This window comes from Gordonia oryzae (assembly GCF_003797185.1).
GTDB lineage: Bacteria > Actinomycetota > Actinomycetes > Mycobacteriales > Mycobacteriaceae > Gordonia > Gordonia oryzae.
The window spans coordinates 1-115,343 of the sequence record NZ_RKMH01000006.1 but is presented as its reverse complement, the minus strand read 5'-3'; the positions used below and the strand labels follow the sequence as shown (position 1 = coordinate 115,343).

At 66.4% G+C, this 115,343-nt stretch carries 107 protein-coding genes, 2 tRNA genes and 2 pseudogenes (1 of these 111 running past the window's edge); 66 read left to right on the top strand and 45 right to left on the bottom strand.

The window, feature by feature from the left end; all coding sequences use genetic code 11:
• Positions 1-704, bottom strand: partial view of an RNA degradosome polyphosphate kinase gene (locus tag EF294_RS09280; protein WP_123928595.1) — the beginning only. It extends 1,480 nt beyond the left edge of the window; the window shows 704 of its 2,184 coding nt (coding positions 1-704); it begins with the start codon at positions 702-704; its stop codon lies beyond the left edge, outside the window.
• 38 nt (positions 705-742) lie between these two features.
• Positions 743-1,522 carry a 2-phospho-L-lactate guanylyltransferase gene (cofC, locus tag EF294_RS09275; protein WP_246007767.1) on the bottom strand — a complete coding sequence of 260 codons (780 nt, stop codon included), beginning with the start codon at positions 1,520-1,522 and terminating at the stop codon, positions 743-745.
• Between the two features lie 121 nt (positions 1,523-1,643).
• Between cofC and EF294_RS09270 the strand changes: the two genes are divergently transcribed.
• The gene (locus tag EF294_RS09270; RefSeq protein ID WP_185091014.1) at positions 1,644-2,651 is read left to right on the top strand and encodes an NAD(P)H-dependent glycerol-3-phosphate dehydrogenase; all 1,008 of its coding nucleotides are present in this window, start codon (positions 1,644-1,646) and stop codon (positions 2,649-2,651) included.
• 19 nt (positions 2,652-2,670) lie between these two features.
• On the opposite strand, the gene EF294_RS09265 is transcribed toward EF294_RS09270, so the two are convergent.
• Both EF294_RS09265 and EF294_RS09260 read right to left on the bottom strand, forming a co-directional pair.
• Positions 2,671-3,276, bottom strand: coding sequence for a DUF3515 domain-containing protein (locus tag EF294_RS09265; RefSeq protein WP_123928586.1), 606 nt, complete (start codon positions 3,274-3,276; stop codon positions 2,671-2,673).
• 57 nt (positions 3,277-3,333) lie between these two features.
• Positions 3,334-3,579, bottom strand: coding sequence for an Lrp/AsnC ligand binding domain-containing protein (locus tag EF294_RS09260; protein ID WP_123928582.1), 246 nt, complete (start codon positions 3,577-3,579; stop codon positions 3,334-3,336).
• Between the two features lie 162 nt (positions 3,580-3,741).
• Between EF294_RS09260 and thiL the strand changes: the two genes are divergently transcribed.
• From thiL to EF294_RS09245, 3 genes are all read left to right on the top strand, one after another.
• The gene (gene thiL, locus EF294_RS09255; protein WP_123928579.1) at positions 3,742-4,839 is read left to right on the top strand and encodes a thiamine-phosphate kinase; all 1,098 of its coding nucleotides are present in this window, start codon (positions 3,742-3,744) and stop codon (positions 4,837-4,839) included.
• 96 nt (positions 4,840-4,935) lie between these two features.
• Positions 4,936-5,457 carry a gamma carbonic anhydrase family protein gene (locus EF294_RS09250; RefSeq protein WP_123928576.1) on the top strand — a complete coding sequence of 174 codons (522 nt, stop codon included), beginning with the start codon at positions 4,936-4,938 and terminating at the stop codon, positions 5,455-5,457.
• A gap of 1 nt (position 5,458) precedes the next feature.
• On the top strand, positions 5,459-6,139 hold the full coding sequence (locus tag EF294_RS09245) for a uracil-DNA glycosylase (RefSeq protein WP_123928573.1): 681 nt from the start codon (positions 5,459-5,461) through the stop codon (positions 6,137-6,139).
• A 198-nt stretch (positions 6,140-6,337) separates the two neighbouring features.
• On the opposite strand, the gene bluB is transcribed toward EF294_RS09245, so the two are convergent.
• The 3 genes from bluB to rpmB form a co-directional block, all read right to left on the bottom strand.
• A complete protein-coding gene (gene bluB / locus EF294_RS09240; RefSeq protein WP_123928571.1) occupies positions 6,338-6,994 on the bottom strand; it encodes a 5,6-dimethylbenzimidazole synthase in 657 nt (218 codons plus the stop codon).
• A complete protein-coding gene (locus EF294_RS09235; protein WP_185091013.1) occupies positions 6,975-7,787 on the bottom strand; it encodes an enoyl-CoA hydratase/isomerase family protein in 813 nt (270 codons plus the stop codon). The genes bluB and EF294_RS09235 overlap by 20 nt, the downstream gene beginning before the upstream one ends.
• 110 nt (positions 7,788-7,897) lie before the next feature.
• Positions 7,898-8,089 (bottom strand): 50S ribosomal protein L28, encoded by a 192-nt coding sequence (gene rpmB, locus EF294_RS09230; RefSeq protein WP_006370596.1) that lies wholly within the window; start codon positions 8,087-8,089, stop codon positions 7,898-7,900.
• Positions 8,090-8,602: 513 nt separating this feature from the next.
• Here rpmB and EF294_RS09225 point away from each other — a divergent pair.
• From EF294_RS09225 to EF294_RS09215, 3 genes are all read left to right on the top strand, one after another.
• Complete coding sequence (locus EF294_RS09225) at positions 8,603-10,234, top strand: DAK2 domain-containing protein (protein ID WP_185091012.1); 1,632 nt, start codon at positions 8,603-8,605, stop codon at positions 10,232-10,234.
• Complete coding sequence (gene recG, locus EF294_RS09220; protein WP_123928565.1) at positions 10,234-12,636, top strand: ATP-dependent DNA helicase RecG; 2,403 nt, start codon at positions 10,234-10,236, stop codon at positions 12,634-12,636. The genes EF294_RS09225 and recG overlap by 1 nt, the downstream gene beginning before the upstream one ends.
• Before the next feature lie 82 nt (positions 12,637-12,718).
• A complete protein-coding gene (locus EF294_RS09215; protein WP_342774333.1) occupies positions 12,719-13,366 on the top strand; it encodes an HNH endonuclease family protein in 648 nt (215 codons plus the stop codon).
• 45 nt (positions 13,367-13,411) lie between these two features.
• Here EF294_RS09215 and EF294_RS09210 read toward each other — a convergent pair whose 3' ends face one another.
• Both EF294_RS09210 and EF294_RS22540 read right to left on the bottom strand, forming a co-directional pair.
• A complete protein-coding gene (locus EF294_RS09210) occupies positions 13,412-14,083 on the bottom strand; it encodes a fasciclin domain-containing protein (protein WP_123928560.1) in 672 nt (223 codons plus the stop codon).
• Between the two features lie 380 nt (positions 14,084-14,463).
• Positions 14,464-14,808, bottom strand: a complete 345-nt coding sequence (locus EF294_RS22540; protein WP_123928558.1) for a hypothetical protein — start codon at positions 14,806-14,808, stop codon at positions 14,464-14,466.
• Between EF294_RS22540 and EF294_RS09200 the strand changes: the two genes are divergently transcribed.
• The 11 genes from EF294_RS09200 to holA all read left to right on the top strand — a co-directional run bounded on the left by EF294_RS09200 (position 14,807) and on the right by holA (position 25,901).
• Positions 14,807-16,078: a glutamate-5-semialdehyde dehydrogenase gene (locus EF294_RS09200; protein WP_123928555.1), complete on the top strand. Its 1,272-nt coding sequence runs from the start codon at positions 14,807-14,809 to the stop codon at positions 16,076-16,078. The genes EF294_RS22540 and EF294_RS09200 overlap by 2 nt on opposite strands.
• Before the next feature lie 11 nt (positions 16,079-16,089).
• The gene (locus EF294_RS09195) at positions 16,090-17,010 is read left to right on the top strand and encodes an AAA family ATPase (protein ID WP_123928552.1); all 921 of its coding nucleotides are present in this window, start codon (positions 16,090-16,092) and stop codon (positions 17,008-17,010) included.
• Positions 17,010-18,437 carry a vWA domain-containing protein gene (locus EF294_RS09190; protein ID WP_123928549.1) on the top strand — a complete coding sequence of 476 codons (1,428 nt, stop codon included), beginning with the start codon at positions 17,010-17,012 and terminating at the stop codon, positions 18,435-18,437. Before EF294_RS09195 ends, EF294_RS09190 begins: the two co-directional genes overlap by 1 nt.
• Before the next feature lie 61 nt (positions 18,438-18,498).
• Positions 18,499-19,254 carry a nicotinate-nucleotide adenylyltransferase gene (gene nadD, locus EF294_RS09185; RefSeq protein WP_123928546.1) on the top strand — a complete coding sequence of 252 codons (756 nt, stop codon included), beginning with the start codon at positions 18,499-18,501 and terminating at the stop codon, positions 19,252-19,254.
• Positions 19,255-19,315: 61 nt separating this feature from the next.
• Positions 19,316-19,687, top strand: coding sequence for a ribosome silencing factor (gene rsfS, locus EF294_RS09180; RefSeq protein ID WP_123928542.1), 372 nt, complete (start codon positions 19,316-19,318; stop codon positions 19,685-19,687).
• Positions 19,684-20,397, top strand: a complete 714-nt coding sequence (locus EF294_RS09175) for a histidine phosphatase family protein (RefSeq protein ID WP_123928538.1) — start codon at positions 19,684-19,686, stop codon at positions 20,395-20,397. The genes rsfS and EF294_RS09175 overlap by 4 nt, the downstream gene beginning before the upstream one ends.
• A 2-nt stretch (positions 20,398-20,399) precedes the next feature.
• Complete coding sequence (gene octT / locus EF294_RS09170) at positions 20,400-21,167, top strand: diglucosylglycerate octanoyltransferase (RefSeq protein WP_123928535.1); 768 nt, start codon at positions 20,400-20,402, stop codon at positions 21,165-21,167.
• 75 nt (positions 21,168-21,242) lie between these two features.
• Positions 21,243-22,106 carry a DegV family protein gene (locus EF294_RS09165; protein ID WP_123928533.1) on the top strand — a complete coding sequence of 288 codons (864 nt, stop codon included), beginning with the start codon at positions 21,243-21,245 and terminating at the stop codon, positions 22,104-22,106.
• A gap of 112 nt (positions 22,107-22,218) precedes the next feature.
• On the top strand, positions 22,219-23,397 hold the full coding sequence (locus EF294_RS09160; protein WP_123928530.1) for a ComEA family DNA-binding protein: 1,179 nt from the start codon (positions 22,219-22,221) through the stop codon (positions 23,395-23,397).
• Positions 23,398-24,936 carry a ComEC/Rec2 family competence protein gene (locus EF294_RS09155; RefSeq protein WP_123928527.1) on the top strand — a complete coding sequence of 513 codons (1,539 nt, stop codon included), beginning with the start codon at positions 23,398-23,400 and terminating at the stop codon, positions 24,934-24,936. It begins immediately after the preceding gene.
• Positions 24,924-25,901 carry a DNA polymerase III subunit delta gene (gene holA / locus EF294_RS09150; protein ID WP_123928525.1) on the top strand — a complete coding sequence of 326 codons (978 nt, stop codon included), beginning with the start codon at positions 24,924-24,926 and terminating at the stop codon, positions 25,899-25,901. Before EF294_RS09155 ends, holA begins: the two co-directional genes overlap by 13 nt.
• Before the next feature lie 179 nt (positions 25,902-26,080).
• Here the strand turns inward: holA and rpsT are convergent, their stop codons facing one another.
• Positions 26,081-26,341: a 30S ribosomal protein S20 gene (rpsT, locus tag EF294_RS09145; protein WP_006370614.1), complete on the bottom strand. Its 261-nt coding sequence runs from the start codon at positions 26,339-26,341 to the stop codon at positions 26,081-26,083.
• A gap of 341 nt (positions 26,342-26,682) precedes the next feature.
• On the opposite strand from rpsT, the gene EF294_RS09140 reads away from it, so the two are divergent.
• The 4 genes from EF294_RS09140 to EF294_RS09125 all read left to right on the top strand — a co-directional run bounded on the left by EF294_RS09140 (position 26,683) and on the right by EF294_RS09125 (position 31,594).
• Positions 26,683-27,828, top strand: a complete 1,146-nt coding sequence (locus EF294_RS09140; protein WP_185091011.1) for a sulfotransferase family protein — start codon at positions 26,683-26,685, stop codon at positions 27,826-27,828.
• 93 nt (positions 27,829-27,921) lie between these two features.
• The gene (locus EF294_RS09135; protein ID WP_185091010.1) at positions 27,922-29,769 is read left to right on the top strand and encodes a circularly permuted type 2 ATP-grasp protein; all 1,848 of its coding nucleotides are present in this window, start codon (positions 27,922-27,924) and stop codon (positions 29,767-29,769) included.
• The gene (locus EF294_RS09130; protein WP_123928523.1) at positions 29,766-30,749 is read left to right on the top strand and encodes an alpha-E domain-containing protein; all 984 of its coding nucleotides are present in this window, start codon (positions 29,766-29,768) and stop codon (positions 30,747-30,749) included. Before EF294_RS09135 ends, EF294_RS09130 begins: the two co-directional genes overlap by 4 nt.
• Positions 30,746-31,594, top strand: coding sequence for a transglutaminase family protein (locus EF294_RS09125; RefSeq protein WP_123928521.1), 849 nt, complete (start codon positions 30,746-30,748; stop codon positions 31,592-31,594). The genes EF294_RS09130 and EF294_RS09125 overlap by 4 nt, the downstream gene beginning before the upstream one ends.
• On the opposite strand, the gene EF294_RS09120 is transcribed toward EF294_RS09125, so the two are convergent.
• Together EF294_RS09120 and EF294_RS09115 are read right to left on the bottom strand one after the other, a co-directional pair.
• Positions 31,595-32,050: a type II toxin-antitoxin system PemK/MazF family toxin gene (locus EF294_RS09120; protein ID WP_123928519.1), complete on the bottom strand. Its 456-nt coding sequence runs from the start codon at positions 32,048-32,050 to the stop codon at positions 31,595-31,597.
• On the bottom strand, positions 32,032-32,715 hold the full coding sequence (locus EF294_RS09115; protein WP_123928516.1) for an alpha/beta hydrolase family protein: 684 nt from the start codon (positions 32,713-32,715) through the stop codon (positions 32,032-32,034). Before EF294_RS09115 ends, EF294_RS09120 begins: the two co-directional genes overlap by 19 nt.
• A gap of 141 nt (positions 32,716-32,856) precedes the next feature.
• Between EF294_RS09115 and lepA the strand changes: the two genes are divergently transcribed.
• The 9 genes from lepA (at position 32,857) to EF294_RS09070 (ending at position 45,337) form a co-directional block, all read left to right on the top strand.
• Positions 32,857-34,740: a translation elongation factor 4 gene (gene lepA, locus EF294_RS09110; protein WP_123928514.1), complete on the top strand. Its 1,884-nt coding sequence runs from the start codon at positions 32,857-32,859 to the stop codon at positions 34,738-34,740.
• Positions 34,740-36,812 carry a M3 family metallopeptidase gene (locus EF294_RS09105; RefSeq protein WP_425459414.1) on the top strand — a complete coding sequence of 691 codons (2,073 nt, stop codon included), beginning with the start codon at positions 34,740-34,742 and terminating at the stop codon, positions 36,810-36,812. The genes lepA and EF294_RS09105 overlap by 1 nt, the downstream gene beginning before the upstream one ends.
• Positions 36,813-36,934: 122 nt before the next feature.
• Positions 36,935-39,691: an aminotransferase class I/II-fold pyridoxal phosphate-dependent enzyme gene (locus tag EF294_RS09100; RefSeq protein WP_123928508.1), complete on the top strand. Its 2,757-nt coding sequence runs from the start codon at positions 36,935-36,937 to the stop codon at positions 39,689-39,691.
• 82 nt (positions 39,692-39,773) lie between these two features.
• Positions 39,774-40,697: a cation diffusion facilitator family transporter gene (locus tag EF294_RS09095; RefSeq protein WP_123928505.1), complete on the top strand. Its 924-nt coding sequence runs from the start codon at positions 39,774-39,776 to the stop codon at positions 40,695-40,697.
• A gap of 136 nt (positions 40,698-40,833) precedes the next feature.
• Complete coding sequence (locus tag EF294_RS09090; protein ID WP_123928502.1) at positions 40,834-41,034, top strand: hypothetical protein; 201 nt, start codon at positions 40,834-40,836, stop codon at positions 41,032-41,034.
• 380 nt (positions 41,035-41,414) lie between these two features.
• The gene (locus tag EF294_RS09085; protein ID WP_246007789.1) at positions 41,415-42,467 is read left to right on the top strand and encodes a sulfate ABC transporter substrate-binding protein; all 1,053 of its coding nucleotides are present in this window, start codon (positions 41,415-41,417) and stop codon (positions 42,465-42,467) included.
• Positions 42,464-43,348 (top strand): sulfate ABC transporter permease subunit CysT, encoded by an 885-nt coding sequence (gene cysT, locus EF294_RS09080; RefSeq protein WP_123928496.1) that lies wholly within the window; start codon positions 42,464-42,466, stop codon positions 43,346-43,348. The genes EF294_RS09085 and cysT overlap by 4 nt, the downstream gene beginning before the upstream one ends.
• Positions 43,345-44,340: a sulfate ABC transporter permease subunit CysW gene (gene cysW / locus EF294_RS09075; protein ID WP_123928492.1), complete on the top strand. Its 996-nt coding sequence runs from the start codon at positions 43,345-43,347 to the stop codon at positions 44,338-44,340. The genes cysT and cysW overlap by 4 nt, the downstream gene beginning before the upstream one ends.
• Position 44,341: 1 nt before the next feature.
• Positions 44,342-45,337 carry a sulfate/molybdate ABC transporter ATP-binding protein gene (locus tag EF294_RS09070; RefSeq protein WP_123928489.1) on the top strand — a complete coding sequence of 332 codons (996 nt, stop codon included), beginning with the start codon at positions 44,342-44,344 and terminating at the stop codon, positions 45,335-45,337.
• Between the two features lie 56 nt (positions 45,338-45,393).
• Here the strand turns inward: EF294_RS09070 and EF294_RS09065 are convergent, their stop codons facing one another.
• Genes EF294_RS09065 through EF294_RS09045 form a run of 5 tightly spaced genes read right to left on the bottom strand, consistent with a single transcriptional unit; the run spans position 45,394 to position 50,933 of the window.
• Positions 45,394-46,116 carry a sirohydrochlorin chelatase gene (locus EF294_RS09065; protein WP_123928487.1) on the bottom strand — a complete coding sequence of 241 codons (723 nt, stop codon included), beginning with the start codon at positions 46,114-46,116 and terminating at the stop codon, positions 45,394-45,396.
• Entirely contained in the window at positions 46,113-47,423 is a 1,311-nt protein-coding gene (locus tag EF294_RS09060; protein ID WP_123928485.1) for a sulfate adenylyltransferase subunit 1, read from the bottom strand. Before EF294_RS09060 ends, EF294_RS09065 begins: the two co-directional genes overlap by 4 nt.
• Positions 47,423-48,367: a sulfate adenylyltransferase subunit CysD gene (cysD, locus tag EF294_RS09055; RefSeq protein ID WP_123928482.1), complete on the bottom strand. Its 945-nt coding sequence runs from the start codon at positions 48,365-48,367 to the stop codon at positions 47,423-47,425. Before cysD ends, EF294_RS09060 begins: the two co-directional genes overlap by 1 nt.
• Positions 48,364-49,113: a phosphoadenylyl-sulfate reductase gene (locus tag EF294_RS09050; protein ID WP_123928479.1), complete on the bottom strand. Its 750-nt coding sequence runs from the start codon at positions 49,111-49,113 to the stop codon at positions 48,364-48,366. The genes cysD and EF294_RS09050 overlap by 4 nt, the downstream gene beginning before the upstream one ends.
• Complete coding sequence (locus EF294_RS09045; RefSeq protein ID WP_123928477.1) at positions 49,110-50,933, bottom strand: nitrite/sulfite reductase; 1,824 nt, start codon at positions 50,931-50,933, stop codon at positions 49,110-49,112. Before EF294_RS09045 ends, EF294_RS09050 begins: the two co-directional genes overlap by 4 nt.
• 406 nt (positions 50,934-51,339) lie before the next feature.
• On the opposite strand from EF294_RS09045, the gene hemW reads away from it, so the two are divergent.
• Positions 51,340-52,551: a radical SAM family heme chaperone HemW gene (gene hemW / locus EF294_RS09040; RefSeq protein ID WP_123928474.1), complete on the top strand. Its 1,212-nt coding sequence runs from the start codon at positions 51,340-51,342 to the stop codon at positions 52,549-52,551.
• Between the two features lie 238 nt (positions 52,552-52,789).
• Here the strand turns inward: hemW and EF294_RS09030 are convergent.
• Positions 52,790-53,099: pseudogene (locus EF294_RS09030) on the bottom strand (AAA family ATPase); the annotation flags it as partial.
• A 15-nt stretch (positions 53,100-53,114) separates the two neighbouring features.
• Positions 53,115-53,576, bottom strand: a complete 462-nt coding sequence (locus EF294_RS09025; protein WP_123928471.1) for a type II toxin-antitoxin system VapB family antitoxin — start codon at positions 53,574-53,576, stop codon at positions 53,115-53,117.
• 156 nt (positions 53,577-53,732) lie between these two features.
• Between EF294_RS09025 and hrcA the strand changes: the two genes are divergently transcribed.
• The 13 genes from hrcA to EF294_RS08960 all read left to right on the top strand — a co-directional run bounded on the left by hrcA (position 53,733) and on the right by EF294_RS08960 (position 65,689).
• Positions 53,733-54,767, top strand: a complete 1,035-nt coding sequence (hrcA, locus tag EF294_RS09020; protein ID WP_123928468.1) for a heat-inducible transcriptional repressor HrcA — start codon at positions 53,733-53,735, stop codon at positions 54,765-54,767.
• A gap of 139 nt (positions 54,768-54,906) precedes the next feature.
• Positions 54,907-56,064 (top strand): molecular chaperone DnaJ, encoded by a 1,158-nt coding sequence (gene dnaJ, locus EF294_RS09015; RefSeq protein WP_123928465.1) that lies wholly within the window; start codon positions 54,907-54,909, stop codon positions 56,062-56,064.
• 11 nt (positions 56,065-56,075) lie between these two features.
• A complete protein-coding gene (locus EF294_RS09010; protein WP_123928462.1) occupies positions 56,076-56,825 on the top strand; it encodes a 16S rRNA (uracil(1498)-N(3))-methyltransferase in 750 nt (249 codons plus the stop codon).
• A gap of 34 nt (positions 56,826-56,859) precedes the next feature.
• Positions 56,860-57,630, top strand: coding sequence for an alpha/beta hydrolase family protein (locus EF294_RS09005; protein ID WP_123929041.1), 771 nt, complete (start codon positions 56,860-56,862; stop codon positions 57,628-57,630).
• Positions 57,631-57,762: 132 nt separating this feature from the next.
• On the top strand, positions 57,763-59,937 hold the full coding sequence (locus EF294_RS09000; RefSeq protein WP_123928459.1) for a PhoH family protein: 2,175 nt from the start codon (positions 57,763-57,765) through the stop codon (positions 59,935-59,937).
• Positions 59,934-60,536 (top strand): rRNA maturation RNase YbeY, encoded by a 603-nt coding sequence (gene ybeY, locus EF294_RS08995; RefSeq protein ID WP_123928456.1) that lies wholly within the window; start codon positions 59,934-59,936, stop codon positions 60,534-60,536. The genes EF294_RS09000 and ybeY overlap by 4 nt, the downstream gene beginning before the upstream one ends.
• Positions 60,533-61,954, top strand: coding sequence for a hemolysin family protein (locus tag EF294_RS08990; RefSeq protein ID WP_123928453.1), 1,422 nt, complete (start codon positions 60,533-60,535; stop codon positions 61,952-61,954). The genes ybeY and EF294_RS08990 overlap by 4 nt, the downstream gene beginning before the upstream one ends.
• Positions 61,951-62,310 (top strand): cytidine/deoxycytidylate deaminase family protein, encoded by a 360-nt coding sequence (locus EF294_RS08985; RefSeq protein ID WP_123928450.1) that lies wholly within the window; start codon positions 61,951-61,953, stop codon positions 62,308-62,310. The genes EF294_RS08990 and EF294_RS08985 overlap by 4 nt, the downstream gene beginning before the upstream one ends.
• Complete coding sequence (era, locus tag EF294_RS08980; RefSeq protein WP_123928447.1) at positions 62,307-63,218, top strand: GTPase Era; 912 nt, start codon at positions 62,307-62,309, stop codon at positions 63,216-63,218. The genes EF294_RS08985 and era overlap by 4 nt, the downstream gene beginning before the upstream one ends.
• A gap of 63 nt (positions 63,219-63,281) precedes the next feature.
• Positions 63,282-63,692: an Asp23/Gls24 family envelope stress response protein gene (locus EF294_RS08975; RefSeq protein ID WP_246007766.1), complete on the top strand. Its 411-nt coding sequence runs from the start codon at positions 63,282-63,284 to the stop codon at positions 63,690-63,692.
• Entirely contained in the window at positions 63,689-64,480 is a 792-nt protein-coding gene (gene recO / locus EF294_RS08970) for a DNA repair protein RecO (RefSeq protein WP_123928444.1), read from the top strand. The genes EF294_RS08975 and recO overlap by 4 nt, the downstream gene beginning before the upstream one ends.
• A complete protein-coding gene (locus EF294_RS08965) occupies positions 64,461-65,282 on the top strand; it encodes an isoprenyl transferase (protein WP_123928441.1) in 822 nt (273 codons plus the stop codon). The genes recO and EF294_RS08965 overlap by 20 nt, the downstream gene beginning before the upstream one ends.
• Positions 65,279-65,689, top strand: a complete 411-nt coding sequence (locus EF294_RS08960; RefSeq protein ID WP_123928438.1) for a hypothetical protein — start codon at positions 65,279-65,281, stop codon at positions 65,687-65,689. The genes EF294_RS08965 and EF294_RS08960 overlap by 4 nt, the downstream gene beginning before the upstream one ends.
• On the opposite strand, the gene EF294_RS08955 is transcribed toward EF294_RS08960, so the two are convergent.
• The 3 genes from EF294_RS08955 to EF294_RS21400 all read right to left on the bottom strand — a co-directional run bounded on the left by EF294_RS08955 (position 65,662) and on the right by EF294_RS21400 (position 66,946).
• Positions 65,662-66,105, bottom strand: a complete 444-nt coding sequence (locus EF294_RS08955) for a Fur family transcriptional regulator (protein ID WP_123928436.1) — start codon at positions 66,103-66,105, stop codon at positions 65,662-65,664. The two genes, EF294_RS08960 and EF294_RS08955, sit on opposite strands and share 28 nt — an antisense overlap.
• Positions 66,102-66,530: an ArsR/SmtB family transcription factor gene (locus EF294_RS08950; RefSeq protein WP_123929038.1), complete on the bottom strand. Its 429-nt coding sequence runs from the start codon at positions 66,528-66,530 to the stop codon at positions 66,102-66,104. Before EF294_RS08950 ends, EF294_RS08955 begins: the two co-directional genes overlap by 4 nt.
• Positions 66,531-66,727: 197 nt before the next feature.
• On the bottom strand, positions 66,728-66,946 hold the full coding sequence (locus EF294_RS21400) for a hypothetical protein (protein WP_185091008.1): 219 nt from the start codon (positions 66,944-66,946) through the stop codon (positions 66,728-66,730).
• Positions 66,947-66,951: 5 nt separating this feature from the next.
• Here EF294_RS21400 and EF294_RS21395 point away from each other — a divergent pair, with 5 nt between their 5' ends.
• The 4 genes from EF294_RS21395 to EF294_RS08930 all read left to right on the top strand — a co-directional run bounded on the left by EF294_RS21395 (position 66,952) and on the right by EF294_RS08930 (position 70,554).
• Entirely contained in the window at positions 66,952-67,095 is a 144-nt protein-coding gene (locus tag EF294_RS21395; protein WP_185091007.1) for a hypothetical protein, read from the top strand.
• Positions 67,096-67,237: 142 nt separating this feature from the next.
• On the top strand, positions 67,238-68,638 hold the full coding sequence (locus EF294_RS08940; RefSeq protein WP_123928433.1) for a glycine--tRNA ligase: 1,401 nt from the start codon (positions 67,238-67,240) through the stop codon (positions 68,636-68,638).
• Between the two features lie 115 nt (positions 68,639-68,753).
• A complete protein-coding gene (locus EF294_RS08935; protein WP_123928430.1) occupies positions 68,754-69,242 on the top strand; it encodes a cold-shock protein in 489 nt (162 codons plus the stop codon).
• On the top strand, positions 69,235-70,554 hold the full coding sequence (locus EF294_RS08930; protein WP_425459413.1) for a deoxyguanosinetriphosphate triphosphohydrolase: 1,320 nt from the start codon (positions 69,235-69,237) through the stop codon (positions 70,552-70,554). Before EF294_RS08935 ends, EF294_RS08930 begins: the two co-directional genes overlap by 8 nt.
• A 114-nt stretch (positions 70,555-70,668) precedes the next feature.
• On the opposite strand, the gene EF294_RS21390 is transcribed toward EF294_RS08930, so the two are convergent.
• Positions 70,669-71,004 carry a hypothetical protein gene (locus EF294_RS21390; protein ID WP_185091006.1) on the bottom strand — a complete coding sequence of 112 codons (336 nt, stop codon included), beginning with the start codon at positions 71,002-71,004 and terminating at the stop codon, positions 70,669-70,671.
• Between the two features lie 101 nt (positions 71,005-71,105).
• Here EF294_RS21390 and dnaG point away from each other — a divergent pair, with 101 nt between their 5' ends.
• The gene (gene dnaG, locus EF294_RS08920; RefSeq protein WP_123928427.1) at positions 71,106-73,022 is read left to right on the top strand and encodes a DNA primase; all 1,917 of its coding nucleotides are present in this window, start codon (positions 71,106-71,108) and stop codon (positions 73,020-73,022) included.
• Between the two features lie 51 nt (positions 73,023-73,073).
• Here the strand turns inward: dnaG and EF294_RS21385 are convergent, their stop codons facing one another.
• Positions 73,074-73,238, bottom strand: coding sequence for a hypothetical protein (locus EF294_RS21385; RefSeq protein WP_185091005.1), 165 nt, complete (start codon positions 73,236-73,238; stop codon positions 73,074-73,076).
• A 556-nt stretch (positions 73,239-73,794) separates the two neighbouring features.
• Here EF294_RS21385 and EF294_RS08915 point away from each other — a divergent pair.
• The 3 genes from EF294_RS08915 to EF294_RS08905 are packed head-to-tail and all read left to right on the top strand — an operon-like array spanning position 73,795 to position 78,946.
• Positions 73,795-76,041 (top strand): glycerol-3-phosphate 1-O-acyltransferase, encoded by a 2,247-nt coding sequence (locus EF294_RS08915; protein WP_123928424.1) that lies wholly within the window; start codon positions 73,795-73,797, stop codon positions 76,039-76,041.
• A complete protein-coding gene (locus tag EF294_RS08910; protein WP_123928421.1) occupies positions 76,038-77,525 on the top strand; it encodes an HAD-IB family hydrolase in 1,488 nt (495 codons plus the stop codon). The genes EF294_RS08915 and EF294_RS08910 overlap by 4 nt, the downstream gene beginning before the upstream one ends.
• Positions 77,522-78,946, top strand: coding sequence for a wax ester/triacylglycerol synthase domain-containing protein (locus EF294_RS08905; RefSeq protein ID WP_123928418.1), 1,425 nt, complete (start codon positions 77,522-77,524; stop codon positions 78,944-78,946). Before EF294_RS08910 ends, EF294_RS08905 begins: the two co-directional genes overlap by 4 nt.
• Positions 78,947-78,988: 42 nt before the next feature.
• Here EF294_RS08905 and EF294_RS08900 read toward each other — a convergent pair.
• The 5 genes from EF294_RS08900 to EF294_RS08880 all read right to left on the bottom strand — a co-directional run bounded on the left by EF294_RS08900 (position 78,989) and on the right by EF294_RS08880 (position 83,877).
• Positions 78,989-79,061: transfer RNA gene (locus tag EF294_RS08900), tRNA-Asn, on the bottom strand.
• A 123-nt stretch (positions 79,062-79,184) separates the two neighbouring features.
• On the bottom strand, positions 79,185-80,783 hold the full coding sequence (locus EF294_RS08895; protein ID WP_123928415.1) for a regulator: 1,599 nt from the start codon (positions 80,781-80,783) through the stop codon (positions 79,185-79,187).
• Between the two features lie 103 nt (positions 80,784-80,886).
• Positions 80,887-81,579 (bottom strand): cysteine hydrolase family protein, encoded by a 693-nt coding sequence (locus tag EF294_RS08890; protein ID WP_123928412.1) that lies wholly within the window; start codon positions 81,577-81,579, stop codon positions 80,887-80,889.
• 56 nt (positions 81,580-81,635) lie between these two features.
• Positions 81,636-83,069 (bottom strand): allophanate hydrolase, encoded by a 1,434-nt coding sequence (locus tag EF294_RS08885; protein WP_123928409.1) that lies wholly within the window; start codon positions 83,067-83,069, stop codon positions 81,636-81,638.
• Between the two features lie 115 nt (positions 83,070-83,184).
• Complete coding sequence (locus EF294_RS08880; RefSeq protein WP_123928405.1) at positions 83,185-83,877, bottom strand: GntR family transcriptional regulator; 693 nt, start codon at positions 83,875-83,877, stop codon at positions 83,185-83,187.
• Between the two features lie 198 nt (positions 83,878-84,075).
• On the opposite strand from EF294_RS08880, the gene EF294_RS08875 reads away from it, so the two are divergent.
• Positions 84,076-84,149 (top strand) — tRNA-Ile (locus EF294_RS08875).
• A gap of 57 nt (positions 84,150-84,206) precedes the next feature.
• Here the strand turns inward: EF294_RS08875 and EF294_RS08870 are convergent.
• From EF294_RS08870 to EF294_RS08845, 5 genes are all read right to left on the bottom strand, one after another.
• Positions 84,207-84,536 carry a hypothetical protein gene (locus EF294_RS08870; protein ID WP_123928402.1) on the bottom strand — a complete coding sequence of 110 codons (330 nt, stop codon included), beginning with the start codon at positions 84,534-84,536 and terminating at the stop codon, positions 84,207-84,209.
• A 237-nt stretch (positions 84,537-84,773) separates the two neighbouring features.
• A complete protein-coding gene (locus EF294_RS08865; RefSeq protein WP_123928398.1) occupies positions 84,774-84,992 on the bottom strand; it encodes a hypothetical protein in 219 nt (72 codons plus the stop codon).
• Positions 84,993-85,030: 38 nt separating this feature from the next.
• On the bottom strand, positions 85,031-85,459 hold the full coding sequence (locus tag EF294_RS08860) for a hypothetical protein (RefSeq protein ID WP_123928395.1): 429 nt from the start codon (positions 85,457-85,459) through the stop codon (positions 85,031-85,033).
• 4 nt (positions 85,460-85,463) lie between these two features.
• The gene (locus EF294_RS08855) at positions 85,464-85,925 is read right to left on the bottom strand and encodes a Panacea domain-containing protein (RefSeq protein WP_123928393.1); all 462 of its coding nucleotides are present in this window, start codon (positions 85,923-85,925) and stop codon (positions 85,464-85,466) included.
• A 298-nt stretch (positions 85,926-86,223) separates the two neighbouring features.
• On the bottom strand, positions 86,224-86,976 hold the full coding sequence (locus EF294_RS08845; RefSeq protein WP_123928390.1) for a GntR family transcriptional regulator: 753 nt from the start codon (positions 86,974-86,976) through the stop codon (positions 86,224-86,226).
• A gap of 162 nt (positions 86,977-87,138) precedes the next feature.
• Here EF294_RS08845 and EF294_RS08840 point away from each other — a divergent pair, with 162 nt between their 5' ends.
• Complete coding sequence (locus EF294_RS08840) at positions 87,139-87,996, top strand: hypothetical protein (protein ID WP_246007764.1); 858 nt, start codon at positions 87,139-87,141, stop codon at positions 87,994-87,996.
• A 1-nt stretch (position 87,997) separates the two neighbouring features.
• On the opposite strand, the gene EF294_RS08835 is transcribed toward EF294_RS08840, so the two are convergent.
• Positions 87,998-89,167, bottom strand: coding sequence for a TetR/AcrR family transcriptional regulator (locus EF294_RS08835; RefSeq protein WP_185091004.1), 1,170 nt, complete (start codon positions 89,165-89,167; stop codon positions 87,998-88,000).
• A gap of 183 nt (positions 89,168-89,350) precedes the next feature.
• Here EF294_RS08835 and EF294_RS08830 point away from each other — a divergent pair, with 183 nt between their 5' ends.
• The 5 genes from EF294_RS08830 (at position 89,351) to EF294_RS08810 (ending at position 94,773) form a co-directional block, all read left to right on the top strand.
• The gene (locus EF294_RS08830; RefSeq protein WP_123928384.1) at positions 89,351-90,178 is read left to right on the top strand and encodes an enoyl-CoA hydratase-related protein; all 828 of its coding nucleotides are present in this window, start codon (positions 89,351-89,353) and stop codon (positions 90,176-90,178) included.
• A gap of 89 nt (positions 90,179-90,267) precedes the next feature.
• Positions 90,268-91,872, top strand: a complete 1,605-nt coding sequence (gene fadD5 / locus EF294_RS08825; RefSeq protein WP_123928381.1) for a fatty-acid--CoA ligase FadD5 — start codon at positions 90,268-90,270, stop codon at positions 91,870-91,872.
• A 254-nt stretch (positions 91,873-92,126) separates the two neighbouring features.
• Positions 92,127-93,257 carry an NDMA-dependent alcohol dehydrogenase gene (locus EF294_RS08820; RefSeq protein ID WP_123928378.1) on the top strand — a complete coding sequence of 377 codons (1,131 nt, stop codon included), beginning with the start codon at positions 92,127-92,129 and terminating at the stop codon, positions 93,255-93,257.
• A gap of 27 nt (positions 93,258-93,284) precedes the next feature.
• Positions 93,285-94,130, top strand: a complete 846-nt coding sequence (locus EF294_RS08815) for a serine hydrolase domain-containing protein (protein ID WP_123928375.1) — start codon at positions 93,285-93,287, stop codon at positions 94,128-94,130.
• 124 nt (positions 94,131-94,254) lie between these two features.
• Positions 94,255-94,773: a DUF3145 domain-containing protein gene (locus EF294_RS08810; RefSeq protein WP_006371495.1), complete on the top strand. Its 519-nt coding sequence runs from the start codon at positions 94,255-94,257 to the stop codon at positions 94,771-94,773.
• Positions 94,774-94,840: 67 nt separating this feature from the next.
• On the opposite strand, the gene EF294_RS21380 is transcribed toward EF294_RS08810, so the two are convergent.
• From EF294_RS21380 to aceE, 7 genes are all read right to left on the bottom strand, one after another.
• Positions 94,841-95,095 (bottom strand): hypothetical protein, encoded by a 255-nt coding sequence (locus EF294_RS21380; RefSeq protein ID WP_185091003.1) that lies wholly within the window; start codon positions 95,093-95,095, stop codon positions 94,841-94,843.
• Between the two features lie 64 nt (positions 95,096-95,159).
• Positions 95,160-96,611: an acyl-CoA carboxylase subunit beta gene (locus EF294_RS08800; protein ID WP_123928372.1), complete on the bottom strand. Its 1,452-nt coding sequence runs from the start codon at positions 96,609-96,611 to the stop codon at positions 95,160-95,162.
• Between the two features lie 28 nt (positions 96,612-96,639).
• Positions 96,640-97,911: a KasA/KasB family beta-ketoacyl-ACP synthase gene (locus EF294_RS08795; RefSeq protein ID WP_123928369.1), complete on the bottom strand. Its 1,272-nt coding sequence runs from the start codon at positions 97,909-97,911 to the stop codon at positions 96,640-96,642.
• Complete coding sequence (acpM, locus tag EF294_RS08790) at positions 97,908-98,213, bottom strand: meromycolate extension acyl carrier protein AcpM (protein WP_123928366.1); 306 nt, start codon at positions 98,211-98,213, stop codon at positions 97,908-97,910. The genes EF294_RS08795 and acpM overlap by 4 nt, the downstream gene beginning before the upstream one ends.
• Positions 98,214-98,345: 132 nt before the next feature.
• Complete coding sequence (locus EF294_RS08785) at positions 98,346-99,254, bottom strand: ACP S-malonyltransferase (RefSeq protein ID WP_185091002.1); 909 nt, start codon at positions 99,252-99,254, stop codon at positions 98,346-98,348.
• 195 nt (positions 99,255-99,449) lie between these two features.
• Complete coding sequence (locus EF294_RS08780; RefSeq protein WP_123928362.1) at positions 99,450-100,721, bottom strand: PucR family transcriptional regulator; 1,272 nt, start codon at positions 100,719-100,721, stop codon at positions 99,450-99,452.
• Between the two features lie 108 nt (positions 100,722-100,829).
• On the bottom strand, positions 100,830-103,736 hold the full coding sequence (gene aceE, locus EF294_RS08775; protein ID WP_425459412.1) for a pyruvate dehydrogenase (acetyl-transferring), homodimeric type: 2,907 nt from the start codon (positions 103,734-103,736) through the stop codon (positions 100,830-100,832).
• A 108-nt stretch (positions 103,737-103,844) separates the two neighbouring features.
• Between aceE and EF294_RS08770 the strand changes: the two genes are divergently transcribed.
• From EF294_RS08770 to EF294_RS08755, 4 genes are all read left to right on the top strand, one after another.
• Positions 103,845-104,525, top strand: a complete 681-nt coding sequence (locus EF294_RS08770) for a hypothetical protein (RefSeq protein ID WP_246007763.1) — start codon at positions 103,845-103,847, stop codon at positions 104,523-104,525.
• Between the two features lie 142 nt (positions 104,526-104,667).
• Positions 104,668-105,105 (top strand): DUF3052 domain-containing protein, encoded by a 438-nt coding sequence (locus tag EF294_RS08765; protein WP_123928358.1) that lies wholly within the window; start codon positions 104,668-104,670, stop codon positions 105,103-105,105.
• A complete protein-coding gene (locus EF294_RS08760; protein ID WP_123928355.1) occupies positions 105,102-105,608 on the top strand; it encodes a peroxiredoxin in 507 nt (168 codons plus the stop codon). The genes EF294_RS08765 and EF294_RS08760 overlap by 4 nt, the downstream gene beginning before the upstream one ends.
• A 103-nt stretch (positions 105,609-105,711) precedes the next feature.
• Complete coding sequence (locus EF294_RS08755) at positions 105,712-106,536, top strand: GDSL-type esterase/lipase family protein (protein ID WP_123929020.1); 825 nt, start codon at positions 105,712-105,714, stop codon at positions 106,534-106,536.
• An 83-nt stretch (positions 106,537-106,619) separates the two neighbouring features.
• On the opposite strand, the gene EF294_RS08750 is transcribed toward EF294_RS08755, so the two are convergent.
• The 3 genes from EF294_RS08750 to EF294_RS08740 all read right to left on the bottom strand — a co-directional run bounded on the left by EF294_RS08750 (position 106,620) and on the right by EF294_RS08740 (position 114,039).
• The gene (locus EF294_RS08750; RefSeq protein ID WP_246007762.1) at positions 106,620-109,400 is read right to left on the bottom strand and encodes an acyltransferase family protein; all 2,781 of its coding nucleotides are present in this window, start codon (positions 109,398-109,400) and stop codon (positions 106,620-106,622) included.
• A 143-nt stretch (positions 109,401-109,543) separates the two neighbouring features.
• Positions 109,544-113,008, bottom strand: coding sequence for an acyltransferase family protein (locus tag EF294_RS22440; RefSeq protein WP_281275993.1), 3,465 nt, complete (start codon positions 113,006-113,008; stop codon positions 109,544-109,546).
• Positions 113,009-113,235: 227 nt separating this feature from the next.
• Positions 113,236-114,039 (bottom strand): SGNH/GDSL hydrolase family protein, encoded by an 804-nt coding sequence (locus EF294_RS08740; RefSeq protein ID WP_342774332.1) that lies wholly within the window; start codon positions 114,037-114,039, stop codon positions 113,236-113,238.
• Positions 114,040-114,314: 275 nt separating this feature from the next.
• Between EF294_RS08740 and EF294_RS08735 the strand changes: the two genes are divergently transcribed.
• Positions 114,315-114,968 (top strand): transposase, encoded by a 654-nt coding sequence (locus tag EF294_RS08735; protein WP_123928346.1) that lies wholly within the window; start codon positions 114,315-114,317, stop codon positions 114,966-114,968.
• Between the two features lie 184 nt (positions 114,969-115,152).
• Positions 115,153-115,343 (top strand): annotated as a pseudogene (locus EF294_RS08725) (IS3 family transposase); the annotation flags it as partial.

The window sequence follows — 115,343 nt, the reverse complement described above, 5'->3', positions numbered from 1 at the left end:
GGGTGGTGGCCGCGTCCGTCGGCCACCGCCGACCCGGGAACGAGCTGGTCGACGCGCACGAAACGATTGACGTTGTCGGGCACTTTGACTCGCGCGAAGTGCTCGCCGCCCTCGTTGGTGTCCTTGACCGTCACCGCCAGATTCAGCGATAGTCCGGAGATGTAGGGGAACGGATGGGCCGGATCGACGGCGAGCGGGGTGAGTACCGGAAAGACCTGCTCGTGAAAGTGTTCCACCATCCGATTCTGCTGATCGGCATCGAGTTCCGACCACGACACCACGTGAATTCCGTTGTCCGCCAAGTCAGGTCGCACCGAATCGAGGAACACCCGAGCATGCCGGTCGGCAAGGGTTTGGGTGCGTCCGGCGATGCGCAGCAACTGCTCGCGGGGGGAGAGGCCGTCCGCGGACCGCACCGACAGACCGGTCTCGTCGCGGCGTTTGAGCCCGGCGACCCGCACCATGAAGAACTCGTCGAGATTCGAGGCGAAGATCGCCAGGAACTTCGCGCGCTCGAGCAACGGCAGCGACGTGTCCTCGGCGAGTGCGAGCACACGCGAATTGAAGTCGAGCCAACTGAGTTCGCGATTCAGATAACGGTCCTCGGGCAGATCGGCCGATTCATCTGGTGCCAGGGTGGCCGCCGGCGGGGCGCCGGGGATCGCGGTGAGTGGCTGGGTCGAGGTGTCGTCTGCGGGGCTCACCGCTCAATCATGACGCATCGGTCCGGCGAGCCGCAGCCTCACCGCCCGGCCCGGGTCCACCACGACGCCCGAGGTCGGGTCATCGGCCCGTCGAGACCGAGAACAGCTCGCGTGTGCGCTCCCACTCCCAGCGCGACCGCGGCCTCGAGGTCGGCCGCGGTGTCGACGTCGGTGCGCAGATCCGGCCAGCGCCGGTGCGCCGGATCTATCTCGAGTGCTCCGTCGGCGCGATGTGCGGCGGCCGAACCGATTCCGAAGCGAGGCAGTCGAACATCGTCGGCGGGACGCAGGAGTAGCGCGGTCCCGTCGCCGCCGGCGTCGGTGACCAGTGCGTGCGGGATCTCGGTGCATTCATCGAGTACGGCGCGGATGCTGGCGGCGCCTGCGGCAGGGAGATCGGCCTGCACCATCAGCACGCCCCGGACGTCGCGCCGGTGGGCGCGTATCCACTCCGCCCCCTGCGCGTAGGCAAGGTTCAGTGACGAGTCCGGGCGTGCGACTTCCGGCAAGGCCAGGGCCCCGGCGGCCGCGACCGCCCGCAGAACGTCGTCGTCGGGGCTGACCACGACGATCGGCTCAAGTCCCGCCGACCGCACCGCCGCCAGCGTGTCGAGCAGCATCGAGAGCACCAGCTCGCCGTGCTCACCGATCCGTGTCACCGGCGATGCCGGGGCAGCTGTTCCGGAGGCCGCGCTTGGTGAGGTGCGGGACGCGGCGAGACGGGTCTTGGCGGCGCGGAGGTGTTTGACAACCAGAACGGCGGCCACCGCCGGCGTCTGCACGTCATCGTTGCTGTTCTCGCCTCCCACACTCCCCATGATGGATCACGCGGCGCAGTCGGCGCCGACCGCGTGCCCACCGGACACCCCAATCACGGCCGATCGGGATCGGCCGCGGGCTAGGGTGAAAGGCACAATCGATCGGTGAAGGGTGGTGGACGTGCGCGCGGTGGTCATGGGTGCCGGTTCGTGGGGGACAGCGACGGCGAAGGTTCTGGTCGACGCGGGAACCGATACCGTGTTGTGGGCCCGACGGCCCGAGCTCGCCGAGACGATCAACTCCGAGCACACCAACCCCGACTATCTCACCGGCATCGCACTGCCCGAGCAACTCCGTGCCTCCAGTGATCTCGCGGAGGTATTGCCCGATGCCGACATCGTCGTGTGCGCGGTGCCGTCGCAGTCGTTGCGCGACAACCTGACCGCGTGGAGGCCGCATCTCGGATCGGACGCGACGCTGGTATCGCTTGCCAAGGGGATCGAGACGCACTCGTTGATGCGGATGAGTGAGGTGATCGCCGAGGTCGGCGAGGTGCCCGAGGATCGGATCGCGGTACTCACCGGTCCCAACCTCGCGCGGGAGATCGCCGAGGGGCAGCCGGCGGCGACGGTGATCGCGTGCCGCGATGAGCAACGGGCACAAGCGCTGCAGAGTGCCTTCAATACCGGCTACTTCCGCCCGTACACCAACACCGACGTCGTCGGTTGTGAGATCGGTGGCGCGGTGAAGAACGTCATCGCCCTGGCGTGTGGGATGGCCAGCGGCGTCGGGTTCGGACAGAACACCCTGGCGACCATCATCACTCGTGGCCTCGCGGAGACGATCCGGCTCGGTGTCGCCGTCGGCGCGCACATCGAGACCCTCGCCGGTCTGGCCGGTATCGGTGATCTGGTGGCGACGTGCTCATCTCCGTTGTCGCGCAACCGAACCTTCGGTGCGCGACTCGGCGAGGGGGCGACAATGCAACAGGCGCAGGCCGCGACCAACGGGCAGGTCGCCGAAGGCGTGAAGTCGTGCACGTCGGTGCGTGCGCTCGCCGCCCGGCACGAGGTGTCGATGCCGCTGACCGATGCGGTCCACGGTGTGTGCCATTCCGGCATGTCGGTCGCCGACGCGGTCGCGTCGTTGCTCGGTCGCACCACCAAGCCCGAGGTCTACCGGGACTGAGCCGAGTACGGCTCGCCGATCACCCGAAATCCAAAGGACCGGTGGGTAATACGCGACCGATGGCCGCCGAGACGTCGGTGATCGAGGAGTTGCCGCCACTGACCGGAACCCAAAGCGCCACATACGGCCGGTGATCAACGCACACGTAGGCCTGCCCACGGTTCTCGATCGTGTCGGTGATGAACCACTGCACCCCGTTGACCGTCTGGAGTCGGCTCGACGGGGCGAGTTCGCTCGGCCGGTCCACACCACAGCGCACGGTCACCGGGTCGCCGCCTTCGGACCCCTTCCAGGTTGCGGTGCCACCGTCGACCTGCTTGGCGCCGAACCCCTCGAACGACCCCGGTAGCGCGGCGATCAGTGTCGCGCACCGGCCGTCGGCGGACGCTGGCGCCGCGTACGAATCGACCGGGATCTGTTGCTGATCCGACGACTTGAGTGCCGCGAAGGCGATGAATCCGACGATGAGCATGATCGGGATGGTGATGAGCGTGGCGATCAGGGCCGGGCTCAATCGCGGATCCGAGCGGCCCTCGTATCGCGCGTGATCGGGCTCGCCGGTGGTCGTCTCGGTGGGCTCAGGTGTGTCGCGCCCATCGCCGGGGGAGTCTTCGGGGCTTCTCACACGCCTCACCCTAACCGTGCCGGCGCCCGCGCCCCGCGACTGCCCGTGCGGAGTGGCTCAGGGCTCGGCGGACACCACCGGGCATGTGAGGGTGCGGGTGATGCCGTCGACCTTCTGGATCTGCGGGACCACATCGTTGCGTAGATGCGCGGCGTCGGCTGCGTCCACCCGAACGATCACGTCGTACGGACCGCTGACCTCTTCGGACGAGGCGACCCCAGAGATCTCTGCGATGGTCGCCGCGGCCAGAGCCGCTCGTCCGACCTCGGTTTGGATCAGTATGTAAGCCTGAACCACGGCCATCCTCTCCACACATCTGCCACGTCGCGGGAGTCGGGCTGATGACCCCGCAGGCGGTGCCGTGGCGACCGGGCTCACAACGCCCGAACCACTACACTGCTGGGACACATTGTTGCTGACAACCCCGTGGGTGGCGAGTCGGCACCGCGAGGGAGGGGAGTCGAGGTGGGCACCGAGCCCCTCGGTGGTCGGCCCGAGCACGAGGTTGATCAGCACGAGGTTGATCGGCATGACGTCGGTGGGCACGAGGTCGACAGGTCGGCGGTCGACGGGTCCGGGACGCTCGGCGAGGTGGGGGAGCGAGCGATCATCGCGATGTTCACCTCAGCGGTTGCGCACCGGCCCGAATCGTCGTCCGGCAGCGACATCGTGATCGGTTCCGGTGACGACGCTGCGGTTTTCGACGTCGGGCCGACCGTCATCAGTACCGACACCGCGGTGCAGAACCGACACTTTCGGCTCGAATGGTCCGGCGCTACACAGATCGGTGCGCGCACCGTCGTGCAGAGTGCCGCCGACATCGCCGCGATGGGCGGCCGGACGACCGGAGTGGTTGTCGCACTGGCCTGTCCGCCGCAGACCACGGTTGGTTGGCTCGCCGATCTGAACACTGGCATCGTCGATGCCGCGCACCGGCTCGGGGCGCGGGTCCTTGGCGGTGATCTCGTGGCGGCCGATGAGATCGTGGTGAGCATCACCTCGGTCGGCGCCCTCGACGGTCTCGCGCCGGTGACATTGTCCGGTGCGCGTGCCGGCGATGTGCTGGCGGTCAGTGGTCCGCTCGGATCGGCGGCGGCAGGGTTCGCGGTGGTTAGTCGATCCGGTGTCGCGCCGATGGCGCGGTGGCAGCGCGACGCCGATCCACGTGCGTCGGTGGTCTCGGCGTTCCTTCTGCCGGCGCCGGATCTGTCGCAGGGCGTCCTCGCCGCACGCGCGGGAGCCCACGCCATGACCGACATCTCCGACGGCCTGGTGGAAGAACTCCGCACCATGGCTTCCTCGTCGGGGGTGTCTTTGGCCGTCACCGGAGATGCGGTGCCCAGATGCGCGGGGGTGGACCAGGTCGCAGCCCTGCTGGGTGCCGATGCGCGGACCTGGGCACTGACCGGCGGGGAGGACCACGAACTGTTGGCGTCGTTCGCGCCCGGCGCGGTACCGCCCGGGTGGACCGAGATCGGCGAGGTCCGACCGGGACCGGCCCGCGTCACCATCGACGGCGCCGACATCGCCGGGCTCAACGGATGGCGCGCATTCGAGCGCTGAGGCTCTCGGCAGTCGGTGCTTGATGGTTGGTGGTTGACACAGGTATTCGCGGGGTGGCGGACCGCAACGAGTACCGGCGGTGATTAGATCACCACCATGGCGATTTATGCGCTCGACGACCGTGAACCTGAATTGGGAGAGAACGTCTACGTCCATCCCGATGCGACGGTCATCGGCGCGGTGACCCTCGCCGACGGCGTCTCGGTGTGGCCTGGCGCAGTGCTGCGCGGTGACTACGGCACGATCACCATCGGTCGGCGCACCAACATCCAGGACGGCACCGTCATCCATTGCACGCCGATTCATCCCACCGTCATCGGTGCGGGCTGCGTCGTCGGCCACAACGCCCACATTGAGGGCTCGACCATCGGTGACGATGTGTTGATCGCGTCGGGGTCTGTGGTGCTCAATGGCTCCACGGTCGGCGCGGGTGCGATCGTCGGGGCCGGTGCGGTGGTCCCCTTCGATGCAGTGGTGCCCGCACGCAGAATGGTGCTCGGCATCCCCGCGAAACTGCGTGAGGGATACGAGGTACCACCGGGACACCTCGAGATGAACGTCGAGATGTATTTCCAGAACGCCCAGCACTACCGGACATCGCTCCGGAGGCTCGACTGACATGGCGCCCAAGCCACTTGCCGAACTCCTCGACCCCGGTTGGGCACACGCCCTGGAACCGGTGGCCGACGTCATCACCGAGATGGGGCAGTTCCTGCGCGCCGAGAACGAGTCCGGGCGCGGTTACCTGCCCGCCGGACAGAATGTGTTGCGCGCCTTCACCAGTCCTTTCGACGACGTTCGGGTACTCATCGTCGGGCAGGATCCCTATCCCACACCGGGGCATGCGGTGGGTCTGAGTTTCTCGGTGGCGCCGGAGGTTTCGCCGATTCCGCGGTCGCTGGCCAACATCTACACCGAGTATTGCGAGGACCTCGGCTATCCGCGCCCGGCCAACGGTGACCTGACACCGTGGGCGCGCAATGGTGTCCTGCTACTCAACCGTGTGCTGACCGTGACGCCCGGAGAACCGGCCTCACACCGCGGAAAGGGTTGGGAGAAGGTCACCGAATGCGCCATCAAGGCTCTCGTCGACCGGGACGACCCGTTGGTGGCCATTCTGTGGGGGCGTGATGCCGCGGGCCTGCAGCAGTGGATGCCCGACGTCCCGGCCATCGTCTCGGCACACCCCTCACCCTTGTCGGCGAGTCGCGGGTTCTTCGGGTCACGGCCCTTCAGCCGCGCCAATGCCGAACTCGAGGACCTCGGCGGCGAGCCGGTCGACTGGCGCCTGCCGTCCTGAGCGTCTGAATCCCTGAGCCCCGCGCGCCCGAGACCTCGCCGACGGCGCCCTTCATTTCGCCGACGGCGCCCTTCATTTCGCCGACGGCGCCTGCCGCCGTCGGCACCGAGCGCTGTCGGCGTCGGGGAGAGCGCTGTCGGCGGGAATCCGAGCGCTGTCGGCGTCGGGGAGAGCGCTGTGTTGTCCGACGCCGACAACTCAGCGGGAGAAGCGCCGCGCCTTCGGATCGGTACGTTCTTGCCAGCCGACGCGCTCGAGTTCGGGAACGTCGGTGGTGGTTTTGGGGTATCCCAGGCACAGGTAGGCGGTGAGCGACCAGGTGTCGGGCACCTCGAGGGTGCGGTGCGCGGCCGCGGCGTCGAGGATCGAGAGCCATCCGAGGCCGACGCCGTGTGACCGTGCGGCGAGCCACAGCGAGGTGACGGCTGCCACCGTGGAGTAGTCGAGCGTCTCGGGCATGGTCGCGCGCCCGAGACCGTGCCCTTGGGGCAGTTCATGTTCGGTGAACACCGCGAGGTGGACCGGGGCGTCGTCGAGCCCGGCGAGCTTGAGCCCGGCGTAGAGCCGCGCACGTTCGCCGGCGTAGCCGTCCAGGGCGTCGGAGTTGCACCGAGCGAAGTTCTCCCGGATCTGTCCGCGGCGCCGCGGTGATCGCACCTCGACCCATCGCCATGGCTGCGAGTTGCCCACCGATGGAGATGATTCGGCGCGATGCAGAATGGTCTCGAGCAGGTCCGCATCGATCGGGTCGGTACGGAACCGGCGAACATCACGCCGCAGGGCGAACAATCGATCGAGATCGTGGCGGAAGTCCGGGCCGAACTCGGCGCCGGCGTCAGTTCTCGCGTGCGGCAACGAAATCCGGGCTTCGCTTGGCGACGAAGGCGTCAACTCCCTCGATCCCCTCGGGCTCACCGCTGCGCTCGGAGATCGACTGCGCCTCGATGAGAAGATGTTCCGGCAGCGACGTGGTCGCCGACGCGGTGAGTAGGTGTTTGGCGGCCGACAGCGCAGCGCGCGACCCGGCGGCGAGGGTCTGAGCCACCGACTCGGCCTCGGTGGTGATCGCGTCGTCGTCGACGACCCGGGACAGAATACCGATCGAAAGCGCTTCCTCGGCGCGGATGACGCGGTTGGTGAGGATGATCTCGCGAGCGCGGGCGGCCCCGACCGCCCTCGGCAGGGTCCAGGACATGCCGCCGTCGGGAGTCAGGCCAATGCCGCCGTAGGCGGGTCGCAGAGCCGTCGATGTTCCGCCGATCGCGATGTCGGCGTGGAGCACAATGCTCAGACCGGCGCCGGCGGCCCAACCCTTCACGGCTGCGACAACCGGCCGGTCGGCGCCGGCGAGTGCGAGAACGAAGGCATGGAAGATGTCGGCGACCTCGCGGATGTAGGCCGGACGGTCCGGCGCGTCGGCGAAGGCGCGGACATTGCCGCCTGCGCAGAAATTGGCGCCGGGACCGGTGAGGAGGATCGCGCCGACCTCTCGCTCGCCGCGGGAGATCTCGTTGAGTGCCGCGGTGCCCTCGCCGAGCGCGGTGTCGTCGAGGGGGTTGCCGGCCGAGGGGCTCGAGACGGCAATGGTCAGGACGGCGCCGTCCTGGGTCACGGGACAGGGGCCAGCGGCGTCGTGGGTGGCAGTCATATCCGTCACCCTAGCCGGGGTACGAAAAAGACCCGACCCCGGCCCGAGCGTTCGCTCGGTGGGTCGGGTCTGTTCGCCGACGATCGCAGATCGAAGGACCAGAGGGTTGGTCAGACCAGGGAGGTCTTGCCGGCCTTCAGGCAGGAGGTGCAGACGTTCTTTCGCTTCCGGTTGCCCGGGGCGACCTCGACGCGGACCGACTGAATATTCGGATTCCACCGGCGGTTGGTGCGGCGGTGCGAGTGCGAAACGGACTTGCCGAAGCCCGGACCCTTGCCGCAGACGTCACAGACGGCAGCCATAACGAACTCCTCGGGGGTGAGTGATGTGTGGTTCTCGGTCAGCCCGCCGTCACAAGCTCCGGGTGGGGGCGACGACAGCGCGCGCCGTATGTTCGGAGCCACGTTGGCGGCAAGGCAACCCTGCAAGGATAGCGGGCCCGGCCGTCGCGAACCAAATCCGAGCGGGACTACCCACGCGGCGATGCGGCGGAGTCCCCGGGCCCGCGGAGTCCCGTCCGACACCGTCGGTCCTCGCGAGTAACCTCGACCACAGTGGTCGGCGATGTCGGCAACTGCGATGATTCGGTGCTCGCGCGGGTCGTGGACGCGCGTTGTCGGTGGGAGGTGGTGGTGGCGGCGTTCGATCGTGGCATGACCGATGGTGTGGGCGCCGAAGGGGGCGTAGTGCACGGAAACCAGGCGCACGGGAACCAGACGCACGGGAACCAGGCGCACGGGAACCAGGCGCACGGGAACCAGGCGTACGGGGGCACGACACATGGGAACATCGCACGGGCGGGTACGACCCAGACGATGAGCCCGGCGCTGCTGCGTGACTGGGCCGAGGCGAGCGCCGACGGTCTCGACGCGGCGCGCGGAGAGATCAACGACCTCAACGTCTTTCCCATCCCGGATTCCGACACCGGCAGTAACATGGCCTACACGATGCGCGCCGCCGCCGATGCCGCTGCCGCCCTGCCCCTCGATGCCGACATCGCAGCGGTGGCCCGCACACTCGCTGATGCCGCGGTGGGCGCCGCGCGGGGCAATTCCGGCATCATCCTCTCGCAGGTCCTCGTCGGGGTGGCCGATGCCGTCGAGGTCGCGGCCCCCGGGGAGTTGTCGCTGTCTTATCTCGCGAGTGCCGGCCTGCGTCTGGCCGGGCTCGCCGCCCGCCGCGCGGTGAGCGAGCCGCGCGAGGGCACTGTCCTGACCGTCATCTCCGTGGCGGCGGCGACCGCGTCCGCCCATGCCGACGACCTGCCCGGTGATCTGGTGCGTGCCGTGGCCGACCGCGCCGCCGAAGCCCTCGACCGAACCACCGATCAACTGCCCGAGCTCGCCTCTGCCGGCGTGGTCGATGCGGGAGCGCGCGGCTTCCTGGTGTTGCTCGACTCGCTGGTCGCGGTGATCACCGGGGTATCGGCGCGGCGTCGGCGCTACCGGGGTTCACTGATGGGCGGCGGACGGCCGGGCCATCCCGATGACGCGACGTGCTCGGGGTCCTCGGAGATGGATTTCGAGGTGATGTACCTGCTCGACGGCGCCGCGGGCGAACACATCGGTGTCCTGCGCGACGAGCTCGACCAGATCGGCGACGCCGTCGTCATCGTCGGCGATAGCTCCAGTGGCGACGGTGAGCGGTTCTCGGTGCACGTCCACACCAGCGAACCGGGCAAGGCGGTACAGGCCGGTGTGGCGGCAGGACAGATGTCGGATATCCGGATCAGTTGTTTCGCCCTCGACGCCATCCGGTCGCAGGTCGACTCGGCCGAACCGCCGCCGCGATACAAGCGGGCCATCGTCGCCGTCGTCAAAGGACAAGGAGCCGCTGCGCTGTTCGCCGACGCGGGCGCCGCTGTGGTGCGCGCCGACGGCGGGGTGAGTACCGACATACTGGCGCAGGCGATTCGCGAGACCGACGCCGCGCACGTCATCGTCATGGCCAACGGTGCGATGACCAGCCAGGATCTCGTGTCCGTTGCCGCCGACGTCCGATCACAGCAGCGGTCGGTGGTGTCGCTACCGACCCTGTCGATGGCTCAGTGTCTGGCTGCGCTGGCCGTACACGACCCAGGGGAATCCGCCGACGCCGATGCCTACGCGATGGCCGAGGCGGCGGCCGGCGCCCGATGGGGATCCCTGCGCCGCGCCGAGGGCCGCATGATGACCCTGGCCGGTACCTGCGAGGTTGGCGACATCCTCGGACTCATCGGTTCGGAGGTGCTGGTGATCGCCCCGGATCACACCGAGGCCGCGACCGCCCTTCTCGACCTGATGTTGGCCACCGGTGGCGAGATGGTGACGGTGCTGGCCGGCTCCGAGGTCGACGATGCCGCGCTGGACGCGCTGGCCGAACATGTGCGGCGCAACTACGCGGGCATCGAGTTGAGCGTGTACGCCACTGGTCAGGGCGACGACCTGATCCAGGTCGGGATCGAGTAGTGGCGGCCAGGCGCACCTCGACCGGTCGGTCTGGACATACCCCGGCGGCGACAGACGACGCCGTCATGGTTCCGTCGGTGCTCCCCGGGACGGTCACGTTGTCCGGAGAGTTGGCCGGTGTGCTCGGCCCGAAGACGGCTGCGGGTCTGGCGACCATCGGGATCTCGACCGTCGGCGAACTGCTCCGGTATCCTCCGCGCCGCTACGTCCGGCGCGGTCAGCCATCGGCCTCCGAGGAACTCGAGGAGGGGGAGTGGGTCACTATCGTCGGGCGGGTTACCAAGGCGAACATGACGTCCATGAAGGCGCGGCCGGGAAAGATCCTCCGGCTGTCGGTCATGGACGAGAAACGAACCTTCGAGGTGAGCTTCTTCAATCCCTACAGCGTCGCTCGCGTGCTCACCGCCGGACGGAAAGTGATGCTGGCCGGCACGGTGAAATTCTTCCGGAGTCAGCCACAGCTGACCCATCCGCAGTGGTTGGTGCTGCCCGAGGCCGGTGACGACCTGGAGAAGGTCGTCGGCAGTCCGATGATGATGGAGATGTACGAGATCGAGCGCGCCGCAAGCGAATCCGATCCCTCGGCACCCAACCCCCTGCTCGCACTCTTTGATCGGTCGATCATCCCGATGTATCCGGCGACGAGTACCTGCCAGTCGTGGGAGATCTGGAGCGCCGCGCGTCGTGTCCTCGACCTCGTCGGGCCCCTGCCCGATGCCCTCGACGAGGCGCAGCGTCGGGAACGGTCCCTCATCGGCACCGACAACGCGGTCCGCTCAGTCCACCTCCCGGAGTCCGACGGCGAGATCGGTCCCGCGCGTGAACGCATGAAATTCGATGAGGCACTGGCGATCCAGCTGGTCCTCGCGCAGCGGCGGCTTACCGGGCGCACCGACACCGCACCGGTCTGCCCGCATGTGGCGGGCGGCCTCGAAGACCAACTGCTCGCCCGGCTGCCGTTCACTCTGACGATCGGACAGCGTACCGTCGCCGAGGAAATCGGCACCGACCTCGGTCGCGACGAGCCGATGAGCCGGCTCCTCCAGGGTGAAGTCGGCTCGGGCAAGACATTGGTGGCGCTGCTAGCGATGCTGCGCGTCGTCGACAACGGCCACCAGTGCGCACTTCTAGCGCCCACCGAAGTGCTTGCTGCGCAGCACTATCGAACGATCTCGGCGATGCTCGGTGACCTGGGCTCGGCCGGCCGGCTCGGCGCCGCAGACGGTGCCACCCAACTCGCCCTGGTGACCGGATCGATGAAGACCAAGGACAAACGAGAGACGCTCCTCGACGTCGTCACCGGGCAGGCCGGCATCGTGATCGGCACCCACGCCCTACTCGAGGAGAACGTCAGGTTCTTCGATCTGGGCATGTTCGTCGTCGACGAGCAGCACCGGTTCGGTGTCGAGCAGCGCGACACCCTCCGCGGACGTGGCCGCGACGGCATCGCGCCGCACGTGTTGGTCATGACAGCAACGCCGATCCCGCGCACCGTCGCGATGACCGCATTCGGTGATCTTGACACCTCCGTGCTGACCGAACTACCCGCCGGTCGCCGGCCGATCACGACCAACGTCGTACCCATGGGTAAGCAACGGTGGGTCGATCGGGCCTGGGAGCGTGTCGATGAGGAGGTTGCCGCGCACCGTCAGGTCTACGTGGTGTGCTCGCGCATCGGCGACGATCCCGACGCGCCGGCGCTCAAGAAGGCGGCGCCGAAAAAGGCGACAGCGCGCAAGGGGCGCAAGCCCGCACGAGGTGCCGGTGCCGATGAGGACGGGTCCGAGGAAGAGACCGTCGCGGTGATCGATCAGTTCCACGAATTGCTTGCGGGTCCGCTCGGAGGGCATCGGATCGCGATGCTGCACGGACGCATGCTGGCCGAGGACAAGGCCGAGACGATGGATGCGTTCGGCCGCGGCGAGATCGACATCCTGGTGTCGACGACGGTGATCGAGGTCGGCGTCGACGTGAAGAATGCGACGACAATGGTGATCGTCGATGCCGACCGGTTCGGCGTCAGTCAGCTCCATCAGTTGCGCGGACGCGTGGGCCGCGGTGGACTGCCCGGCCTGTGCTTGTTGATGACCAGGGTGTCGCCGGGTTCGAAGTCGATGGAACGACTCGAGGCGGTCGCTGCGTCCAATGATGGATTCGAGCTCGCCCAGATCGATCTCCAACAGCGAAGGGAGGGTGATGTCCTCGGTTCGCTGCAGTCCGGCGGCAAGACGTCATTGCACTTCCTGTCGCTGCTCGACGACGTCGAGATCATCGCCGACGCGCGGGATCTCGCGCAGGACATCGTCGCTGTGGACCAGACACTGGCCGACCACCCTGCGATGGGTGCTCTGGTGGACGCGATCCTGGTACCGGACAAGATCGCATACCTGGAGAAGTCGTAGCGGCCAGGCCGTTCTCGGTCGGCTCTTCGCGCCCGCAGGGATCACCTGGCCGCTGCGACGGTGGGTGCTTCTGCTTGCGGTGGTGGTCACGGCGGTAGCCGTTGCCGTCACCGTTCAACTCGACCGAGGGGCGCCCGATGCGGCCGTTCATGCCGATGCCCGCCGCGCGCTGCAATCATTGAGCCGGATGACGGTGGTATCCCACCGACCCGATCGTGGCGACTACCAACGGTCGGCGTTCGGTGTGGCATGGACCGACGCGGTCTCGGTTACCGGCGGGCACAATGGTTGCGACACGCGAAACGACATCCTGATGCGTGACCTGTCGGATGTCGCCGTCGGGTCAGTGCGCAGTTGTCCGAAGGCCGTGTTGACCGGTGAGTTCCGCAGCCCGTACACCGGTGCGACCGTGCTCTTCCGCCGGGAACGGTCCGCGATCGCCGTGCAGATCGATCACATTGTGCCGCTGTCACTGTCGTGGGATCTGGGTGCGTGGTCGTGGTCGGCGCAGCGTCGCGTCGAGTTCGCCAATGACCCCGCCAATCTCGTTGCGGTCGATGCCGCGTCGAATCAGGCCAAGGGTGATGGCGAGCCGGCCGTGTGGATGCCGCCGCTGCGAGCGTTCCACTGCCGGTATTCCATTCAGTTCGTTGCGGTCGCCGACGCCTACCGGCTGGCCGTCGATGCGGCCAGCCGGCAGGTGCTCACCGAGGTACTCGATTCCTGTTGAGGGCCGATCCTGTTGGGAGTCAGGGGTTTCGATGCCGGAGCGGGGTCAGCTCGGGGGCATCAGCACCGAATCGACCAGGTACACCGTTGCATTCGCGGTCTTGATGCCACCACAGACGACCGAACTGTTCTCGTTGACCTTGATGTCGTTGCCCGACCCGGTGACCGTCACCGTGCCACCTTCCAGTGACTTGTGCTGTCCGTCGATGTCGGCCGGGGAAATCTGGCCGGACACAACGTGATACGTGAGTATCTTGGTCAGCATCGCCGAGTCTGTCTTGAGCTGCTCGACGGTCGCAGCGGGGAGCTTGGCGAACGCGGCATCGGTCGGCGCGAACACGGTGTACTGTCCGTTGTTCAGCGTGTCCACCAGGTTGACCTGCGGATTGAGCTTGCCGGAGATGGCCTGGGTCAAGGTCTTCAGTTCGGGGTTGGCCGCCGCGGCGGTGGCCAACGGTGCCGTGGCCATGCCATTCACCGACGCCGGACCGCTCGGGTTGGCTTGTGCGTAGGCGGCACAGCCGCTTCCGACGAGATCGGCGGCCGGGGCAGCGCTTGCGCTCGTGCTCGTCATGCCGCTCATCCCGGACATGCTGCTCGTCGTGGTGGGCGTCGACGCGCTGGAGTCGTCACTACTGGAACATCCTGTCACCAAGCCGGCTGCGAGTACGAAACCCGATGCGGCCAAGGTGATTCGGGTTGCTGCGGTGGATCGCATGTTCTTCCTCACTGTGGGCGGAATGAGCCTGTCCGAGTGGGCGTGCTCACTGAGTCATTCGCTTCCGCCGGCGCCTCGGATGGGTCGCGGGTCGAGGAACTTTCCGGCAAGCCCACCGGTAGCTGCGGCCCGAAGGCAGTGCAGATCAGTTGAGGCACGGACCCATCTGGTGTGTCACATCGTGCGAAACGCTCGACCCGGCAGCCGGCGGATCGGTCGGCATGTCACCAGATATGTGGCGTCGTCTCGGCCGGCACATGGGTGATCGACTGGGAGGTCACGCGAGTCGACCGCGCACAGTCGTAGTGGGCAAAGCCTGGTTGGGCAGAGCAGGCGCCGATCACTGCGGCCTCGCGCATCGATGGTCTGCGCCCTTCGCCTCACTGCCGATGGATCCGGTGGTGGTCGCGATAGCCGCCTGGGCCCAGCATCACACGCTCTACCGCCGGGCCGCCGATGACATCGGCGCGCCACCGACGCCACCGGTACCGCCGATACCCAGGGTGCCCGTCCATTCCCGACGACGGCGCGACGGGCTGGTGCAGGCGGGTCATGACCGTGCAGCGCCGAGGCATTGTCGGACGGCGGGCCCAACGTAGGGAGTCGTCTGTGGCCGCACGTACTCTGGTGGTCGGCCTCTGCTGGTCGTCATAGCCGGCCAGCAGGCGTGCCGACCAGGAGACATCACCGACCACGCACCGCCACACCGCACCGGGAGAATCCATGAGCGCACCCGCCGTCAGCCCCACCGACAGCGGTGTCGAGCAGACCGTCGCCGATCTGGCCACGGCCGCCAAGAACGCATCCCGCGCTCTGGGCCGGCTCACCACCGCCGCCAAGAACGAGGTGCTTATCGCCGCTGCCGAGCAGATCGAGGCCACGACCGAGTCGATCATCGCCGCCAACGCCGAGGATCTCGCACGCGCCGAGGAATCGGGGATCGAGGGCAGTCTGCTCGACCGGTTGCGGCTGACACCCGAGCGGGTGGCCGGAATCGCCGCAGGGCTGCGCCAGGTCGCCGCACTGCCCGATCCGATCGGGGAGGTCGTCGCGGGCAAGACGCTGCCCAATGGACTGCGACTGCGTCAGGAACGTGTCCCGCTCGGGGTGGTCGGCATCGTCTACGAGGCGCGGCCCAACGTCACTGTCGATGCCTTCGGAATCGCCTTCAAGTCCGGCAACGCCGTGTTGTTGCGCGGTTCGTCATCGGCGGCGGCATCGAACGCCGAACTGGTCCGGATACTGCAGGACACCCTGCGCGCCAACGGGGTCACCGCTGATGCGGTCGGATTACTGCCCAGTGACGACCGGGCCAGCGTGACAGCGCTCATCCGGGCGCGGGGACTGGTCGACGTGGTCATCCCGCGCGGCGGAGCAGGGCTGATCAACGCCGTCGTCGCCAACGCCACTGTGCCGACCATCGAGACCGGAACCGGCAACTGCCATGTCTATGTGCACGCACTCGCCGACGTTGACGTCGCCACTCGCATCGTTCTCAACGCCAAGACGCGGCGGCCCAGCGTGTGCAACGCCGCCGAGACGGTGCTCATCGACAAGGCGATCGCCGCCGAGGCGATGCCCAAGATCAGCCAGGCCCTCCGGTCGCAGGGAGTCGTCATCCACGGCGACGAGGCCGACATGGAACCCGCCAGTGACGCCGACTGGGCCGACGAGTACCTCTCACTCGACATCGCGATGAAGATCGTCGACGATCTCGACGCCGCCGTCGCCCATATCGACACCTACGGCACCGGACACACCGAGGCCATCATCACCACCGATCTGGCCGCGGCTCAGGAGTTCACCGACCGCGTCGACGCCGCCGCGGTGATGGTCAACGCCTCCACCGCATTCACCGACGGTGAGCAGTTCGGATTCGGTGCCGAGATCGGCATCTCGACGCAAAAACTGCATGCGCGCGGTCCGATGGGTCTGCCCGAACTGACCTCCACCAAGTGGGTCGTCTGGGGCGACGGCCACATCCGCCAGGTGTGAGAGGAGCCTCCGTGAGTACAACGCCCACCGACATCAACTCGACGGTGCACCCGTCCTTCGCCGATGTTCCCGACGTGGCCGCCCGTTTGCGCGGCACCGGCTACCTGCCCGATGACGCCACCGCGACTGCCACCTTCCTGGCCGATCGGCTCGGCAAACCGCTACTCGTCGAGGGTCCCGCCGGGGTCGGCAAGACCGAACTGGCCCGGGCTATCGCTGCCGCCACCGACGCCGAACTCGTGCGGCTGCAATGTTATGAAGGCATCGACGAAGCGCGGGCGCTCTACGAGTGGAACCATGCCAAGCAGATCCTGCACATCCAGGCGACCGGAACCCGGGACTGGGCAGAGGCCAAGACCGACATCTTCTCTGAGGAGTTCCTGCTACCGAGGCCGCTGTTGACCGCGATATCGCGGCCCGGTGCCACGGTGCTGCTCATCGACGAGATCGACAAGGCGGACGTGGACATGGAGGGCCTGCTGCTGGAGGTGCTCAGCGACTTCGCCGTCACCATCCCCGAGATGGGCACCGTCGTCGCCGCCCGGCGCCCGATCGTGCTGTTGACCTCCAATGCCACCCGCGAACTGTCCGAGGCCCTCAAGCGGAGGTGCCTGTACCTGTACATCGATTTCCCGGACGCCAAGCGGGAGAAGGACATCCTTGCCTCCCGGGTGCCCGCGCTCACCGAGTCGCTGGCGGCCGAACTCGTCCGGGTGGTCGGCGTCCTACGCACCCTCGACATCCGCAAGAAGCCGTCGGTGGCCGAGACCATCGACTGGGCGAACACCCTGCTCGCGCTCGGCGCCGGGGAATCCACCTCCGGACTGTCGGGACATCGGCTCGACAACGGACTGATCGCGCGCACCCTCGGAGTCGTACTCAAACACCGACCGGATCTCACCACAGCCATCAAAGAACTCAAACTCGGCTGATGTCGGCCGTGCCGGAGACCACGCCATTCGTCGCCCACCTCACCGACTTCGTCGACGAGTTGCGCCGACGCGGTGTGGTGGTCGGGCCGTCGAAACTGATCGACGCCGCACGTGCCGTCGAGGTCCTCGACCTGCTCGACCGCAGCAGTCTGCGAGAGGGACTCGCGGCGACACTGCTCGACGACCATCTGCATCGGGCGGCCTTCGATCGGCTCTTCGACCTGTGGTTCCCGGCCGCACCCGGAGTGCGCACCAGTACCGAGGAGCTGCCGCGCTCCGCCGACGGCGAGGTGGACATCGCCGCCACCCGCGACGCGCTGGCCACCCTGCTGGCCGACCCCGACTCGGCGTCCGACGGCCGTCTCGACGCGATGGTCGCCGAGATCGTCGAAACGCTCGGGCGGTACGAATCCGCCCGCGGTGAGGCGTATTCGGCGTATCAAGCGCTGTCGGTAATCGACCCGCAGACCCTAATCGCCCGGATCGCGGCGGCGATGGCCGGCGGGGCGCCGTCGGATCTCGATCTGGGTACCGAGCCGATGTTCCGCCGGGCCGCCGGTGATCGGGCCGCAGCGGTCCGCGCGGCGATCGAACGCGAAACCCAACGCCGGATGTCGGCGCGCAACGGCCGCGAACGCGTCGGTGAATACGCGGTGCCCAGCCTGCCGGAGAACATCAATTTCCTCACCGCCGGTGCCAGGGAACAGGCCGAACTGCGCCGCACGATTGACCCGCTGGCCCGATTGTTGGCCTCGCGGTTGGAGATCCGCCGCCGACGCGCCCATCGCGGTCCGGTCGACGTGCGGACCACCCTGCGCGCATCGATGTCGACCGGTGGGGTGCCCATCGAACTCCGCCACCGCAAACCCCGACCCGGACGGCCTGAACTGATCGTCATCTGTGACGTCTCCGGCTCGGTTGCCGGGTTCTCCCAATTCACTCTCAACCTCGTCTACGCACTGCGCCAGCAGTTCTCGAAGGTCCGGGTGTTTGCGTTCATCGACACCGTCGACGAGGTGACCGATCTGTTCGACCCGCGCAACGACGCCGACGCCGGCTTCGGTGGTGACTCCCGGGCAGCGATGCACCGGATGATCTCGACCGCCCGGCTCATCACCCGCGACGGGCACTCCGACTACGGCAACATGTTGCGTGGCTTCGTCGACGACTACGCCGAGACCCTCACCCACCGCGGCGCACTACTGATCCTCGGAGACGCCCGTACCAACTTCGGCTTCCCCCGCACCGAACTGCTCGCCCGACTCGTCGAACGCGCGCGCCACGCCTATTGGCTCAACCCCGAGGCCGGCGCCGAATGGGGCACCGGCGACTCGGTCGCCGACGACTATGCCCAGGTCATCGAGATGTTCGAGTGTCGCAACGCCCGCCAGCTCGCCACCGTCATCGCCGACCTGCTACCGGTGTGACGATGCGCCCGCCCGCCGTCGCGACCGGCTCGCCGGTTCCCACCGCGTAGACTCAGCCTTCATGTCCACCGACCGCCCCCAGGCGCGCCGCCGTATCGGCGTGATGGGTGGCACGTTCGACCCGATCCACAACGGCCACCTGGTGGCGGCCAGTGAGGTGGCGCACCGGTTCTCGCTGCACGAAGTCATCTTCGTGCCCACCGGGCGGCCCTGGCAGAAACTCGGCGAGGACGAAGGATCGGGGCCCGAGGACGTCGATCAGCCGCGCAGTGTCGGTCAGCGTGACAGTGTCGATCCGCGCAGCGAGGACGACCAGCGCAGCAAAGAGGTCTCACCCGCCGAGGACCGCTATTTGATGACGGTGATCGCGACCGCATCCAACCCGCGCTTCTCGGTGAGTCGCGTCGACATCGACCGCGAGGGAAACACCTACACCGTCGACACGTTGCGGGATCTGAACGCGACTCTGCCCGACGCCGAACTGTTCTTCATCACCGGCGCCGACGCGCTCGAATCGATCCTGTCCTGGCAGAACTGGGAAGAGCTGTTCGAGCTGGCCAACTTCATCGGCGTCAGTCGGCCCGGTTACGAACTCAATGCGAGTCACCTGTCTCAGCATCTTCAGGATCTGCCCCCGGAAACATTGCAGATGCTCGAGATCCCGGCCCTGGCGATCTCCTCGACCGAATGCCGGGCGCGCGCTGCGCACGGACGTCCCGTCTGGTATCTCGTTCCCGACGGCGTCGTGCAGTACATCGCCAAGCGGCGGCTCTATCGACCGCTGCGCAGCAACTCCGCCCGGGTGTCGGCGCCGTGACCGATCCCGCCGTTCGACATGATGCGCCGCTCGGGGCGGCCGCTGTAATGAAAGGACTTGTGTGACTGCATCAGCCGAGGCATTGGCGATGGCGCGGGTGGCTGCGCTGGCGGCCGAGGACAAACTCGGTCACGACGTCGCCGTCATCGATGTTTCCGAACAATTGGTGATCACCGACCTGTTCGTCATCGCATCCGCCGACAACGAGCGCCAGGTCAATGCGATCACCGATGAGGTCGAGGACAAGATGCGCGAGGCCGGCTACAAACCGGTGCGCCGAGAAGGTACTCGCGAAGGTCGTTGGGCGCTGCTGGATTACATCGACATCGTGATCCACATTCAGCATGCCGACGAGCGCGCCTTCTATGCACTGGAGAGCTTGTGGAAGGACTGTCCGACCGTCGAGGTCACCAGCGATCAGGAGTCCGAGTGAGTGGCGGTCCCGACAGCGGCGACACCTCCGTCGAACGCCTCACGCCGATCGTGCGCCGGTTGATCCTGTTGCGGCACGGACAGACCGGCTATAACGCGACCAGTCGGATGCAGGGGCAGCTCGATACTGATCTCTCCGAAATCGGTGTGCAGCAGGCAAAGTCGGCTGCAGCAGCGTTGGCAGACAAAAATCCCATGGTGATCCGGTCGTCGGATCTGCGTCGCGCCCGCGACACCGCGGAGGCGTTGGCGCTGGCGACCGGACTGTCGGTCGAGTCCGATGAGCGGCTGCGCGAAACACACCTGGGGCAGTGGCAGGGCTTGACCCATCTGGAGGTCGACGCGCAGGCACCCGGTGCCCGGGCGATCTGGCGCGACGACGCCACCTGGGCGCCGCCGGGTGGCGAGAGCCGCGTCGACGTCGCCGCTCGGGCGGTGCCGGTCGTCACCGAACTCGTTGCTGCACTGGAGGACTGGGGGACCGGTGTATCGCCGGAGTCGCCGGTGGTGTTGGTCGCACACGGCGGGGTCATCGCCGCGATGACCGCTGCTTTGCTGGATCTGCCGGTGGCGCGGTGGCCGATTCTCGGTGGCCTGGCGAACACCAGCTGGGTGCAGTTGTCCGGGCATGCGGCTCCCGGTGAGAATCCGCGATGGCGCCTGGACGTGTGGAACGCCTCGGCCGAGGCGACCGACTCGGCAATCCAGTGACGGTGCCTGACCCGACGGGTCCCGATCCGGCGGGCCCTGCCCCCGCCGCGTGCTCCGACGGTTGCCTGCTCGTGCTGTCGGACTCGCTCGCATACTACGGTCCCGGCGGCGGACTGCCCGCCGACGATCCACGGATTTGGCCGAACCTCCTCGGCGCACGAGTGTGTCTGCCGACCCGGCTGTTCGGCCGGGTGGGGTGGACCAGCCGTGACGTGTGGTGGGCGCTGACCCAAGACCCCAACATCTGGTCGGCAGTCCCGTCGGCGCGCGCGGTCGTTCTCGCGATCGGCGGGATGGACAGCCTCCCTTCGCCCCTGCCGACGGCGCTGCGCGAACAGATCCGGTATCTGCGTCCGCCGCGGCTGCGACAGGCGGTGCGCACGGGATATCAGTGGTGGCAACCACGCGCGTCGCGCCTCGGCTGGCCGGTGGCGCTCCCGCCGAAGGTGACCGTCGAGCACCTGGACAAGGTGGTCGACGCGCTCACCCGGCTACGGCCCGATCTGCCGGTCGTGGTGTGTCTGCCGCCCACACACCGCAGTCCCTATTACGGGAACGTACATACCGGTCGTATCCCGACGACGGCGGCCATGCAACAGTGGGCATCGTCGGCGGGTGTGCCGACCGTCGAGTTCTCCTCGATCACCCGGGCGCACTTCGCCGACGCCGCCGACGAGATGAACCCGGACGGGATTCACTGGGGATTCGACTGTCACCGGCAGATCGCCGATGCGGTCGCCGCGGTCCTCGCGCCCATCTTGACGGATTGAGCGCGACAACCGCCACCAATCCCGAGTGCCCCACACCGGCGTGGGGCACCGGGATGCAACGGCTAACGTAGACCCGTGCCTGTTGTCGTCGTCACCGATTCCTCGGCCCGCCTCCCACCGGCGATCGCCGAGCACTATCGCATCTCGGTGGTCCCGTTGCACCTGGCCCTCGACGGTGTCGATTACCGTGAGGGCATCGACGACATTCCCGACGATCTGATCAGTCGATCGGGTGTGACGACCTCGGGCGCCAATCCGCAGGAACTCGCCACCGCGTTCGCTACCGCAGTCGCGGCCAGCGACGGTGCCGGTGTGGTCGCGGTGATGATGTCGAGGCGACTGTCGGGGACGTGGGGTGCCGCGCGACTGGCCGCCGAGAATCATCCCGGCCTGATCCGGGTTGTCGACAGCCGCTCGGTGGGGCTGGGCCTGGGCTTTGCGGCCATCGCCGCTGCGCAGGCCGCGGCCGCCGGAGCCGACCGCGACCGGGTCTACGAGTCGGCTATCCGCCAAGCCTCCACCGCCGAATCGCTGATCTGCGTGCAGAGTTTGGACAACCTGCGCAACAGCGGCCGCATCAGTGCGGCGGGCAAACTGCTCGGGTCGGCGTTGTCGATCAAACCGATACTCGCCATCGACGACGGCATCCTGACCCTGCGCGAGCGACAACGGACGTTTTCGCGGGCTGTGGCGAAGATGACCGACACTGCGGTCGACTTCGCCGACGGCCGGGCGGTGACCCTCGGCGTGCACCACTGCCAGATCCCAGACGCCGCACACGATCTCGCCAACACGGTCCGCGAACGGCTGCGGGTGGTGACCTCCGCTCTGACCGTCGACCTCGGTCCGATCCTCGGCAGTCATATCGGACCGGGCGCACTCGGTCTGACCGTGACCACCCACCTGGACCCGATCGAGGGCGCCGACCAGATCGACTGACCCGCCGGCGATTTTCGATCCGTAGTCCACAGAACTGCGGCGCTACACAGATCGCCGGCGACGACGACGCAGGCGACCGCACAGGTCTGTGCATCGCCGTAGGTTCGCTGACATGAGTGACACCTCACGAACACCGCGTCGGGCCGGCGCCGAGGACGCTCACGCCCGCACTCGGCGCCGTTCGGCACTCGACCGGCTCTCCGGGCTGGAGCGCGTCGCCGACGGTGTACCGGCACCCCTCGAACTCGATGATTCAGCCCTGCAACCTGATTCCGATGCACACTCCGGCGGTGGCGATCCGTTGCCGCCGCGGACCGCGGGCGATGACGGGTGGGGTGTGGTGGCACTGCCGGGCTGGCTTGATCCGGTCGCCACCGATCCTGCCCCGGTCCGCCCCGACCACGCCGGGACCCCCTCCGCCCGGGTCGGTAACCCCTCGGTGGGCGGCGGCCCGTACTTCGACGATGACGCCAACCCCGATGGAGCCGACCCTGATGCCGACGACGACGTGGAGGACGGACGTGACGACCGGCCGCGCCGCCGCTTCGCCGTCGCCCCTCCGGCCGCGATCGCCGTCATTCTTGTCGGCGTCGCGGCATGCGTGATCGCCGGATTCGGTCTGTTCGCCGATTCCGGAGAGGCACCCGCGGTGGACTTCGGCGCTCCGGGAGAGCCGGCAACATCGTCGAACGTCTCCGATGCCGCTTCTGCACCGTCGCGCGCGTCCGCCTCGGGTGCGGGACAACCACCTGCCGCCAATGCCCAGGTGGTGGTCAGTGTCGTCGGATTGGTGCACCGGCCAGGTGTGGTCCGACTCCACAGCGGCGCCCGGATCGCCGACGCACTGGCCGCCGCCGGCGGCACGCGTGAGGGTGCCGACACGGTCTCGTTGAATTTGGCGCAGCCCGTTCGCGACGGCGACCAGATCCTCGTGGGTTACGCGGCGCAGGAGGGCAGGCTGGCATTGCGCAGCGCGGTCGTGCCCTCGGGCGGCGCATCCGCCGCCGGAACCGCGGTCGGCTCGGAGACCGGTGACCCCGGGGGGCCGGATTCGACAGGTGCGGACACGCCGGCCGCAGGTGCCGCCGGGAGCGTGGGCGGTTTGGTCAACCTGAACACCGCATCGGAGTCCGAACTCGACGCGTTACCCGGCGTCGGTCCGGTCACCGCGCAGGCGATCATCGACTACCGCACGCGCAACGGCACTTTTGGCTCCGTCGAGCAGCTCGGTGAGGTCGACGGGATCGGTCCGTCCCGATTGGCCAAGCTACGCGGACTGGTGACGGTCTGAATGCGGGATCAGGATCTGCGGCTGCTGTCACCGTCGGTGTCGGTGTGGCTGATCACGGCGGTATGCCTCGGGGCCACGGTCAGCGTGTCGGTGATGATCGCGGTGTCCTCGACTGTGGTCGCGGTCGTCGTCGTCCTGATGTGGCGATCGCGTCGCCTGCGGTGGGAGATCGTCGGCCCGGCACTGATATGTACGGTACTCGCCGCGACCTGCGCGACGGCGATGGCGTTGCGGCTGGAAACCCGTGACCGTCATCCGGTGCACGAAATGCGCGGCAAGGTCACGATGTGGCTGACCCTGCGTGAGGATCCGGTGGCGTTCGGTCCATCCGCGGCGGGCATGGTGCGGGCCCGCGTCGAGATCGACGCCGTCGCACGGCGACCGGTGTCCACGGCACCGGCCGAACTGGTTGGTCGGGCACAGTCATGGGCCGGTGTGCTTCCGGGGCAGCGTGTGCGGGTCCTGGTGACCGTACGTCCGCCGCCGCCGGGAGAACTCGTCGTCGCGCGGGTGACTGCCTCAGGTGCGCCGACCTTGCTGGGACGTCCCCCGCCGCACCAGCGGATCGCCGGTGACATCCGGGAACGGTTGCAGCGCAACGCCGTACGGGCACTATCGCCGGAGTCGTCGGGATTGTTCCCAGGTCTGGTCCTCGGCGACGAGAGCGCGCTGTCGCCGGAGGTCCGCGACGACTTCCGGGCTGCCGGTCTGCTCCATCTGACCGCGGTCTCCGGCGCCAACTTCGCGGTGGTGTGCGGTGCGGTGATCTTCGCGTTCCGGTTGGCCGGCGCGTCACCGAAAGTGGTGGCCGTCGCCGGTGCCCTGACGATCGTCGGCTTCGTCATCCTCGTGCGTCCGTCACCGAGTGTGCTGCGCGCGGCGATGATGGGCGGGGTGGGCCTGCTGGCAGTGCTCAGTTCGCGGCGCTCGCAGGCGTTGCCCGCGCTTGGTGCGGCAGTAATCGGTGGCGTGTTGTGGTGGCCGGAGCTGGCCCGAGATTCGGGATTCGCACTGTCCGTCGTTGCCACCGCGGGTCTGGTGATGGTCGCCCCGGGTATCCGTGATGCGCTGCGGGCCATCCGGGTGCCCGCCGGGATAGCCGAGGTGACGGCGATGGCCATTGCGGCCGCGGTGACCACCTCCCCGATGATCGCGTACCTGTCCGGCACCCTCAGCCTGGTCACCGTACTGGCGAATGTGGCTGTCGCGCCGGTGGTGGCCGTCGTCGGGATCGTCGGCACCGCGGCAGCGCTGATCGGGGCGGTCGGAGCAGTAGACGGTGTCCCGATGATGCTGTCGGAGTTGCTGATCCGCGCCATGGCACCAGAGGTGTGGTGGATGCTCACCTGTGCTGATCGCCTCGGGTCGTGGCAGTGGGCGATGATCGGGATACCGGAAGGCTGGCCCGGGGTGATGGTGTCGTTGATGTGCTCGGCCATGATCGTCGCCGTCGCTGCTGCGGTCCGTCACATCGACGCCGACTCGGTGCGGATCGCGGTGCTCCGGTGCCGGCGGGGTCTGGCACGATGGGGCCCGTGACCGAACGACTGCATCTGCTCCTCGGGGACGACGATTTCCTCACCGGCCGCGTCATCGAGGATGTGGTGGCGCAGCGATCGGCGGCCGCCGGGACCGACGTCCCGGTGACCAGGGTGCGGGCCGGTGACGTCACAGGCCCGGAACTCGCGGAATTGCTGAGCCCGTCGTTGTTCGCCGACGAGCGGGTGGTGGTCGTGGAGTCGGCCGCCGATGCCGGTAAGCAGCCGGCGGCGCTGCTCTCCGAGACGGCACGGGCGCTACCCGAGGGCGTCACCCTGCTGGTGATCCACACGGGGGGCGGCCGCGCGAAGTCGCTGGCCACGGATCTTCGCAAGGCCGACGCCTCGGTGCACGAGTGTGTGGCGCCGCGTTGGCCGTCGGAGCGAATGACGTTCGTCCGCAACGAGTTCCGGACCCTGGGCGTCCGGGTCTCCAACGATGTGGTGGAGGTGATCGTCGAATCCGTCGGTGCCGCGTTGCGGGAGCTGGCGGCCGCGTGCAGCCAGCTCGTTGCCGATACCGGCGGCAAGGTCGACGAGGAGTCGGTTCGGTTGTACTACCAGGGCCGTCCGGAGGTGAGTGGTTTCGAGGTCGCCGATAAGGCGGTTGCCGGAGACCGTGCGGGTGCGCTCGAGTCACTGGCCTGGGCGTTGCACCACGGCGTCCCGCGGGTGCTGCTGGCCGATGCCTTGGCCGAGGCGGTGCATGCGATCGCTCGTGTGCGTGCCCTTGGGAACGTCGATGCCTCCGCGGCAGCCGAATTGGGAATGTCGCCGCGCCGGGTGAAGAACGCTCAGGCCCAGGGGCGGGCGTGGGATTCGGAGTCGATTGCCGCGGCGGTGATGGTCGTCGCCGCACTCAACGGGGATGTCAAGGGACAGGCCGCCGACGCGGACTTCGCGTTGACCGATGCGGTGGTCCGCGTCGCGGGGCTGCGACCCGTGGGCCGCCGACGCGCGGGGTAGGGGATCGGTGACGAGCCACGCACGTCACCCCGGCGACCGCGTGGGGATCACCGGGGTGAGGTGGAAAAGAAAAGCGCCTTGATTCGCTTCGGGCCGCAGCAGCCGTGTCAGGCGCTCGCAGTCGCCGAAGGCATGCCGGCGAATCAGATCGCTCTGAGTCGTCAGAGCTTACTGACGGCTCAGAGCTTGTTGAGGGCGAGTGCCATTGCCGACTTCTTGTTGGCAGCCTGGTTGGCGTGGATGACGCCCTTGCTGGCGGCCTTGTCGAGCTTGCGGCTGGTGGTCACCAGCAGCTCGCCGGCCTTGTCCTTGTCGCCGGCATCCACGGCCTCACGGAAACCGCGGATCGCGGTGCGCAGGGATGACTTGACCGACTGGTTGCGCTGCCGACGGATCTCGTTGGTGCGGTTGCGCTTGACCTGGGACTTGATGTTTGCCACGCGTGTGTACCTCGTCTGTGTAGTTCGTGTGTCTGGTGTTGGTGCTTTTCGGTCGTGTCTCGTCGGGTTGCGATCAACCCGACGAACCCAATCGGTGATCGATGGGCTCGGGCCGGATCTCCAGACGCTCCCGAGCAGGCCTTACCTGATTCCCGTGATCGGGTTCGGGCGACGCTGCGACAGCGATCGAGTTTACCAGCCGGACACCTGCCCCCAAAATCGCGATGGGCGATCGGCTGGCGTGGCCTCGTGGACAGTTCACCGTCGAGACGAACTCGCAGCCGATACCCAGTGTCGCTGCAGTGGTATCGGAGATATCGGGCACTATTGTGACGACCATCATGTCCGTCGTCTACATTCACATCGGGTTACCCAAGACCGGGACCACGCACCTACAGGATCGGCTCTGGCACAATCGCGACCTCGCCCTGCAAGAGTCGGGGCTGCTGTACCCAGGCAACGAGATCACCGACCACTTCCACGCCGCCGCACATCTGCAGCCCGACCGCTACCTCGACTGGGTTGATCCGGCCCATGCGCGGACCTGGGCATCGATGGTCGGGCAGATGCGACCGTGGCCCCAGACTGCGTTGGTCTCCCACGAACTGTTCGCCACCGCCACCGTCGATCAGGCGCGGCGCCTCGTCGCGGATCTGTCGTTCGCCGATGAGGTCCATGTCATCGCAACCGTCCGAGATCTGGCGCGTCAGTTGCCCTCGGTCTGGCAGGAGAACGTCAAGAACCAGCGGCATGCCTCATTCGACGAGTTTGTGACGTCGGTGCGGGCATATGCGGAGTCACCGAACGTCGGGGCCGGGGACCCCGGTGAACTGCCGGAGGAGGAACCGTTCTGGGAGTTCCAGGATCATGTGCGGATATTGGCCCGCTGGTCGCAGGTGGTCGGCGCCGAGCGGGTGCACGTGGTGACCGTGCCACGCATCCGTGGTGACGGCGACGGTCTGTGGGAGCGATTCCTGTCGGTGCTCGGTGTCGACCCGGCTCCGTTGACCGTTCCGGTGCCGAACCTGAACACGTCTTTGTCGGCGGCCCAGACCGAGATGCTGCGCCTGCTCAACACGCGGTTGCAGCCCGACGTCGTGGAGTGGCAGCGATACGAGCGGGTCCTCAAGGAGCAGGTCGTCGCCCACATCATGTCGGGCCGGTCCGACGGTGTGCCGCCCGGCTTGTCAGACGAACAGCGGGCATGGGCTGCGGATCGGTCCGCCGAGATGATCACCGGGTTGCGATCCGCGGGCTACTCCGTGGTCGGTTCGCTCGACGACCTGCAGGTGCGGCGCGAGCGCGACGACGCAGCGACGGCACCGCAGGCCGAGGAGGTTCTCACTGTGGCGCTCGACACATTGGCCGAGATGATCATCCGGGCGCCGATGCCGGTGACACGCCCGGCCGCGCAAACGCGTGCGATGAATCTGGTGCGGCGCGCGCGCCGACGGATCCTGGCCCTACGGCGTTCGATCGGCGGCTGAGTTCCGCGTCGGCCGATTACTGGGGTCGGCGAGGGTGTCGGGGTCCGCGGACCACCATGCCGAATCGTTGAATCTGAGGCAACATGTCAGGTTATGAGCCCCGCACCGACGGAAACGCCCGCGAAGAAGGCGCGTAAGACCTCTTCGGCGAAGACGACCGCGAATCGGACGTCGTCCTCGAAACCGGACGGCAAGCCGGCGTCGAATGCGCGGACGGGCCGGGCAAAGATCGCCGCCACCTCCGTAAAATCCACGGAAACAGGGATTTTCGCGGATTACGAGGCGGCGAAGTCCTTCGGTGTGGCCTACGACGAGATGTTCGATCACCAGGGTGAGGTCCGGTCGGCCTACCGGGGGATCTTCAAGGTCATGGCCGAATCCGAGCGCGCCGACATCGAGGGCCGTATCGACGCGCTCGGTCGCGCCTTCATCGACCAGGGCATCACCTTCTCCCTCTCGGGCAAGGAACGGCCCTTCCCGTTGGACGTTGTGCCGCGGGTGATTTCGGCATCGGAGTGGTCCAAACTCGAGGCCGGTATCACCCAGCGTGTGCAGGCGCTCGAGTTGTTTCTCGACGACGTCTACGGCGAGCAGGAGATCCTGCGCGACGGGGTTCTGCCCAAACGGTTGGTGCATTCCTGCGAGCACTTCCATCGGCAGGCCGCAAACATCCGGCCGCCCAACGGAGTCCGAATCCACGTCGCGGGAATCGACCTGATCCGTGACGCCAACGGCGATTTCCGGGTGCTTGAGGACAATCTCCGCTCACCGTCGGGTGTGTCCTATGTGATGGAGAACCGGCGCACCATGGCCCGGGTGTTCCCGGACCTGTTCTCCTCGCACAAGGTCCGTGCGGTCGCCGACTATCCGAGCCATCTGCTGCGGGCGTTACGGGCCTCGGCGGCCTTCAACGAGGCCGACCCGAACATCGTGGTGCTCACCCCGGGCGTGGCCAACTCCGCGTACTTCGAGCACTCGCTGCTCGCGCGGCTCATGGGCGTCGAACTCGTCGAGGGCCGTGATCTATTCTGCCGTGACAACGTCGTCTACATGCGCACCACCGAGGGCGAGCAGCGCGTCGACGTCATCTATCGGCGCATCGACGACGACTTCCTCGATCCGATGCAGTTCCGGCCGGATTCGATGCTCGGCGTCGCCGGCCTGCTCAACGCGGCACGTGCGGGTAACGTGGTGATCTCGTCGGCGGTGGGTAACGGCGTCGGTGACGACAAGTTGATCTACACCTACGTGCCAGAGATCATCGACTACTACCTTGGCGAGAAGCCGATCATCGCCAATGTCGACACGTTGCGGTGCTGGCTTCCCGAGGAATGCGAGGAGGTCCTTGATCGCATCGACGAGCTGGTGGTGAAACCCGTTGAGGGATCGGGTGGTTACGGAATCGTTTTCGGTCCCGACGCGACCCGGGCCGAACTCGACACCTTGGCCCGTAAGGTGCGCAACGATCCGCGCGGATGGATCGCGCAGCCGGTGGTGCAGTTGTCGACCGTGCCGACCAAGGCCGGCGACAACCTCAGCCCGCGTCACGTCGACCTGCGCCCGTTCGCGGTCAACGACGGCGAATCGGTGTGGGTGTTGCCCGGCGGGCTGACCCGGGTGGCGTTGCCGGAGGGGTCCCTGGTGGTCAACTCCAGCCAGGGCGGCGGATCGAAGGACACCTGGGTGCTCGCCACCCGCAGCTCCGAGGGTGAGCGGGAGCTCGCCGGCGCCAAGGTCGTTACCAAGAGTGGTGTCGCCGCGGCTCGACCCGCCGAGAGTGCGCCGGATCCGTTGGTGGCGCAGACCCAACAGCAACAGCAGCAGCAGAGTGTCGGCACGCACTCGGCGCAGACGCACACACTGGGTTCGATGACCCAGACGCAGATGATCCAGAAGCAGTCGTCACGATCGGTGCCGAACCAGGACGGTGATGTCCGATGATGTTGGCCCGCAACGCCGAATCGCTCTACTGGATCGGTCGCTACGTCGAGCGAGCCGACGACATGGCACGCCTGCTCGATGTCGCGATCCACCAGTTGCTCGAGGATGCCACCGCCGACGTCGACTCGTCGGTGCGGCTGGTTATCCAGGTCCTGGGACTCGACGCACCCCCGGGTGGAACCGAACTCGATGTCTGGTCGCTGACCGAACGCGTCGCCTACGCCAAGGAATCGACCGGATCGATCGTCGACCTCATCCGTTCGGCCCGCGAGAATGCGAGGGGCGCACGTGAAGTCACCTCCAGTGAGATGTGGGAGTGCCTCAACACCACCTACAACGGTCTGGCCGAAGCCGAGCGTCGATCACGCCGCCTGGGCCCTCACGAGTTCTTGTCGTATGTGAAGAATCGCGCCGCGATGTTCGCCGGACTCGCCGACGCCACGCTCAGCCACGACGACGGTTACCGCTACCTGCTGTTGGGTCGTTCGGTGGAGCGGGTCGACATGACCATCCGCATGCTTCTCGCGCGTGCCGGAGATCGCGCTGGTTCGCCCGCGTGGGTCAACGTGCTGGTGTCCGCTGGTGCGCACGACACGTTCCTGCGGACGTACCGCGGCGTCATCAACGCAGAGAACATCGTCGAATTCATGTTGCTGGACCGACTTTTCCCGCGGTCGGTGTTCCATGCACTCAGCGTCGCCGAACACAATCTGGCCGATCTGGAGAAAGGCCCGAGCCGTACCGGTGCCCAGGCCGAGGCGCTGCTCCTGCTCGGGCGGGCGCGCAGCTCGCTGGAGTTCCTGGAGCCCGGCGATCTGCTCGACGGATTGCAGGAGCGGCTGCTCGATCTGCAGGACACCTGCCGTGCGGTCAACGAGGCGGTCACCGCCCAGTACTTCCATGTGTCGCCGTACGTGTCGTGGGCCGATGCCCGCGTCAGCGACGGTGAGGAACATGTCATCGAGGAGAGTGAACTGTGAGCTGGCGACTGAGGGTCGTGCATTCGACGGGCTTCGCCTACCAGAGCCCGGTCACCTCGTCCTACAACGAGGCCCGGCTGACACCGCGCAGCGACAGCAGGCAGAACGTCATCGTCAATCGTGTGGAGACCGTTCCGGCGACTCGCTCGTACCGCTACACCGACTACTGGGGGACCGCGGTCACCGCCTTCGATCTCCATGCGCCCCATGAGGAACTCGAGGTCTCGGGCATGTCGGTGGTGGAGACCGAACCCGGTGAACGACCGGAGGACGACCGCAAACGCGATTGGGACGGCATCCGTAACGAGGAGGTCGAGGACCGCTACGACGAGGCGCTGTCGAACACGCCGTATGTGCCCCGCAACCGCAGTCTGGTGGCAACCGCCAAGCGGCTGACCAGGGGGCTCGATCCCGAAGAGGCCGTCGAGGCGGTGTGCCGCTACGTCTACGACGAGATGCAATACGTCCCGGGTACCACCGGTGTGCACACCACCGCGGTCGACGCGTGGAACGAGCGCAAGGGTGTGTGCCAGGACTACGCGCACCTGACCTTGCTGATGTTGCGTGGGCTGGGTATTCCGTCCCGCTACGTCTCGGGATATCTGCATCCGAAACCCGATGCGGCCGTAGACAAGATTGTCGAAGGTCAGAGCCACGCGTGGATCGAGGCATGGACCGGTGGGTGGTGGGGATTCGACCCGACCAACTTCACTGAGATCACCGAGCAGCACGTGTCGGTGGGCGTGGGGCGCGACTACTCCGACGTCTCGCCACTCAAGGGCATCTACACCGGTGGTCAGGCCACAGATCTCGACGTCGTCGTCGAGATCACGCGGCTGGCGTGATCACCGCCAGCCAAACCGATCGCGCAGTTGCGTTGCGACCCTGTCGAATCGGGCTGGGTCGAGGATCGCGCCCTCGCGCCGAATGCCGTCGGCGTCGATGACGAGCACGCGGTCGAGGCGGATAAAGCTCTCGCGATGATCGGCGTCCCAGCCACCTGCGCCGATCGAGAGCCAGGCGTCGTCGTCGCGGTGATGATCCTTGCTGGACAGCATGAGTGCGAGGACGTGCTCTGACGTGCCGCTGCCGTCATCGGCTGCGGGGTTCTCGGCCGGATCGCGGCCGACGACGAGTACCGGCCGATCCTTGCCCTGTGATGGATCTTCCTCGAATTCGACCCAGGTCCAGACGATTTCACCGGGATCGGCATCCCCATCGAGGTCGGGGGAGTAGCTGATGGATCGGGCCACCTCCGCGGTGGGGCGCATCGTGCGGCGGCTCATGCGTCGATCTGCCATCCTGCGCCGATCTCCCGGAGCAGGAAGTGCTCGACCGCGTCGGCGGCGAGGGGCGCTGTGGGTTTCTTCGTCGGATCGAGGCTGTGGCCCGCCTTGGCGATCTCCACCAGCCGGGTCGGGGCGGGGATCAGGTCGATCGCCGCGCCGATCTCGTCGGTCGTGGCGAACGGATCGGTGCTGCCGTGCACGACGAGCGTCGGGACGGTGATCGACGGCAGATGCTCGGTGCGGGCCTTCTCGGGTTTGCCTGGTGGATGCAACGGGTAGGAGCTCAACAACAGGCCGTCGGCCACCTCAGCGCCGTCTTCGGCGAGCACCATCGAGGCCTGCCGACCGCCGTAGGAATGGCCGCCGACGATCAGCGGGCCCGCCGACAACGACCGAAAGGCCGCGCAGGCGGCACGGATACCGTCGCGGTCGGCGGGCGCGGTCGAGGGACTCGGCGGTCCCTTGGGGCGGCGCTGGCGGTAGGGCAGGTCGATCCGGGCCACCGCGAATCCGCGGCCGGCGAGTTCACTCGCGTAGGCCGGCAGTATCGCGGTATCCCGGTTGCCCCCGGCGCCGTGTGCCAGGACGACGCTCGCCCGCGGCGTCTGCTCGGGATGATGGATGGTCGCCACGACCGAGCCCTCGTCGTAGGGTTCGATTCCGCTGTTCGCCGCCACAGCGACACGGTATCGCGCGGCATGCGCTGGGCGCTGTCGGCGGTCAGAGGAGCGCCCTCGGGGGTTCCGGGGTGATCGGGTCGGGTCCGCACCGAGGTCGTGTGGAACCGAGGTCATGAGAAACTGGTACGACGCAACACCGTGTTACCACCGAGGAGTAGTCCGATTCCCACCTTCGCCGACACCACGTTCACCGATCCCGCGCAGATCAGGAACTTCTGTATCATCGCGCACATCGACCACGGGAAGTCCACCCTCGCCGATCGGATGTTGCAGCTCACTGGTGTGGTCTCGGATCGGGACATGCGGGCGCAGTACCTCGACCGGATGGACATCGAACGCGAACGCGGCATCACCATCAAGGCACAGAACGTCCGGCTGCCGTGGACGGTGACCGGAGCCGACGGCACCGACGAGAAGTACGTGCTGCACCTCATCGACACCCCCGGTCATGTCGACTTCACCTATGAGGTGTCGCGCGCGCTCGAGGCCTGCGAGGGTGCCGTGCTGTTGGTCGACGCCGCGCAGGGTATCGAGGCGCAGACGTTGGCCAATCTCTACCTCGCGATGGACAACGACCTGACCATCATCCCGGTGCTCAACAAGATCGACCTGCCCGCGGCCGATCCCGATCGCTACGCCGCCGAGATCGCCCACATCATCGGGTGCGAGGCCGACGAGGTCCTGCGGGTCTCGGGTAAGACCGGCGCGGGTGTGCCCGCGCTGCTCGACGAGGTGATCCGTCAGGTCCCGGCGCCGCAGGGCGATCCGGACGCACCGGCGCGCGCGATGATCTTCGACTCCGTCTACGACACCTATCGGGGCGTCGTCACCTACGTGCGTGTGGTCGACGGCGCGATCGTGCCGCGCGAGAAGATAGCGATGATGTCCACCGGCGCCACTCACGAACTGCTCGAGGTCGGCATCGTTTCCCCAGAACCCAAGCCGTCCAAGGGACTCGGCGTCGGCGAGGTCGGCTATCTGATCACCGGTGTGAAAGATGTGCGGCAGTCCAAGGTCGGTGACACCGTGACCACGGCTCGGCACGGTGCCGAAGAGCCACTCACCGGATATCGCGAGCCCCGACCGATGGTCTACTCCGGCCTGTATCCGGTGGACGGATCCGACTACCCGGTGCTGCGCGATGCGCTGGACAAACTGCAACTCAACGACGCTGCGCTCACCTATGACCCGGAGACCTCGGTAGCCCTCGGTTTCGGGTTCCGCTGCGGGTTCCTCGGCCTGCTGCACATGGAGATCACCCGTGAGCGCCTCGAGCGTGAATTCGACCTCGACCTGATCTCGACGGCACCCAACGTGGTCTACCGGGTGGTGATGGAAGACGGTGCAGAGCACATTGTGACCAACCCGTCGGACTGGCCGGAAGGCAAGGCACGCAACATCTTCGAGCCGATCGTCAAGACCACGATCATCGCGCCGAGCGAGTTCATCGGCGCGATCATGGAACTGTGCCAGTCGCGGCGCGGCGAACTCGGCGGCATGGACTACCTCTCGGAGACCCGGGTGGAGATGCGCTACACCATGCCGATGGCCGAGATCATCTTCGACTTCTTCGATTCGCTGAAATCCCGGACCCGCGGATACGCGAGTCTCGACTACGAGGAGGCCGGTGAGCAGGAGGCCGATCTGGTCAAGGTGGACATCTTGTTGCAGGGCGAGGCGGTCGACGCCTTCAGCGCGATCGTGCACCGCGATGCCGCCTACACCTACGGCAACAAGATGGCGATCAAGCTCAAGGAGCTCATCCCGCGCCAGCAGTACGAGGTGCCGATCCAGGCCGCCATCGGATCGAAGATCATTGCGCGCGAGAATATTCGAGCGATCCGCAAGGACGTGCTGGCCAAATGCTACGGCGGCGACATCAGCCGTAAACGCAAACTGCTCGAGAAGCAGAAGGAGGGCAAGAAGCGCATGAAGACCATCGGGCGGGTGGATGTGCCGCAGGAGGCCTTCGTGGCGGCACTGTCCACCGATTCCCAGGGCGACAAGCCGAAGGCGAAATGATGACCGCCGACGGACCGAGTATTAATCCCGTTCTCGCACACAGTGATTTGCCGCACGGACTGCCGGACTTCGCGTCGATCTCCGACGAGGATTTCCTGCCGGCGTTCACCGAGGCCATGGGCACCCACCTCGATGAGATCGCCGCGATCGCCGACAACCCGCAACCGCCGACCTTCGCCAACACGGTGGAGGCTCTCGAACTGTCGGGCCGCGATCTGGCTCGCGCCGCTGGGGTGTTCTTCAACCTCGTCGGCGCCGACACCAACCCGCGGCGCAACGAGATCTCCCAAGAGCTGTCCACGCGGCTGACCGATCACGCGAACGCCATCGCGATGAACCCGGCGCTGTTCGCCCGGATCTCGGATGTATACGGCCGCGCCGATCAGGTCGCGATGACCGAGCCGCAACGCCGTCTCCTTCACAAGAGTTACCGCGACGCCGTGCGCGCGGGTGCGGGTCTCGATGCGTCCGGGCAGACCCAGATGCGTGAGATATCCTCGCGCCTGGCGTATCTGACGACCACCTTTTCGCAGAAGATCCTCGACGACACCAATGCCTCGGCGGTGTTCGTCGACGACGTCTCCCGGCTCGACGGGCTTGGCGCCGGCCAGATCGCCTCGGCGCGCCGCGCCGCCGCCGAGGCCGGTCACGAGTCCGGCTACCTGATCAGCCTGGAACTGCCGACGAGTCAGTCCGTGCTGACCGAACTGTCCGACCCGCGGACCCGGCAACGGATCTTCGACGCCTCGATCTCCCGATGCGCGCGCGGCAACGAGTTCGACACGCGGGAGTTGCTGCGCGAGATCGTCGTGCTGCGGGCCCGGCGCGCCCAACTGCTCGGCTATCGCGATCACGCCGACTATGTGATCGCCGAGCAGACCGCGCCCGACGCGACGGCCGTGGAGCAGTTGCTGACCGAGTTGATCGGCTCGGCGAGCGCCGCGGGAGGGCGGGAGATCGCCGCGCTGACCGAGTTCGCGCGCGGCATTGACCCGGACGTCCGGATCGGTGCCGCCGACTTGACCTATTGGCTTGCGCGGCAACGTCATTCACATTCCGAGGTGGATCTCGACGCATTCGCCGACTACTGCGAACTCGACACCGTGATCACGCGCGGCGTGTTCTACGCGGCGGGAGTTCTCTACGGATTGAGCTTCACCGAGCGCCCGGATCTGCGCGCCTACCACCCCGATGTGCGCATCTGGGAGGTCTTCGACGAGTCCGGTGACAGCATCGGTCTGTTCCTGGGTGACTATTTCGCGCGGCCGTCCAAGCGGGGCGGGGCGTGGATGAACAACATCGTCGATCAGTCTTCAAGGCTGGCTAGCCAACCCGTCATCGTCAACGTGTTGAACATCCCCAAACCCGATGCGGGACAACCAGCTCTGCTGAGCATCGATCAATTGACCACGCTGTTCCACGAATTCGGTCACGCATTACACGGCCTGCTCTCGGCCGTCGAGTATCCGTCGCAGTCGGGGACGTCGGTGCCGCGGGACTTCGTCGAATTCCCCTCGCAGGTCAACGAGATGTGGGCGTTGCACCCCGATGTGCTCGCCAACTATGCGCGCCATCATGAGACGGGGGAGCCGATCCCCGCCGAACTCGCCGACGCCGCACGGGCCAACGCCGGTGCCGACACCGCCCACGGCACCGTCGAGTATCTCGCCGCATCGGCACTGGACCTGGCCTGGCACCGACTGTCGGTCGCCGACGCCGAGGCGGTCGACGACGTCGAGGCATTCGAGAGCGACGCCCTGCGTGCGGCCGGACTCGGGACCGACCTGATCCCACCGCGCTATCGCAGCGCCTACTTCAACCACATCTTCGGCGGCGGCTATTCGGCCGGCTACTACTCCTACATCTGGTCGGAGGTACTCGACGCCGAGACCGAACAATGGTTCCTTGCCAAGGGTGGTTTGCGCCGGGAGAACGGTGCTCGCTTCGCCGCCTCGACGCTGTCGCGCGGTAACAGCGTCGAACCGCTCTCGCCACATGTGCTGTTGATCGGACACCAGCCCGACATCGGGCCGTTGATGCGACGGCGCGGGCTGGTCTCCGAGGACGTGTGACCAGCAGTCGATGAGACGGTGGCGGGCTGCTCACCAGAACGCCATCGCCCGTTCGATCGGCATTCGCCTGTCCGACCCTCGGGGCGCCGACCCTGGGATACCCGGCGTCGAGAGGGTTTGCCATGGTCGAGAACGGTCACGCCTACAACAGTGTCTGGCAGTTGCGCGGCGATCTGTGGTGTCGCCTCGACGAAGCGGCCGATCGCCTCAATCGTCCGGATACCGTCGGCGAGCGGCGTGAGCAATATCTGGGGATCTGTCGCGGTCTGATCACCGAACTGGCTACGCTCGAACCCTATTGGGCTTTTCCGGGTCCGTCGCGTTTCGCGCGACTGCAGCGGCGTTTCGGCTCCGGGGATCACCGTCACTTCGGCAAGATGGTGGCCGACATCAACAATGCGTTGACCACGGAGTCCTACCGACACGGCGACGCAGACGTCGACAAGGATGCGGCGATCTTCCCGACCGATCCCCGTGAGATCGAGCATCGACCGGTGAATACTCAGGGCCAGTTGTACTTCGAGGTCCTGGTCGTCGAGTCGATGACCGAGGCGGCCGAACGTGCGCTGCGGCAAGAGGTTCGCAGTTGGCGCCGCCCCGACGATCAGTGTGCCTACGAACTCGTTGTCGTCGGAAGCGGCGAAGAGGCGATGGTTGCTGCTCGGCTCAACGCGAACCTGCAGGCCGTGGTGATCCGGCGCCGGTTCTCGCACGCGTCCGCCCGAGACCTCACCGGCCTCGACGACTTCGTCGATCGTGAGTTGTCCGAGTCGTTGGCCGAGCACCTCTCACCGGAGGAACGCGCGCAGATCCTGGCCGGCGCACTGAGTGATCTGCGACCCGAGCTCGATCTCTACCTGATGACCGAGATCGAGGTCGAGGACATGGCGGGTAGGCTCGGCGCGCACTTCCGCCGGGTATTCCATGCGCGCGAAGGCGTTCTGGAGTTGCACCTGAGTCTGTTGCAGGGTGTCGCCGAGCGGTACCGGACGCCGTTCTTCAGCGCACTCAAGGAGTACAGCCACCGCCCCACGGGCGTCTTTCATGCGCTGCCCATTTCTCAGGGCAAGTCGATCGTGGGATCGCATTGGATCCAGGACATGGTGAGTTTCTACGGGCTCAACGTGTTCATGGCCGAGACGTCGGCGACGTGCGGCGGTCTCGATTCGCTCCTCGAGCCAACCGGGCCATTGCGCGACGCGCAGGAACTCGCCGGAAAGATCTACGGCAGCAGGCACACCTACTTCGTCACCAACGGTACGTCGACCGCCAACAAGATCGTGACCCAGTCGCTCGTCGCGCCGGGCGACATCGTGCTGCTCGACCGCAACTGTCACCAGTCCCACCACTACGGCATGCTGCTGGCCGGCGCGCAGGTGACCTACCTCGAAGCCTATCCGCTGCCTGACTTCTCGATGTACGGGGCGGTGCCGATGCGCGAGATCAAGGGCAAGCTCCTCGCGCTTCGCCGCGCCGGAAAGCTCGACCGTGTCAAGCTGATCTCCCTCACCAACTGCACATTCGACGGCATCGTCTACGACCCGATTCGCGTCATGGAAGAGTGTCTCGCGATCAAGCCCGACCTGGTATTCCTCTGGGACGAAGCGTGGTTCGCGTTCGCGCGTTTCCATCCGGTCTACCGCAACCGGACTGCCATGCACAGTGCGGCCGAACTTCGTCGGCGTTTCGCCGATCCGCAGTACCGGGCGTCCTACGAGGACCATCTCTGCGCTCAGTCCGAGGTCACCGACGAGGAACTGCTGAATACGAGGTTGCGACCCGATCCCGCCCGCGCACGAGTGCGGGTGTACGCGACCCAATCCACCCACAAGACGTTGACGTCGTTGCGACAGGGTTCGATGATCCACGTCTTCGATCAGGACTTCGACCAGAAGGTCGCCGAGCCATTTCACGAGGCCTATATGGCACATACCTCGACCTCGCCGAATTACCAGATCCTCGCGTCGTTGGATCTCGGCAGACGCCAGGTGGCGCTCGAGGGCGTCGAACTGGTCCAGCGACAGATCGAGAACGCGATGCGCCTTCGCGATGCCATCGACAACCATCCGTTGCTGGCGCGCTACGTCAAGTGTCTGCGCACGAGCGACCTCATCCCGGTCACCCACCGGCCCTCACGCATCGATCAGCCGTTGCGGTCCGGCCTGCGCAACATGCAAACCGCTTGGAGCCAAGACGAATTCGTCCTCGACCCGTCGCGGATCACCTTGTCCATCGGGCGCACCGGTTACGACGGTGACACCTTCAAGCGTGAGCAATTGATGGATCGATACGGGGTCCAGATCAACAAGACCTCGCGCAACACGGTGTTGTTCATGACCAACATCGGCACCACGCGAAGCTCGGTCGCGTTCCTCGTCGAAGTGATGGTCAACATCGTCCGCGAACTCGACGAGAATGTCGAGGAGATGGGGATCGACGAGCGCGCGCGATTCGAACAGACGGTCCGCCGGTTGACCGAGAGAGCGCCAGCGATGCCCGATTTCAGTGGATTTCACCCGGCGTTCTGCGACCCCTCCGGCTCCGAGCCGACACCGGAAGGTGACGTGCGTAGCGCGTTCTACCTCGCCTACGACGACGCCAATTGTGAATACCTCTCGGCGGAAACGATTCTCGAGCGGATCGCTTCGGGCCGGGACGTGGTGTCGGCGACCTTTGTCACCCCGTACCCGCCCGGCTTCCCCGTCCTGGTGCCCGGGCAGGTCTTCAGTGCGAACATCCTCGATTTCATCACCACGCTCGACACCCCCGAGATCCACGGCTACCGGCCCGATTTCGGCTATCGGGTCTACACCGAGAAGGCGATCGAGAATCTGTTGGCGACCCGAGAGGCGTCGGACCCGAGGGCGGTGATCGGGTGAGTGCCTCGTCGGAGGCTACTCGTGGTTGCGGTACCAGTGGCTGTAGTGCCCGCGGTTGCACTACTCGTGGTCCAATGGATACATGTCTTCCGGGTCCGTCGAGGCACGCCAGGATCTGACGCGCTACGCGCTGCTCAGTATCGTCACCGCGATCGTGGTAATCGTCATGAAGCTGCTCGCGTGGCGGATCAGCGGGTCGGTCGGTCTGCTCTCCGATGCGCTTGAGTCTCTGGTCAACCTGGCGGCGGCGATTGCTGCATTCCTCGCGCTGCGGGTCGTCGCGCGTCCGGCCGATGCCGAGCATAACTTTGGCCATTCCAAAGCCGAGTACTTCTCGGCGGTGTTCGAGGGGGTACTCATCGTCGCGGCATCCGTGGCGATCGTGGTTGCAGCCGCCGAGCGACTTGCCCACCCGGCCGAACTCGAGTCGGTGGGGCTGGGTCTGGCTATCTCGGTGGCCGCCACGATCGTCAACGCGATTGTCGCGGTGCTGTTGCTGCGAGCTGGCAAGCGACACCGGTCGATGACGCTGGAAGCAGACGGCAAACATCTGCTGACCGACGTGTGGACGACGGTTGGGGTGGTCGTCGGTGTGTTCCTGGTTCTGCTGACCGGTTGGCAGCCACTGGATTCGATTGTCGCGATCCTGGTTGCGATCAACATCGTGGTTGTCGGCGGGCGCCTGATATGGCGATCCGGTGACGGTCTGCTTGACGCGGCGCTGCCCGCCGCCGACTTGGTGAAGATCTCCGGTGTCCTCGACCGATTCCGGTCGGGCGAGGTCGATTTTCACGATGTCCGCACCCGCGAGGCGGGTCACGAGCGTTTCGTCCAGTTGCACATGCTCGTCCCGGGAGATTGGACGATCGACCACGGCCACGACCTCGCCGAGGCGGTGGAGGACGAACTGCACTCGACTCTCGATCACCTTCGGGTCACGATTCACATGGAGCCGATCAACGACCCTCGCGCCTACGAACCCTGGCGGCTGGACGCACCGGGCTGAGGCGACCAGATCGGGGCATATGATGGCGAACGGCCTGGGGCAGGCGCCGAAACGAGACCGGATCGGACGATCCACGAATTTCGAATCACGCTGATCAGAACCCTGGGATGTTCGGCGGCAGATGAGGTGATCACTGGTGAACGGGCTACTCGCCTGGTGGGACGGAACGGAGGAATGGCTGACCGGCCTGGCCTTCGTCCCACAGCTCCTGGTCACCCTCGTGGTGGTGGTGCCATGCGCGATCTTCGTGGCCATCGCACTGAACGCGCTGGTCGACGGCGTGATGTCGGTGATCGATCGTCGTCGGTTCGCCGATGAAGACAGGAAAGGTTTGTAGTCGGTGATCGGTTCACGTGTGACCTGGGCGTTGCTGGCGCTCATCGTGCTGGTCCTGCTGGCCTGGCTCTTGACTCGGTAGCATCGTCGATCGACCGTGTCAAGAGCTGGTAGGTGATGGTTGGCCCGCCGGTCGGGCGCGTTGCTAGCGTGAGTCGGTCCGCCGGACGACACGCATCCACCGAACTTGTTGATGCCGGCACCCGGCGGACGCGATTCATGCCCAGCCGGCCATGCCTGTCATGGCCATCTCAGTCACGGAGGAACGTGTCAGTGAATACCGTGCCCGGGGGTCACGCGCCCGGGAGAAACGTGCCCGGCGGTGCTGTCACCGTCACGCGACGCAGCACACCGGTGTTGGTGTGTCTGCTGGCCCTCGCGATGGTCCTGATCTCCGGGTGCGCCGGCGGTTCGACCGACGAACCCGACGGTGTCGACATCTCCAGCGGCAGCCGACACCTCGACCTGGTGGCGTATGCGACGCCCAAATCGGGATTCGACCACATCGTCCCGGCCTTCCGCGCAACCCCCGCAGGCGCCGACATCGGCTTCTCGGCGTCCTATGGGGCCTCCGGGGACCAGTCCCGCAAGGTCGCGCGCCGCGTACCCGCCGACGTAGTGAACCTCTCCGTGGAGCCCGACATCACCCGCCTGGTGAAAGCCGGTCTGGTGGACAAAGACTGGAAGACCCAGTTCCCCTACAACAGCACGCCTTTCGGGTCGGTCGTGGCACTCGTGGTGCGCAAGGGCAACCCCAAGAACATCCACAACTGGAACGACCTGCTCAAGCCGGGGGTACAGGTAGTGACCCCCAACCCCGGTAGCTCGGGTTCGGCTAAGTGGAATCTGCTCGCGCCATACTCGGCGATGAGCAACGGTGGCCGCAACCCTCAGGCCGGCCTCGACTACGTCGCCCAGCTCGTCCGCGACCATGTGCGTGTGGTGCCCAAGTCTGGTCGTGAGGCCACGACGGCATTCGAGCAGGGTCAAGGTGATGTCCTGATCAGCTACGAAAACGAAGCCATCATGCTCGACCGGGCCAACGCGACCGCGAGTCCGCGCAATCAGGTCGAGTACCTCATTCCGCCCCAGACGTTCAAGATCGAGAATCCGGTAGCGATCGTCAACACGACCTCCGACGTGGCCGGCGCCCGCGCATTTGTCGGCTTCCTGTTTTCCGATGAAGCACAACGGATCTGGGCTCAGCAGGGCTTCCGGCCGGTCGTCCCGGCGATCGCCGAGCAGACCCGTGACCTGTTCCCTGGGGCCATCGAGAAGCTGTGGACGATCAAAGAGCTGGGCAAGGTTCTCGGTGCCGGGACCGCCGCGAATAACGACGGCGTGGATCTCACCGGGTGGAAGGCCGTCGACTCGGCGCTCTTCGGCACCAAAGGGGCGATTACCAAGATCTACGATGCAGGGGGCAGACAGTGACCTCGAACGCCTCGACCACCGAACCCGAAGCGGCCGCGTCGCCGCCCGGTGCCGCCCCGCCCGGCGGATTCCTGGGGCGTGTGCGCACGTTTACCGGGGTCAGCCCGGCCACCGTTGGTCTGGCCTGGCTGTGGCTCAGTGTCATCGTGCTGCTGCCGCTGGCCGCGATCACTGTGCAGTCCTTCGACGACGGCTGGAGCGGGTTCTGGGATGCGGTCACCGCGCCCGCAGCACTCGACGCCCTGTGGATCACTGTGCTCGTCTCGGTGTTCGCGGCGCTGATCAATGTCGTCTTCGGAACCATCATCGCCTGGGTGTTGGTCCGGGATGAGTTCCCCGGCAAGGGATTCGTCAACGCGATCATCGATCTGCCGTTCGCCCTGCCGACCATCGTGGCCAGCCTGGTGCTGCTGTCGCTCTACGGCCCCAACAGCCCCATCGACATCCAGCTCAACGCCACCAAACCGGCGCTGGTGATCGCCCTGACGTTCGTCACACTGCCGTTCGTCGTGCGACAGGTGCAGCCGGTGCTGCTCGAACTCGAGGTCGACGTCGAGGAGGCCGCCGCGGTTCTCGGTGCGCGCAACTGGACGACCTTCCGCAAGATCGTGCTGCCGGCGCTGCTGCCGTCGATCCTGACCGGGGCGGGGCTGGCCTTCACCCGCGCGATCGGGGAGTTCGGTTCAGTGGTGCTCATCGGCGGCAACATTCCCGGCGACACCCAGGTCGCCGCGCAGTACATCCAGCAACAGATCGAGATCGATTCACCGGTCAGCGCCGCGGCGATCTCGGTGGTGCTGTTGCTCATCGCGTTCGTCACACTGCTGATCCTGCGCATTGCGGGCCGGCGGCAGTCCACCCGAGAGGACTCCGACCGATGAAAGTGTCGCCCCTGACCCGATACGGGCTGCGCGGGATCGCGCTGATCTATCTGTTCATCCTGTTGATCGTGCCGGTCGGCGCCATCTTCTATCGCTCCTTCGAACACGGCATCGTGCAGTTCTGGGAGTGGATCACCACCCCGGCGGCGATCTCGGCGTTGCAGCTGAGCCTGCTGATCGTGGTGATCGTCGTGCCGCTCAACGTGGTCTTCGGAGTGCTGACCGCACTTGCGTTGGCGCGTGGACGATTCCCGGGCAAGGGTGTCCTTCAGGCCGTGGTGGACCTGCCGTTCGCGGTGTCCCCGGTCGTTGCCGGCGTCGCGCTGATCCTGCTGTGGGGATACGGCGGATGGTTCGGCGGCGTCGAGAGCCTCGGCTTCCGGGTGATCTTCGGTTTCCCAGGGTTGGTCCTCGCCACCCTGTTCGTCACACTGCCGTTTGTGGCGCGCGAGGTAGAGCCGGTGCTACGCGAGATCGGCACCGAACAGGAGGAGGCCGCGGCAACCCTGGGAGCCAATGCGTGGCAGGTGTTCTGGCGGATCACCCTACCCGCCATCCGATGGGGGCTGACCTACGGTGTGGTACTCACGGTGGCTCGCGCGCTCGGCGAGTACGGCGCCGTCACCATGGTGTCGTCGAACTATCCGGGTCTTTCCCAGACGCTGACGCTGCTGGTCAACTCGCGCTACACCGACGACTACAACGAGTTCGGTGCGTATGCTGCGGCCACACTGCTCATGTTCGTCGCGATCGTCGTGCTTGTGCTGATGTCGCTGATCGAGCGTCGCGCGAAATCCCGTGTCGCCGATGCCAGTGGCGCCGGTGCCGACGGTCCCGCCTCGCCCGACGCGGTTGTCGAGACCCAGTCGAACGCGCCGCACGGTCCGGAGTCGATCGGCGCCCATCAGGTGGTCACCGAGCATGTCCACCATAACGCCGCGCCGCAAGGATCGGCCCCCCGAAATGCCTCTACCAGTGAGAAAGGCGTGTGATATGTCCATCTCGGTGATCGGAGCGAACAAGCGCTACGGTGACTTCGCGGCTCTCGACGATGTTTCGATCGACATCCCCGACGGCCAATTGACCTCGCTACTCGGTCCGTCGGGGTCGGGTAAATCGACACTGCTGCGGGCGATTGCGGGCCTGGACACCCTCGACTCGGGCACCGTGATCATCAACGGCAACGATGTCTCCAAGAAGTCACCGCAGCAGCGTGACATCGGATTCGTGTTCCAGCACTACGCGGCCTTCAAACACCTCACCGTGCGCGACAACATCGCTTTCGGGTTGAAGATCCGCAAGAAGCCCACGGCCGAGGTGGACGCCAAGGTCGACGAGTTGCTCGAGGTCGTCGGGCTCACCGTGTTCCAGCGGCGGTTTCCCGCGCAGTTGTCCGGCGGCCAGCGCCAGCGCATGGCCCTGGCTCGCGCCCTGGCCGTCGATCCCAAGGTGCTGCTCCTCGACGAACCCTTCGGCGCACTCGACGCCAAGGTGCGCGAAGACCTGCGAAAGTGGTTGCGCCGCCTGCACGAAGAGGTCCACGTGACCACGGTGCTGGTGACCCACGACCAGCAGGAGGCGCTCGACGTCTCCGACCGGATCGCGGTGCTCAACAAGGGCCGTATCGAACAGGTCGGTGCGCCCGACGATCTCTACGACCGACCGGTCAACCCGTTCGTCGCGTCGTTCCTCGGTTCGACCGTGCGACTCAACGGCGAACTGGTTCGCCCGCACGATATCCGGATCGGGCGGACCCCGGAGATGGCGTGGCCGTCTGCGGACCCGACCCTGGACACCGGGGTCCTCAAGGCCACGGTGTCCAGGGTGGTGAATCTGGGATTCGAGACCCGGGTGGAACTCGTGGCGGTGGCCTCGGGTGAGGAGTTCGCCGCGCAGATTACCCGCGGTGATCAGAACGCGCTCAATCTTCAGGCCGGCGAGACCGTGTACGCGCGGGCGACCAAGGTTGCGGCGTTCTCGGAGAGCTGAGCGGGCCGGTGCGGCCCGGGTGCCGGGCCCGGGCCGTCATCACGAGGGATCAGCGGTCAGACCGCCGTCAGGTGGGAGCACGCCACCGCCGTCGTGTAACGGTCGGCGATAGCCTCGATCACATCCGGATGCGCGCCGAGTGGACCGGCGACCAGGGCGCCCGGTGCGAGCTGGTCCAGTGCGGTTTCGACGCGCTCGGTCAACTGGCCTGCGGACAGGAAGTAGGGGCTCAAGGCGATGCGCTCGGCTCCGGCGGTACGCAGTCGCCGGATCGCGGTGCGCAGGGCGATCTCAGCGGCACCGAGGCGGGTTGCGAAGACCACGTCGACCGGGCGGTGTAGCCGGGTCGAGAGCTCGACGGCGCGTCGCCGGACCACCAGCGCGGCAGCGGGATTGGTCGAACCGGCGGCCGTGACGAGCAGGCCGTCGGAGTCGGCGAGCCCGGCTTGCTCGAGACGATCGGCCAACGCCGCCGACAGCGAGGTTGCGCCGATCACGCTGGTGATCACCGCATTACCGGGCGCCCGTGTCGAGGCGACGATCTCAGGTAGATCGATGTCGCTGTGATAGCCGGGTGCCAATAACAGCGGCACCACGACGACCCGCCCATGTAGCGCCGCCAGCTCGCCGGCCACCAGGGGCTCGTCGAAATCAAGGAACGACAGGCGCACATCGGTACCCGAGAGACGACAGGCGACGGCGTGCCGCACGCGGCGGGCAGTGTCGGCGAACCGGTGATCCCGACTGCCGTGTGCGACGAGCAAAAGACTCGCGCTCACACCAACTCTTGGAGGTGCAGGGATGCGAGAGCGTCACCGATGAGCCCGGCTGCCAGCGTGTTGCCGCCCTGCGGGTCGATCAGCAGGAAACTGCCCGACTCTCGGTTCACCTGGTAGTCGTCGGCCGGAATTGGCTCGGCGGTCTGCACGGTGATGCGGCCGATGTGGTTGAGCTCCAACGAGTCCGGTGCATCGGTCAACGCCAGGTTCTGCTCGTCGAACAGCACGTCGAGGGTGCCGACGATGGCCTGGGTGGTCTTGGTGCCGTGCTTGAGCAGCAAACGGGCACCTGGGCGCAGTGGCTTGTCTGCCAGCCAGCACACTGTCGCGGAGAACTGCTGGATCGGCTCGGGGGCATCGACGGCCGAGGCGATGAGGTCACCGCGGGAAATGTCGACATCGTCGGCTAGCAGCAGGGTGACACTGCGACCGGTGTGTGCGGTCGCCAATTGACCGTCCGCGGTGTCGATCTGGGTGACGGTTGTGCGGACCCCGGATGGTGACACGACGACCTCGTCACCGACGGCGACCCGGCCCGCGGCGATCTGTCCGGCATACCCGCGGTAATCCGGGTATTCCGGTGTGCGCGGCCGGATCACGTACTGCACAGGGAATCGCAGACCCACTTCCGAGCGATCCGACCCGCTCGGGACGGTCTCGAGATGCTCGATCAGTGTCGGGCCATCATAGAACGGGGTGTTCTGCGACCGGCTGGCGATGTTGTCTCCATGTAACGCGGACACCGGGATAGCGGTGACCTGCTCGTCGGACCAGCCCAGAGTGCGCGTCAGGGAGCGGAATTCGTCGGAGATCTCGGCGAATACCGTGGCCGCATCCTCGACGAGGTCGATCTTGTTGACCGCGAGCACCAGTTGCGGAACACCGAGCAGGGCCATCACCGCGGCGTGCCGCCGCGTCTGGACGACTACGCCGTAGCGGGCGTCCACGAGCAGCATCACCAGCTGCGCGGTGGAGGCACCCGATACGGTGTTGCGCGTGTACTGCACGTGGCCGGGGGTGTCGGCGAGCACGAACGAGCGTGCGGGCGTGGCGAAGTAGCGGTAGGCGACGTCGATGGTGATGCCTTGCTCACGCTCGGCGCGCAGGCCGTCGACGAGCAGTGACAGGTCCGGCCCGGCCAGCCCACGGTCGACCGAGGCACGGGTCACCGCGTCGATCTGGTCGGCGAGCACCGATTTGGTGTCGTAGAGCAACCGGCCGACCAGGGTCGACTTGCCGTCGTCGACGCTTCCGGCGGTCGCGATGCGCAGCAGATCGGGGACGTGTCCGAGAGTGTTGTTGGCCATCAGAAGTATCCTTCGCGTTTACGGTCTTCCATGGCCGCCTCCGACACCCGGTCGTCACCGCGGGTGGCACCACGCTCGGTGAGTCGAGAGGCGGCGACCTCGGCGAGGACGGCCTCGTTGTCGGCGGCCTCGGACAGGACTGCTCCGGTCGACGAACCGTCACCGACGGTGCGGTAGCGGACCGAAAGGCGTTGGAGCTTTTCACCGTCGCGCGGCCCGCCCCACACGCCGGGGGTCATCCACATGCCGTCGCGCTCGAAGACCTCACGCTCGTGGGCGTAGTAAATGGACGGCAGCAGCACCTGCTCGCGGGCGATGTAACGCCACACGTCGAGCTCGGTCCAATTCGACAGGGGGAACACCCGGACGTGCTCGCCGGGAGCGTGGCGACCGTTGTACAGGTTCCATAGCTCCGGGCGCTGACGTTTGGGATCCCACTGGCCGAAGGCGTTGCGCAGCGAGAAGATCCGCTCCTTGGCGCGTGAGCGTTCCTCGTCGCGGCGCCCGCCGCCGAACACCGCGTCGAAGCGGTTCTCGGTGATCGCGTCGAGCAGCGGGATAGTCTGCAGCGGGTTGCGCACTCCGTCGGGACGTTCGGTGAGCCGACCGTCGGCGAGGTAGTCCTCTACCTTGGCCACATGCAGCCGCAGGTCGTGGCGGGCCACCACCTGGTCGCGGAACTCGAGAACCTCGGTGAGGTTGTGCCCGGTGTCGACGTGCAGCAGCGAGAACGGAAGCGGCGCAGGCCAGAACGCCTTGAGTGCCACATGCAGCAGAACGGTGGAGTCCTTACCGCCGGAGAACAGGATCACCGGTCGCTCGAATTCGCCTGCGACCTCACGGAAGATGTGGATGGCCTCGGACTCGAGAGCATCGAGGGTGGTGAAGTCGTCGCTGGTGTCCACCTCGCGGTCGGCGCTGGCGACGGGATCGGTGATGGTCATGCGTGCAGCCCACATTCTGTCTTGGCGCGGCCTGCCCAACGGCCGCTGCGCGGATCGGATCCGGGTTCGGGTTTGGCCGTGCACGGGGCGCAGCCGATCGACGGGTAGCCCTCGTCGACAAGAGGATTGACGAGTACGCCGTGGGTATCGATGTAGGACTGCATCTGCTCGTCGGACCATGCGGCGATCGGATTGATCTTCACCAGCCCGAAGCCCTCGTCGAACGAAATCAGCGGCGCGTTGGCCCGGGTGGGGGCTTCCACCCGGCGGATGCCGGTCACCCAGGCGTCGTAGGACCGCAGACCCGACTTGAGCGGCACCACCTTGCGCAGGCGGCAGCATTCGCCGGGATCTCGGGCGAACAGGTTGCGCCCCAACAGTTCGTCCTGCTCGGCGACGGTGTGTTCGGGGGTCAGGTTGATCATGTCGACGCCGTACACCTGTTCCACGGCGTCGCGGGTGCCGATCGTCTCCGCAAAGTGATAGCCGGTGTCGAGGAACAGGACCTTGACCGGATCGCCGCCAAGGAGGTCACGATCGATGTGTGTGACGGCGAGATCGACCAGCGCCGCGTCCTGCATGTTAGAGGCGACGACGAAGTTGTCGCCGAAGGTCCGGGCGGTCCACGCGAACAGTTCCTCGGGGGTGGCGTCGGGACCCAAGTCGGCGGCACCCTGCTCGGCGATCGCGCGTAGCTCATCCTGGCTGAAGTGACGACCGGTGGTCGTTGCGGTGGAGATGGTCATCGGAGTGCCTCCTCGTCGGCACGAACGGCCCACTGTGCGAACCGTTCTCCGTCCTCGCGCTGAGCTATGAAGTTGCGGACGACGCGGTCGATGTAGTCGCCGAGCTCGGTGGAGGTCACCTTGTGCCGGCGCAGCTTACGGCCGAATGCGGCGTCCTGGCCGAGGCTGCCACCAAGGTGGACCTGGAATCCCTCGGTCTGCCCGCCCGCGCCGTCCTCGACGAGCTGTCCCTTGAAGCCGATGTCGGCGATCTGCGATCGGGCGCAGGAGTTGGGGCAGCCGTTGATGTTCACGGTGATCGGGACGTCGAGCCGGGAGTTGATGTCGGCCAGACGCTCCTCGAGTTCGGGCACCAGCACCTGCGACCGCTTGCGGGTCTCGACGAAGGACAGCTTGCAGAACTCGATCCCGCTGCACGCCATCAGGTTCCGGCGCCAATTCGACGCGCGGGCGATGAGCCCCAGCTTGGCGAGGTCGGCGATGAGCACCTCGACCTGGTCGTCGGGGACGTCGAGCACGATCAGTTTCTGGTACGGGGTGAACCGGATGCGGTCGGAGCCGACGCGCTCAGCGGCCTCGGCGACGGCGGTGAGCTTGGTGCCCGACACCCGGCCCGCGATGGCGGCGAAGCCCACCGAGTTCAGACCATTCTTGAGCTTCTGGACACCCACATGATCGCGCGGCTCGGTCAACGGAGTGGGCGCCGGGCCGTCGATCAGCTTGCGGTGCAGGTATTCGTCCTCGAGGACCTGACGGAACTTCTCGATGCCCCAGTCCTTGATGAGGAATTTCAGGCGGGCCTTGGTGCGCAGCCGGCGATAGCCGTAGTCACGGAAGATCGACACGACGCCCTCCCAGACGTCGGGGACCTCGTCGAGCGGGATCCACGCTCCCACTCGCTGGGCGAGCATCGGATTCGTCGACAGGCCGCCGCCGACCCAGAGATCAAGTCCCGGACCGTGTTCGGGGTGTTCGACGCCGATGAAGGCGATGTCGTTGGTCTCGTGCGAGACGTCCTGCAGACCGGAGATCGCGGTCTTGAACTTGCGCGGCAGGTTCGAGTACTGCGGGTCGCCGATGTAGCGGCGCACGATCTCGTCGATGGCCGGCGTCGGATCGAGTACCTCGTCGACGGCCTCTCCGGCCAAGGGTGATCCCAGGATGATGCGCGGGCAGTCGCCGCAGGCCTCGGTGGTCTTGAGCCCGACACCCTCGATGCGTTCCCAGATGGTGGGGACGTCCTCGATGCGTATCCAGTGATACTGCACGTTCTCCCGGTCGGAGAGATCGGCGGTGTCGCGGGCGAATTCGGTCGAGATCTGACCGAGGGTGCGCAGCTGTTCGACGTTGAGAGCGCCCGCATCGCAACGGATGCGCATCATGAAGTGGCTGTCCTCGAGGGTGTCGATGTTCTCGTCACCGGTCCAGGTGCCGTCGTAACCCTCGGCGCGCTGGGTGTAGAGACCCCACCAGCGCATGCGCCCACGGAGATCCTGCTTGTCGATCGACTCGAAGCCCTGCTTGGAGTAGATGTTCTCGATCCGCGCCCGCACGTTGAGCGGGTTGTCGTCCTTCTTGACCTGCTCGTTGGGGTTCAGAGGCTCGCGGTAGCCGAGCTTCCACTGACCTTCGGCGCGTCGTGTGGTCGGGCGGGTCTTCTTGCGAGCCGGGCGCTCGGCGGTACCGGTCGTCGCGGTGCCCGCTGTCGCGGAACCTGATGTCGCGGTCTCGGCGCTTGCCGATCCGGCGCGTGGGCCTGGGGCGGACTCCTCGGGGACGGGGGAGTTGCCGGCCTCGGTGAGGTCCGTCGTTGACGTCATGAACTCTCCTGTGCCGGCGCACAGGGCACCGGCGATCGCACGGTCTGGGCTGTGACGTGGCGGCATACCCGCGTCAGATGCGGGGACTCTCCGGGCCGAAACGTCGTCTACAGACGACAGGTAGCGCTGCAGACGCGCTTGAGATCTACGTGGCGTCGCGCGGCGAGCCACACCCCGGGGAAATTCACGTGCTCCATAGTGCCACGACCATCCGTCTCGCGTCTACTTGGGAATACTTTGCACCACGGTGAGGCAAAGTGGCTTGCAGCGATGCTGGCATCGTTGCAGGACCGACGTCGCGAATGTGGTGGCCTACCGAGAGCAAGGCCTGCGCGTTGGTGCGTATTCCCCGGATTCGAGGCTGGGTGATTCGGGGCTGTGCGGGGTGGGCGCGCATCATGGGGTGGTGACGTCCGTTTCGACTGCCGCCGTGCCGGCCGTGGTCGTCGACGCCTGCGGGGCCGTCGACGCCGGGATCGGCCTGGGGCTCTACCTGCACGTTCCGTTCTGCGCGTCGAGGTGCGGATACTGCGACTTCAACACCTACACCGCGGGCGAACTCGGGTCGTCGGCGTCGCCGCATTCGTGGTTCGAGGCGGTGGGCCGCGAACTCGACCACGCTGCGGCGCTGATGACCCCGGCGCGCCCGGTGTCGACCATCTTCGTCGGCGGCGGCACACCGTCGTTGCTCGGTGGTGACGGCCTCGCTGGTCTGCTCGATGCCGTGCGCAGTCGATTCGATCTCGCCGACGATGCCGAGATCACCACCGAATCCAATCCGGAATCGACCTCACCGGAGTTCTTCGCGCGCCTACTGGAGGCGGGCTTCACGCGGATCTCGCTCGGAATGCAGTCTGCGGCCCCCCACGTGCTGAGCACCCTTGACCGCACGCATACCCCCGGCCGCGCCGTCGCCGCGGCCCGCGAGGCGGCCGTCGCCGGTTTCGCCCACATCAATCTCGACCTCATCTACGGAACACCCGGCGAGACCGACGCCGACCTCGACGCGAGCCTCGATGCGGTACTGGCCACCCCCGTCGATCACGTGTCGGCGTACGCGCTGATCGTCGAGGACGGCACCGCGCTGGCGCGGCGGATCCGCAGCGGTGAACTGCCCGCCCCCGACGACGACGTCCTCGCCTCCCGCTACCAGCACATCGATAAACGCCTGGGCAACAACGGTTTCGAGTGGTACGAGGTGTCCAACTGGGCGCGCTCGGCTGCCGCGGAATGTCGTCACAATCTGTCCTACTGGTACAGCCACGACTGGTGGGGAATCGGGCCCGGAGCGCACTCGCACGTGCGCGGGGTCCGGTGGTCCAACGTCAAACATCCAGCGCGCTATGCGAGCACTCTGGCCGACGGCTCGCTGCCGGTGGCCGCCCATGAGGTGCTTACCGCCGCGGACCGCCACGTCGAATCGGTGATGCTGACCGCGCGGTGTCGCAGCGGGTTACGCCGTGAGTCCCTCTGCGGGGCGGAGGTGTCGTGCGCCGAGGAACTCGTCGCGCGAGAAATGCTTCGTCCGACCGGCGATGCGTGGGTCCTCACCGACCGCGGTCGCCTGCTCGCCGACGCCGTGGTGCGCGAGATCCTCATCGCGGGCGAGGACGGCTGACGACGCCGGGCGATCAGGTGCAGATCCGGCCGGGCGCCTCGATCAGACCGACGTGGCCACGTGCGCCGAGTGCGTCGGCGAGGTTGTTCTCGACGGTTGCCTCGACCTGTCGGGCGGTAGCGATCCGACACCGGCCACGGGCGCTTCGGTGGACGACGGCCGGATCGACGAGATCGGAGCGCCGATAGGGTCAGGCCCGTCAGGAGACGGCCGGCCCACGTGTGGTGCTCGCCCTTTTCGAATCGAGGATCTGCGGCACCGAGCGCAGCACCGTCGTGTGCGCCTTCTCCGCCTCGTCGAACAGGACGACAGCCGGTCGAGAGGTGTTGCCCTCCAAGAGTTCCGGGCCGAAGCGGGTGATGTGTTCCTGCGCGCCCGGATGGCCAGGGGGTGCGTCGGGCAGAGATGCGGCAGGGTGCTCCTGGGCTGGGGTGTTGATGTCGATCCGCGAAAGTTTGTCGGCGTCTCCCGGCGCTCTGCGTGGCGAGCCGGCGGGCCAGTTTGGTCGTGCCGACACCGATCGGACCGTCGAACAACAACGACGCGATCGGCCGGTGTCGGGTTCACCAGCGCTGAGGTGGCGGGGTCCAGCCGGTACTGCGGGCCGCGCGTCGGTGCGCCCCGCCGGCCGGGGACTCCCCGAATGGCGGAGTGGCCCCGATTGCGGGGAGTTCGTCGGACTCGGTGCCTAGTTGCTCGTCGAGCGGCGGCGCCCCCGGTCGCAGATCGAGCGCATCGAGATCGAGCATCCGTGCGTGGATGACCGTGCGGTTACGCAGCGCCGATCGGACCGCCCGGTGTAGACCGTCCTCGAGAAACAGGTTTCCGTCGTAGCGGACCACATGGGAGAACAGGTCCCCATAGAACGTGGAATCCTCGCTGAGCAGCTTGTCCAGGGCGAGCACCGTAGTCACCGTGATCAGCTCGTCGAGGCGGAACTGTCGAGGCGGGATCTTGGCCCAACCGCGATGGGTCAACGCGTGGTCAGGGTATGGCTTGCCCTCCCGGACGCCTTTGAAGATCATCGCGACCTTCCTGTCGTGGGCGGTGTTCGCCCGGGCCGCCGGAGATCGCCGGCGCCTCGCCGATCGAACACGTGCACCCGTACTTCGTGGCGGTGTTTCGTAGAATGAACCCACCCACTGTAGGGCAGAGGGCGGGTTCGAGAGGAGGTCTGGCCTGTGTCGACCACCGATGATCGGCGGTTCGAGATTCTTCGTGCCATCGTCACCGACTTCGTTGCCACGCAGGAGCCGATCGGGTCGAAGGCGCTCGTCGAACGCCATCAGCTCGGCGTCTCCAGTGCCACGGTGCGCAATGACATGGCGGTACTCGAGGCCGAGGGCTACATCGCGCAACCACACACGAGTTCGGGACGGATACCCACCGACAAGGGGTACCGGATGTTCGTCGACCGCATCAGCGAGGTCAAACCGCTGTCAGCGGCCGAGCGTCGCGCGATCCTGTCAGTGCTCGATTCCGGAGTCGATCTCGACGACGTGCTGCGCCGGTCGGTGCGACTGCTGGCCCAGCTCACCCGCCAGGTCGCGGTCATCCAGTATCCGGTCTTGTCCACCGCGACGGTGCGTCACCTCGAGGTGATCACCGTGTCACCCTCGCGGTTGTTGCTGATCGTGATCACCGACACCGGCCGTGTCGAGCAACGCATGGTCGCCCTTTCGCAAGACCTCGCCGAGGACGAGATCGTCCGTCTGCGGGACATGTTCTCCGCGGCGCTGCACGGCAAGCGGCTCGAGGAGGCCTCGGCGTCGGTGGCCGAATTGGCCAACAACGCACCAGCCGATCTGCGGACCGCGACGGTGAATGTCGCGACCGTGTTGGTCGAGACCCTCGTCGAACGGGGCGAGGACCGTGTGGTGGTGACGGGCACGTCGAATCTCGCGCGGGCCGCCGCCGATTTCGCCCCGGTCAACGGCGGGATGGATTCGGTCCTCGAGGCTCTCGAGGAGCAGGTGGTCGTCCTCAAGCTGTTGGCGACGAGCCAGCGGATGGGCCGGGTCACGGTGCAGATCGGGGAGGAGACGCGGACCGAGAACCTGCGTGGCACCTCGGTGGTGTCGACGGGGTACGGTGCTTCGGGCACCGTGTTCGGCGGGGTCGGGGTCGTCGGGCCCACCCGCATGGACTATCCGGGAACCATCGCGTCGGTGGCAGCCGTTGCCAAGTACGTGGGCGAGGTGCTCGCCGAGCGCTGAACCAGAGGCGGCGCACAACCGCCTCGAGAGGAAATGCGCGCGGCAGGCGTCGCGTTCGGTGAGGTATCCGATGCACCGGCTCCGTGAGGGTATCCCCGGAGCCATACGTGACCTGTGAGAACGAAGGACCGAGACAACCGTGGCAACTGACTACTACGGAATCCTGGGCGTCGCCAAGGGTGCAACCGACCAGGAGATCAAGCGGGCCTACCGCCAGATGGCCCGCAAACTGCATCCCGACGTCAACCCGGGAGAAGAGGAGCGCTTCAAGGAGGTCACGACTGCCTACGAGGTGCTGAGCGACCCGGAGAAGCGGCGGATCGTCGACGCCGGCGGTGACCCGTTGGCAGGTCCGGGCGGAGGTGGATTCGGTGCAAATTTCGGCGGGGGCGGTCTCGGCGACGTGTTCGAGGCGTTCTTCGGCTCCGGCGGTGGGTTCGGCAGTACTTTCGGTGGTAGCCGCGGGCCGCGCTCGCGCGTGCAGCCCGGTGAGCCCGCGCTTGTCGCCGTCGAGCTCGACCTGGAGGAGTGCGCTTCCGGGGTGAACAAGGAGGTCACCGTGGACACCGCGATCCTGTGCGATGTGTGTCACGGGTCGGGGACCAACCGCGATTCGAAGCCGATCAGCTGCGACACCTGTAAGGGTGCCGGCGAGATCCAGGCAGTGCAGCGTTCGCTGCTCGGCCAGGTCATGACGGTGCGCGAATGCCCGACCTGCCACGGCACCGGTGAGGTCATCCCCGATCCGTGCCACAAATGCGGCGGCCAGGGAAGGGTGCGTTCGCGCCGCACCATGACCGTGCGCATCCCGGCGGGAATCGAGAGCGGCATGCGGGTCCGGTTGGCCGGTCAAGGTGAGGTCGGGCCGGGCGGCGGACCGGCCGGGGATCTCTACGTCGAGGTCAGCGAGCGCCCGCACGAGGTGTTCATTCGCGACAAGGACGACCTGCATTGCACGTTGCGGGTGCCGATCGCCGACGCGGCGCTCGGCGGTAGCTTCGAGGTCCCGACGATCCTCGGGGATCTCGCGACTGTCACCATCGAGCCCGGTACCCAGCCCGGCCAGGTCGCCACACTGCGTGGTCGGGGTATGCCGCACGTGAACACCGGTGCCCGCGGCACCCTCCACGTCCATCTCGACGTCGCGGTACCGGCCAAGCTGAACGCCGCGCAGACCGAGGCGCTGAAAGTCTTCCGCGAGGCGTCCGACGATGCCATCGACCTGGTCACGACCTCGGCGGCAGCAGCGCCGGGCGGGTTGTTCTCGCGACTGCGCAACGCCTTTGCGGGACGCTGATCGGCCCGGACGTGAGCCCGCCCCTGTTCTGGGTCGATGAGGTCCCGCCGGCCGGCACCACCACCCTGCTCTCCGGGCCGGAAGGCCGCCACGCGGTGACCGTGGCGCGGCTGCGGCCGGGGGAGACCCTGCTGCTCGGTGACGGCGCCGGGTCGGTCGCCACCTGCGAGGTGAGCGCGGTCGAGGGCAAGGATGCGCTGTCGGCGCTCGCCCACCGGTTCGTGTTCACCGACCGGCCGCGGCCGTCGGTGACCCTGGTGCAGGCGTTGCCGAAATCCGAGCGCTCGGAGTTGGCCGTCGACCTCGCCACCGAGGCCGGTGTCGACCGGATCGTGCCGTGGCAATCGGCACGGTGCGTCGCCCGCTGGGCGGGCAAGGCCGACAAGGGTGTCGCCAAATGGCGGGCCGCGGCCTCCGCGGCCGCCAAACAGAGTCGGCGTCCGTGGATTCCGGAGGTCACCGACCTCGCCTCCACGATCGACGTGCGCGCCTACGCCGCCGAGGTGATCGCCGCCGGAGGTGTGGTCGCGGTACTGCATGAGGCTGCTGCGGTGACGCTGCGGAGCCTGCCACTGGCGCGGGCACGCGAGATCATGCTGGTGGTCGGGCCCGAGGGCGGTCTCGACGACAGCGAGATCGCCGATCTCACCGCGCTCGGCGCGCAGGCTGTGCTGTTGGGGCCAGAGGTGTTACGGACCTCGACGGCCGCGTCGGTCGCCCTCGGCGCGCTCGGTGTCCTCACCGATCGGTGGGTCCGATGAAACCCGATCGGTGCGACCGATGAGGCGCTGCGCGGTGCACCGGACGGCGATCGCCTACGGTGAGGCGAACTCGCAGTTCGGGCACATCTATCACGCTGCCGAGGAGGCCGATCTTCCCGCCACGATGCGGCCTGTCGTGCTGATCCACGGCGGCTACTGGACCACCGAGTTCTCGCTGACCATCGAGTCGGCGATCGCCCGGCAGTACGGCGAACGTGGCGCGTTGGTCTGGAACATCGAGTACCGGCGCGTGGGGGAGAACGGCGGAGGATGGCCGCACACCGGCCGTGACGTCATCGCCGCGATCAACGCGCTCGACGGGCCGGTCCGAGACGCCCTGCCGGCAGCCGTCGCCGACCGTGTCGACTGGAATTCGGTTGCGGTCGTAGGGCATTCGGCCGGAGGTCAGCTTGCGGTGTGGGCCACCGCGCAGCTGCGGGCGCAGACCGCGAACACCCGCATCACCACCGTGGTCGCCCAGTCGGCGGCCCTGGATCTCGTGGCCGCGGGACAGGCCGGCCGGGAGTCGGTGCAGGCATTGATCGGCGGTCCTCACGCACAGGCGACCCAGCGCTATCGGGCCGCATCTCCCATGGAGCAGGAACCCTTCGACGCACATGTCGTGGTCATTCATGGCGACCGTGACACCGCCATTCCGGTGGAGTTCAGCCGCCGCTATGTCGCCACGGTATCCGCGCGGGGTCAGTCAGCCGAACTGATCGTCGTGCCCGAGGAGGGGCACGAAGCGTTCGTCGATCCGCGCAGCGTGTGTAATCGGCAGACGATCCGGGCGCTGGGACTGTAGAGCGCTGGGTCCGAGGTGCGCGACGGTGCGGAGAACGGAATATTCGATCGCGGATTGCCCGTTGGGCAGGGATAGACTTGACCACACATCGCCGTATGGCGCGCCCCCCGAACTCCAGGAGTGATCTGATACGTGAGTGACGACAACCCCGACGGTCGTGCGCCGGCGCGCGGCGCCGCAGGGGCCGGACCTGTGGTCACCTCCATCATCGATGTCCCTCCCGAGGTGGTGTTCGGGCTGCTCGGCACCAGCGATGTCAATCTGCGCACGCTTGAGCAACTCCTCCCGGCCGATATCCACGTGCGCGGCAATCAGATCACGCTTCGTGGCCGTGGCGCCGACGTCGCCGCCGCCGAGCGCGTCATGGGTGAACTCGCGGACCTCGTCGGTCGCGGCACCACGCTGACCCCAGATCTCGTCCGCCAGGGCGTGTCGATGCTGTCCGAGGGTGCCACCGAATCGCCCGCCGATGTCCTGTCCCTCGACATCCTCTCGCGCCGCGGCAAGACCATCCGGCCCAAGACCCTCAACCAGAAGCGTTACGTCGATGCCATCGACGCCAACACCATCGTGTTCGGTCTGGGCCCGGCCGGTACCGGCAAGACCTATCTGGCGATGGCCAAGGCCGTGCAGGCACTGCAATCCAAGAGCGTGAACCGCATCATTCTCACCAGACCCGCGGTGGAAGCCGGTGAGCGACTGGGCTTTCTGCCCGGAACACTCAGCGAGAAGATCGACCCGTATCTGCGACCGCTCTACGACGCGTTGCACGACATGATGGACCCCGAGTCGATCCCCAAGCTCATGGCCGCCGGGGTGATCGAAGTGGCGCCACTGGCGTATATGCGTGGCCGGGCGCAGCCGGTGTCGACCAGGGTCCTCACGCCACAGGGCTTCCGTCCGATCGGTGACATCGAGGTCGGCGATCACGTCATCGCCTCGAACGGCACGCCGACCGAAGTCCTTGGCGTCTACCCGCAGGGGTTCAAGGACATCGTGCGAGTCACCACTGCCGACGGTGCGTCCACCCTCTGCTCCACCGACCACCTGTGGTCGGTGTACACGCCAGACGACCGTCGTCGCGGCACCGGCCCGAGGGTGCTCGAGACGAAGGAGATGATCGGAAATCTCCGGGCGGCTCACTATCACCGATTCGAGTTACCGCTCTTGAGTGGCGCTGCGGAGTTTCCTCGTCAACCGCATCCGCTCGACCCCTATGCGCTCGGTCTGATCCTGGGTGACGGCTGCATAGAGGGGATGACCACGCCATCGTTGACGACAGCCGACCGTGCGCTGGTCGATGCGCTGGTCATGGCCGTGCCGGGTGTTCGCGCACGACAGCGATCCGACGTCGACTACGTCCTCGACCGGATCGCCACTCCCGGCGAGCCGGTCACGATCGAGAACGCGGTCACCCACGCCATGCGCGAACTCGGATTGTGGGGCACCACGTCCTCTACGACGTTCGTACCGAAGCAGTATCTTCTCAACTCGTCCGACGTCCGATTGGCAGTGCTGCAGGGTCTTCTGGACACTGATAGTGGCGCAGTGACCCAGACCGGCCGGTCCTGCCGTGTGCAGTATGTGACAGTGTCGGACCAGCTGCGCGATGACGTGATGTTCCTGGTGCGATCGCTGGGCGGTGTCGTTTACGGACGAACCCACGTCGCGCGGAGAATGCCCTCGGGTAGAGCGCCGGGTCGAGAGGTATTGGCCCGACCTGACGCCCACGTCCTCGACATTCGTCTCCCGGACGGGCTCGCTCCGTTCCGGATGACAGGCAAGGCGCAGAAATTTGGCGCGACCACGGTCACAGCGCCCAAGCGCTACATCGAAAGCATCGAATCGGTGGGTACCGACGAAGCCGTCTGCATCCGTGTGGCGGCGGAGGATTCGCTCTATGTCACCGAGGACTTCCTGCTGACCCACAACACGCTCAATGACGCCTTCATCATCCTCGACGAGGCGCAGAACACCACCGGCGAGCAGATGAAGATGTTCCTGACCCGGCTGGGATTCGGGTCGAAGGTGGTGGTCACCGGCGACACCACGCAGGTCGATCTGCCCGGCGGAGCGCAGAGCGGACTGATGGCCGCCGCCCGCATCCTCGACGGCATCGATGACATCCACTTCGCCACCCTGACCAGTCAGGACGTGGTCCGGCACCGGCTCGTCGCCGACATCGTCGACGCCTATGGGCGGGCCGAGGAGGCGGCGCGGGACAACCCGCGACTGCGTGACTCGGATCGTATCGGTGGCCCCAATCGCGCCGCGCGGCGCTCGGCAAGTCAGGGACGACGCTCATGAGCATCGAATTCGCCAACGAGTCCGGCGTGGACGTCCCCGCCGAATTAGTGCTCGCCGCAGCACGATTCGCGACCGAGGCGATGGACGTTCATCCCGGGGCCGAGCTCTCGGTGCTCTGTGTGGACGAGCCGACAATGGCCGACATGCATGTGCAATGGATGGATCTACCCGGTCCCACCGACGTGATGAGCTTCCCGATGGACGAGTTGGTGCCCGGCGGGCGACCCGATGCCGCCGAGCCGGGCCCTGCCATCCTCGGCGATATCGTTCTCTGCCCCCAATTCGCCGCCACACAGGCCCGCGAGGCCCGGCGCTCACTCGAGCACGAACTGGCGATGCTCACCATCCACGGCGTCCTGCATCTGCTCGGCTACGACCACGCAGAACCTGAGGAGGAGAAGGAGATGTTCGGCCTGCAGAACCGTCTGCTCGAGGAGTTCTATTCGCAGCGGCACCGGCAGGCCCAGCAGCAACGTCAAGCCGACCGGGACACCCGTCTGCTGACCAACATCGGGTTCACCGACTCCGCGTTCCCCGAGTTCCCGGGAGGTGACGAGGGCTCCGCGCAGCAGCGGCCCGCGGGCTCGTCGGAGCAGTGACCGGGGCCGGCTATTCGTGGTTCGTGCTGTGCGCCGTCGTCCTCGTCGTCCTCAGTGGTGTGTTCGCTGCGGTGGACACCGCGGTGTCGACGGTGTCGATTGCCCGCGTCGAGGACATGGTCAAGGAAAAGCGCGCGGGTGCGGTGCGGCTCATGCGGGTGCTCGCCGCTCGCGCGACCTATGTCGGTCTCGCGGTGTTGCTGCGGGTGGTGTGTGAGACCGCTGCCGTCGCGATGGTCGCGGTGATCGCCGTGTCCGAACTGGGCGTCGAATGGGGACTGACCGTCGCCATCGCCGGGATGGCGGTGGTGTCATATGTGGCTGCCGGGGTCGGACCGCGCACGCTCGGTCGTCAGCACGCCTACACCATCGCCCTGGCCTCGGCCGCTGCCCTGCAGATCCTGGGCGTGATCCTCACCCCGCTGACCCGGCTACTCATCCTCATCGGAAACGCGGTGACGCCGGGCAAGGGATACCGCAACGGGCCGTTCGCCACCGAGGTCGAGTTGCGGGAGGTTGTCGACCTCGCCGAGGCGAGCGGGGTGGTGGCCGCAGATGAGCGCCGCATGATCCAGTCGGTCTTCGAACTCGGCGACACCAACGCCCGCGAGGTGATGGTGCCGCGACCGGAGATGATCTGGATCGAGAGTGACAAGAGCGCCGCGCAGGCAACGAGTTTGGCTGTGCGCAGCGGGCATTCGCGTATCCCGGTGATCGGGGAGAATCCCGACGACATTCTCGGGGTGGTGTATCTGAAGGATCTCGTAGAGCGCTCGATGCACGGCGAGGACGCCCGCATGGTGAGCGTTTCGGCGGTGATGCGCCCGGCGGAATTCATACCCGACTCCAAGCCGCTGGACCGGGTTCTGGAGGACATGCGGCGTACCCACAACCACATGGCGTTGCTCGTCGATGAATACGGCGGCATCGCCGGGCTCGTCACCATCGAGGACGTCCTCGAGGAGATCGTAGGGGAGATCACCGACGAGTACGACACCGGTGAGGTCGCCCCCGTGGAAGATCTCGGCGACGGTCGCTACCGCGTCTCGGCGCGACTACCGGTGGAAGACCTCGGTGAACTGTTCGACATCGACATCGACGACGACGAGGTCGAAACCGTCGGCGGTCTCGTCGGCCTCGAACTCGGCCGGGTCCCGCTGCCGGGGGCTCGTGTCGCGAGCCACGGCCTGCAACTGGTGGCCGAGGGCAGGCCGAATCGGCAAGGTCGCCAGCGCATCACAACCGTGCTCGTCGAGCAGATCGAGGGGCCCGAGTCCGAGCGGGATCCGCTCGATGCCCGAGAGGAAGAGCGCAACGACGCGCCGAGCCGGCGTGGCGGCTCACGGGGCGGGGAACGCTCTCGACGCAACGGCGAATACGCTGAGCGCCGGGACGCCCAGGAGAAGGAGACCATGTGAGCGAGCCATTGGGTGACGAAGACGCCAAGCTGGTGACTCTCGCCCGCGGCGCGCGCGGCCGGGCGCAGTCGCCGTCGGGCGCTGCGGTGCGCGAGGGAGATGGCCGAACCTATGCCGGTGCCGACGTGCGTACCGCCTCGTTGGAACTGTCGGCACTACAGGTCGCAGTGGTCACCGCACTGTCGAGTGGTGCCGAGTCGTTCGAGGCCGCGGTGATCGTCGGCGGTGGCGCCGATGACCCGGGCCGCGCGACACTCGCCGAGATCAGCCCGGACGCACTGCTGGTGGTCGCCGATGCCGCGGGCACCGTGCTCGACCGCATCCGGGCCGGTGCCGGGGCGGACGCGGCTTCATGACCGAATTCCGTTCGGGTTTCGTGTGCTTTGTCGGCCGTCCGAACACCGGCAAGTCGACTTTGACCAATGCGCTGGTGGGCGAGAAGATCGCGATCACCTCCAATCGGCCGCAGACCACCCGCCACACCATCCGCGGAATCGTGAATCGGCCCGACGCTCAGCTGATCCTTGTCGACACCCCAGGGCTGCACCGGCCGCGGACGCTGCTCGGTCAGCGACTCAACGATCTGGTTCGCGACACCTACTCCGAGGTCGACGTCATCGGTGTCTGCATCCCGGCCGACGAGCGGATCGGTCCGGGTGACCGGTGGATTGTCTCGCAGGTCCGGCAGATGGCGCCGGGGACCACGGTGCTCGGCATCGTCACCAAGATCGATCGCGTCGGTCCCGAGCAGGTCGCCGCCCAGCTGCTCGCCCTCTCCGAATTGCTCGGACCCACATCGGAAGTGGTGCCCGTCTCGGCGACCTCGGGTGAGCAGATCGACGTGTTGACCGAGGTGCTGGTGTCGCTGATGGAGCACGGCCCGGCATTCTATCCCGACGGAGAACTCACCGACGAGCCCGAACAGGTCCTGATGGCCGAGTTCATCCGTGAGGCCGCACTCGAGGGAGTGCACGATGAGTTGCCGCACTCGTTGGCGGTGGTCATCGAGGAGATCATCCCGCGCGAGGATCGGGCACCGGAGCAAGCGCCGATGGTCGATGTTCACGCGATCCTCTACGTCGAGCGTGACAGCCAGAAGGGCATCATCATCGGCCATAAGGGGTCCCGTCTCAAGGCGGTGGGCACTACGGCGCGCCGTCAGATCGAGGCACTCCTGGGTGTGAAGGTGTACCTCGACCTGCACGTGAAGGTGGCCAAAGACTGGCAGCGCGATCCAAAGCAGTTGCGCCGCATGGGCTTCTAGGACACCGCAGGCGGACTGTGGCGGCAGTTTCGACAATGGCAATTGCATCTTCACGCAGGTCGATTGCGGCAAGCAGGTCGCCGACGACATCATCACCAACGCCGCCACGAGAGGTATGGCCGTGCACCGCACCGACCGGTCACCGCATTCAACGAGCTCCTCGGCAGCAAGGTCTACGGTGTGGTGGCACTCGGCGCCGGATTCTCCGATTCCGTTCTCGCACTGGGCAAGGCAACCGTGCTGCAGGCGTGGCCGGAGCCGGTCGCCATCGACGTCTACCTCTACTGCGGATCGGGAACCTTCGCGTCGGCGGTCACCACGATCTTCGCCGATCGGATCTCCGAACAGGTCAACGCTAGATGGGTCAACAACTCACCGACACCGTGCGCACCCGGCTGGCCAAGGCGAACGTCGCATTCTCCGGGGTGTCACCCCCGGGCTCTGTCGTTGATCGGTGACACAATGACGCGGTGAGGTTCTACCGTGATGAGGCTGTCGTGCTGCGCCAGCACAAGCTCGGCGAGGCCGATCGGATCATCACGTTGCTGACCGCCGACCATGGGCTCGTGCGCGCGGTGGCCAAGGGAGTGCGCCGCACCAGGTCCAAGTTCGGTGGACGACTCGAACCGTTCGCCCACGTCGACATCCATCTCTATCCGGGCCGCAACCTCGATGTCGTCACGCAGGTGCACAGTCTGCACGCCTTCTCCGACGCCATCGTCGCCGACTACGGGCGCTACACCACCGCGTGCGCGGTGCTCGAGACCGCCGAACGACTCGCCGGCGAGGAGCGTGCGCCGGCCACTCAGTTGCAGCGACTGACCGTCGGGGCGCTCGAGGCGCTCGCCGAGGATCGTCGCCCACGTCAACTCATCCTCGATGCCTTCCTGTTGCGAGCCATGCATTGTGCGGGCTGGATGCCTGCGCTGGAGTTGTGCGCACGATGCGCCACCCCCGGCCCGCACCGTGCGTTTCACGTCGCTGCCGGGGGAGCGGTGTGTCTGCACTGCCGGCCGCCGGGCGCGGCAACCCCCTCCCCGGGGGTGCTCGACCTGATGGATGCGCTGTTCCGTGGCCAGTGGGAGCACACCACCGACGCTTCCGATTCGCTGCGTCGCCAGGCCAGCGGACTGACCGCCGCGCATCTGCAATGGCATCTGGAACGGCAGCTGCGTACCCTGCCGCTGATCGAGCGCGCCGCTCCCCATAGGGTGGTCGAGTCAGGCGCGAGAGGAGTCGAAGATGGCGTTGCGGCCGGGTAGCTCCGCCAAGAAGCAGACCACGCACCGGGCACGTGCACTCCTCCGCCCGCCCAATCCCCATTCCAGCGGTGCCACCCCACCGAATCTGCCTCCGGAGTTCGTCCCCAACCACGTCGCCCTGGTGATGGACGGCAACGGACGGTGGGCCACCGATCGCGGCCTACCGCGCACGGAGGGCCACAAGCGCGGCGAGGTCGTGCTGATGGACACCGTGTGCGGATGTATCGAGATCGGTGTGAAGTGGTTGTCGGCGTACGCGTTCTCGACCGAGAACTGGTCGCGCAGTCCCGACGAGGTCCGGTTCCTGATGGGGTTCAATCGTGATGTGATCCGACGTCGGCGTGACGAGATGCACGAGATGGGGGTGCGCGTGCGCTGGGCGGGACGACGGCCACGGTTGTGGCGCAGCGTCATCAAGGAACTCGAGATCGCCGAGGAACTGACCAAGGACAACGACGTGATGACGCTGACCATGTGCGTCAACTATGGTGGACGTGCCGAGATCGCGGATGCCGCAAGGGAAATCGCGCGGCGAGCGGCGGCCGGCGAGATCGACCCGGAACGGATCACTGAGTCGTCATTCGCGCGATTCCTCGATGAGCCGGATATGCCCGACGTCGATCTGTTCTTGCGTCCCTCCGGCGAGCAGCGCATCTCCAACTTCTTGCTCTGGCAGTCGGCCTACGCCGAGATGGTGTACCAGGAGAAGCTCTTTCCCGATTTCGATCGCCGCGACCTATGGGCGGCATGTGTCGAATACGCCTCACGCGACCGGCGCTTCGGTGGGGTCAGACCCACATGACCGACGACGCGGCAACAGTTGCGCGCGTGCGCGGGTTGCTCACCGAGGTCGGTGACGTGGTGGGTGGTGACGCCGATTCGGTAATCGTCCGGGTGGGACGAACCCGCGCCTCGATCCGCGTGGTCGACATCGCCGAGAACCTCGAGGTCCTCAGCGTCACGCAACTGATCGCGGTGAATCTGCCCAACATCCCGCAACTACGCGACGACGTGGACACCCACGACGCGAAGCTCAGTTTCGGGAGTCTGCGACGCAGCGACCCGGAAGGCGTGACCACCGACGTGTTGCTCTACTACACGTTTCCGATCGGGGGCCTCGCTGACATGGCACTGTTGACCATGCTGCATCTGGTGCTGGTGACCGGCGCCGACGTCGCCGATCACCTGGTCGGCGGCGCAGTCTCCTGACGACCGGCCTGGCATTGCGCGCACCTGCCGAAGACCTCGACGGTGTGGTGGATGTCGGTGAATCCGTTTTCCTCGGCGACCGTCGCGGCCCAGCGTTCGACCGGGTCGGCCTGGACCTCGACGGTGGTGCCGCACTCCCGGCAGACCAGATGGTGGTGATGACCGGACGAGCAGTTGCGATAACGAGTCTCACCCGTGCCGTCCCACAAGGCGTCGATCTGTCCGGACTGCGACAAGGCCTGCAGATTGCGGTAGACCGTGGTCAGTCCGATCGACTCGCCACGGGCCTTGAGTTGCTCGTGGAGTTCTTGCGCGGACCGGAAGTCCTCGCTGTCGGCCAGGGCGTCGGCGATGGCCGCACGCTGTCGGGTAGAGCGGATGCCGGTGACCGGTCCCGCGGCCGATCGGCCGCTCACGATGAGGCTCCGGTCCGCTCCTGCGCCACCGGATCGGCCGGGTCGGCGGTGGCGTCAACCGATTCGTGGTGACCGGCCAACTCGCTCTCGACCGACGATTCGGTGGCATGGACCAGGGCATCGGTCACGATGTGCGCGAGGTGATCGTCGATGAGTTCATACATGATCTCGCGTCCATTGCGGTGTCCGCGCACCACGCCGGCGTCCTTGAGGACCCGGAGGTGCTGACTGACGAGAGGTTGACTCAGCCCGAGTCCGCCGACGAGCTCGTGAACGCATTTGGCGCTTTCCTGTAGGGACAACACAATGGCGATCCGGGTTGGCGCGGCCAGCGCGCGGAGGAGATCGCTGGCGGCCTCACGGGCCTGCGCGTCGGTGCGCTCGGTGAGCGCGTCGCAGGGTCGGGGGGTGTCCATGTCGACCATCTTATGGGAAGCCGTTGTCATTTGGGATGAGCGCTGCCGACGTCCGCGAGATATTGAGAGAGGCATACCAGCGAGTCTGGGACGTATGGCGGTTCGGAATCGGCATGCGGTCAGGCGGGCCCACGCATAACCTCGTCGTCTCTGGCCGCAGCCATCCTCGGCGACGCCAAGGACCGGCAGCCGATGTCGGCGTGCGGTCAACGGCCGGCGTGTGGGTCCGGTGGGCCGCCGACCGCGATGACTTCGACGAGTACCCAGATTCCGCGGCCGGCCGAGATCTCGGTGAGCGACGAGGTGCGCGATTTCCTACCGACGATCGCCCGCGTCGGGTACCGCGCATGGGTGCGACGCCGGTACGGCCCGGTCAGGCGCCGGCGCACGATCGGCGATCTGCCGCCGGCGTTCTGGGTACGCACCGCGCGTGGAATTCAGCGCCGACCCTCAGCGCTGGTTCGACGACTACCTCGCCGCGGAACGTCGACGGCTGCGCAGGTGCTCCCGGTGGGGATTTCGGCTCGTGCTCTGGGACACGCGGATACGGCATGCCCGGGCCGCGCTGGTGTGAAGAGGCGTGCGGTGGCGTGGTCGTCGGGTTGGGACCATCGAGCGGATCGGCGATTATTCTCCGTCTGTGATCGGCGGCTACCCTGTAGGGGTTGCCGTCATCGAAGGTGTCGGCGGCGTGACCTTGTCCCAACGTCTGTGGAGTGCGATTCATCGTGGCCGCCGCCCCGTCCAAAGTCGAAGCCGTTGTCAACCTCGCCAAGCGGCGCGGTCTGGTCTACCCGAGTGGTGAGATCTACGGTGGAACGCGCTCGGCGTGGGACTACGGGCCGCTCGGTGTGGAACTCAAGGAGAACATCAAGCGGCAATGGTGGCGCACCATGGTCACCTCCCGAGACGACGTTGTGGGCCTCGACTCGTCGGTGATCCTGCCGCGGCAGGTATGGGAGGCCTCCGGTCACGTCGAGGTGTTCACCGACCCGCTCGTCGAGTCGCTCTATACCCACAAGCGGTATCGGGCCGACCACCTCATCGAGGCCTACGAGATCAAACACGGACACCCGCCGCAGAACGGCCTCGCCGATATCAACGACCCCGAGACCGGCCAGCCCGGAAAGTGGACCGAGCCCAAGGCATTCAGCGGTTTGATGAAGACCTACCTCGGTCCGGTCGACGACGAGGAGGGGTTGCACTATCTCCGACCGGAGACCGCGCAGGGCATCTTCGTCAACTTCAAGAACGTCATGACGACGTCCCGGAAGAAGCCCCCGTTCGGGATCGCCCAGATCGGCAAGAGCTTCCGCAACGAGATCACTCCCGGCAACTTCATCTTCCGCACCCGTGAGTTCGAGCAGATGGAGATGGAGTTCTTCGTCAAGCCCGGCGAGGACGAGCAGTGGCACCAGTACTGGATCGATCAGCGATTCAACTGGTACGTCGACCTCGGGATCGATCCGGAGAACCTGCGGCTCTACGAGCATGCGCAGGAGAAGCTCTCGCACTATTCCAAGCGCACCGTCGACGTCGAGTACAAGTTCGGTTTCTCCGGTAACCCGTGGGGTGAACTCGAAGGCGTTGCCAACCGCACCGACTTCGACCTCTCCACGCATTCGAAGGCCTCTGGTGAGGACCTGTCGTTCTTTGACCAGGCTTCCGGCGAGCGTTACACGCCCTACGTCATCGAGCCGGCAGCCGGATTGACCCGCTCGGTAATGGCGTTTCTGTGTGACGCACTCACCGAGGAGGAGGTGCCGAATGCCAAGGGCGGCACCGACACCCGCACGGTGCTGCGCCTCGACCGCCGTGTGGCTCCGGTCAAGGTGGCCGTGCTGCCGCTCTCACGCAACGAGCAACTCTCGCCGAAGGCCAAGGATCTCGCCAGCGAGTTGCGCAGGAACTGGAACGTCGAATTTGACGATGCGCAGGGCATCGGTAAGCGTTACCGGCGCCAGGACGAGATCGGCACACCATTCTGTGTGACCGTGGACTTCGACACCCTCGACGATCACGCGGTCACCATCCGCGAGCGCGACACCATGAGCCAGGAGCGGGTTGCCCTGGACAAGGTGGCCGAGTATCTGGGAGGCAGACTCCTCGGCTCCTGATCGGCGAACAACTTTCGATTGGGCTTGACCTGCGGCTGTCTGTCACACTTGGAGCGGAGTCGCGAGGTTCGGGCACGGGGTCCGCCGCAGCGATCAGTAGAGAGTGAGTGCAATCGTGGCAGTCAGTGGCAAGGTCGTCCATTACGACGTTAACCGGGGGTTCGGGTTCTTGGCCCCGGAATCCGGTGGGGCAGACGTGTTCTTGCACATCAACGACATCGACATCGACGAGAACGATCTGAAGCCGGGCGCCAAGGTCTCCTTCGATGTCGAGGAGACCGACCGTGGTTCCAAGGCGATCAACGTCGCGGTCACCGAGGCCGCTCCGGCCGAGGAATCCGGTGGGGGACGCCCGCCGCGACGCGATGATCACCGCCGTGACGATCATCGCCGCGACGACCATGGCCGTTCACACGGTGGCGATCGGGATCGTCCGCGCCGTCCGCGTGCCGGCGGTGGCGGATCGTTGGATGCGGCCGCATTCACCGAAGAGGTGACCGAACTTCTGCTCGATTCCTCCGACGCCCTGACGGCCGCGCAGATCGTCGCGATCCGCAGCCGGATCACCGACTTCGCCGTCGCCCGGGGCTGGGTGCTTGACTGACCGCACTCCGACGGGACGGTCCGGGTCCCAATCCGGGATTCCCCCGACGGCATTCTACGGCGATGAGGCCACCGAGCGGATGGTGCCCGAGGGCGCCAAGGTCGCGAGCCTACCCGGAACCCGAACCGACCACCGCAGTGAGTACGCGCGCGACCGCGCGCGCGTACTGCACTCGGCTGCCTTGCGTCGCCTCGCTGACAAGACTCAGGTCGTCGGACCGCGCGAGGGCGACACGCCGCGTACCCGTCTGACCCATTCGCTCGAGGTCGGGCAGATCGGCCGCGGTATCGCGATCGGCCTCGGCTGTGAACCCGACCTGGTGGAATTGGCCGGCCTCGCCCACGACATCGGCCATCCCCCCTACGGGCACAACGGCGAGCGTGCGCTCAACGAATTTGCTTCCGAAATCGGCGGATTCGAGGGCAACGCGCAGAACTTGCGGATCCTCACCCGGCTCGAACCGAAGTTGCTCGACGATCAGGGCCGCAGTGCCGGGCTCAACCTGACGCGCGCCTCTCTCGATGCGACGCTGAAGTACCCGTGGACCCGCCGGCCGCCGAAGGTGAAGTTCGGAGCCTACGCCGACGACGCCGCGGCACTGGACTGGGTCCGACGCGAGGCGCCGGGCGATCGGCAGTGCATCGAGGCGCAGGTGATGGACTGGTCCGACGACGTCGCCTACTCGGTCCACGACCTCGAGGACGGTGTCATCGCCAACCGTATCGATCTGCGCACCCTCGCCGATCCCGACGACCAACGCACGCTCGCCGAGATCGGGATCAAGGAGTTCCCTGGTCTCGAGCCCGAACCCTTGATCGATGCCGCACAACGTCTCTCCCGCATGGAGATCGTGCGCGCTGTCGGGGTGTTCGACGGCAGTCTGGACGCGTCGGTCCGGCTCAAGCGGCTCACCAGCGAACTCATCGGCCGGTTCGCCTCAGCGGCGATCACCGGCACCCGTGAGGTGGTGGGCGGGCGGTCGCTGTCCCGGTACGACGCCGACTTGTCCGTGCCACCGCTCATCGCCGCCGAGGTGGCGATCCTGAAAACCCTTGCGCTGCGGTTCATCTTCTCCAACGTGCGGCACAAGGCCCATCAGGCTCGGCAGCGCGAACGCATCCACCGTGTCGGCGAGTGGCTCAGCGCCGCGGCTCCCGGGGGGCTCGACCCGGTCTTCGTTCCCAGTTGGGAACATGCCGCCGACGACACCGCCCGCACCAGGGTCATCGTCGACCAGATCGCGTCGATGACCGAGGGCAGACTCGAACGGATGGACAAGCAGAACTCGGGCGCGCAGGCACATCTGGGGTGAATATTCGGGCGCGGTGCCGAAGATCCTCGGGCGCCAGGTTCATCGCGCGGTGTTTGCCGATTCAGGATGGCCCCGGCATCTGTCGGGGTGGTGATCCGGTGTGAGCGCCATCGGTCAGGGCACCGGTGAGTCCCGGCTCGCGGCGGCGGTCGCCCCCCCACGACCACGTCCACCGCTGCACTCGTCCCTGCCCCGACGCCGTCGGCGCTCGGCAGAACGATCGTCGTGACTTCCCACCAGACCGACGTCCACCAGTGCGACGACGACTACTCCGACACCCGCGGCAACCACGCCCTGGGCAACCGCAACCGCCGCAGCCGAGCCGTCGTCCATGGCCGCCGTGTCACCTGCGATCTCGCCGTCGGCGACTACGTCGTCAACGGCATCCTCAACAGCAGCGATGAGCGATCGAGCGCAGGACGACTCAGCCGGATCGGGCGCGTCGACCACGGCGCCTTCGGGGAAGGCCGATCCGGGGAATTGAGTGCGGTTCCTCCTCGCCGGTCACGTCGGTCGCGATCACCACGGTCGCGGTCACTACACTGGGCGAAGTGGCAGGCCGAATCCCCGATCGCGACATCACGGCAATCCGTGAGCAGACGCGAATCGAGGACATCATCGGCGAGTATGTGGCGTTGCGCCAGGCCGGTTCCGATCGCCTCAAGGGCCTGTGTCCCTTTCACGACGAGAAGACCCCGTCGTTCCACGTCCGCCCGGTGCACGGCCATTTCCACTGTTTCGGGTGCGGTGAGGGCGGCGACGTCTACAGCTTTCTGCAGAAGCAGGAGCACATCGGTTTTGTCGAGGCAGTCGAGCAACTCGCCGACCGGATCGGCTATCAGATCCACTACGAGGGCGGCGGACCGAGTGTCGTGCGTGATCGCGGCACCCGGGCCCGCCTGGCCGCCGCGAATGCCGCGGCACACAAGTTCTACGTCGACCAACTGCGCTCACCCGAAGCGCAGATCGCACGCGACTATCTGACCGAACGTCACTTCGACGCGGCCGCTGCGGCGCAGTTCGGCTGTGGGTATGCCCCGGCCGGCTGGGACACGCTGACCACACACCTGCTCGGTCAGGGCTTCGAGTTCGACGAGCTTCGCGAGGCGGGACTGTCGAAGGAGGGCCGCAAGGGACCGATCGACCGGTTTCATCGTCGGCTGCTCTGGCCGATTCGCAATCTCGGCGGCGATATCATCGGCTTCGGAGCGCGCAAACTCTTCGACGACGACAATCTCGGCAAGTACATGAACACGCCGGAGACCATGCTGTACAAGAAGTCTCAGGTGCTGTTCGGTCTGGATCTGGCGAAGAAGAACATCGCCAAGGGTCATCAGGTGGTCATCGTCGAGGGGTACACCGACGTGATGGCGATGCATCTGTCCGGGGTGACCACGGCGGTCGCCTCGTGCGGGACGGCTTTCGGCGAGGATCATCTGGCGCTGGTGCGCAGGCTGATGATGGACGACTCGTACTTCCGTGGCGAGGTGATCTACACCTTCGACGGCGATGACGCGGGAAAAGCGGCTGCGCTCAAGGCTTTCGAAGGAGAACAGTCGATCGCCGGGCAGACCTTCGTGGCGATCGCCCCCGACGGGATGGATCCGTGTGAACTGCGGCAGGAGCGGGGCGAGGCCGCAGTACGCGACCTGATCGCCCGCCGAATCCCGATGTTCCAGTTCGCGATCAAGACACTGATCGCCGCGCACGATCTCGACACCGCCGAGGGCAGGGTGCATGCGCTGCGTGAAGCGGTGCCGGTGGTGGCCCGCATCAAAGACGTTGCACTGCGCGACGAGTACGCACGCCAACTCGCCGGCTGGGTGGGGTGGGAAGAGGTGCCGCAGGTGCTCGCCCGGGTCCGCGAGGAAGCCGCCCGGCACAACCGCGCTACGGGCCGCGCACAGACAACCGGGGCGTCGGGGATGCGACGCGATCGACCCGAGGCGGCGAAGGGCCCGTCGTCGGCGCGTCCCCGCGCCGACGACCCGCGGCTCTGGCCGCAACGTGAGGCGTTGAAGGCGGCGCTGCAGTACCCGGCGATCGCCGGGACGGTGTTCGATTCGCTTCCGTCCGAGTGCTTCACCGAGCCGATCTACATGCGGTTGCGTCAGGCGATGGCCGACCTCGGCGGCACGTCGTCGGGCATGGGTGGCGCGCAATGGGTGGACGCGGTGAACCACGAGGTCGACGACCCGGTGCTCTCGCCGATGGTGACCGAACTCGCCGTCGAGCCGATGAGCGTGACCGAGGACAACATCCCGCGCTACGTCAACAGCGTGCTCGCCCGCTTGCAAGAGGTGTGGGTCGGTGCGCAGATCGCCGACATCAAGTCACGCCTGCGGCGTATGGCGCCCAGCGAGGACCCCGACGCGTACAACGCCGTCTTCGGTGATTTGGTTGCACTCGAGGCCTATCGCCGCAGTCTGCTCGAGCAGGCCGTCGACCCCACCGAGGGCATCGGCTGACCGAGGCCTTTGCCGAGCAGTGCGCTCAGAGGCCTTTGCCGAGCAGTGCGCTCAGGCCGCTTCGGTACGGATGCCCGGACGCAATTCGGCCGGATACATCGGTCGGTGCGGGTCGTCGGCGTTGTAGACGCACCCACCCGCGTAGGTGTGGATGCCCGAGCAGCGGTCGGGGATGGGGCGCGGACGCCCCCAGATGTGATCGGCGGTCGCAGTCATGGTCGCCTCCCTCGGTACGTCGTGGACGATGCACAGAAGTATGGGGGCATACCTGTCCGAATGGGCAGTGAGCGCGGTGTTTCACTCCGGACGAGTTCAGGTGAGGTGCCTCACACTCCACGGGCGGGTTGACGCATCGATGGACCGAAGGAGGCGTGCAGCGGCTGCGGCCGCCCGCAAACACGTTGAGCCCGAACCGATGTGATCACCGGTCCGGGCTCAACGTCAGTCGGTTCTGGTCTGGTCAGTCTTTTCGGCCCAGAATCACGATCGCGAATCCGATGCCGCTGATCACGCAGGAACCGGTGTGACGGCCGGCATCGCCCTCAGTGCGTTCACGTCGGGAACGCCACGCTTGGGCGCCTGCGGTGACGGGGTGCTTGTGTGAGATCGGGACTGTGGCCCGCCGCGTCGGGTGCATGGGCACGGAACGCCTGCCCGGGCCGAGTCGGGCGGCGACACGAGGCGATTCCCGGCGTTCAGCTGAACGCGCGGTGTGGTGTGGGTCACAATGGTTCGTGCCGGGAGTCGTCGGAATGAGGAGAGGTGGCGGTCGTTGACAGACATCGTGCTCGCGGAGGTCGGGACGCCGTGCGAGCGACAGGTGGTGGCGGAGTGGGCTCAGACCGCACATCCCGACGCATTGTTGCGGACCCTCGACGAGATCGATGCCGAGAACCTCGAACCCGAGACCGCACTCATCCCCGCACGCGTGGTGTGGCTTCCCCCGGTCCGCAAGGGGGAGCGGCGGGTGTCGGTGGCCGACGTTCTCGTGCTGTCGAATCCGCGGCGACCGCCGGCCTTTCGGCAGAACGCGATCAAGAAGCGCCGACCCGATCGGGTGCGGGTGGCCGTCGGGGAGGCGGCCACCGTCGCCGATCTGCGCGCCAGGCATGAGCAGTCGTCGGCGGAGGGAGAGGCCTTCACCGCGTTCGTGGGGGTACAGGCGGCGTTGTCGGCCGAACGGGCCGAACGCCAGATCGTCGGCGACCGCTACAAGGTGCCGCGCCTGGTCGCCGAACAGATCGGTTCCTCGGCACGTTTCCGTGACAATGCCGCCGCACTTGCCGCCGATCTCGGCCGGCCGGTGGCCGCGGTGATGGCCGAGGCCACCGACAAGATGTCGGCCTTCGTGGCCACCCAGAGCCGGCTCATGGACGACGTATTCTCCTCCACGTTCCGCGCGCTCTACGAGCGCGCGTGGACGGTGTCTGTCGACCTGGACACCCTCGGCCGTCTGCGCGCGCTGAACAAGTGCCACGGTCTGATCTTCCTGCCCTCGCACCGCTCCTACGTCGACACCCTGGTGCTCTCGGAAGTCCTTCGTAGCCATGACTTCCCACCGAATCTGGTCCTCGGTGGCAACAATCTCGCGATCTGGCCGATCGCGCCGGTGGCACGCCGCGCGGGAGTGATTTTCATCCGGCGCAAGTTCGGCGGCGACCCGGTCTACAAGTTCGCGATGCGCTCCTACCTGTCGTTCATCGTCGACAAGCGCTTCAATCTCGAGTGGTACATCGAGGGCGGTCGCAGCCGAACCGGCAAACTCCGCCCACCGAAACTCGGCTTGCTGTCGTATGTGGTCGACGCGATCGAACAGCTCGACGATGCCGACATGATGGTGGTGCCGACCTCGATCGTCTACGACCAACTCCACGAGATCGCAGCGATGGCACGGGAATCGGCCGGTGGTGCGAAGAAGCCCGAGGACGTCACCTGGCTGTTGAAGTACGCCAAAGCTCAACGCACCCACCTCGGTACGGCGCGGGTGCGCTTCGGGACACCCTTCTCGCTGCGCGAGGCCATCGTCGAAGGTGGGGATGATCCGGCGGCGCTGGACAAGATCGCCTTCCGGGTGATGGACGAGATCAACGCCGCCACACCGATTTCGGCCACGTCCCTGGCAGGTTTCGCACTGCTGGGCGCGGGAGAGCGTGCCTATACGGCCGGGGAGATCGAGGAGATCCTCGAGCCGCTCCTGGACTATATCGACCGCCGGGGACTGCCCGGGCCGGACGCGCAATTGTGCCGCGGCCTCGGTTTGCTCTCGACGCTGCGTGAACTCACCGCCGCAGGGGTGCTCACCCGATTCGACGGTGGCACCGACACCGTCTGGTCGATCGCACCCGGCAATCATGCCGTTGCCGCGTACTACCGCAACGGCGCCCTGCACCACTTCGTCGACCGGGCGATCGTCGAGATGGCCTTGGTGGCCGCCGATCGCGGCGATTTCGAGGCCGATGTGGATGCGATGCTGGCCGCCTCCCAACAGGAGGCCTTGCGTATCCGCGATCTGCTGAAGTTCGAGTTCTTCTTTCCCACCAAAGAGATGTTCCTGCACCGACTCGGCGCCGAACTCGACCTCATCGCCCCCGAATGGCGCGACACCCCACCGACCCCACAGTGGATCCACCAGACCCTGCTCGCCACGTCCGGTGCGCTGTTCGCCCGGCGCACACTGCAGACGTTCTTCGACGCGCAACTCGTTGTCGCGCAACGACTCGTCGCGCTCGGCGACGCACCCATCGACAAGGAGCGGGTGCTCGCCGACTGTCTTGGACTCGGCCGCCAGCTGGAACTGCAGGCGGTGATCCGCAGCAAGGACTCGGTGTCGACCGAGTTGTACGACGCTGCGTACCGGCTTGCCGACAACCGACATCTGATCGCTCGGGCGGCGGACGCCGAGCCGGGCGTCGGTCTTGCCGGGGCGCGGCGGGCGTGGCTCGATGAGGTCGAGGAGATGCGTGAACGGCTTGCCAAGATCGCGGCGATCGAGGCCGAGCAGATCGGGGGCATCCGGTGAGCGCGCTCGCCGAGCGATTGGCGCAGATCCGATCGGCTAAGCGCGGCAAGCAGGTCGGGGCGTTCTTCGACTATGACGGCACTCTGATCGAGGGCTTCTCGGCGACCGCGATCATCGGGGCGCGGGTGCGCAGTATGGAATTCGGACTCCGTGAACTCGCCGACTTCCTGCTTATCGGACTGCGCGGCGTCGAATCCGAGCAGGACTACGCCGAGGTGCTCGACGCGACGCGACCCACATTCGCCGGCAAGACCTATGACGACCTGCTCGCGCTGGGCGAGAGCCTGTTCACACACGAGACGGCCGCCCAACTGCGACCACAGATGTGGCAGATCCTGCGCGCACATCGGGCGATGGGCCACCGCATCGTCATCGCGTCGTCGGCGACGCGGTTCCAGATCGCCCCGATCGCCCGTGAGATCGACGCCGATCACGCGCTGGCCACCGACGTGGAAGTGGTTGACGGCGTGGTGACCGGTCGGGTGGTGGGCCGGCCATTGTGGGGGCCGGGAAAGGCGGCGGCGGTGCGTGCGCTGGCACGCGAACACGACATGGATCTCGACGCGTCGTTCGCCTACAGCGACGGCAACGAGGACATTCCGTATCTGGAGTCGGTGGGACATCCGGCGGCGGTGTCGCCCAAACGCGTCCTGCGCGCCGAGGCGCTCGCCCGCGGATGGCCGATCCTGGATCTGCGCAACCCAACCCACAATCGACTCGAGATGGCGGTGCGCACCGGCGCCTTCTACGGCACCTTTCTCACCTCGGCCGCGGTTGGGGTGCTCGGTGGGCTGGTGCGGCGGGACCGGTCGGCGGAGATGATGCAGTCCGCGGTGTCCGGGGGTATGGATGTCGGGCTCGCGCTGGCCGGGGTGCGTGTCGAGGTCATCAGTGGCGCAGAGTATCTGACGTCGGCTCGCCCGTGCGTCTTCGTCTTCAATCATCAGTCGAAACTCGATCTGCCGGTGATGATCCACCTGGTGCGCTCCGATGCGACGGGCGTTGCGAAGAAGGAGATCGGCCGGCTACCGGTCTTCGGCCAGGTCCTCGACGCCGCCGGGGTGGTGTTCATCGATCGGGCCGACGCCGGGAAAGCCATCGAGCAGCTCGCGCCCGCGGTGGCCAAACTCCGCGACGAGGGCGCCTCGTTGGTCGTCGCACCCGAGGGAACCCGCTCGGCGACACCACGAGTTGGACTGTTCAAGAAAGGTCCCTTTCACATTGCGATGCAGGCCGGGGTGCCGGTGGTGCCGGTGGTGTTGCGCAACACGGGTGAGCTGATGTGGCGCGGGGCGCAGCTGATCAAGCCCGGCGTGGTGCAGGTCAAGGTGCTCGAGCCGGTGGACACCTCGTCCTGGAGCGCCGAAGACATCGGGCACCGCGCCGAAGAGATTCGGCAACAATTCATCTCGACACTGGCCGACTGGCCGGTCGACCTTTTCGAGAACGGTCGGTCGGCCGCGGACCAGGAGGTGATCGGATGAGCGAGGACCGTCCACTCGACTGGGGCACCGAACCGCATATGAGCCCGGTCGACACCGTGATGTGGCGGGGCGACAGTGATCGCCGGCTCCGCGGAACGATCTGCATGCTGGAGATCTATGACATTGTGCCGGAATGGGATCGGCTGATCGCCGCCCACGAGTGGGGTAGCCGAATGGCGCCGCGCTTTCGGCAGCGGGTGATCGACTCGCCGTTCGGTACCGGCACCCCGAGCTGGGCGATCGACCCCGAGTTCGACCTGCACTATCACGTCCGCCGGCTACGGTTGGCCGGGGACGGCTCGATGCGTGAATTGCTCTCCACCTGTGAGCAATTGGCGATGACGGCGCTCGATCCGGCGCGGCCGCCGTGGGAGGGCTATCTCATCGAGGGGCTGCCCGGCGGCAAGGCTGCGTACTTCCTCAAGGGTCACCATGCGCTGACCGACGGTCTCGGCGCGATCATCGCACTGGCGCAACTGCATTCGACCACCCGCGAGCCGAAACCCGACAAGCCGCAGCCGCCTGTGCCCGCCCCGGTCGACGTCTCGGCACTGGAGGTGTTGCGTCGTCAGATCGGCGACGAGGTGGCGCGGGTACCGCATCGCGTCGACGTCGTGGTGAGCGGTGCCCGTGCACTCGTCGACCCGAAACGGGCGTTGAGCAAGGCACTGCGCTACGGACGTTCGGTGCCACGGGTGGCCGGTCTGGTAAGCCCACCCGGGTCACCACTGCTGGCCCATCGCAGCCTGTCGTGGCGGTTCGCGGCGTTCGAGGTACCCTTCGCCGATCTGCGTGCCGCCGGGTCGGCGGTGCGTGCTTCGGTCAACGACGTGTACCTGGGTGGCCTGATCGGCGGATTCCGCATCTATCACGAGCGCCTCGGCCGGCCGGTGGAGGCGATTCCGGTGGCGATTCCCATCTCGGTACGCCGACCCGAGGACCCCGAAGGAGGCAATCGGATTGCGGTGGGCCGCATGGCCGGTCCGGTCGGCATCGCCGACCCCTTCGAGCGGGTGCTGACGATCCGCGAGCAGGTGCGGGCGGCGCGCACCGAACCCGCCGTCGACGTGTTCAACACCATGGGACCAGTACTGGCCTGGATACCGGGATGGCTGCTGGGACGTTTCAGCGGGGCCACCAGCGGTAACGACCTGCAGGCGAGCAACGTTCCGGGAATCCCATGGGAGACCTTCGTCGCCGGCGCCAAGGTGGAACGGATGTATCCCTTCGGCCCGCTGCCCGGCTGCGCGGTGATGGCGACGATGATCACCCACAACGGCATTGCGTGTCTGGGAATCAATTTCGATGCGGCGTCGATCACCGAACCGGAGATCTTCGCCGACAGCGTCGTCGCCGGGTTCGATGAGGTGCTGGCCCTGTCCGGGGCTGACTCGCCGGCAACGATGACCCACGTGGTGTGAGTCGAAAAACAAAAAACCGCCTGTGACCAGGCGGTTTTGTTGCTCCCCCAACTGGACTCGAACCAGTAACCGTTCGATTAACAGTCGAATGCTCTGCCAATTGAGCTATGGGGGACTGCTCGGGTGGTGCCGGTGTCACCCCGTCGGGGCGGCATCAGAACCGAACGCTGACTTTAGCGCATGGGTCGGGCAAAGAACAAAACGCCAGTTCGCGCCACCCGAGCAGTCCCTCGGGCTCTCAGTGACCGGCGACGACGTCGGCCTCGTCGACGACCACCGGGATGCGGGCTCCCGGAAGGAACCAGTACGCCAGGCAGATCAGGCCGAAGAAGAGGTAACCCAGGGCCACAGCCGGATTGGCCGCCCACGCCACCTCCGGTGCGTGGATGAGCCCGATGAACGACAGCACGGCGCCGACGCCGCATGCGATCGCCGCGTAGTGAAACTTCTTGTCGAGGATGAAGGTCACGATGGTGCCCAGGATCAGTCCTACCAGCACCGCGCCCTGGCCGAGTGTAGTCAGGCCGCTGTAGACCAGGCCGGCATTGCCGAGAGCAGCGTCGCCGACCTTGTCGGCGGTCGTCCCCGCCGCGGACAGGGCGTTGTCGATCAGCCCGCTGCCCCACTGGGCGAGGTTGGGCAGGATCGCGGCAACCACCGCGACCGCGTGCAGACGTGGCACCGCCTGGAACGCCTGGGCGCCGATGAGCAGGCCGATGTAGAGCAAGATCGGGACGATCGCCGGAACCGGCAGCAACGCCTCGAGCACCCCGAAGAGTCCGGCGAAACACAGCACACCGATCGCGACCCCGCTCGCCAGGGAGTACCCGGCGCGACCGCCCGCATCCTTCCAGCCGGGATGACCGATATAGACCGCGGGCGGGAACGGTGACCCGAACGCCGCACCGATGCACGCACCGGCGCCGTCGGCGAGCAGCACGCTGCGCAGGTTGTAGCTGTCGCCGGCCGCCGCGGCACTCTCCACATTGCTCATCGCCTCGGTGAAGTTGTAGACGCCCAACGGGATCGCCGTCCCGAGCAGCGGGGCGAGATGTCCCAGTCCGGAGAACAGCATGTCGAAGCGCTGGTCGGGGATGCCCACCGCGATGTCGGAGACCGCTGCGGTGAGGTCGGGTACCGACATGAAGCCACCGATCCAGCCGATCGCCGTACCGACCAGCAGAGCGGCCAGGCCGACGGGGATGTTGCCGGGTAGCCGCACATCGGTGAAGAAGCCGATCAGTATGATGCCCAGCACCGGCAGCCCGATCCAGGCGGCGTCCCACATTTGTCCGGCCGGGCGCATCGCAATGAAAGTGAGCGAAATGCCCGCCAGGGTGCCGAGCATTGCTGCGCGCGGGGTCAGTCTTCGGACGTAGGGCCCAACGAACGCGCCGATCATAACGATGACGCCGATCATGAACGCCCACGCGAGACCGGCCTCCCAGGCCTGCATCGCGTCCTTGGTCGTGAGATAGACGGGCAGCATCACGACGAAGACGACGATGAACATGTGGGGCACGCTCGGGCCGTACGGCAGCGCGGTCACGTCGGTGCGGCCTTCACGACGGGCCAGGCGCCGGGCCAGGAACGTGTAGTAGACGTTGCCGAGGATCAACGCGACGCCGAGAGCCGGGAGCACTGTCCCCAAGACATCGTCGGCGGGGATCTTGACCACACCGATCATGAGGCCGGTCAGGGTTAACACGTTGACCAGGATGTTGAAACCAAGGCCGAAGAACGCGTTGGTGTCGCCACGAGTCCACCAGGGGATCCGTGGGTTCGGTGTGGGGGACGGATTTGCTGCGGGAGAGGTGGTTTCGGCGGTGGCGCTCATCGCGATTCCTTGAGGTGCTCGGGCGGATGCTGTGTCGGGAGTCGGGAGTCGGGGGACTGGGGTGGTCGGGACTGGGGGACGTCGGTGTCCGTGGCGGGGCGGATCAGGAAGCGGCGTCGTCGGTGTTGGAACCGTCCAGTGCGGCGATGACGTCGGCGCTGTGGGCGGTCCACCCGAAGATGCCGCCTTGGGCGACGACCATCTCCAGGCCGACACGCTGGAATTCGGGGAAATACGAACCGACACAGTCGGACATGACGACGCACTCGTAGCCGCGGTCGTTGGCCTCGCGTGTGGTGGTGTGGACGCAGACCTCAGTGGTGACCCCGGTGACGAGCAGTGAGGTGATGCCGCGGCTCTGGAGGACCTCTGCGAGCCCGGTGGCGTAGAAGGCGCCCTTGCCCGGTTTGTCGATCACCACTTCGCCCGCGGCGGGTGCGAGTTCGTCGATGATGTCGTGCCCGTACTCGCCCCTGATCAGAATCCGGCCGAACGTCCCGGTGTCACCGATGCGTTTGCTGGGCGTGCCACGTCGGAGCTTGGCCGGCGGGCAATCGGAGAGGTCCGGTTCGTGTCCTTCGCGGGTGTGGATGACGGGTAAGCCCACTCGACGTGCGGCGGCGAGAAGGTCAACCAGCGGCGGAATCACCTTCTGCAGTAAGGTGACGTCGTTGCCGAGGGACTCCCCGAAACCGCCGGGAAGCAGGAAATCGCGCTGCATGTCGATGATCAGCAGCGCGGTGTGATCGAGATCGAGGTCGATCGGGGCGGGTGTGGCAGGGATGGTCACGGCCATGGTGTCTCCGGTGGGTGCGAGCGAAGGGGGTGGCGGCGGTTGTCGACGGCGGTTGTCTACGACGCGCGAGTGGTTGCCTCAGAGTCGGTGTCGGCGGGGTGCTGATGCCCAGGGTGATGGCGCGGTTCGTCGAGAAGATTCGCCGCCATCTGCAGCACCGCGTCGTCGTGCAGGGCGTTGCCGAGCACCATGACACTGTGCGGTCGGCCGTCGGCGGTGAGTCCTTGTGGGACAGCGACCCCGGTGAGGTCGAGGAGATTGCCGAAGTGGGTGTAGTGGCCGAGCATGGTGTTGGTCGCCAGGGGTTGGGCGAGCACCTCCGCGACGGTGAAGGTGCGGCCGATCGTGGGTATGACGAGGACGTCGATCCCGTCCCAGACCCGGCCGACCTCGGCGCGCAGTTCGGCGAGTCGTTGCATGGCGGCGAAGGCATCGACCGCGGTGTACTTGGTTGCGCCTTCGAGGATCTCGCGGACGACCGGATGGATCGAGTCCCGATGGGCGGCGAGGAATTCCCCGAAGACGACGAGCCGCTCGGCGACCCATGGACCCGCGTAGAGCAATTCGCCTGCGGCCAGGAACGGTTCGAGAGAGATCTCCTCGATGGTGACCGGAACCGGGAAGCGCATGTGCGAGAGCCGTTCCCGGAACGTCTGGTGAGCCTCGCGCAGCGCGTCGTCGCCGAAGAACTCCAGCTGCGACATCGGTGGCAGACCGACGGTGAGGCCCCCGCGGTGGTCCGCTCCGGGCGAGCGGGACCACGGGTCGGCCTCGTCGCGGGCTGCCATCACCGCCATCACGCGGTCGACGTCGTCGATGCCGTCGGCCATCACGGTGATGCAGTCCAACGACTTACACGCGGGAACGAGTCCGACCGCGCTGATCAATCCCCGCGAGGGCTTGTAGCCGACGATCCCGTTGAGCGCCGCCGGCACCCGACCGCTGCCCGCCGTGTCCGTCGCCACAGCAAACGGAACCTCGCCGAGCGCCACCGCGAGGGCGGAACCGGAACTCGAACCGCCCGAGATCATCTCATTGCCGAAAACGCTGCGTGGCAACGGGTACGGGGTGCGTGTGCCGTTGAGTCCGGTCGCGAACTGATCGAGGTTGGTCTTGCCGACGTACAGGGCGCCGGCATCGAGCAGGCGTTGTACCGCCGGCGCGGTCGTGTCGGGCGTGTAGGCGTAGTCGGGGCACGACAGCGTCGTTGGTACCCCGGCGACGTCGATGCTGTCCTTGACCCCGAACGGGATCCCATAGAGCGGCAGCGCGCGGGCACCGGGGCGCGCCTCGAGGTCCGCGGCGGCGCGCACGAGGTCATCGCCGGCAACCGTCGAGATCCAGGTTCCGTCTTCCCCGCGGGCGGCGATGGCGTCGGCCACCCGCCGGGCGGTGCGAGTCGGCGATCCGCCGCCGCTGAGGTGGCTGTCGAGAATTTCCGCGATGGTCGGACCTCCGAGGGGTCCACCGGAGCCGCTGCGAATGTTCATATCGTCGATTGTCGACAGAATCATGGCGGACGTAGAACATTTGTGTGTCGTTCGTGTTAGGCGGCGTCACACGCCGCATGCGCGCAGGAGTGGCGGAGCGCGTGCGAGGCGGATCTCAGGCGGATGCCGCGTCGTCGTCGAGCGCGGCGACCAGGTCGAGGTACCGCAGGTGGCCGTGATCGCGCAGCGCCGCCACGGTGGCCGCGACATCGTTGGCCTCGAGCGCGGCGAGGATGTCGTGGTGGCGACGCAAACCGTCATGCGAACCGTGATCGGCGGCTTCCGCGCGTAGATTGACCGCCATCGGCAGCTGAAGCTTCAGCAGGATCGGTGCCAGGGCGATGTCGAGCTGCCGATTGCCGGCGAGTCCCACGACGGCGGCATGAAAACGCCGGTGGGCGTCGTCTTTGTCCAACTCGTCGGAGGCGTTCTCGAGTTGCTCGATCGCGGCGCGAACCGGCGCCAACTGGGTTTCCGGATCGGTCAGCGGCAATGCCGATTCGACGGCGAAGCGCTCGAGTAGCTGACGTAGTTCGAACAGCTGCAGGATGTCTCGCGGTGACCACTCGGCCACCCTCGCGCCGCGGCGGGGCAGATGCTCGACGACTCCTTGCTGTGCAAGGAGTCGGAGTGCCTCCCGAATGGGTGCCCTGCTGAAACCCAAACTTGCGCAGAGATTCTCCTCGACAATCTTCTCGCCCGGCGCCAATGCCCCGGACAAGATGGCGTCGCGGATGCGTCGGGCGGCCACGTCGACGAGGCTTTCGGGGAGCCCTCGCCCCGGTCTTGCGTCATCGACCCCGGCCATGCGCCGTCACTCCTGTTTCGCTGGTTCTCGTTCTCGTTCGCTCGCCGGACGCGTCGTCGGTGCTACCGCGTCAGGCACGCCGTAGAGTCTAGTGCCCGGGTGCACCGCGGTCGGTTATGCCCGAGGTGCCAGGGCGACGCATGATCGCGGCTGCCGCACCGTGCGGTATTGTCGCTGCTCGGGCACGACGTGCCCGCTGGGGCGGTAGCTCAGTCGGTTAGAGCCGCGGACTCATAATCCGTAGGTCGCGGGTTCGAGCCCCGCCCGCCCCACCGATGAACAGTGGATACGTCCGTGGAGCCGCCGGGTCCATCGAGCCGATCCGACGTTTATTCGTCGTCTTTGCGGCAGTCAGGGGCGCTGTCGTCGGCGACCTCCAGTTGGAACTGGAACGGCGACTGTGCGTCCGTGCCGATGAGCGTTCGCTCGGCAGAGCCGAGGGCCGTTGACTCTCCAAACAGCATCCAAAGGGCATCGACGTTCGTCGGTAGGTCTGGCTTGGGCAGATGATGAGCCAGCAGTGGGGAGCTGAAGGCTTCAACAGTGGGGTAGTCGAGTACGTGCGCCACGACGAATACCACTTGAGCGTGGTTCTCCGCAGCCTTCTTTCTTAGCTGGCCGGCCGCTGCATCTATCGCTTCCGATGCGATGTGCTCCACGACTGCTGCCGCCCTGACGAACCGGCTACTGTGTGATCGACCCTCTCCTGATACTGCAGCGCTGGCTCGTATTGCTCGATCGATTCGTGCGTCGGCGGCCCACAAAACAGTTACCTCACCGATCGCGATGATTTGGCTTCCGATCGGGCTGACCTCATCTGGTGACACGGCGAGATTTGTTGCAGCATAAGGCCAGCTGTCTCCTATTTAGATTCAAGGCGCCACGCCGCTGCACTATTACGTCGTTCCGGCGATCACCGCGAGCGTGACGATCCCAGCGACAATGCCGAGGATGACTGCTGTGATGAGGTTGGCGACCACGACGGCGATCACCACCTGTGAGAACGACAGGTTGGCGTCCACACGACCGACAACCTCAACCACCCCAGAGTCCCTATTGCGGTCTTGACGGGCCAGCTCGGCGTCGATCATGGCGTCGGTGATGTGCTTGGTCATCACTGGATGATATCGGGCGTAACCGACGCGGTACTGGCTTAGCTTGAGCCGTGGTCGTACAGCTTGTTGAACTCTGGCTCGATCCACACAACGTGGAACACATCCCGCACTCTCACGCCCGCCATCGGCAGTTGCCCGCAGTAGCGGAAGACCATGAACTTGTCCGAATCCTCGAAAGCCTGCGGAATCGACGGTTTGATCGAATGCTTGGGAATCTGCTCGTACCCGAGTCCTTTGCGCGGAGCCTGACCCAGATCGTTCCAGGTCAGAGCGCATAGCCGCTGCAGCGTCTCGGCGAATGCCTTTACGCGCTCTTGGTCAAGCGCCTTGACATCAAAATCATTGACCAGGTGCTTCAAACAGAACTTTGGACTCTCCGCATTGTGATTGCGCGGCTCCGTAGGCACTCCGACACCATCTGCGGGTGCCGCTGGACGCTTTCCGCGCTTGCCGCTCTTCGCGCCCACCGCCTCACCGTTGAGCCGCGGGCGCGAAAAACGACCGCATGTCATCGACTGCTATGGTCGAGCCGCGCAAATCGCCTTCACCCCAAGCATTGAGCCAGGGCGCCTCTTCATGGGTCATATTCCGTAAGCGGGCAGCTGTAAACCCGCCGTATGTGTTCCAGACCTGGCCCAGGTAGAAGGACGTGTCGTCGTCGATCCGATCCCATGTGAAGTCATCGCTGTCATCCAGCTCGATCGGTGCCGCGCCGAACCTCTTGAACTCGTGGTAGACCGCAGGCACGACGGGACCGTGCGACCAGGCCTGCAGCGAGTCTGAAAATAGCGGTTTGCCGTTGCTCCCCAGGTGATGGCCCTGCGCGTAGTACAAGAGCTTCTGGAGCTTCATGTTCGTGAGTGCGTCCTCGGGGTCTGCCCAGGCCACAAACCACTTGGCGATGTCGATAGCACGGTAGGTGTGGTCCGACATAGCTATCTCCCTTCGCTTGTGGACAATCTGTGGAATATAACCCGGAGACTACGCGGAGTGTTTCCCGTTTCAGGAACTGGGTGCGGTGTGTCACTGTGCACCACATGATGCACCCGACCACCGACAGATCGAGCTTCGAACGGCAATAACAACCGCTGGCCGCGAAGCCATGTCCAGCCTGACGGCTATGTCGAGTTCGCCGCCGGCGAGCACGGTAGCCAGACCCGCGTGACCGTCCGGACAGATCAGTGGGTCTCGGCGGACCTGGGCGGCGTCTGACCCTTTCGTCCAACGCGAGTCAACTGTCGGGGTTATCCCAGATGCCGGTCTGATCAAGGTGTTTCATCAGCCGCTCGGCGCCGTCGTCGAATTGGCGGCGGGTCTGTGCGATCACACCGTCGCGATCGCCGGCGCGGTAGGCCGCGATCAGCCGATCGTGACTGTCCAGGGCGACCTCGCCCCATTCCGGGTCGGAGGCGTAGAGCTGGGTGGGGGTGTAGCGCGCTGCCGAGAAGAGGAACCAGGCGAGTTTTTTGCCGGCCGCGATCACGTTGTGGCGCCGGTGGAACTCGAATTCCGCGTCGATGATGGCCGCCGTGTCGCCGGATGCCACGGTCGAGCGAAATTTCTGGTTGCACCACTCAAGATCGGCGATGTCCTCGGAGGTAATCACCTCGGCTGTGCGCAGAGCGAGCTTCACCGCGATCTCACCTTGCAGCCAGAAGAGGTCGTCGACGTCGATGCGGTCGAGATCGGAAACCCGATAGCCGCGGTGAGGCTCGAGGCTGACCATTCCCTCCCCGCGCAGCGTGAGCAGGGCCTCGCGCACCGGGGTTACGCTTACCCCGAGCCGCTCGGCGGTTTCGTCGAGACGGATGTACTCGCCCGGCCGGAAGTCCGCGGTCATGATCAGATGCCGCAGGTGCGCGGCGACCTCCTCGGAGAGCTGCGGCCGGCGACGCAAGCGCGCATGGTCGTCGGCGCCGCCCGCCCGACCCTCCCGACGCTCGGACGCCGAATGTCGTGCTGTTGATGTCACGCTGGATTTCATTGGCCCCCCGTAGACCGTCGAGTTGAGTGCGCCACGCATCCGGCGCCGGCTCGAATTCGGGTACGTGCGTCGCCCGTGGATCGTCACGGCCGCCTCTGAATCATATGTCTGATACCTCTACCCGTGACCGCCGCCACAGATACTGCCGCTACATTGGTGGCCATGCCCAAGTCAGCACGCCGATCCACGCAGAGTTCTCCGGTGGACGAGAGCGCGCTTGCCGTCGATGGCGATGAGGGTGCGACCAGGGGAGACGTCGACACCGCAGACGCGGGCGATGACTTGGACTGGGCAGGTGAGCGCGCCGGATCGGGGACATCCGAACCCACGCCGCTCGACGGGCTCGGCTTCCTCGAGGCCAATCGCCGCGCGCGTGAGCGGTTGCGCGCCGACGCCGAACGCAAGGCGGTCCGCGCGTCGGATCCGGATCGGGTGCCGCGCAAACTCGGTGAGGTATCGGCGGCGACGTCGGGGCCCGTTGGGCGCCGGCGCCTGACGATGGGCGGGAGCCGTGCCCTGTTCGCGGCGGTTGCGGTGCTCGTGGTGCTCGTGGTCGGGCTTGGGATCTCCACCGGTATGCTGGCCTACCGCCTGCACAGCGCCGACAGTGCGGCCGCCGCCGGGCCGTCCGATGCCGACCGGAAGGCCGTCATCGACACCGCAAAGAGCTACGCCGCGACGCTGACCACCTACGACTCGTCGAACTACGGCGATCTCGACGCGCGTATCCGCCAGATCTCCACCCCCGACTTTGCCAAGACGTTCATCGCGTCCTCCCAGGACGCCCGAGCGGGAAATGCCAACGTCAAGGGCGTCTCCAAGGCCACTGCCGCACATGGGGGCATCGAGTCGATGAGTGCCGACAACGCCGTCGTGCTCGTCAGCCTGGATCAGGCCATTACCTCACCGGAGCTGACGAGCGAGGTGCCCCAAGGCATCCCGTATCAGTCCAGGGTATTGGTGACGCTCACCAAACAGGACAGACGCTGGATGCTGGCGGGGTTCACGGTCGTCGAATAATTCACCGGTTCAAGAGAATTCGTCGACAGATTGCGTCGATGCGAGCCGGCGCGGGCGGTTGGGGCCCGTGGACCAGATCGGTGACGACCGCCAGTTCGGCATGGACCAAAAAGCGCGCTCGGCTCGCGTCGACCTCTGGGTGCGCCCGGCACACCCAGGCGGCCCACTCCTCGACGTTGCGGCGTTGCTGGGTGCGCAGCGCGGTCCGGGTGTGGGCTTGGAGATGGCCCGCTTCGGAGAGGTAAACGGTCATCAGTTCCGGTGCGGCACAACATAGGTCGATGTAGCGCCGCACCATGTGCGCAACGGCGTCGGCGGGGGTCCGCGACGCGGCGAGGGCGTCGGCGATGCTGGCGGTGGTGCGGTCGGAGGCTCGCCAGAACGCTGCCTCCAATATCGCCACCTTGCTGGTGAAATGCCGGTAGACCCCGGAGGCTGGGATGCCTGCCGCCTGCCCGATCTCCTCGATCGTCACGTCGTGGAAGCCGCGAACCGCGAACAGGGCGATCGACTCGGACAGGATGATCTCGCGTCTGCCCGTCGGAGAGAGTCCGGGTCCGGTAACGGGAACCGACCCGGCGGTTTCGAGGAGATCGATGTCGAGCAGGCTCATCGCCGCGTCGCAGAGCAGGTGTTGCACCTCGGGTGCCGGCAGCGTGGCCCGATGAGTGGCGGGGCTGGCCACCACACTGGTCATCGCTGCGGCGAGGGTGTTGGCGTCGTGGCGGTCGAGGTCGGTGCGCGAGCGCAGGATCGCCGACCGAATACGGCGATGCTGCGCGATCACGACCGCGCGCACATGAGCGGCGCCGGTCCCGCTCAGATACCGCGATTCCCAGCGATAGAGACCGCCGGTGCGCCGGTTCTCGATCGAGGCCGTCGCGATGGCCGCCAGCAGTGCGTACAACTCCTGACGCGGATCGGTCTCGGTCGGGACGTTGGAGGTGGCGGCGGCGAGACGGTCCGCCAAGACCCTGGTGGCCTCGGCGAACAGGGCGTATTTGTTGGGGAAGTGGCGATACAGCGCTGGCGCCGACATGTCCGCGGCCTCGGCGATGTCGTTGAGGCGGACCGCGTGATAGCCGCCATCACTGAAGGCGCGCGCGGCCACCTCGATGAGGTGTGTGCGGCGATCGACCGGGCGCCGCCGGGGCGTACTCCGGGTGGTCACGTCGACATCGTAGTCGGATAGTTTATTCGCAGAGCTGAACCAGAGATATTTCGAGAAAAGTACTGGTGAAATGCCTATTGATCATATATATGTTAATCGACATTCTCGTGATTCAGGTCTCTTCGTGGTGTACCGTGTGGCATGTGCCCGCAGATGCGGACAGCGGTGAGAGTCAGGGGAGCGGTGAGCGAGAACACGACGATCGACGACGCGGTCGGCGGGGCACGGGAGGTTCCCGGCGTGATCGAGTCACTCGACGACAGCGGCGTGGCGCGGCTGACGATCTCGCGGCCCGAGCGGATGAACGCCCTCGACACCGATGTCAATCGGCGCATCGTCGAGGCTTTGACGAGCTGGACTGCCGACGAGTCGGTTCGCCTGGTGGTCATCGATGGGGCGGGAGGCAGTTTCAGCACTGGCGCCGACATCACCTCCATCGCTCACGGCGGTGGCCTCGACGGACTCGGGCGTGAGCAGGCGCACGGGATCATCTCCTCCGGCTCGAATCTGGCCCGCGCATTGCGTGCCGTACCGGTGCCGGTCATTGCTTCGGTCGATGGGGCCGCGGCGGGAATCGGTGCCTCGCTAGCCCTGGGAGCAGACCTGATCTATGCCACCGCCCGGTCCTACTTCCTGCTCGCGTTCATCAACATCGGTCTGATGCCCGACGGTGGGGCATCGATGCTGGTGGCCGCCGCGGTCGGTCGGGCGCGCGCCAATGCGATGGCGCTCCTCGGCGAGAAGCTCTGGGCGCCTGCGGCATACGACGCCGGACTGGTCACCGAGGTACTCGAGGACCGTGCGGCACTCGACGCGAAGGTTGCCGCAGCGGTCGACAAACTCGCGGGCTTGTCGCCCTCAGCGGTGCGTCTGACCAAGTCGGCTCTCGACGCGCACACGATGTCGGGATTCGCGTCCGCACTCGAGCGGGAGCTCGAGGGGCAGACCGAGTTGCTCCAGTCGCCGGAGTTCCGCGCGGCGCTCGCCGCCTTCACCGGGCGACGAAGCTGATCCTCGAAGTGCCGCCGAGCGCGGACTCTGCACGTACATCATTGCCGCACAAAAGTATCCGCGAAGCACACCAAGGAGAGAACGCCACGATGACCGCGACGATCGACAACACCATCGACCTCACCACCGAACCACTCCGGTCTCGTCGTAACCATTGGAACAACCAGGTCCGCCGACATGCGTTCATGAATCCCGACGGGCCCGCCCTGAAGTTCTTGGGCACCCTGACCACGTGGAAACAACTCGACGAACGCACGCGCGGGTTCGCTGCCGCACTGAGCCGACGCGGCGTGGGCTACGGCGATCGCATCCTGCTGGTGTTGCTCAACCGCTCCGAGTACATCGAGGCCGTGATGGGCGCCAACCTGATCGGGGCCATCCCGGTGCCGGTCAACGTCCGGATGAGTCCGGCGGAGATCGCGTTCCTGGTCAGCGATTCTGGCGCCAAGGTTATCGTCACCGAGTCTCTTCTCGCTCCGCTGGCCGACGCGGTGAGTGCCTCGACTGGGGCGATCGACACCACGATCGTCGTCGGTGATACCGAGAATCCCGCACACTTGAAGTTCGAGGAGCTCGTCGCCGAGGATTCGTCGGATCTCCCCGAGATCGACGTGCCGGAGGAATCGGTCGCACTGATCATGTACACCTCGGGGACGACCGGAAAGCCCAAGGGCGCCATGCTTACCCACCAGAACCTGCAGGCCCAGGCCGTCACCTGTCTGCAGGCCCTGAGTACCCGCCCCGACGACGTGGGATCGTGTGTGGCACCGATGTTCCACATCGCCGGACTCGGCGCGATGGCGCCGCTGATCTACATTGGTGCGCTGTCGGTGATCCACCCGCTCGGGGCCTTCGATCCCGATGACATGCTCGATACCCTTGAACGGGAGGGCATTACCTCGATCTTCCTGGTCCCCGCGCAATGGCAGGCGGTGTGCGCCGCACAGCAGGCCCGGCCACGCGATCTCAAGCTGCGGGTCATCAGCTGGGGTGCGGCCCCAGCGGCGGATACGGTCTTACGCGCGATGAACGAGACCTTCCCGGACGCGTTGAACGTCGCGGTGTTCGGCCAGACCGAGATGTCGCCGATCACCTGTGTGCTCGAGGGCAAGGATGCCCTGCGTAAGATCGGCTCGATCGGCAAGGTGGTGCCGGCCGTCACGGCCCGTGTCGTCGACCCGGAGATGAACGATGTGGCCCCTGGCGAGGTCGGTGAGATCATCTATCGCGGTCCCAACATGATGATCGGCTACTGGCAGAACCCGCAGGGCACCGCCGATGCCTTCCACGGTGGCTGGTTCCATTCCGGCGACCTCGTCCGCCAGGACGACGAGGGCTTCCTCTACGTTGTGGACCGTGCCAAGGACATGATCATCTCGGGCGGAGAGAACATCTACTGCGCCGAGGTCGAGAATGTGCTGTTCGGGCACGAGAAGATCGCCGAGGCGGCGATTATCGGTCGCGCGCACGAGAAGTGGGGCGAGGTGCCGGTGGCCGTCGTCGTGCTCGCCGAGGGCGTTGACGATCTGACCCTCGACGACCTCGAGCCTTACCTCAACGAGAATCTGGCACGCTTCAAGCATCCCAAGGACCTCGTGATCGTCGACGAATTGCCGCGTAACGCCGGCGGCAAGGTCGTCAAGCCGACGCTGCGATCGACCTACGGCAGCAAGGACGCCGGTCTGGCGAACTGACCGCCCCTTGTGAACGCGGTGTGGACCCCGGAGGTGGTTGGCACGCGCACTGCGTCGTCGGCCGGGGCCTTCTTCGTGATCGGCGGCCGGGTCGTTGGTGCGGTCGCTGGCCCGACGGTGGTCCAGGGGGACACGGGCGGAGACCCTCAGGTTCAAGAAATGAAACACGTTACAATTTTGAACTGGAACACGTTACAATTCCGCCCGAGGAGTGGCATGCGCCACGCCGTGCCGGCACGAGTGGAGGTTCGAGGGTGAAGACCAAGGGTGCGCTGCTGCGGGAACTGAACAAGCCGTGGCAGATCGAAGAGATCGAGATCGGTGATCCCAAGGCGCACGAGATCAAGATCAGGATGGAAGCGGCCGGGATGTGCCACTCCGATCATCATCTGATGACCGGTGGCATCCCGATGGCCGGATTCCCGATTCTCGGCGGTCATGAGGGGTCCGGCGTGGTCGAGGAGATCGGCGAGGGCGTCACCGACTTCGAGGTCGGCGATCACGTGGTGCTCTCCTTCATCCCGTCCTGCGGCAAGTGTCCGTCGTGCAGGTCGGGCATGGCCAACCTCTGCGACATGGGCGCCATGCTCCTGCAAGGGGAGGCGGTGTCGGACAACACGTTCCGTATTCACACCACCCAAGGTGAGAACGTCTACCCGATGACGCTGCTCGGTACGTTCGCCCCATACATGGTGGTACACGAGGCGTCGGCGGTGAAGATCGACAAGTCGATTCCGTTCGAGGTGGCCGCGCTCGTCGGATGCGGGATTCCCACCGGCTATGGTTCCTCTACCCGCAGCGGCGACGTCCGCCCGGGCGAGGACGTGGCGATCGTCGGCGTCGGCGGTGTGGGTACTGCGGCACTGCAGGGCGCAGTGATCTCCGGTGCGCGCAATGTCTTCGCGATCGACCCGGTCGAGTGGAAGCGCGAGCAGGCCATGAAATTCGGGGCCACCAAGACCTTCGCCTCGATCGAGGAGGCGGCACCGGCCATCGCTGAGATCACCTTCGGGCACATGTGCCACAAGGTGATCGTCACTGTCGGGGAGGTCCACGGCAAGGACGTCGACAGCTGGATGGGGATCACCGCCAAGGGCGGTACATGCGTCTTGACGGGCATGGGTAACATGCTCGAATCCGACGTGACCCTGAACCTGGCGATGCTCACCCTGCTGCAGAAGAACTTGCAGGGCACCATCTTCGGTGGTGCCAACCCCAAACTCGACATCCCGCAGCTGCTGTCGATGTATCGGATGGGCAAGCTGAACATCGACGACATGATCACCCGGCAGTACCGTCTCGACCAGATCAACCAGGGCTACCAGGACATGCTGGACGGCAAGAACATCCGCGGCGTCATCCGCTACACCGACGAGGACCACTGAGCGCGACGCCGCGTAACCTCTGCTGATGTGGCGGTACTGGATGCATTAGCTGAGTGGCCGGTGGACAATGTCGCGGCCGCGGTGATCGGCGGCTCGGGCATTGTCTCGAGCCATGGCGACATCGACCGGGTGTACGAACTCGCCTCGGTGACCAAGCTTCTGGTCGCCGAGGCCGTCCTGGTCGCGGTGGAAGAGGGTGCGCTCGAACTCGACGACGAGGCGGGACCGCCCGGGGCAACGGTGGCCCACCTGCTGGCGCATGCCTCCGGACTGGTCTTCGACAGCCGAACGGTGATGGCCCCACCGGCCACCCAGCGGATCTACTCCAGTGCCGGATTCGAGGTGCTCGCCGAGACCGTCGATGCCGCGACGGGCATCGATTTCGCCGAGTATCTGCGGCAATCGGTGTGTGAGCCACTGGGGATGACCGATACCGTCCTCGATGGTCCGGCCGGGCACGGCGCACGCTCGTCGGTCGCCGACCTGGCGCGCTTCGCAGCTGATCTGTTGGTGCCGACGGTGCTGTCGTCGGAGATGCTGGACCGAGCGACTCGCGTCGCCTTCCCGGGTCTCGACGGATTCGTGCCCGGTTATGGCAAACACAAGCCCAACGACTGGGGTCTGGGATTCGAGATCCGGGGGCACAAGCATCCGCACTGGACCGGTGCGAACAACTCACCGGAGACCTTCGGTCACTTCGGGCAGTCGGGGACCTTCCTGTGGGTCGACCCACGCTTCGGCCGGGCGTGCGTGGTACTCACCGACCGGCCGTTCGGTGCGTGGGCCAAGCCGTTGTGGAGCGAATTCAACGACAGTGTGTGCGAGGCACTGGGCGACTGGCGGTTGTCCACTCCAACCACACAAGATTCATAAAAGCGCATCAGAAACTGGCGCAACACGTACCTCATAGGGCACAATCGGTGTCACGAGTGTGCTATTCGGTGTTGCGAGGTGTGTTGGGGAAGACGTTCCTCGTCGACAACCGGAGGTGACCAAGGTGCGCAACCTGAATCAGTTTGCGGACGTGACTACAGGAGTGGTGTACATCCACTCGGCGCCGGTGGCGCTGTGCCCGCATGTGGAGTGGGCTCTGTCGTCGACCCTGAATGCGCGCGCGAACCTGAAATGGTCGGCACAGGATGCCGAGCCGGGGATGCAGCGTGCGACGGTCGATTGGGCAGGGCCGGTGGGCACGGGCGCCCGTTTGGTGACCGCGCTGCGCGAGTGGTCGGCGTTGCGCTTCGAGGTGACCGAGAACGCCAGTGAGGGCGTCGACGGCGAACGTTTCTGCTACGTCCCGGGATTGGGTTTGTGGCGCGGTTCGATGAGTGCCAACGGCGACGTGATCGTCGGGGAGACCCAGCTGCGCGCGATGATCGAGTCGCAGCCCGACAGTGCCGGTTTGGCCGGCGAGATCGAATCGGTGCTCGGCACGGCGTGGGATCACGCACTCGAGGCCTACCGCATGGGTGGTTATGGCGCCGAGGTCACCTGGCTGCAGCAGCGCGTCGGATAGCTCCCGAGAACCTCTCTTCGTTCGGCCCCGGCCTTTGCCGGGGCCGAAGTGCGTGCACGGGCGCCGCCTACCGCGCCACGCCATCGAGACGACAAGCGCCGTCGGCGTTGAGACGAGCGCTGTCGGCGTTGAGACGAGCGCTGTCGGCGTTGAGACGAGCGCTGTCGGCGTTGAGACGAGCGCTGTCGGCGTTGAGACGAGCGCTGTCGGCGTTGGGACGAGCGCTGTCGGCGTCGAGACGAGCGCTGTCGGCGCAAACCCACTCACCACGCCGCCGCGCGCCCGCGTCTGGACTGACGAAGAGCGAGGAGCGCAGCGACAATGCGATGAGGAGGGAAGACGCGGGTGATAGCGCGGCGGCACCGCGACGGCGGAGCCGGCGCCAATCACAGGGGTATGTTCTTATGCCGCCCGCGGCGTGCCGGTGCTGCAGCGAGTGCGGCGGTGATCATGCTGCGGGTTTTGGCCGGGTCGATGACTTCGTCGACGACGCCGATGGATTGGGCGCGTCCGACGCCGCCGGCGATGGCTTCGTGTTCGGTGGCCAGGCGGTCGTGGAGAGCTTCGCGTTCGTGGTCGGGAGCCGCCGCGAGAGCCTTTTTGTGCAGGATGCCCACGGCGGCTTTGGCGCCCATGACGGCGACCTCGGAGCCGGGCCAGGCGTAGACGGCGGTGGCGCCCAGGGCGCGGGAGTTCATGGCGATGTAGGCCCCGCCGTAGATCTTGCGGGTGACCAGTGTGACGCGGGGGACTGTGCATTCAGCGAAGGCGTGCAACAGTTTTGCGCCGCGTCGGACGACGCCGTTCCATTCTTGTCCGACTCCCGGTAGGTAGCCGGGGACGTCGGTGATGACGACGAGCGGGATGCCGAAGGCATCGCAGAGCCGGACGAAGCGGGCGGCTTTCTCGGCACTTTCGGAGTTGAGGCAACCACCCATGCGCAGTGGGTTGTTGGCGATGACGCCGACGCTGTGTCCGGCGAGGCGGCCGAATCCGGTAACGATGTTCGGAGCCCATTTCGCTTGCAGCTCTTCAAAACTCGAAATCTCCGTGTCGCCGTCGGCGGCGAGCTGGGTGTCGAGGAGGGCGGTGACCACCGGGTGCACGTCGTAGGCCCGGCGGTTGGATTCGGGCAGGAGTGCCTTGAGGTCGGTGTCGCCGGCCTCGGCGTGCGCGGTGTCGAATCGGCCGGGGCGGGAGAAGGTAGAGACCAGCCGGCGGGCCCGCCAGTAGGCGTCGGTCTCGGAATCGGCGGTGATGTGGCTGACGCCGGACTTCTTTCCGTGGGTGAGCGGGCCGCCGAGTGATTCCATGTCGACGTCCTCACCGGTGACGCTCTTGACGACGTCGGGACCGGTGACGAAGACACGTCCGGCGGGTGCCATGATCACCACGTCGGTGAGTGCGGGTCCGTAGGCGGCGCCGCCTGCGGCGAAACCGACGACCACCGAGATCTGCGGGACGTAGCCGGAGGCCCGCACCATAGCTTCGAAGACTCCGCCGACGGCATGGAGGGCTTCGACGCCTTCGGCCAGACGTGCCCCACCGGAGTGCCAGATGCCCACGACCGGAGCCTGTTCGGTGATGGCGGTGTCGATGGCGTTGACGATGTGGGCGCATCCCACGACACCCATGGCACCGCCCATCACGGTGCCATCGGTGCAGTAGGAGACGGTGCGAACGCCGTTGACCTTTCCGATCGCCGCCTGCACTCCCGATTTGTCTCGGGGGTGCAGCAGCGACAGGGAGCCTTCGTCGAAGAAGTTGGTCAACCGCAGCAGCGGATCTCGCGGATCGACTGAGTCCTCATGGCCGGTGACGGGAGCCAATGTGGTCATCGCTGTCTCCTCGGGGTGTCGCGAATGGTCAGTAGCGACCGAAGGCGAGCGCCACGTTGTGCCCACCGAAGCCGAACGAGTTGTTCAGCGCGTAATCAATCCGACCATGCCGGGGTTGACCGTGTACCACTTCGATGTCGCACTCGGGATCCTGATTCTCCAGGTTCAGCGTCGGCGGTATCACGCCTTCCTCGACGCTCTTGATCGTGAGCACCGATTCGAGTGCGCCGACCGCGCCGATGGAGTGACCCAGGGCCGACTTGGGGGCATACACCGCAGCGTGATCGCCGATGGCTGCCTTGATCCCGACCGCTTCGGCGGTGTCGCCGATGGGGGTCGAGGTGGCGTGCGCATTGACGTGGGTGATGTCGTTCTTGGTCAGCCCCGCCGTCTGGATGGCCCGTGTCATCGCTCGCGCGTTGCCCTGACCGCTGGGGTCCGGAGCGACGAGGTGAAAACCGTCAGAGGTGATACCGGCACCGAGTACGCGCGCGTGGATATGTGCCCCACGGGCTTTGGCGTGCTCCTCACGCTCGAGGATCAGCATCGCAGCGGCCTCGCCGAAGACGAATCCGTCGCGATCCTTGTCGAATGGTCGCGACGCCGCCGCCGGATCGTCGTTACGGGTGCTCATCGCGCGCATCATGGAGAACGCGGCGATCGGGATCGCATCGATGTGTCCTTCGACGCCGCCGGTGACGACCATGTCGGCGTCGCCCATGACGATGTGCCGCCAGGCGTGCGCGATCGCCTCGGCACCCGACGAGCACGCCGAGACCGGGGTGATCACACCGGCGCGTGCGCCGACGTTGAGGCCGACGACGGCGGCCGGGCCGTTGGGCATTGCCATCGACACCGCCAGCGGGGAGACCTTGCGGTAGTTCCCGGAGGTCTCGATCGCCTTGACCGCGTCGACCATCGCGTCGCCGCCGCCCTGTCCGGTGCCGAGCACAACTGCCAGGCGCTCGGGATCGACCTCGGGTTCACCGGCCTGCGCCCAGAGGCGCTTGCTCATAACGTGCGCGATGCGCTCGACGTAGGCCATGCGTCGTGCCTCGACGCGGGTCACTTCGTCGGCAGGGTCGGACAGCAGGCGACCGCCGACACGGCACGGCAGTTCACCGTACTTGGTGACGAAGTCGTCGGTCAGCTCGCGGATGCCGGTCTGGCCGTCGAGTAGGCGCTGCCACGTGGAGTCGAGGTCGACGCCGAGGGAGGTGGTGGCCACCATGGAGGTGACCACCACATTCGGGAAGTTCCCGCCCAGCGTGGAGTACTCGCGGAGGGAAGGCGAGCTCACGAGTTCTGGTCTGCCTCGATCTGGGCCTGGATGGCGGCAGCGGCCTCGGGGTTCTCCGCCTCAAGCTTCTGGATGTAGGTGACCGCGTCACCGACGGTGCGCAGGCCGGCGAGATCCTCGTCCGGGATCTTCACGCCGTACTTGTCCTCGGTCTGAACGGCGATCTCGACCATCGACAGGGAGTCGATGTCGAGGTCGTCGACGAACGACTTGTCCATCGTCACCTCGGACGGCTCGATGCCGGTGACTTCCTCGATGATCTCGGCGATACCGGCAATGAGTTGTTCCTGGGTGGCAGCCACGTGGGTGGTTCCCTTCTCGTGATTTCGCTGTGGGTGGTGATTGTCCGGAGCTACCCGAGGCATGAAAGCATCTCGGGTGCTTGGATATCCGGTGACAACCGGATTTCCGGTGAGGTCGCGTGGTCGCGACCACTATCCAAGTTCGATGACCTTCTCGATGTCGTCGGGGGTCTTCCACGCCACGGTGGGGGTGCCCTTCATCTCGCGCTTGGCGATGCCGGCGAGAGCTCCGGCGGGTGGGAGTTCCACCAGAGAGGTGACGCCGACCTCGCGCATGTAGGCCGAGCACAGATCCCAGCGGACCGGGCTGGTGACCTGCGTGACGAGCTTGCTCAGTGCCTCGGCGCCGTCGGCGACCGGCCGGCCGTCGGAGTTTGACAGCAGGATGCGGGCCGGGTCGGAGGGGGTGATCTGCGACGCGGCAGCGGCGACGGCGTCGCGCGCAGGTGCCATGTAGTCGGTGTGGAAGGCGCCGGCGACGGCGAGTTTGCGGGTGCGGGCCTTTTCCGGCGGACTTGCGATCAGCTCGTCGATGGCCTCCACCGGGCCGGCAGCGACGATCTGGCCTGCGGCGTTGCGGTTGGCGGGCACGAGCGCGAGCTCGTCGAGACGGGCGAGGACCTCGTCCTCGTCGCCGCCGAGCACCGCGGCCATGGTGGTGGCTTGGCGGGCGCATGCCTTGGCCATCTCGGATCCGCGGATCGCGGCCAGTTTGACGGCGTCGTCGGAGCTGATGACGCCGGTGATGGCCGCGGCGGCGAGTTCACCGACCGAGTGGCCCGCGATCACGGCGTCGTCGGGCAGCTCGCCGCGCTTGAGGTACTCATCGAAGGCCAACAGGGCCGCGGCGACGACGAGCGGCTGGGTGACCGCCGTGTCGGTGATCTCTTCGGCGGTGGCGGTGGTGCCGAGCCGTTCTAGGTCGAGTTGAATCAGCTTCGACCACGTCGCCAGCTGATCGCGGACACCGGGGAGTTCCAGCCACGGAGTCAGCATGCCGGGTGTCTGAGAGCCCTGACCGGGCGCAAGCATCGAAAGCACGTGACCAGAGAACACTGTTTTGGTGGCCTATGTGGGTGTCGAGGTCACTAGACCTCATCGCAAGGATTTGTAGGGTTCCCACAAAGATGCCTCTGGCTGGTTCCGCATCGTCATCACTTCGAGATTCGTTACATAAATGTGTCCATAACGCATCTGCCAGCGGAAATGTGGAAACAGGGGTGTGGCTGATGTTCCTCATGTGGCTGAGTGTGGCGATTCGTTCCTCGGATGTGTCAATCGCCCGACCGTTGCCGCGATGCGTAGGACGTAGCTGTCGCGAGGGTTAGTTGGATCACGTCCTGTCACTTCTGCAATTTTCTTCAGTCTGTACCGGACTGTATTTGGATGGATATACAGTTCTCGGGCACATGCCTCCACTGAGCCGCCACAGTCCAGATAGGACTCGAGGGTGCTGTTGAGGATCGAACCGCCGGTGGACAGTGGACGCACCAGCGTCTCGATAAGTGTCGTCGTTGCCGATGCATCACCGTCGAGTGCCCGCTCAGGTAACAGTTCGAGACTGTGCACCGGCCGCGGCGCGCCGGGCCAGCCGACAACCGCGGAGATCCCGGCCATCGCCTCGGTGGCGCTGGTATGTGCAGCTCCGAGATTGGGCATGGTCGGCCCGATGACCACCGGACCGTCGGCGAAGTGGTCGAGCAATGCATTGCTGAACGGGTCGGTCATCGTGATCGGCCCGCTGACGATGGTCACCAGCAAGGTGCCCTGCACCACCGAAAGTGCGGCCCGGTCATAGCGTTTGGCGGTGTTGTGAATCGCCAGCGGTACCGAGACGTTCTGTTCAGGAGGAGGCGCGCCGACGATGACGGTGGCCGGGGCGTCGGAATCCCAGTTCAACGCCGCCGCCCGCGACAACAACTGCGGGCCGGTGTCGCCGCGGACGACGGCGTCGACAACGAGCGCCTCGAGGCGTGAGTCCCACGCCCCTCGCGACTCTGCCGCCGACGCGTAGATAGCCGCCGCGGCGAACCCGATCTCGCGACCGTAGCGCAGCACCGACTCGGTCAACGCTCGCAGTTGGGCGTCATTGCGGGCCAGCAGCGGCAACCACTTCTCGAAGAACTCCATCGCCACGCGCACCATCTCCACGGTCTGCAGCAGCGTGATGCGGCGCGCGAGATCCTGCGGGACGACCTGGAAGGCCTGAACGGTGAACTTGACGTTGCCCTCGGGGTCCTGAATCCATTCGACGAAGTTCACCACCGCGGTCTGCACGACCAGCTGCACGCTGGCACGCTGAGCAGCGTCGAGGTCGGCAAAGTAGGGGAGTTGGTCCTGCATCGAGTGGACGGCCTCGGTGGCCAGGCGACCGCTGTACTGCTTGACGCGACGCAGCAGCGTATCGGGCAGTGCGTCGTGCACGGTGGCCGGGGCGGGGACATGCGCGCCACGTTCCCCGAACACGTCGCTGGGCGGCGGCGCCTGATTCACCCGATGCTCCGACATGTGTTCACAGTAGGCGTCCGGGCTCACGGGGCAGACGAATGTGCCGTCAACGACTGCGGCGGTCGCCCGCGAAGGGGCGACCGCCGCAGTCGACGGACCGGTCGAACGTTAGGCGCTGCCGGTGTCGGCGTAGGACACCTCAGCGGCGCTGACGTCGGTGAGCTGGTACTTGCCGGCGGCCTGTGCCGCGACCGCGGCATCGATGTGCCCGTCGCGGGCCAGGGCCACCAGCACCCCGACAACGATGGACTCGGCGTCGACGTTGAAGACCCTACGAGCGGCCGGGCGGGTATCGGAGAATCCGAAGCCGTCAGCACCGAGTGTCAGGTAGGTCCCCGGCACGTAGGCGCGGATCTGCTCCTGTACGCCACGCATGTAGTCGCTGACCGCCACGAACGGTCCGCTGGTGTCGGAGAGGACCTTGGTGACGTAGGGCTGACCCGCATCCTGTGACGGGGTCCGCACCGCGGCACGGTCGATCGCGATGCCGTCGCGGGCGAGTTCGCTCCACGACGTCACCGAGTACACCGCGGCTCCGACGTTCCACTCCGCGGCCAGCAGCTCCTGGGCGCGCAGGGCGTCGGGCATGGTCACCCCGGAGACCAGGATGTTGGCCGGATACTGCTTGTCCTGCGGGGGCGGGCTGAACCGGTAGATGCCTTTCAGTACACCTTCGACGTCGAGGTCGTCGGGCTTGGCCGGCTGACTGATCGGCTCGTTGTAGACGGTGAGGTAGTAGAAGACGTTCTCCGGATCCTCGCCGTACATCCGACGTAGACCGTCGGCGACGATGTGACCGAGCTCGTAGGCAAAGGCCGGGTCATAGGCCACTACCGCCGGGTTGGTCGCCGCCAGCAATGGTGACTGACCGTCAGCGTGTTGCAGGCCCTCGCCGGTCAGCGTGGTGCGTCCCGCGGTGGCGCCGATGACGAAGCCGCGCGCCATCTGGTCGGCAGCCGCCCAGAAGCTGTCGCCGGTGCGTTGGAAGCCGAACATCGAATAGAAGATGTAGAGCGGGATCATCGGCTCGTCGTGCGTGGCATACGAGGTGCCGACGGCGGTGAACGAGGCGGCCGAGCCGGCCTCGTTGATGCCCTCGTGCAGGATCTGGCCCTCGGTGCTCTCCTTGTAGGCCAGCATCAACTCGGCGTCGACCGAGGTGTAGAGCTGTCCGTTGCGGTTATAGATCTTGAGCGTCGGGAACCACGAGTCCATCCCGAAGGTCCGCGCCTCATCCGGGATGATCGGCACGATCCGATGGCCGATCTCCTTGTCGCGCAAGAGATCCTTGAACACGCGTACCAGCGCCATGGTGGTCGCCACCTGCTGTTTACCCGAGCCCTTGGCGGTGGTGGCGAGTGCCTTGCTCACCTCGGGGTACAACGCCTTGGCTTTGGTTCGGCGCGCGGGCAGGAAGCCGCCGAGGTTCTTGCGGCGGTCGAGCATGTACTGGATCTCCGGGGCGTCCATGCCGGGGTGGTAGTACGGCGGCAGGTACGGATTCTCCTCGAGTTGGGCGTCGCTGATCGGGATTCGCGTCTCGTCGCGGAAGTCCTTGAGGTCATCGAGGGTCAGCTTCTTCATCTGGTGGGTGGCATTGCGGCCCTCGAAGTGCTTGCCCAGGGTGTAGCCCTTGATCGTGTGTGCCAGGATGACCGTCGGCTGACCCTTGTGCGCCATCGCCGAGGCGTAGGCGGCATAAATCTTGCGGTAGTCGTGTCCGCCGCGCTTGAGATTCCAGATCTCGGCGTCAGACATGTTCTTGACGAGTTCTTTGGTGCGCGGATCGCGGTTGAAGAAGTGCTCCCGCACGAAGGCGCCGTCGTTGGCCTTGTAGGTCTGGAAGTCGCCGTCGGGTGTGGTGTTCATCAGATTCACCAGGGCGCCGTCGCGGTCGGCGTGCAACAGTGCATCCCACTCGCGGCCCCACACCACCTTGATGACGTTCCAGCCCGCGCCACGGAAGAACGACTCGAGTTCCTGGATGATCTTGCCGTTGCCACGGACCGGTCCGTCGAGTCGCTGCAGATTGCAGTTGATGACGAACGTGAGGTTGTCCAGGCCCTCGGTTGCGGCGAAACTGGCGAACCCGCGTGACTCCGTCTCGTCCATCTCGCCATCGCCGAGGAAGGCCCAGACGTGCTGGTCGGAGGTGTCCTTGATACCGCGATCGTGCAGATAGTGGTTGAACCGCGCCTGATAGATCGCGTTCATGGGACCGAGACCCATCGACACCGTCGGGAACTGCCAAAACTCGGGCATGAGTCGCGGGTGCGGGTAGGAGGGCAGACCGCCGCCCTCACCCGCGTGGCTGTGCTCCTGCCGGAACCCGTCCATCCGCTCGCCGCTGATCCGGCCCTCAAGGAAGGCGCGGGCGTAGATACCCGGCGACGCATGGCCCTGGATGAAGATTTGGTCGCCGCCACCGGGGTGCTCGTGCCCGCGGAAGAAATGGTTGAAGCCGACCTCGTACAGTGACGCCGACGACGCATAGGTCGAGATGTGTCCGCCGACCCCGACACCGGGACGCTGGGCGCGGTGGACCATGATGGCGGCGTTCCAGCGGATGAACTGACGGAAGGTGCGCTCGACGCCCTCGTCGCCGGGGAACCACGGCTCGAGGTCGGTGGGAATGGTGTTGACGTAGTCGGTGGACGTCAGTGAGGGGATGGCGACATGTTTCTCGCCTGCGCGCTCGAGCAGCCGGAGCATCAGATAGCGGGCTCGGGCCGGTCCGGCATGTGTGACGAGGTTGTCGAAGCTTTCCAGCCACTCGCCGGTCTCGTCGGGGTCGATGTCGGGCAGATAGGATGCGACGCCTTCCCGGATGACGCGCACGCGCGGACCCGATCTATCGGTGGTGCCGCCGGAGGTCGCGCTGACGTCCTTCTCTGCCTGGTCGGTCACGGTGATGCCTACTCCTCGATCGGGCCGGGCGGGGGTGATGCCCAGCATGCGATGACACGAGAGTCCGTTGACGACGATGGTGTGCTCGCTCACGGACTCACTCCACATCGTGCCCCATGTCGCCTCGCTTGGCATCGGGGGTGTTCGGATTAGGTGCGTAGTACTTGACCTGCGGTAGCGTTCGGTTTGTGATTACCGCGGAGTAAGGAGCGTGCAGTGAGGCCTACATCGGCCCGCCTGGCTTACCTGGCGGAGCTGCGCAACGTCGTGGGGTGCCACAGCGAGACAGCTGAACGCCATCGGACGGACGCCGACTTGGGGCGCTCCGGGGTGTTGCGCGGCCGGAGAACCGCCGGGGGTGCGGCCGTGGTCGTGACGGCCGTGGTGCTGGTTGTCGCCGGATGTACGACGTCGGTGCCTGGCGCGCCAACTGTCGACTCCGCACAGGTGTCGATGTACCGGTCCGAACAGTCGGCCTCGACCTCGGCGGCACGCCGAGAGCTCACGGTGACGCTGTGTCGGCAGGCCATGTCGTCGATGGTCGTGATGGTGCGCGGCTACAACACCTTTGTCGATCGTCTCAACGCGGTCCAGTCCTACGACCGTGTCGGCGACCTCGATGACCGCGCCCGGGCGACCCTGATCGCAGGTGTGGACCAGATCCGGGCGAAGGTCACCGACGCGGTCGCCGCTGACGTCACCGGCCCGGTGAACGCCTTTGTCACCAGCTCGGGGCGGCTCGGTGACGCCATCGGGCGTCGCGAGCTCGCCGGCCTGAATCCGATCGCCGACACCTGGACCCGCGACAAGCAGTCCGTGCTGACCGCCTGCGCGACCTACTTGCCGCCCCCGCCCGGACTGGCCCCGACCACGACCGGTGAGCGCCCACCCCGATAGCCCTGTGGCGCGCGAGTTCATGAATTCGTGTCGGTGCACGATCGTCGAGTGCATTACGCTGTCCCAATAGTCGACTGATGGGGGTCGGCTGCGATCGAATTGCCAACACGGCGAAAAATGTTGACTTGGGAGGTCTCGCGCGGTGGTAGCCGCCTCAGGGAGCAATGGCTCCGATGGCAGCAGTGCACAGAAACTGGGGTTTGCCCCCGGCATGGTGGTCCAGGAACTCGGCTGGGACGAGGACACAGACGACGACCTGCGTGCCGACATCGAGGACACGATCGACGCGGAGATGCTCGACGAGGACGCCGACGACGTCATCGACGCGGTGGTGCTCTGGTGGCGCGACGACGACGGTGATCTCGTCGACCGTCTGATGGACGCGATCGGTCCGCTCGCCGACGATGGATACGTCTGGGTCTTCTCGCCGAAGACGGGCAGTCCCGGCTACGTCGACCCGAGTGAGATCGCCGAGGCGGCGCCCACTGCCGGGTTGACCCAGACCTCGGTAGTCAGTCTCGGAGACTGGTCGGGTTCGCGTCTGGTGCAACCGAAGTCGCGTTCCGGCAAACGCCCATGAGGGTTACGCAGATGTCGGTCCCGCTGGGGATCGGCGCCACCGCGCCGGACTTCGAGCTACGCGACCAGAACAACCAACGAGTCTCGCTGTCGCGGTTGCGTTCCGAGGGTCGCAAGGTTCTCATCGTGTTCTTCCCGCTCGCTTTCACCGGCACCTGCCAGGGCGAACTCGGGTTCATCAGAGACAACCTGCCGCGCTTCGCCAATGACGAGGTGACCACGGTCGCAGTGTCGGTCGGGCCGCCACCCACCCATAAGGTGTGGTCAGCGGCGCAGGGCTTCCTGTTCCCGATCTTGTCGGACTTTTGGCCACATGGCGCCATCGCGAGTGATTACGGGGTGTTCAACCCCGACCGCGGGTACGCCGACCGTGGCACCTTCCTGATCGGTGCCGATGGTCGAATCGTGTTCGCCGATGTGGTCGGGCCCGGCGAGGCACGCACCGAGGAGCTGTGGGACAAGGCGCTCGGCGGATCCGTCGGGGATATCGCGACCGAGTCTTGATCAACTCGTAGCATGTCTACGGTTGCGGCAGAAGTGACTCATGTAGTTCAGTGTGACTGTTGTGATTAAACGATTGCGCTTCCACTTCTCTTGCCGCGCGGCGATGTCACGGTCTGCCGTGGGCCTGATCGGCGCAGGTCTGGCGCTGAGCGCCGTCGGCGCCGGCGTCGCACATGCTGGACCGCTCGACGGCCTGTCCGGGGTTGTTGCGCAGTTGCCCGGCGGATCGTCGCACGGTGAGCTACCGGGACTCGACGACTTTTCAGGAGCCCTCAACGGCCTACTCGGGACCGCGCAGCCCGGCTCCGGGACGTCGCGATGTACCTCGGTCATCCAGATCGGTGATTCGACCTCTGTGGCCGCCGACAATGCCGCGGCCCTCCCGTCCGCCGCCGACACCGCGACCTCGCAGTACCGCCGAGTCGGTGCCACCACGGTCACCGTCGATGCGGTGAGCGGGCGTGCCGTCGTCGGCGGTCCCGCCCTCGACGCCGAACATGCGGTCGCGTCACGGTTGGCGGCCGGGGCTCGCGGATGCTGGGTGATCGCGATGGGCGTCAACGATGCCGGTGCCATCGCCGGCGGCGGAGTCGGCGCCGCCGAACGCATCGACCGCATCATGCGTCAACTCCAAGGACAGCCGGTGCTGTGGCCGACGGTCACCTCGTCGTCGCCGGGTAACCCGGCATTCGGCGCGGCGTCGATGGCCGCCGTTAACACTGCGCTCCGGGACGCGACCGCACGCTATGCCAACCTCGCAGTCTATGACTGGGCAGGGGCGGCGCGCGCCGACGAATTCGCCGGCGACGGAATTCATTACACGGCGGCCGGTACCGCCGACCGCAACCGGAAATTCGCCGACGCATTGGCGGCTGCCTACCCGCCCGGAACGGGCTTCGTACCGGCCACGCGGTGGGTCACCGGCTGAGCGGTACCGCCACGTCAGTCGTCGGTGGAACTCGTTGGGCCGCATCTTATCCCGGCTGTGGTACCGGGCGACCACGCGAATTGTCAGATCGGGCAGGTGATGGAGGTGTCGCGGCGTCCGGTGACGGCCTGCCGGAGCCCGACGGTGACGGCGTCGGCGTACATCACGGTGCCGGGGCCGAAAGGGTGTACATCGTCGGGTCCGAGGTTCTCCGGATGCGCGGCGGCGGCCTGACACCACGGCGCCAGGTAGACGTTGGCGTGACGTGGCGCGTACTGCAGCACCTGACGTGCGGCCTGCGGGATTCCGTCGACGGGCCCATAGGGCACAAGCAACACGATCTTGTGGCCGGGGCCGATCTCGCGCAGGATGCGGTCGAGCTGACCGTCGAAGGCCTGACCGTTGGTGCCGAAACCCAACACCACATATTTGCGCAGCATGCGACTGGCCGCGAGGCTCTCGATGACACCCTCGCCGCCGGAGTAGTGCCGTGACACCTGCGCGTCGATGTACATGCCGGGGAACCGGGCGGTCAACGCCTGTGAGGATGCCAGCATCACCGAGTCGCCGATCCCGGTGATGTCGCGGCCCGAGGGCAGCGTGGGTGTTGCCGGTGCGGGTTGCGGTGGCGGAAGGTGACGTGCCACCAGATTCGCCTGCTGTTGCAGTTGGGCGAGCTGCTCGAGCTGGATTTCCAACGACGACTTGTCGGGGCTGGTACCCAGCGACACCCCGGCGAACAACACCGCCGCCAGGCACGCGGCCATCACCGCTGCCGGTGCCGGGAACCGCGGTGAATCGCTCAGACCGCGCAGCACCCCGCGGAATCCGCGACGACGGAACGGGGTCTCGATCCAGCGGTAGGACAGGTCGGAGAGCACCAGGGTGATCACGCCGGCGAGCAGACCGATCGCCCAGTCGGGCAGCGTCGCGGGGGACCGCGCGTTGCCGGTGTCGAGCCACTGACGTAAGAACACCACCACCGGCCAGTGCCACAGGTACAGGCTGAACGAACGCTGTCCCAGCCAGCGCAGCACCGGCACCCGCAGCAGCGCCGCCACCGGGCCGGTGTCGCGGATCGCGTTGTGAACGACACATGCGGTCAGCAGGCTTGCCGAGACCAGCCCACCGCGGTAGGTGATGGGTGCGGTGTCGGGGAGGGTGAACAACAGCACGACGAGTGCGATGAACGCCGCAGGCGCCAGCGTCCACGCGACGATGGTGGCCGCGCGCGCCCCGACCCACCGCGGCCAAGAGTCGCGGGCGTCGGCATCGGGTGCGGTGACCAGCAACGCCAACACCACCCCGATGAGCAGCCCGAACGAGTGGGTATCGCTACCGAAGTAGACGCGACTCGGGTCGGTGTTGGGGTCGAACAACAGGACCATCGCGGCCACCGACGCCGACGCCAGCAGTGCGGCGACACCGGCGAGTACCCGCAGTTGGGTCCGCAGTCGCAGGCGGCGCAGCACCCACAGTGTCGCGATGAACAACAGCGGCCACACCAGGTAGAACTGTTCCTCGATCGCCAACGACCAGTAGTGCATGAAGATCTGCGGTGTGGTGTCGGCGAAGTAGCTGTGCGACTGGGCGATCTGCACCCAGTTGTTGACGAAGAACAGCGACCCGAGGAACTGCTCGACCAACGCCACCGCGACGTCACCGCCGATCAGCCCGGCGATCGCCGTGCACACCACCAACACGGTGACAGCGGCGGGCAGGATGCGCCGCACCCGGCGTTGCCAGAAGCGTGGCAGTGAGGTGGTTCGGGTGACGCCGCGTTCACGCACCAGCAGCGAGGTGATGAGGAACCCGGACAGGACGAAGAAGATGTCGACACCGAGGTAGCCGCCCGGCATCGCCGGTGCGTAGAAGTGATAGACCGCGACCGCCACGACCGCGATTCCGCGCAGACCGTCAAGGCCCAGCGCGTGCCGAATCCGGCCCGGCGCCACCGCGGGTGGCGTGGCGGCGGTGGCCGCTGGTTCGGTGGCCGCTGGTTCGGTGGCCGCTGGTTCGGTGACGGTGACCGCCGCAGCGGGCCCTGCCAGGGGGGTGGGCCGATTGGTGACGTCGTCGAGCGACGGTACCGCGGTGTCGTCGGTGTCGGTGTCGGCGAGTCGTGCTCGTAGTCCCGCCGCTTCACGTCGACGGTGCCGCATCACCGGGATCACGATCGGGGTGGGGTGATCGGGGTCCTCGTCTGACGCCACGACATTCGGTGCGAGAACCGTCTCATCCGGAGTCGCGTCGACGGAGGTGTCGTCGTTCGGTTCTGGGGTTGTTTGCTCTGGCACACCGCTGCCCATTGCCGGCTCGTCGTTCGTCGCAGGCTCGTCATGGGTCGGATCGGCCGGAACCGCGTCGTCGATGTCGTCAGAGGTGTCGGCGTCGGAGCTGTCGGGGGTGTCGAGGTCGTCGGGGCGTGGGGCGATGGGTATCTCGGCCACCGTGAGCGGCCGACCGCCGACAGTCGCTGGTGCGTCGCCGGACACCGGCGGATCTTCCGGATCGGCGGGCGGCTCCCGACGATCGACGTCGGTGGTCACAACATCGGGTTCATCGCCGATCACACGGTCGACGGTGTGTCCGGCATCGTCTGTGGGTTGCGGAACCTCGGCGACGTCCGCGGAGTCCTCGGTGGGCGGCGGTGTGGTGTGGCTGTCGGGGATCTGCCAACCGGTGGCAGTCGTTTCGTCAACGGCGACGCCTTCCGCGGCGACCAGTGTCAAGGCGGGTTCGGGGTGGCCAGCGCGTGCGGCGAGATGACGCGCCTGCACTCGGGTCAACCAGCCCACGAGGCGGTTGACCAGTGCGATCAGATGCAGAAGGAAATCGTTGATGGGTGTGGCCCCCTGGGACACATCGACGGTACGGGTTCGAGGCAGCGGCCGGCCAAGTGTAGAGCGCCGCGACCGTAGCAGCCTCATTGGGCACGGTGCCTGTCACCTGGACGGGGGACAGGCATATCCGCTGTTCGGCGGACACCGCGAAACTGTTGGTCGGGTCACCCCTGACGAGGTGGTGATGCGGGTTGCCCGGAGGTCGTCGGTGCCGGTCGTGGTGTCGGCGATGGCGGGATCGTCTGCACCCCGGACGACGCGAGCAGACATCCCTGCGGCGGGGCGTCGGAGGCGGGAAACACCGACGCCAACGCGATCGAGAAGCGATAGGCCCGCTGGATGTAGCCGGCGGGCGTGTAGTGGATGCCGTCGCTGAACCAGTCCGGTCGGGCCTCGCCCGCCCAGTTGTAGATCCGCAGATTGGGGTAGCGCTGACACGCCCGCAGCAACGCCTTGTTGAACCGCTGCATGGCGGCGTTGTTGTAGGCCGGGTTCTGGTTGAGCGGGCTGGTGATGACTGTCGGCCACAGCACCTGCTCGTCGCGCAGGGGGCCGAGGAGTCGGTCGATCCGCATGTCGACCGGGCCGGGTCCGCCGACCTCCACGTTGGCGGTGTCGTTGATTCCCATCGCCATCACCCAGCAGCCGCGTTCACCACGGGCCAGGTGCCCCTCGATGGCGGTGACCGCATTGGGTTCACCGTTGACCAGTTCCAGGCTGGATCGGGCGCCTTGGATGTCGGTGATGACGGTGCGAGCACCCACCGCGCGGTAGCGGCCGACGATCCGGTCGGCCGGGTTGGGCAGGTTGTCGGGGTCATTCATTCCGATCGACGTCGAGTCGCCGATATGGATCACCGTGGTGCAGCTGGTACGACGCTGGTCGACGGGCAACGTCGGCCCGGCCGGGCGTGTGGTGGGTGTGGACGGAAGGTCTTCGGTCAGGCTCGCGGTGTCCAGGGTGTCTTCGGTGTCGGCGTGCAACGCGCCGAGCGCGACCAGACCACCGATGGCCAACGCCGCGACCACGACGATCGAACTGATCAGATGCCACTGCTTGCGACGCCGACGCAGATTCGACGTCGACGACGCCGGAGCGTGCGGGGGGCGTGGCGGCTGACCGGGGCGAGCGGGCGGCGCTACCGGCATGCGCGCGGTCTCGGCGCCCGCGGGGTGGGGGGGCCGCGTCGGGGCGGCAGCGGATTCGGCACCCGGGTGCGGTACCTGATCGGTGGCATAGAGTGCGGCCTCGACATCGATCGCGACCGGGATCTGGACGGTGTCGGCCTCCGACGGTGCCGAGGTACCGCGGACGGTGTCGGCCGATTGCGTGAGGCCCGGCCGCTGCCGGGGCGCGGCCTCGGGCGCGGATGTCTTGTCCTGAGATGACTCGTCTGGGGACGATCCGTCTGCGGGAACCCCGAGCTGCTCGATCGTCGACTCGGCCTCGGCAGGTTCGATGTCCTCGGCAGAGTCGATGTCCCCAGCGGCAACAGGTGTCGAGGTGTCCGAATCCGACTCAGCCGAGTTGGCGGCGGCATCGGTCGGGACGGCATCCGCATCTGCGCTGCTCGGGGCCGTTTCCGTGGCGTCGGGTTGATCGGCGGCGGCCGAGGCTTCCTCGTCGTCTGGATCGGCTTCGTCTGAATCGGCTTCGTCTGAATTGGTGTCGTCTGAATTGGTGTCCTCGTTCGCGGGCACAGTGTCGCCGGACTCGTTGGGGTCGCCGGACTCGTTGGGGTCGCCGGACTCGGTGGCCTCGCCGGACTCGGCATCCACGGGCTCGTCCGTTTCGGCAGTATCCATGGTGTGCGGAGCGTCCTCGTCGGGTGCGTCCTCATCAGGATCGTTGACGTCGGGATCGGTGACGTTGGCGACCCGGGTGACCGGCAGTTCCACGGTTGCGGCATCGTCAAGGGTTTGCGCCGTCGCCGACTGTTCGGCGGTCACTGGGATCTCCGCGGTGGCCTCGTCGACTCCGCCGGGTTCGTCGACTCCGCCGGGTTCGTCGGTGATCTGGTCTGCTGCACCCGAGTCCTGGGTGTCGCTCGGGGTGTTCTCGTCCTGCGGCGGCTGAGAGGGCCGAAGCGCGTCGGCGGCGACGGCCAGCACCACGGTCGGCGACTCGTTGACAGGAATCACATCCGACGTCGAGTTCTCCTCGAGTGCGGCCTCGACGTCGATGGGCATGTCCGTGGCCGCGAGGGTTTCCGCCGCGGTGGCTTCGGGGATTTCGGGATGAGTCGCGGTCGCAGCACCCGGCTCGTGAGCGATGTCGGGTCGGCCGAGCTGCCAGGTCGATGCCGACGCCGGGACGCCGGGAGCGGCCGGGGCCGGGGTGGGCGGCCCTGGGATCGGTGGGGTCTGCGGGTCGGGCGTGGCAGGTGGAGACTGCGGCGCGGGGTCGGCTGCGGGGGCCGAATCCGTACGTTCGGCGAGACGCTGCTCGATGGTGCCGAGCCATCCGGTGAAGCGTGTGGACAGGGCGATTAGCCAGGCGAGGAAGTGGTTCACGAGGGTGTCTTCTGGATCGCGGGCAGTGGTGAAGGCCTTGCGGAACCCGAGTCGTCGGATTGGGTCCTCGACGTATCGCCAGGACAGCGAGGAGATGATCAGCGTGGCGACGATGACGATGGTTCCGGTGGCGACGGGTTTCTCCGACCGGAACGTCGCGGGCATGAACGCGATGATCGGCATATGCCACAGGTAGATGCCGTAGGAGCGTTCACCGATCCATCGCAGTGGGCCGATGGCGAGCACGGTGGCCACCAGTGACTCGGGGACGACGGTCGCGATGAGCACTGCGATGGTGGCGATCGTCAGCATCGCGATGACGTTCTGGTACAGCGACAGCGAGCCGTCGGGTGTGGTCGCGATGAGGTAGACCATCAGGCCGAGTCCGGCGAGCGCGAAGACGTCGATGGTGCAGCGTTGGTTGTGGCTGACCGTGCGTGCTCGGGCCGGCCACCAGAATGCCAACGCCGCGCCAAGGAGGAGTCCGCCCGCGCGGCTGTCGGTGCCCTCGTAGGCGCGGGTGTTGTCGAATCCGGCGTGGGCGACACCGTTGAGCAGCATGAACGAAACCGCAGCCAGTGCCAGAATGACGAGGGTCACCCAGATTCGCTTCTTGAAAACCAAGAGCAGTAGACCTAGCAACAGCGGCCACAGCAGGTAGAACTGTTCCTCGATCGACAGCGACCATAGGTGATCGAACGGTCCAGGCCCGCTGAACCTGTCGAAGTACGACTCCGAGGAGCCGATGTTGTACCAGTTGTTGACGTAGAACAGTGCCGAGAGAGCCTGCCACGAGTATTTCGCCAGCTTGTCGGGCATGGTGATCGCCGCCGCGATCAGCGACGTGCCCAGGACCAGCAGTACCGCCGGGAGCAGGCGGCGGGCGCGGGCGAGCCAGAAGCGTTTGAGCTGGAAACCGCCGGTGCGTGCCCGGGTGTTCAACAACAGCGACGTGATCAGGAACCCACTGAGGGTGAAGAACACGCCGACGCCCAGGAGTCCGCTGGAAAAGCCCGGAATGTGCAGGTGATAGAGCACGACGAAGCCGACCGCGAGGGCGCGGAGACCATCAAGCGAGGGGAGGTACGTGGACCCCTTGTGGGTGGGACGTGGCATACGGGCAGACTGCGGCTTCGTTCTGGTGGCGGCTGGGGCGTGAAATCAATGTTGAGGAGCACCCCGTGAGGTGCACCAGCCGATCAGTGTAGCGATGTGGGCCGACAAATCCACAGTCGCTGCGGCGCTGTCCACCAGATAGGGGAACGTGTGCCCGGTTCGCGAGATTGAGATGTGTCACAAAGGTTTTCGACGCAAGACCTTTGCATCCGCAAGGGTCTTCGGACTCAGCCTGCGACCCACTTGAGTGTCGGTGTGGCTCCCGTGCCGGGAGGGAAGGCCGTGGCCAGTGCGTCGGCGAATCGGCGGTTGCGTTCGGCGGAACCGGCCGCGGTGTAGTGGATGCCGTCGACGAACATGCTCGGCTGCGCTACGGCGGCCCAGTCGTAGACGGCGAGGTTGGCGTAACGCACCGACGCGCGGCGCAGCGCATTGTTGAACGAGTTCATCGCCGCGGCGTTGTAGGCCGGGTTGCCGGGGTTGGCTGTGGTGACCGTCGGCCAGAGCACGGGTTGGCCCTGCAACTGGCTCATGATGCGGTCGATGCGGGCGTCGGCGTCGACGGAGCTGCCGACGGCGATGTTGGCCGCGTCGTTGACACCCATCGCGATCACCCAGCATCCGCGCTCGCCGCGGGCGAGGTGGGCAGCGACCGCGTCGTCGGCGTTGGGCTTGCCGTTGAGCTTCTCGACGATCGATCGTCCGCCGTCGGCGTCGAGATCGACGGTCGTGGCACCGACCCGCTTGTATTGCGCCGAGAGCGTGTCGGTGGCGGCGGGGACGCGGGAGGCGTCGTCAACGCCCACCGAGGTGGAGTCACCGATCTGGATGACCGAGGTGCATCGGGTGGTTCCGGGTGCCCCGTTGGGCCGCAGCAGCGAACCCAAGCCCGGAATGTTGGGCAGCAGATCCTGCAAGCCGCCGATGTCCGCGGACGAGTTGGGCAGTTGTGCGGTGAGCGCGTTGGCGACATCGTCGACGGGATCGGCGGCGGCCGTGCCCGCACCCAGGAAGGCCGCGGCGGCCGACACGCCGAGAAGGGCGACACCGAGACGACGATGTGCCCGCCGGCGTGGATGGCGTCCGACGGATGAGCGGGTACCCAAGAATCTAGTCACAATTACCCCACTGAACTACATCAGTCACTCCTGTCGCAATCTGGGGAGGGATACAACTTGGTCACGACCTAGCCTCGGGCTTTCATGGTAATTCCGTGTCGTAATCGAAGAATAGTGCCCTGAACTGGGATGAGTGAACTTGCGAAGGTATTAATCGGACCGAGTCGAGGTGCACCATTCAGGTGAGGATGTCTACCTCGCCCTACCCTGTGTTGTCCGCGGGTGGGTCGGGAATCGGGATTGTGTCACACGGCGGTGCGACGGTGCTGCTGCAGACCGCCATCGCAACGGGTCTGGTCAGGGGTCTTTCGGCGGCACTGTCGCCGTGGCGGAAAGCGTTGGCCACGCATGATCCGGGCAAGATCATCACCGCCCTCGCGGTGGCGATCGCTATGGGTGGGGACTGTCTGGCCGACATCAACCAAGTTCGTGCCTACCCGCACGTGTTCGGTTCGGTGGCCCTCGGTTCCGACTGTGTCGCGGCTGATCACACTCCTGGCCGCCGATGCCAGCACCGCGTTGGCAGCGGTCGACAGTGCTCGTGCAACGGCCCGCGCCGCCGGGCAGGCGGCCCCGGCCACGATCGTGATCACCGGAATCCGGTGATCATGGACGTGGATGCCACCCTGATCACCGCACATTCAGATAGGGAACACGCCACCCCGACCTCGAATAAGGGTTTCGGGTTCCACCCACTGTGCGCGTTCGTCGATCACCAGGCCGCCAGTACCGGCGAACCCGTAGCGATCAAGTTACGCACCGGCAGTGCCGGGTCGAACACCGCGACCGATCGCATCACCATCGTGGAGCAAGCGTTGGCGCAAATCCTCGACGTTTCTTAGTACCGGGTCGGGAAGAACGTGTTGATCCGCACTGATTCTGCTGGTGGCACCCACGACTTCCTCGACTACCTCACCCGACGACGGCTCTCGTATTCGGTCGGATTCGGCCTGACCACGGTGCTGGCCGCACACTGAACCGTCCTGGGTCTGGTGGAGACCGTGATCTCACCAGGAGAATGTCGGTATGGGAGCACCACGCAAGTTCGATCAGGAGACCCGTGAGCGGGCGGTTCGGATGTATCACGATCGTCTGAAGGAGGCGGGCGAGTCGAAACTGAGTGCCCGCAAGCACGTCGGGGAGTTGCTGGATATCAACCCCGCAACGCTGCGCAACTGGATCGACAAGGACGCCCCGATAGACTCGGTCGAGGGTGC

Excerpts from the sequence above, each read along its gene's own strand:
- EF294_RS09050 (WP_123928479.1), bottom strand. The coding sequence starts at position 49,113 with ATGACCATCTCCACCGCAACGACCACCGGTCGTCACTTCAGCCAGGAT.
- EF294_RS21385 (WP_185091005.1), bottom strand. The coding sequence starts at position 73,238 with ATGACTGCGACCGCCGATCACATCTGGGGGCGTCCGCGCCCCATCCCC.
- EF294_RS22440 (WP_281275993.1), bottom strand. The coding sequence starts at position 113,008 with ATGCCACGTCCCACCCACAAGGGGTCCACGTACCTCCCCTCGCTTGAT.
- EF294_RS09100 (WP_123928508.1), top strand. The coding sequence starts at position 36,935 with ATGGTCGAGAACGGTCACGCCTACAACAGTGTCTGGCAGTTGCGCGGC.
- EF294_RS09160 (WP_123928530.1), top strand. The coding sequence starts at position 22,219 with ATGAGTGACACCTCACGAACACCGCGTCGGGCCGGCGCCGAGGACGCT.
- EF294_RS09025 (WP_123928471.1), bottom strand. The coding sequence starts at position 53,576 with ATGATCTTCAAAGGCGTCCGGGAGGGCAAGCCATACCCTGACCACGCG.
- EF294_RS08865 (WP_123928398.1), bottom strand. The coding sequence starts at position 84,992 with ATGACCAAGCACATCACCGACGCCATGATCGACGCCGAGCTGGCCCGT.
- EF294_RS09045 (WP_123928477.1), bottom strand. The coding sequence starts at position 50,933 with ATGACGTCAACGACGGACCTCACCGAGGCCGGCAACTCCCCCGTCCCC.
- EF294_RS09140 (WP_185091011.1), top strand. The coding sequence starts at position 26,683 with ATGTCCGTCGTCTACATTCACATCGGGTTACCCAAGACCGGGACCACG.
- EF294_RS08800 (WP_123928372.1), bottom strand. The coding sequence starts at position 96,611 with ATGACCACATTGGCTCCCGTCACCGGCCATGAGGACTCAGTCGATCCG.
- EF294_RS08735 (WP_123928346.1), top strand. The coding sequence starts at position 114,315 with ATGTCTACCTCGCCCTACCCTGTGTTGTCCGCGGGTGGGTCGGGAATC.
- rpmB (WP_006370596.1), bottom strand. The coding sequence starts at position 8,089 with ATGGCTGCCGTCTGTGACGTCTGCGGCAAGGGTCCGGGCTTCGGCAAG.
- EF294_RS09190 (WP_123928549.1), top strand. The coding sequence starts at position 17,010 with ATGTCGGCCGTGCCGGAGACCACGCCATTCGTCGCCCACCTCACCGAC.
- cysW (WP_123928492.1), top strand. The coding sequence starts at position 43,345 with ATGAAAGTGTCGCCCCTGACCCGATACGGGCTGCGCGGGATCGCGCTG.
- EF294_RS08905 (WP_123928418.1), top strand. The coding sequence starts at position 77,522 with ATGAGCGAGGACCGTCCACTCGACTGGGGCACCGAACCGCATATGAGC.
- EF294_RS08960 (WP_123928438.1), top strand. The coding sequence starts at position 65,279 with ATGACCGACGACGCGGCAACAGTTGCGCGCGTGCGCGGGTTGCTCACC.
- EF294_RS09225 (WP_185091012.1), top strand. The coding sequence starts at position 8,603 with ATGAGCCCGGCGCTGCTGCGTGACTGGGCCGAGGCGAGCGCCGACGGT.
- fadD5 (WP_123928381.1), top strand. The coding sequence starts at position 90,268 with ATGACCGCGACGATCGACAACACCATCGACCTCACCACCGAACCACTC.
- EF294_RS08890 (WP_123928412.1), bottom strand. The coding sequence starts at position 81,579 with ATGGCCGTGACCATCCCTGCCACACCCGCCCCGATCGACCTCGATCTC.
- EF294_RS08855 (WP_123928393.1), bottom strand. The coding sequence starts at position 85,925 with ATGTCGGACCACACCTACCGTGCTATCGACATCGCCAAGTGGTTTGTG.
- EF294_RS09135 (WP_185091010.1), top strand. The coding sequence starts at position 27,922 with ATGAGCCCCGCACCGACGGAAACGCCCGCGAAGAAGGCGCGTAAGACC.
- EF294_RS09155 (WP_123928527.1), top strand. The coding sequence starts at position 23,398 with ATGCGGGATCAGGATCTGCGGCTGCTGTCACCGTCGGTGTCGGTGTGG.
- EF294_RS09130 (WP_123928523.1), top strand. The coding sequence starts at position 29,766 with ATGATGTTGGCCCGCAACGCCGAATCGCTCTACTGGATCGGTCGCTAC.
- EF294_RS08845 (WP_123928390.1), bottom strand. The coding sequence starts at position 86,976 with ATGAAATCCAGCGTGACATCAACAGCACGACATTCGGCGTCCGAGCGT.
- EF294_RS09060 (WP_123928485.1), bottom strand. The coding sequence starts at position 47,423 with ATGGCCAACAACACTCTCGGACACGTCCCCGATCTGCTGCGCATCGCG.
- EF294_RS09235 (WP_185091013.1), bottom strand. The coding sequence starts at position 7,787 with ATGACTGCCACCCACGACGCCGCTGGCCCCTGTCCCGTGACCCAGGAC.
- EF294_RS09260 (WP_123928582.1), bottom strand. The coding sequence starts at position 3,579 with ATGGCCGTGGTTCAGGCTTACATACTGATCCAAACCGAGGTCGGACGA.
- EF294_RS08880 (WP_123928405.1), bottom strand. The coding sequence starts at position 83,877 with ATGGCCGGGGTCGATGACGCAAGACCGGGGCGAGGGCTCCCCGAAAGC.
- cysD (WP_123928482.1), bottom strand. The coding sequence starts at position 48,367 with ATGACCATCACCGATCCCGTCGCCAGCGCCGACCGCGAGGTGGACACC.
- EF294_RS09210 (WP_123928560.1), bottom strand. The coding sequence starts at position 14,083 with ATGCGATCCACCGCAGCAACCCGAATCACCTTGGCCGCATCGGGTTTC.
- EF294_RS09095 (WP_123928505.1), top strand. The coding sequence starts at position 39,774 with ATGTCTTCCGGGTCCGTCGAGGCACGCCAGGATCTGACGCGCTACGCG.
- EF294_RS09200 (WP_123928555.1), top strand. The coding sequence starts at position 14,807 with ATGAGCGCACCCGCCGTCAGCCCCACCGACAGCGGTGTCGAGCAGACC.
- era (WP_123928447.1), top strand. The coding sequence starts at position 62,307 with ATGACCGAATTCCGTTCGGGTTTCGTGTGCTTTGTCGGCCGTCCGAAC.
- EF294_RS09120 (WP_123928519.1), bottom strand. The coding sequence starts at position 32,050 with ATGGCAGATCGACGCATGAGCCGCCGCACGATGCGCCCCACCGCGGAG.
- EF294_RS08885 (WP_123928409.1), bottom strand. The coding sequence starts at position 83,069 with ATGAACATTCGCAGCGGCTCCGGTGGACCCCTCGGAGGTCCGACCATC.
- EF294_RS08760 (WP_123928355.1), top strand. The coding sequence starts at position 105,102 with ATGAGGGTTACGCAGATGTCGGTCCCGCTGGGGATCGGCGCCACCGCG.
- EF294_RS08950 (WP_123929038.1), bottom strand. The coding sequence starts at position 66,530 with ATGGTCGACATGGACACCCCCCGACCCTGCGACGCGCTCACCGAGCGC.
- EF294_RS08840 (WP_246007764.1), top strand. The coding sequence starts at position 87,139 with ATGCCCAAGTCAGCACGCCGATCCACGCAGAGTTCTCCGGTGGACGAG.
- EF294_RS09085 (WP_246007789.1), top strand. The coding sequence starts at position 41,415 with ATGGTCCTGATCTCCGGGTGCGCCGGCGGTTCGACCGACGAACCCGAC.
- EF294_RS09250 (WP_123928576.1), top strand. The coding sequence starts at position 4,936 with ATGGCGATTTATGCGCTCGACGACCGTGAACCTGAATTGGGAGAGAAC.
- EF294_RS08755 (WP_123929020.1), top strand. The coding sequence starts at position 105,712 with ATGTCACGGTCTGCCGTGGGCCTGATCGGCGCAGGTCTGGCGCTGAGC.
- EF294_RS09245 (WP_123928573.1), top strand. The coding sequence starts at position 5,459 with ATGGCGCCCAAGCCACTTGCCGAACTCCTCGACCCCGGTTGGGCACAC.
- EF294_RS08895 (WP_123928415.1), bottom strand. The coding sequence starts at position 80,783 with ATGAGCGCCACCGCCGAAACCACCTCTCCCGCAGCAAATCCGTCCCCC.
- holA (WP_123928525.1), top strand. The coding sequence starts at position 24,924 with ATGGGGCCCGTGACCGAACGACTGCATCTGCTCCTCGGGGACGACGAT.
- EF294_RS09105 (WP_425459414.1), top strand. The coding sequence starts at position 34,740 with ATGACCGCCGACGGACCGAGTATTAATCCCGTTCTCGCACACAGTGAT.
- ybeY (WP_123928456.1), top strand. The coding sequence starts at position 59,934 with ATGAGCATCGAATTCGCCAACGAGTCCGGCGTGGACGTCCCCGCCGAA.
- EF294_RS22540 (WP_123928558.1), bottom strand. The coding sequence starts at position 14,808 with ATGGATTCTCCCGGTGCGGTGTGGCGGTGCGTGGTCGGTGATGTCTCC.
- nadD (WP_123928546.1), top strand. The coding sequence starts at position 18,499 with ATGTCCACCGACCGCCCCCAGGCGCGCCGCCGTATCGGCGTGATGGGT.
- EF294_RS08780 (WP_123928362.1), bottom strand. The coding sequence starts at position 100,721 with ATGTCGGAGCATCGGGTGAATCAGGCGCCGCCGCCCAGCGACGTGTTC.
- EF294_RS08965 (WP_123928441.1), top strand. The coding sequence starts at position 64,461 with ATGGCGTTGCGGCCGGGTAGCTCCGCCAAGAAGCAGACCACGCACCGG.
- aceE (WP_425459412.1), bottom strand. The coding sequence starts at position 103,736 with ATGTGGAGTGAGTCCGTGAGCGAGCACACCATCGTCGTCAACGGACTC.
- EF294_RS09070 (WP_123928489.1), top strand. The coding sequence starts at position 44,342 with ATGTCCATCTCGGTGATCGGAGCGAACAAGCGCTACGGTGACTTCGCG.
- cofC (WP_246007767.1), bottom strand. The coding sequence starts at position 1,522 with ATGGGGAGTGTGGGAGGCGAGAACAGCAACGATGACGTGCAGACGCCG.